The sequence below is a fragment of the Actinomycetota bacterium genome, from assembly GCA_016700055.1.
Lineage (GTDB): Bacteria > Actinomycetota > Acidimicrobiia > Acidimicrobiales > Ilumatobacteraceae > Kalu-18.
In genome coordinates this window covers 2450375-2564689 of the sequence record CP064997.1, presented here as the reverse complement: position 1 = coordinate 2564689, position 114315 = coordinate 2450375, and the positions used below count along the sequence as shown (strand labels likewise).

At 70.7% G+C, this 114315-nt stretch carries 108 protein-coding genes, 2 tRNA genes and 2 pseudogenes (2 of these 112 only partly in view); 70 read left to right on the top strand and 42 right to left on the bottom strand.

The features are described from left to right. On the top strand, nucleotides 1–449 hold the 3' portion of the coding sequence (locus IPM43_12410; GenBank protein ID QQS24202.1) for a PD-(D/E)XK nuclease family protein. It extends 472 nt beyond the left edge of the window; 449 of the gene's 921 nt are visible here — the last part of the coding sequence; its start codon lies off the left edge, out of view; it ends in the stop codon at nucleotides 447–449. A 7-nt stretch (nucleotides 450–456) separates the two neighbouring features. Here IPM43_12410 and IPM43_12405 read toward each other — a convergent pair whose 3' ends face one another. From IPM43_12405 to IPM43_12390, 4 genes are all read right to left on the bottom strand, one after another. Next, nucleotides 457–1107, bottom strand: coding sequence for a glyoxalase (locus IPM43_12405; GenBank protein ID QQS24201.1), 651 nt, complete (start codon nucleotides 1105–1107; stop codon nucleotides 457–459). Further along, the gene (locus tag IPM43_12400) at nucleotides 1104–3152 is read right to left on the bottom strand and encodes a S9 family peptidase (protein QQS24200.1); all 2049 of its coding nucleotides are present in this window, start codon (nucleotides 3150–3152) and stop codon (nucleotides 1104–1106) included. Before IPM43_12400 ends, IPM43_12405 begins: the two co-directional genes overlap by 4 nt. Before the next feature lie 148 nt (nucleotides 3153–3300). Next, entirely contained in the window at nucleotides 3301–4080 is a 780-nt protein-coding gene (locus IPM43_12395; protein QQS24199.1) for a TRIC cation channel family protein, read from the bottom strand. Beyond that, nucleotides 4077–5078, bottom strand: a complete 1002-nt coding sequence (locus IPM43_12390) for a PHP domain-containing protein (GenBank protein QQS24198.1) — start codon at nucleotides 5076–5078, stop codon at nucleotides 4077–4079. The genes IPM43_12395 and IPM43_12390 overlap by 4 nt, the downstream gene beginning before the upstream one ends. 90 nt (nucleotides 5079–5168) lie before the next feature. Between IPM43_12390 and ychF the strand changes: the two genes are divergently transcribed. Continuing rightward, a complete protein-coding gene (gene ychF, locus IPM43_12385) occupies nucleotides 5169–6257 on the top strand; it encodes a redox-regulated ATPase YchF (GenBank protein QQS24197.1) in 1089 nt (362 codons plus the stop codon). Between the two features lie 449 nt (nucleotides 6258–6706). Continuing rightward, nucleotides 6707–7990: an ATP-binding protein gene (locus tag IPM43_12380; protein ID QQS24196.1), complete on the top strand. Its 1284-nt coding sequence runs from the start codon at nucleotides 6707–6709 to the stop codon at nucleotides 7988–7990. Nucleotides 7991–8155: 165 nt separating this feature from the next. On the opposite strand, the gene IPM43_12375 is transcribed toward IPM43_12380, so the two are convergent. Genes IPM43_12375 through IPM43_12355 form a run of 5 tightly spaced genes read right to left on the bottom strand, consistent with a single transcriptional unit; the run spans nucleotide 8156 to nucleotide 11124 of the window. Then, entirely contained in the window at nucleotides 8156–8632 is a 477-nt protein-coding gene (locus IPM43_12375) for a GNAT family N-acetyltransferase (protein QQS26456.1), read from the bottom strand. Nucleotides 8633–8649: 17 nt separating this feature from the next. Continuing rightward, nucleotides 8650–8931 carry a DUF1778 domain-containing protein gene (locus tag IPM43_12370; GenBank protein ID QQS24195.1) on the bottom strand — a complete coding sequence of 94 codons (282 nt, stop codon included), beginning with the start codon at nucleotides 8929–8931 and terminating at the stop codon, nucleotides 8650–8652. A gap of 37 nt (nucleotides 8932–8968) precedes the next feature. Next, a complete protein-coding gene (locus IPM43_12365; GenBank protein QQS24194.1) occupies nucleotides 8969–9523 on the bottom strand; it encodes a pyridoxamine 5'-phosphate oxidase family protein in 555 nt (184 codons plus the stop codon). 57 nt (nucleotides 9524–9580) lie between these two features. After that, entirely contained in the window at nucleotides 9581–10477 is an 897-nt protein-coding gene (locus tag IPM43_12360; GenBank protein ID QQS24193.1) for a VOC family protein, read from the bottom strand. Nucleotides 10478–10494: 17 nt separating this feature from the next. After that, nucleotides 10495–11124, bottom strand: a complete 630-nt coding sequence (locus tag IPM43_12355; protein ID QQS24192.1) for a TetR/AcrR family transcriptional regulator — start codon at nucleotides 11122–11124, stop codon at nucleotides 10495–10497. 236 nt (nucleotides 11125–11360) lie between these two features. On the opposite strand from IPM43_12355, the gene IPM43_12350 reads away from it, so the two are divergent. Genes IPM43_12350 through cofD form a run of 5 tightly spaced genes read left to right on the top strand, consistent with a single transcriptional unit; the run spans nucleotide 11361 to nucleotide 17263 of the window. After that, entirely contained in the window at nucleotides 11361–12578 is a 1218-nt protein-coding gene (locus IPM43_12350) for an acyl-CoA dehydrogenase family protein (protein QQS26455.1), read from the top strand. A 44-nt stretch (nucleotides 12579–12622) separates the two neighbouring features. Then, complete coding sequence (locus IPM43_12345) at nucleotides 12623–13411, top strand: nitroreductase family protein (protein QQS24191.1); 789 nt, start codon at nucleotides 12623–12625, stop codon at nucleotides 13409–13411. 18 nt (nucleotides 13412–13429) lie between these two features. Next, nucleotides 13430–14662: a thiolase family protein gene (locus IPM43_12340; GenBank protein ID QQS24190.1), complete on the top strand. Its 1233-nt coding sequence runs from the start codon at nucleotides 13430–13432 to the stop codon at nucleotides 14660–14662. A 1-nt stretch (nucleotide 14663) separates the two neighbouring features. Continuing rightward, nucleotides 14664–16292 (top strand): AMP-binding protein, encoded by a 1629-nt coding sequence (locus tag IPM43_12335; GenBank protein ID QQS24189.1) that lies wholly within the window; start codon nucleotides 14664–14666, stop codon nucleotides 16290–16292. Between the two features lie 44 nt (nucleotides 16293–16336). Then, the gene (cofD, locus tag IPM43_12330) at nucleotides 16337–17263 is read left to right on the top strand and encodes a 2-phospho-L-lactate transferase (protein ID QQS26454.1); all 927 of its coding nucleotides are present in this window, start codon (nucleotides 16337–16339) and stop codon (nucleotides 17261–17263) included. Nucleotides 17264–17322: 59 nt separating this feature from the next. On the opposite strand, the gene IPM43_12325 is transcribed toward cofD, so the two are convergent. The 3 genes from IPM43_12325 to infA form a co-directional block, all read right to left on the bottom strand. Next, nucleotides 17323–17769, bottom strand: coding sequence for a hypothetical protein (locus IPM43_12325; protein QQS24188.1), 447 nt, complete (start codon nucleotides 17767–17769; stop codon nucleotides 17323–17325). A 3-nt stretch (nucleotides 17770–17772) separates the two neighbouring features. Beyond that, nucleotides 17773–18513 (bottom strand): DUF2786 domain-containing protein, encoded by a 741-nt coding sequence (locus IPM43_12320; GenBank protein QQS24187.1) that lies wholly within the window; start codon nucleotides 18511–18513, stop codon nucleotides 17773–17775. Between the two features lie 86 nt (nucleotides 18514–18599). Continuing rightward, entirely contained in the window at nucleotides 18600–18824 is a 225-nt protein-coding gene (gene infA / locus IPM43_12315; protein QQS24186.1) for a translation initiation factor IF-1, read from the bottom strand. A gap of 76 nt (nucleotides 18825–18900) precedes the next feature. Between infA and IPM43_12310 the strand changes: the two genes are divergently transcribed. The 11 genes from IPM43_12310 to IPM43_12260 all read left to right on the top strand — a co-directional run bounded on the left by IPM43_12310 (nucleotide 18901) and on the right by IPM43_12260 (nucleotide 28769). Next, nucleotides 18901–19236: a DUF192 domain-containing protein gene (locus IPM43_12310; protein ID QQS24185.1), complete on the top strand. Its 336-nt coding sequence runs from the start codon at nucleotides 18901–18903 to the stop codon at nucleotides 19234–19236. Next, the gene (rsmI, locus tag IPM43_12305; protein QQS24184.1) at nucleotides 19236–20060 is read left to right on the top strand and encodes a 16S rRNA (cytidine(1402)-2'-O)-methyltransferase; all 825 of its coding nucleotides are present in this window, start codon (nucleotides 19236–19238) and stop codon (nucleotides 20058–20060) included. The genes IPM43_12310 and rsmI overlap by 1 nt, the downstream gene beginning before the upstream one ends. Before the next feature lie 264 nt (nucleotides 20061–20324). Next, a complete protein-coding gene (locus IPM43_12300) occupies nucleotides 20325–21119 on the top strand; it encodes an HAD-IB family hydrolase (GenBank protein ID QQS24183.1) in 795 nt (264 codons plus the stop codon). A gap of 135 nt (nucleotides 21120–21254) precedes the next feature. Further along, nucleotides 21255–21437: a hypothetical protein gene (locus tag IPM43_12295; protein QQS24182.1), complete on the top strand. Its 183-nt coding sequence runs from the start codon at nucleotides 21255–21257 to the stop codon at nucleotides 21435–21437. Next, on the top strand, nucleotides 21434–22828 hold the full coding sequence (locus IPM43_12290; protein QQS24181.1) for a DUF2252 domain-containing protein: 1395 nt from the start codon (nucleotides 21434–21436) through the stop codon (nucleotides 22826–22828). The genes IPM43_12295 and IPM43_12290 overlap by 4 nt, the downstream gene beginning before the upstream one ends. A 106-nt stretch (nucleotides 22829–22934) precedes the next feature. Next, complete coding sequence (locus IPM43_12285; protein ID QQS24180.1) at nucleotides 22935–24245, top strand: hypothetical protein; 1311 nt, start codon at nucleotides 22935–22937, stop codon at nucleotides 24243–24245. Next, complete coding sequence (metG, locus tag IPM43_12280) at nucleotides 24242–25747, top strand: methionine--tRNA ligase (GenBank protein QQS24179.1); 1506 nt, start codon at nucleotides 24242–24244, stop codon at nucleotides 25745–25747. The genes IPM43_12285 and metG overlap by 4 nt, the downstream gene beginning before the upstream one ends. 52 nt (nucleotides 25748–25799) lie before the next feature. After that, nucleotides 25800–26573 carry a TatD family hydrolase gene (locus IPM43_12275; protein QQS26453.1) on the top strand — a complete coding sequence of 258 codons (774 nt, stop codon included), beginning with the start codon at nucleotides 25800–25802 and terminating at the stop codon, nucleotides 26571–26573. A gap of 75 nt (nucleotides 26574–26648) precedes the next feature. Further along, entirely contained in the window at nucleotides 26649–27191 is a 543-nt protein-coding gene (locus IPM43_12270; GenBank protein ID QQS24178.1) for a hypothetical protein, read from the top strand. Between the two features lies 1 nt (nucleotide 27192). Next, nucleotides 27193–28026, top strand: coding sequence for a 16S rRNA (adenine(1518)-N(6)/adenine(1519)-N(6))-dimethyltransferase RsmA (gene rsmA / locus IPM43_12265; protein ID QQS24177.1), 834 nt, complete (start codon nucleotides 27193–27195; stop codon nucleotides 28024–28026). Next, nucleotides 28023–28769 (top strand): 4-(cytidine 5'-diphospho)-2-C-methyl-D-erythritol kinase, encoded by a 747-nt coding sequence (locus IPM43_12260; protein ID QQS24176.1) that lies wholly within the window; start codon nucleotides 28023–28025, stop codon nucleotides 28767–28769. Before rsmA ends, IPM43_12260 begins: the two co-directional genes overlap by 4 nt. A gap of 6 nt (nucleotides 28770–28775) precedes the next feature. On the opposite strand, the gene IPM43_12255 is transcribed toward IPM43_12260, so the two are convergent. After that, nucleotides 28776–28868: an AURKAIP1/COX24 domain-containing protein gene (locus IPM43_12255; protein QQS24175.1), complete on the bottom strand. Its 93-nt coding sequence runs from the start codon at nucleotides 28866–28868 to the stop codon at nucleotides 28776–28778. Nucleotides 28869–28954: 86 nt separating this feature from the next. Between IPM43_12255 and IPM43_12250 the strand changes: the two genes are divergently transcribed. The 11 genes from IPM43_12250 to IPM43_12200 all read left to right on the top strand — a co-directional run bounded on the left by IPM43_12250 (nucleotide 28955) and on the right by IPM43_12200 (nucleotide 42630). After that, nucleotides 28955–29030 (top strand) — tRNA-Gln (locus IPM43_12250). A gap of 50 nt (nucleotides 29031–29080) precedes the next feature. Continuing rightward, on the top strand, nucleotides 29081–30211 hold the full coding sequence (locus tag IPM43_12245; protein ID QQS24174.1) for an NTP transferase domain-containing protein: 1131 nt from the start codon (nucleotides 29081–29083) through the stop codon (nucleotides 30209–30211). Nucleotides 30212–30225: 14 nt separating this feature from the next. After that, entirely contained in the window at nucleotides 30226–31206 is a 981-nt protein-coding gene (locus IPM43_12240; protein ID QQS26452.1) for a ribose-phosphate diphosphokinase, read from the top strand. Between the two features lie 112 nt (nucleotides 31207–31318). After that, the gene (locus IPM43_12235) at nucleotides 31319–31975 is read left to right on the top strand and encodes a 50S ribosomal protein L25 (protein QQS24173.1); all 657 of its coding nucleotides are present in this window, start codon (nucleotides 31319–31321) and stop codon (nucleotides 31973–31975) included. Nucleotides 31976–32007: 32 nt separating this feature from the next. Beyond that, entirely contained in the window at nucleotides 32008–32628 is a 621-nt protein-coding gene (locus tag IPM43_12230; protein QQS24172.1) for an aminoacyl-tRNA hydrolase, read from the top strand. A 24-nt stretch (nucleotides 32629–32652) separates the two neighbouring features. Continuing rightward, complete coding sequence (mfd, locus tag IPM43_12225) at nucleotides 32653–36096, top strand: transcription-repair coupling factor (protein ID QQS24171.1); 3444 nt, start codon at nucleotides 32653–32655, stop codon at nucleotides 36094–36096. An 11-nt stretch (nucleotides 36097–36107) separates the two neighbouring features. Further along, a complete protein-coding gene (locus IPM43_12220) occupies nucleotides 36108–37043 on the top strand; it encodes a hypothetical protein (protein QQS24170.1) in 936 nt (311 codons plus the stop codon). After that, nucleotides 37040–38392: a MazG family protein gene (locus IPM43_12215; protein QQS24169.1), complete on the top strand. Its 1353-nt coding sequence runs from the start codon at nucleotides 37040–37042 to the stop codon at nucleotides 38390–38392. The genes IPM43_12220 and IPM43_12215 overlap by 4 nt, the downstream gene beginning before the upstream one ends. A 65-nt stretch (nucleotides 38393–38457) precedes the next feature. Further along, complete coding sequence (eno, locus tag IPM43_12210) at nucleotides 38458–39753, top strand: phosphopyruvate hydratase (GenBank protein ID QQS24168.1); 1296 nt, start codon at nucleotides 38458–38460, stop codon at nucleotides 39751–39753. A 52-nt stretch (nucleotides 39754–39805) separates the two neighbouring features. Next, a complete protein-coding gene (locus IPM43_12205; protein QQS24167.1) occupies nucleotides 39806–40276 on the top strand; it encodes a septum formation initiator family protein in 471 nt (156 codons plus the stop codon). A gap of 53 nt (nucleotides 40277–40329) precedes the next feature. Continuing rightward, nucleotides 40330–42630: a xanthine dehydrogenase family protein molybdopterin-binding subunit gene (locus IPM43_12200; protein QQS24166.1), complete on the top strand. Its 2301-nt coding sequence runs from the start codon at nucleotides 40330–40332 to the stop codon at nucleotides 42628–42630. Here IPM43_12200 and IPM43_12195 read toward each other — a convergent pair. Beyond that, nucleotides 42627–43895: a DUF2088 domain-containing protein gene (locus IPM43_12195; GenBank protein ID QQS24165.1), complete on the bottom strand. Its 1269-nt coding sequence runs from the start codon at nucleotides 43893–43895 to the stop codon at nucleotides 42627–42629. The two genes, IPM43_12200 and IPM43_12195, sit on opposite strands and share 4 nt — an antisense overlap. A 70-nt stretch (nucleotides 43896–43965) precedes the next feature. Here IPM43_12195 and IPM43_12190 point away from each other — a divergent pair, with 70 nt between their 5' ends. Genes IPM43_12190 through IPM43_12170 form a run of 5 tightly spaced genes read left to right on the top strand, consistent with a single transcriptional unit; the run spans nucleotide 43966 to nucleotide 49254 of the window. After that, nucleotides 43966–44484 (top strand): (2Fe-2S)-binding protein, encoded by a 519-nt coding sequence (locus IPM43_12190; protein ID QQS24164.1) that lies wholly within the window; start codon nucleotides 43966–43968, stop codon nucleotides 44482–44484. Between the two features lie 34 nt (nucleotides 44485–44518). Further along, the gene (locus IPM43_12185; GenBank protein QQS24163.1) at nucleotides 44519–46912 is read left to right on the top strand and encodes a xanthine dehydrogenase family protein molybdopterin-binding subunit; all 2394 of its coding nucleotides are present in this window, start codon (nucleotides 44519–44521) and stop codon (nucleotides 46910–46912) included. Beyond that, nucleotides 46909–47733 carry a xanthine dehydrogenase family protein subunit M gene (locus IPM43_12180; GenBank protein QQS24162.1) on the top strand — a complete coding sequence of 275 codons (825 nt, stop codon included), beginning with the start codon at nucleotides 46909–46911 and terminating at the stop codon, nucleotides 47731–47733. The genes IPM43_12185 and IPM43_12180 overlap by 4 nt, the downstream gene beginning before the upstream one ends. A 22-nt stretch (nucleotides 47734–47755) precedes the next feature. Then, nucleotides 47756–48769, top strand: a complete 1014-nt coding sequence (locus IPM43_12175) for a phosphatase PAP2 family protein (protein QQS24161.1) — start codon at nucleotides 47756–47758, stop codon at nucleotides 48767–48769. Then, nucleotides 48766–49254: a hypothetical protein gene (locus tag IPM43_12170; GenBank protein ID QQS24160.1), complete on the top strand. Its 489-nt coding sequence runs from the start codon at nucleotides 48766–48768 to the stop codon at nucleotides 49252–49254. Before IPM43_12175 ends, IPM43_12170 begins: the two co-directional genes overlap by 4 nt. On the opposite strand, the gene IPM43_12165 is transcribed toward IPM43_12170, so the two are convergent. Further along, nucleotides 49236–49982, bottom strand: a complete 747-nt coding sequence (locus IPM43_12165; protein QQS24159.1) for an SDR family oxidoreductase — start codon at nucleotides 49980–49982, stop codon at nucleotides 49236–49238. The genes IPM43_12170 and IPM43_12165 overlap by 19 nt on opposite strands. A 22-nt stretch (nucleotides 49983–50004) precedes the next feature. Beyond that, nucleotides 50005–50631 carry a DsbA family protein gene (locus tag IPM43_12160; protein QQS24158.1) on the bottom strand — a complete coding sequence of 209 codons (627 nt, stop codon included), beginning with the start codon at nucleotides 50629–50631 and terminating at the stop codon, nucleotides 50005–50007. Between the two features lie 69 nt (nucleotides 50632–50700). On the opposite strand from IPM43_12160, the gene IPM43_12155 reads away from it, so the two are divergent. Beyond that, the gene (locus IPM43_12155; protein QQS24157.1) at nucleotides 50701–52119 is read left to right on the top strand and encodes an FAD-dependent oxidoreductase; all 1419 of its coding nucleotides are present in this window, start codon (nucleotides 50701–50703) and stop codon (nucleotides 52117–52119) included. Between the two features lie 25 nt (nucleotides 52120–52144). Beyond that, nucleotides 52145–53440: an acetyl-CoA hydrolase/transferase family protein gene (locus IPM43_12150; protein ID QQS24156.1), complete on the top strand. Its 1296-nt coding sequence runs from the start codon at nucleotides 52145–52147 to the stop codon at nucleotides 53438–53440. On the opposite strand, the gene IPM43_12145 is transcribed toward IPM43_12150, so the two are convergent. Then, nucleotides 53431–55521 carry a glycogen-debranching protein gene (locus IPM43_12145; GenBank protein QQS24155.1) on the bottom strand — a complete coding sequence of 697 codons (2091 nt, stop codon included), beginning with the start codon at nucleotides 55519–55521 and terminating at the stop codon, nucleotides 53431–53433. The genes IPM43_12150 and IPM43_12145 overlap by 10 nt on opposite strands. 35 nt (nucleotides 55522–55556) lie before the next feature. Between IPM43_12145 and IPM43_12140 the strand changes: the two genes are divergently transcribed. From IPM43_12140 to IPM43_12130, 3 genes and pseudogenes are all read left to right on the top strand, one after another. After that, nucleotides 55557–56504, top strand: a complete 948-nt coding sequence (locus tag IPM43_12140; protein ID QQS24154.1) for a MoxR family ATPase — start codon at nucleotides 55557–55559, stop codon at nucleotides 56502–56504. A 12-nt stretch (nucleotides 56505–56516) separates the two neighbouring features. After that, nucleotides 56517–57653 carry a VWA domain-containing protein gene (locus tag IPM43_12135; GenBank protein ID QQS24153.1) on the top strand — a complete coding sequence of 379 codons (1137 nt, stop codon included), beginning with the start codon at nucleotides 56517–56519 and terminating at the stop codon, nucleotides 57651–57653. A gap of 15 nt (nucleotides 57654–57668) precedes the next feature. Then, nucleotides 57669–58835 (top strand): annotated as a pseudogene (locus tag IPM43_12130) (XdhC family protein). A gap of 21 nt (nucleotides 58836–58856) precedes the next feature. Here IPM43_12130 and IPM43_12125 read toward each other — a convergent pair. Next, the gene (locus IPM43_12125) at nucleotides 58857–59585 is read right to left on the bottom strand and encodes a C40 family peptidase (GenBank protein ID QQS24152.1); all 729 of its coding nucleotides are present in this window, start codon (nucleotides 59583–59585) and stop codon (nucleotides 58857–58859) included. Nucleotides 59586–59766: 181 nt separating this feature from the next. Here IPM43_12125 and IPM43_12120 point away from each other — a divergent pair, with 181 nt between their 5' ends. From IPM43_12120 to IPM43_12105, 4 genes are read left to right on the top strand one after another with little or no spacing between them, the layout of a single operon-like run. After that, nucleotides 59767–60357 (top strand): nucleotidyltransferase family protein, encoded by a 591-nt coding sequence (locus tag IPM43_12120; protein ID QQS24151.1) that lies wholly within the window; start codon nucleotides 59767–59769, stop codon nucleotides 60355–60357. Then, the gene (locus tag IPM43_12115) at nucleotides 60348–61040 is read left to right on the top strand and encodes an SRPBCC family protein (GenBank protein QQS24150.1); all 693 of its coding nucleotides are present in this window, start codon (nucleotides 60348–60350) and stop codon (nucleotides 61038–61040) included. The genes IPM43_12120 and IPM43_12115 overlap by 10 nt, the downstream gene beginning before the upstream one ends. Nucleotide 61041: 1 nt before the next feature. Continuing rightward, on the top strand, nucleotides 61042–62454 hold the full coding sequence (locus IPM43_12110; protein ID QQS24149.1) for a DUF501 domain-containing protein: 1413 nt from the start codon (nucleotides 61042–61044) through the stop codon (nucleotides 62452–62454). Continuing rightward, nucleotides 62454–63080, top strand: coding sequence for a GNAT family N-acetyltransferase (locus IPM43_12105; protein QQS24148.1), 627 nt, complete (start codon nucleotides 62454–62456; stop codon nucleotides 63078–63080). Before IPM43_12110 ends, IPM43_12105 begins: the two co-directional genes overlap by 1 nt. A 24-nt stretch (nucleotides 63081–63104) precedes the next feature. On the opposite strand, the gene IPM43_12100 is transcribed toward IPM43_12105, so the two are convergent. Together IPM43_12100 and IPM43_12095 are read right to left on the bottom strand one after the other, a co-directional pair. Then, nucleotides 63105–63422: a hypothetical protein gene (locus IPM43_12100; protein ID QQS24147.1), complete on the bottom strand. Its 318-nt coding sequence runs from the start codon at nucleotides 63420–63422 to the stop codon at nucleotides 63105–63107. Between the two features lie 101 nt (nucleotides 63423–63523). Next, the gene (locus IPM43_12095; protein ID QQS24146.1) at nucleotides 63524–64294 is read right to left on the bottom strand and encodes an enoyl-CoA hydratase; all 771 of its coding nucleotides are present in this window, start codon (nucleotides 64292–64294) and stop codon (nucleotides 63524–63526) included. 37 nt (nucleotides 64295–64331) lie between these two features. Between IPM43_12095 and IPM43_12090 the strand changes: the two genes are divergently transcribed. From IPM43_12090 to IPM43_12080, 3 genes are read left to right on the top strand one after another with little or no spacing between them, the layout of a single operon-like run. After that, nucleotides 64332–65006 (top strand): NUDIX hydrolase, encoded by a 675-nt coding sequence (locus IPM43_12090; GenBank protein QQS24145.1) that lies wholly within the window; start codon nucleotides 64332–64334, stop codon nucleotides 65004–65006. Between the two features lie 7 nt (nucleotides 65007–65013). Then, a complete protein-coding gene (locus tag IPM43_12085) occupies nucleotides 65014–65625 on the top strand; it encodes a hypothetical protein (protein QQS24144.1) in 612 nt (203 codons plus the stop codon). Nucleotides 65626–65630: 5 nt separating this feature from the next. Next, nucleotides 65631–66416, top strand: a complete 786-nt coding sequence (locus IPM43_12080) for an enoyl-CoA hydratase (GenBank protein ID QQS24143.1) — start codon at nucleotides 65631–65633, stop codon at nucleotides 66414–66416. Here the strand turns inward: IPM43_12080 and IPM43_12075 are convergent. Further along, on the bottom strand, nucleotides 66355–66975 hold the full coding sequence (locus IPM43_12075; GenBank protein ID QQS24142.1) for a hypothetical protein: 621 nt from the start codon (nucleotides 66973–66975) through the stop codon (nucleotides 66355–66357). The genes IPM43_12080 and IPM43_12075 overlap by 62 nt on opposite strands. Before the next feature lie 93 nt (nucleotides 66976–67068). Next, nucleotides 67069–67974: a DUF459 domain-containing protein gene (locus IPM43_12070; protein QQS24141.1), complete on the bottom strand. Its 906-nt coding sequence runs from the start codon at nucleotides 67972–67974 to the stop codon at nucleotides 67069–67071. Between the two features lie 214 nt (nucleotides 67975–68188). Here IPM43_12070 and IPM43_12065 point away from each other — a divergent pair, with 214 nt between their 5' ends. From IPM43_12065 to upp, 7 genes are all read left to right on the top strand, one after another. After that, complete coding sequence (locus tag IPM43_12065; protein ID QQS24140.1) at nucleotides 68189–69322, top strand: BMP family ABC transporter substrate-binding protein; 1134 nt, start codon at nucleotides 68189–68191, stop codon at nucleotides 69320–69322. A gap of 160 nt (nucleotides 69323–69482) precedes the next feature. Continuing rightward, entirely contained in the window at nucleotides 69483–71162 is a 1680-nt protein-coding gene (locus tag IPM43_12060) for an ABC transporter ATP-binding protein (protein ID QQS24139.1), read from the top strand. Beyond that, nucleotides 71159–72304, top strand: a complete 1146-nt coding sequence (locus IPM43_12055; GenBank protein QQS24138.1) for an ABC transporter permease — start codon at nucleotides 71159–71161, stop codon at nucleotides 72302–72304. Before IPM43_12060 ends, IPM43_12055 begins: the two co-directional genes overlap by 4 nt. A gap of 26 nt (nucleotides 72305–72330) precedes the next feature. Further along, nucleotides 72331–73623, top strand: coding sequence for an ABC transporter permease (locus IPM43_12050; protein QQS26451.1), 1293 nt, complete (start codon nucleotides 72331–72333; stop codon nucleotides 73621–73623). Between the two features lie 19 nt (nucleotides 73624–73642). Next, entirely contained in the window at nucleotides 73643–74719 is a 1077-nt protein-coding gene (locus tag IPM43_12045) for an adenosine deaminase (GenBank protein ID QQS24137.1), read from the top strand. Nucleotides 74720–74731: 12 nt separating this feature from the next. Beyond that, nucleotides 74732–75823, top strand: a complete 1092-nt coding sequence (locus tag IPM43_12040; protein ID QQS24136.1) for an adenosine deaminase — start codon at nucleotides 74732–74734, stop codon at nucleotides 75821–75823. Between the two features lie 18 nt (nucleotides 75824–75841). Beyond that, nucleotides 75842–76477, top strand: coding sequence for a uracil phosphoribosyltransferase (gene upp / locus IPM43_12035; GenBank protein ID QQS24135.1), 636 nt, complete (start codon nucleotides 75842–75844; stop codon nucleotides 76475–76477). Nucleotides 76478–76483: 6 nt separating this feature from the next. On the opposite strand, the gene IPM43_12030 is transcribed toward upp, so the two are convergent. Both IPM43_12030 and IPM43_12025 read right to left on the bottom strand, forming a co-directional pair. Beyond that, nucleotides 76484–78109 carry a phospho-sugar mutase gene (locus tag IPM43_12030; GenBank protein ID QQS24134.1) on the bottom strand — a complete coding sequence of 542 codons (1626 nt, stop codon included), beginning with the start codon at nucleotides 78107–78109 and terminating at the stop codon, nucleotides 76484–76486. After that, nucleotides 78106–79122 (bottom strand): adenosine kinase, encoded by a 1017-nt coding sequence (locus tag IPM43_12025; GenBank protein QQS24133.1) that lies wholly within the window; start codon nucleotides 79120–79122, stop codon nucleotides 78106–78108. Before IPM43_12025 ends, IPM43_12030 begins: the two co-directional genes overlap by 4 nt. A 70-nt stretch (nucleotides 79123–79192) precedes the next feature. Here IPM43_12025 and IPM43_12020 point away from each other — a divergent pair, with 70 nt between their 5' ends. Genes IPM43_12020 through IPM43_12010 form a run of 3 tightly spaced genes read left to right on the top strand, consistent with a single transcriptional unit; the run spans nucleotide 79193 to nucleotide 83283 of the window. Next, nucleotides 79193–81739: a M1 family metallopeptidase gene (locus IPM43_12020; protein QQS24132.1), complete on the top strand. Its 2547-nt coding sequence runs from the start codon at nucleotides 79193–79195 to the stop codon at nucleotides 81737–81739. A gap of 34 nt (nucleotides 81740–81773) precedes the next feature. Continuing rightward, nucleotides 81774–82094: a TraR/DksA family transcriptional regulator gene (locus IPM43_12015; protein ID QQS24131.1), complete on the top strand. Its 321-nt coding sequence runs from the start codon at nucleotides 81774–81776 to the stop codon at nucleotides 82092–82094. Between the two features lie 13 nt (nucleotides 82095–82107). Beyond that, nucleotides 82108–83283, top strand: a complete 1176-nt coding sequence (locus IPM43_12010) for a hydroxymethylglutaryl-CoA reductase (GenBank protein ID QQS24130.1) — start codon at nucleotides 82108–82110, stop codon at nucleotides 83281–83283. On the opposite strand, the gene IPM43_12005 is transcribed toward IPM43_12010, so the two are convergent. The 3 genes from IPM43_12005 to IPM43_11995 all read right to left on the bottom strand — a co-directional run bounded on the left by IPM43_12005 (nucleotide 83280) and on the right by IPM43_11995 (nucleotide 86335). Next, nucleotides 83280–84254: an alpha/beta hydrolase gene (locus IPM43_12005; protein ID QQS26450.1), complete on the bottom strand. Its 975-nt coding sequence runs from the start codon at nucleotides 84252–84254 to the stop codon at nucleotides 83280–83282. The two genes, IPM43_12010 and IPM43_12005, sit on opposite strands and share 4 nt — an antisense overlap. 110 nt (nucleotides 84255–84364) lie before the next feature. After that, entirely contained in the window at nucleotides 84365–85219 is an 855-nt protein-coding gene (gene panB / locus IPM43_12000) for a 3-methyl-2-oxobutanoate hydroxymethyltransferase (protein ID QQS24129.1), read from the bottom strand. Between the two features lie 18 nt (nucleotides 85220–85237). Continuing rightward, on the bottom strand, nucleotides 85238–86335 hold the full coding sequence (locus IPM43_11995; GenBank protein QQS26449.1) for an acyl-CoA dehydrogenase family protein: 1098 nt from the start codon (nucleotides 86333–86335) through the stop codon (nucleotides 85238–85240). 238 nt (nucleotides 86336–86573) lie between these two features. On the opposite strand from IPM43_11995, the gene IPM43_11990 reads away from it, so the two are divergent. Beyond that, on the top strand, nucleotides 86574–87245 hold the full coding sequence (locus IPM43_11990) for a winged helix-turn-helix transcriptional regulator (GenBank protein QQS24128.1): 672 nt from the start codon (nucleotides 86574–86576) through the stop codon (nucleotides 87243–87245). Here the strand turns inward: IPM43_11990 and IPM43_11985 are convergent. From IPM43_11985 to moaC, 5 genes are all read right to left on the bottom strand, one after another. Continuing rightward, nucleotides 87235–89784 carry an AAA family ATPase gene (locus tag IPM43_11985; protein ID QQS24127.1) on the bottom strand — a complete coding sequence of 850 codons (2550 nt, stop codon included), beginning with the start codon at nucleotides 89782–89784 and terminating at the stop codon, nucleotides 87235–87237. The two genes, IPM43_11990 and IPM43_11985, sit on opposite strands and share 11 nt — an antisense overlap. Then, a complete protein-coding gene (locus IPM43_11980; GenBank protein QQS24126.1) occupies nucleotides 89784–90881 on the bottom strand; it encodes a metallophosphoesterase in 1098 nt (365 codons plus the stop codon). The genes IPM43_11985 and IPM43_11980 overlap by 1 nt, the downstream gene beginning before the upstream one ends. Before the next feature lie 174 nt (nucleotides 90882–91055). Then, a tRNA-Ala gene (locus tag IPM43_11975) sits at nucleotides 91056–91128 on the bottom strand. Nucleotides 91129–91200: 72 nt separating this feature from the next. Continuing rightward, on the bottom strand, nucleotides 91201–91800 hold the full coding sequence (locus tag IPM43_11970) for a hypothetical protein (protein QQS24125.1): 600 nt from the start codon (nucleotides 91798–91800) through the stop codon (nucleotides 91201–91203). Between the two features lie 86 nt (nucleotides 91801–91886). Then, on the bottom strand, nucleotides 91887–92402 hold the full coding sequence (moaC, locus tag IPM43_11965) for a cyclic pyranopterin monophosphate synthase MoaC (GenBank protein QQS24124.1): 516 nt from the start codon (nucleotides 92400–92402) through the stop codon (nucleotides 91887–91889). Nucleotides 92403–92500: 98 nt separating this feature from the next. On the opposite strand from moaC, the gene IPM43_11960 reads away from it, so the two are divergent. Further along, nucleotides 92501–93190 (top strand): alpha/beta hydrolase, encoded by a 690-nt coding sequence (locus IPM43_11960; GenBank protein QQS24123.1) that lies wholly within the window; start codon nucleotides 92501–92503, stop codon nucleotides 93188–93190. Nucleotides 93191–93203: 13 nt separating this feature from the next. Here IPM43_11960 and moaA read toward each other — a convergent pair whose 3' ends face one another. Beyond that, the gene (gene moaA, locus IPM43_11955) at nucleotides 93204–94223 is read right to left on the bottom strand and encodes a GTP 3',8-cyclase MoaA (protein ID QQS24122.1); all 1020 of its coding nucleotides are present in this window, start codon (nucleotides 94221–94223) and stop codon (nucleotides 93204–93206) included. Nucleotides 94224–94225: 2 nt separating this feature from the next. Beyond that, complete coding sequence (locus tag IPM43_11950) at nucleotides 94226–95497, bottom strand: molybdopterin molybdotransferase MoeA (GenBank protein QQS24121.1); 1272 nt, start codon at nucleotides 95495–95497, stop codon at nucleotides 94226–94228. Nucleotides 95498–95546: 49 nt separating this feature from the next. Between IPM43_11950 and IPM43_11945 the strand changes: the two genes are divergently transcribed. Beyond that, nucleotides 95547–96158: a putative glycolipid-binding domain-containing protein gene (locus IPM43_11945; protein ID QQS24120.1), complete on the top strand. Its 612-nt coding sequence runs from the start codon at nucleotides 95547–95549 to the stop codon at nucleotides 96156–96158. 82 nt (nucleotides 96159–96240) lie between these two features. On the opposite strand, the gene IPM43_11940 is transcribed toward IPM43_11945, so the two are convergent. Further along, a complete protein-coding gene (locus tag IPM43_11940) occupies nucleotides 96241–97113 on the bottom strand; it encodes a UTP--glucose-1-phosphate uridylyltransferase (GenBank protein ID QQS24119.1) in 873 nt (290 codons plus the stop codon). 103 nt (nucleotides 97114–97216) lie between these two features. Here IPM43_11940 and IPM43_11935 point away from each other — a divergent pair, with 103 nt between their 5' ends. Together IPM43_11935 and IPM43_11930 are read left to right on the top strand one after the other, a co-directional pair. Then, nucleotides 97217–97624 (top strand): FmdB family transcriptional regulator, encoded by a 408-nt coding sequence (locus IPM43_11935; GenBank protein ID QQS24118.1) that lies wholly within the window; start codon nucleotides 97217–97219, stop codon nucleotides 97622–97624. Between the two features lie 69 nt (nucleotides 97625–97693). Continuing rightward, a complete protein-coding gene (locus IPM43_11930; GenBank protein ID QQS24117.1) occupies nucleotides 97694–98329 on the top strand; it encodes an SAF domain-containing protein in 636 nt (211 codons plus the stop codon). Between the two features lie 11 nt (nucleotides 98330–98340). On the opposite strand, the gene IPM43_11925 is transcribed toward IPM43_11930, so the two are convergent. Both IPM43_11925 and IPM43_11920 read right to left on the bottom strand, forming a co-directional pair. Beyond that, the gene (locus tag IPM43_11925; protein QQS24116.1) at nucleotides 98341–99171 is read right to left on the bottom strand and encodes an undecaprenyl-diphosphate phosphatase; all 831 of its coding nucleotides are present in this window, start codon (nucleotides 99169–99171) and stop codon (nucleotides 98341–98343) included. A gap of 11 nt (nucleotides 99172–99182) precedes the next feature. Beyond that, nucleotides 99183–99899, bottom strand: a complete 717-nt coding sequence (locus tag IPM43_11920; protein QQS24115.1) for a PHP domain-containing protein — start codon at nucleotides 99897–99899, stop codon at nucleotides 99183–99185. 47 nt (nucleotides 99900–99946) lie between these two features. On the opposite strand from IPM43_11920, the gene IPM43_11915 reads away from it, so the two are divergent. Beyond that, entirely contained in the window at nucleotides 99947–100783 is an 837-nt protein-coding gene (locus tag IPM43_11915) for a sugar nucleotide-binding protein (protein ID QQS24114.1), read from the top strand. A gap of 10 nt (nucleotides 100784–100793) precedes the next feature. Here the strand turns inward: IPM43_11915 and IPM43_11910 are convergent, their stop codons facing one another. Both IPM43_11910 and IPM43_11905 read right to left on the bottom strand, forming a co-directional pair. After that, nucleotides 100794–102158 carry a TldD/PmbA family protein gene (locus IPM43_11910; GenBank protein ID QQS24113.1) on the bottom strand — a complete coding sequence of 455 codons (1365 nt, stop codon included), beginning with the start codon at nucleotides 102156–102158 and terminating at the stop codon, nucleotides 100794–100796. After that, the gene (locus IPM43_11905; GenBank protein QQS24112.1) at nucleotides 102155–103546 is read right to left on the bottom strand and encodes a TldD/PmbA family protein; all 1392 of its coding nucleotides are present in this window, start codon (nucleotides 103544–103546) and stop codon (nucleotides 102155–102157) included. Before IPM43_11905 ends, IPM43_11910 begins: the two co-directional genes overlap by 4 nt. 89 nt (nucleotides 103547–103635) lie before the next feature. Here IPM43_11905 and IPM43_11900 point away from each other — a divergent pair, with 89 nt between their 5' ends. Beyond that, on the top strand, nucleotides 103636–104022 hold the full coding sequence (locus tag IPM43_11900; protein ID QQS24111.1) for a thioesterase: 387 nt from the start codon (nucleotides 103636–103638) through the stop codon (nucleotides 104020–104022). Between the two features lie 50 nt (nucleotides 104023–104072). On the opposite strand, the gene IPM43_11895 is transcribed toward IPM43_11900, so the two are convergent. Further along, nucleotides 104073–105716 carry an acetolactate synthase gene (locus IPM43_11895; GenBank protein QQS24110.1) on the bottom strand — a complete coding sequence of 548 codons (1644 nt, stop codon included), beginning with the start codon at nucleotides 105714–105716 and terminating at the stop codon, nucleotides 104073–104075. A gap of 77 nt (nucleotides 105717–105793) precedes the next feature. Between IPM43_11895 and IPM43_11890 the strand changes: the two genes are divergently transcribed. Next, nucleotides 105794–106678, top strand: coding sequence for a phosphatase PAP2 family protein (locus IPM43_11890; GenBank protein ID QQS24109.1), 885 nt, complete (start codon nucleotides 105794–105796; stop codon nucleotides 106676–106678). A 12-nt stretch (nucleotides 106679–106690) separates the two neighbouring features. On the opposite strand, the gene IPM43_11885 is transcribed toward IPM43_11890, so the two are convergent. Then, complete coding sequence (locus IPM43_11885; GenBank protein ID QQS24108.1) at nucleotides 106691–107458, bottom strand: SDR family oxidoreductase; 768 nt, start codon at nucleotides 107456–107458, stop codon at nucleotides 106691–106693. Between the two features lie 53 nt (nucleotides 107459–107511). Here IPM43_11885 and IPM43_11880 point away from each other — a divergent pair, with 53 nt between their 5' ends. The 5 genes and pseudogenes from IPM43_11880 (at nucleotide 107512) to IPM43_11860 (ending at nucleotide 113811) form a co-directional block, all read left to right on the top strand. Beyond that, on the top strand, nucleotides 107512–109461 hold the full coding sequence (locus tag IPM43_11880; protein QQS24107.1) for a 1-deoxy-D-xylulose-5-phosphate synthase: 1950 nt from the start codon (nucleotides 107512–107514) through the stop codon (nucleotides 109459–109461). 211 nt (nucleotides 109462–109672) lie between these two features. Next, the gene (locus IPM43_11875; GenBank protein ID QQS26448.1) at nucleotides 109673–110479 is read left to right on the top strand and encodes a histidinol-phosphatase; all 807 of its coding nucleotides are present in this window, start codon (nucleotides 109673–109675) and stop codon (nucleotides 110477–110479) included. After that, nucleotides 110476–112226: pseudogene (locus IPM43_11870) on the top strand (amidohydrolase family protein). Before IPM43_11875 ends, IPM43_11870 begins: the two are co-directional and overlap by 4 nt. A gap of 29 nt (nucleotides 112227–112255) precedes the next feature. Continuing rightward, nucleotides 112256–112561, top strand: coding sequence for an isoamylase early set domain-containing protein (locus IPM43_11865; GenBank protein QQS24106.1), 306 nt, complete (start codon nucleotides 112256–112258; stop codon nucleotides 112559–112561). 89 nt (nucleotides 112562–112650) lie between these two features. Continuing rightward, nucleotides 112651–113811, top strand: coding sequence for an IS30 family transposase (locus IPM43_11860; protein ID QQS24105.1), 1161 nt, complete (start codon nucleotides 112651–112653; stop codon nucleotides 113809–113811). A 46-nt stretch (nucleotides 113812–113857) separates the two neighbouring features. On the opposite strand, the gene IPM43_11855 is transcribed toward IPM43_11860, so the two are convergent. Then, nucleotides 113858–114315 carry the 3' portion of a NifU family protein gene (locus IPM43_11855; protein QQS24104.1) on the bottom strand. It continues 172 nt past the right edge of the window, so only the last 458 of its 630 coding nucleotides appear in the window; the start codon falls outside the window, past its right edge; the stop codon is at nucleotides 113858–113860.

Here is a 114315-nt window from a genome sequence, read left to right as displayed (position 1 = left end):
CCACCTGGCTCCCGCGAGCGGAGAGCCGAACGTATCTCGATCACCCGAGTGGCCGGGTTCGCCTGGTGAGCAAGTCCGATCTCACCCTCGGCAGGCCCGGCGAGCGGGTGATCATCGACCTGAAGACCGGCTACCCGGCCGACTCTCACCGCGAAGACCTGCGCTTCTACGCGCTGCTCGAGACGCTGACCCTCGGCGTCGCGCCCCGTAAGACGGCGAGCTACTACCTCGACGCGGCCAAGGCCCACGCCGAGGACGTCGGCGAAGGAGTGCTGCGCTCGGCACTGCGGCGCACCGTCGACGCCGTAGAGCGGATGGTCGCCGTGCGCTTCGGCGGCGACGAGCCCCACCGGTCCCCCGGCGCGCACTGCATGTGGTGTCCGCTGGCCAAGGAGTGCGAGCCCGGCCTCGCCCACCTGCAACAGCGCGCCGAAGCCGACGGCTGGTAGCAGCGCCTCAGGCCCCGCGGTGTTGGCGCGGGTCGGGCGTCATCAGCGCCACCGGCAGACCGAGCGCGGCCGCGGGGCGGAACGAGGAGATGTAGCGACCGGGCTGCACCGCAGCCTTCGGCGGCGACAGCACGTCGGGTCCGAGCCACGACGCCGCGTCATGAAGGTCTTCGACGTTCAGCACGAAGCCCCACAGCTCGGCGGCAGCGGCAGGCTCGATGTCGGGACGCTCGAGCACCTCGATCACCACGGGACCGAAGCGGTGGAACCCCTGACGCATCCCGCCGCCGGCTTCGCGCGCACGCTTCAGCGGCTCACCCGTGGCCGCCTCGATCGCCGCGCAGGTGCGGTCGAGCGAAGGCGTTGTGACGACGACGTGGTCGATGCCGAGCGCCCGCAGCCGCCCGCAGGGCGCGCCGTCGCCGCCCCCCGCACTCTCGGCCGTGACGACGGTCGGAATCCCGTCGATCGACGTGTTCTCGCCCGGTGGATCGCCGTCGAGTACCCAGCCACGCAACCCGAGCGCGTGCGGAGCGGGCTCCACGAAGCGCAGCCGGACGCCGCCAACGGAGGCGACACCGTCGTCCGATACGTCGAGGCCGGCGGTTCGCCAGGCGTCGACAACGGCGGACACCTCGAGCTCCACGAGGCGGGTCACCGGAAGCCTCCGCCGGTCAGGTCGAGCCCGAGCTGCCAGGTGAGGAACGTGAGCACGTCTGCATACTCGTCGGCGCGCTTGCTGGCCGGCTTGCCCACCCCGTGGCCGGCGCGACCCTCCTGGTGCAGCAAGACCGGCCGCTCGTCCTGATCGGCCGCCGCCCACTGCAGCATCGCGGCCATCTTGCGGGCGTGCAGCGGGTCGACCCGCGTGTCGCCCTCGGCCGTGGTCAGCAGCACCGCCGGGTACCGCGTGCCCTCTACCACGCGGTGGTACGGCGAGTAGGCGAACAACCAGGCGAACTCGTCGGCCACGGCGGGGTCGCCGTACTCGTCGGTCCACAGGCGGGCGATCAAGAACTCGGGAAAGCGGACCATGTCGAGCAGCGGCACCGCGCACCACACCGCGCGGGCGAGGTCGGGCCGTTGGGTCAACGTCGCGCCCATCAGCAGCCCGCCATTGGAGCCGCCGTGCACGGCCAGCAGCTCGCGCGAGGTGTGGCCCGTCGCCACCAGCCAGTCACCAGCGGCGGCGAAGTCGTCGAAGACGTTCTGCTTCTCGCCACGGCGGCCGGCCAGGTGCCACGCCTCGCCCTCTTCGGCCCCGCCGCGCAGCCCGGCGAGGGCGTAGACGCCACCGGCGGCGCACCACGCCGCGGCGAGCGGCGACCACGCCGGCGACTCGGTGATCGCGAACCCTCCGTAGCCGCTGAGCAGCGCGGGCGTCGACGCAGCGGGCGTGACGTCGGCCCGGTGCACCACGAACATGCCGACGTCGGTGCCGTCCGCCGACGCGTAGCGCTCCTGGCGCACGACCAGCCCGGGCACCGCGCCCGCGTCGGGTGCGGCCGGGCACCAGCGCTCTAGTCCGGAAGTCGCCGCCCAGCGCCACAGCGCGCTCGGCGAGGTGAACCCGGCCGTGGCCACGAACCCGACCGCGGTGTCGCGGTCGGCGCTGAGGCCGACGACGCTGACCATGCCGAGCCCGTCGAGCCCTTCGCGCTCCTCGCCGCCGGGCCCGATGCGCAGCACGCGGTCGACGGCGTGCTCGCTCGCCGGCACGAGCACCTCGTCGCCGCACGCCACCGGCCGCCCGAGCACCGCCGGGCCCTCGGGACGGATGGTCACCCAGTGCTCGATCCCTGGCGCCGAAGGATGCACCGACACCACCCGGCCGCGCGGGGCGTCGACGGTGGTCACCCCCACGAGACCAGCCTCCGCGAACACGAACACCGACACCGCCTCGTGGCCGGTGACCACCTCTCGCCACTCGCCGCTGTCGCGATCGAGCACGTGCGCATCGATGTGGCCCCAGCCGAGCATCACCTCGACCAGCACGTAGCGGCCGTCGGGCGAGACGTACACGTTGGGCCACGCCTGCGGGTTGGAGGGCTCGCTCCAGGCAAGCGCGTCGTCGTGCCAGTCGTCGCCGAGGCGATGGAACCAGACCTGACGGTTGTACTCGTCGCCCTCGGGATAGCGGGTGTACCAGAACCCGGTGTCGTCGGGCAGCCAGGCGATGCTGCATGCGCGGGTCTCGGGGATGACGTCGCGAAGCTGCTCACCTGTGTCGACGGCGAGCACGTGAAGCACGCTCAGCTCGTCGCCGCCGTGGCTCGTCCCGTAAGCGAGCAACGAACCGTCGGTGGACGGGTGGAACCAGTCGATCGCGACCGACGAATCGCCCGTCGCCGCGGCAGGGTCGACCAGCACCCGTGGCGCCACGCCGGCGTCGGAGGCGCTGCGCAGCACGAGCACGGCTTGGTCGGCACCCTCGAAGCGCTCCAGCACGAACAGCCGGTCGCCGCGCACCGCCGCCGCAAGCACCACGGGCAGACCCATCAACGCGACGAGGCGCTCGTGCCACGTCGCCCTGTCGGGACGGGCATCGAGCGCCTGGCGGGTGCGGTCGTTCTGTTGGGCCACCCAGGCGGCGACCTCGGGGGCATCGCCTGCTTCGAGCCAGCGGTAGGGGTCGGGAACCTCGACACCGTGGTGCGTGTCGGCCACCGCCTCACGCCGTGACAGAGGCGGCTCGGGGATCATCGTCGGAAGGCGGTTGGTCAGCCGCGGCCCATGTTGGGACGCTTGCCGTGGTTCGCCTTCGACCGACGCATGCGCGCCTTGCGCTTCTTGGTCTTCTTGGACATAGGGGTACGAGCCTACCGGTGGCGGTGCGCCATCCCCCAGCGACTCAGGGCTCCGGCGGGGCGTCCGTCTCGGGGTCGGCCGGCTGGGCGGGCTGCGGGTCGATCTCGAGGAGGATGTGGTCGAGCCCGATCCGCTCGGCGACGACGCGCATGGTGTGGCTCTCGGTGACGAGGTCGCGTGGCGTCGGCGTCCGCCAGCCGAAGTACACCGATGCCAGGCGAAGCGCGACGATCAACATCACGCAGACCGGCCCGAGCCAGGGTCCGAGATCGGTGTAGCGAACGAGCACGGCATACGCAATGCAGCCGACGAGGGCGGCCGCCGCGTTCAGCGCTCCGGGCTGGAGCACCGCGGGCTCCTTGTTCAGCATGATGTCGCGTGTCAGGCCGCCGCCGACGCCGGCGAGCACGCCGACGAACACGCAAGAGCTGGTCGGCAGACCGACGAGCAGCGACTTCTCGGTGCCGATGATCGCGTAGACGCCGAGGAACAACGCGTTGACGACCACGATCACCACGTCGAGGCGCCGGTGCAGACGCGCGGTGAGGTCGGCGAAGAAGAACCCGACCATCGACGCGATCAGCGCCGCCGGGATGAGCACCTCGTTGGTGAGTGCAACGGGGCGTCGGTTCAGCAGGACGTCGCGCAGGATGCCGCCGCCGAGGCCGCTCACGATCGCGATCAGCAGGATGCCCAAGATGTCGGCGCCCCAGCGGCGGGCCACGATCGAGCCGGAGATCGCACCGAGCGAGATCGCCAGCACGTCCGCCCAGGTGGGCAGCAGCTGCGCGACGACGAGGTCGTCGGTCGTCTGCGCGATCACGATCCCGCCCAGTCGAGCAGCGCCTCGGCGCTCCAGGTGTTGACGATCGCCTCGATCGGCACGCCCCTTTCGGCGGCGCGCTCGCAGCCGTGGGGCTGCCACTCGAGCTGGCCGGTGGCGTGCGCGTCGGAGGCGATGGTCAGGTAGCAGTCGTGCGTCAACGCCAGGTCGAGCAGCTCGCGGGGAGGGTCGAGGCGCTCCGGACGGCTGTTGATCTCCACCGCTGTGCGGTTCGCCGCGCAAGCCGCGAAGACCGCGTCGGCGTCGAAGCTGCTCTGCGGGCGCTTGCCGATGAGCCGGCCGGTGCAGTGTCCAAGCGCGTCGACGTGCGGCGACGACGCCGCCGCGACCATCCGTCTGGTCATCGCCTTGGCTTCCATCCGCAGCTTGGAGTGGACGCTCGCGACGACGAAGTCGAGCGCGGCCAGCAGGTCGTCGTCCAGGTCGAGCGAGCCGTCCTCCAAGATGTCGACCTCCATCCCGGTGAGCACGCGAAACGGTGACAGCTCACGGTTCAGCTCGGCGAGCTCGTCGAGCTGGGCGAGGAGACGCCCGCGGTCGAGGCCGTGGGCGATCGTCAGGCGAGCCGAGTGGTCGGTCAGCACGATGTACTCGTGGCCGAGGGCTCGCGCGGTCTCGGCCATGCGCCGCATGCTCGCCCCGCCGTCACTCCAGGTGCTGTGCAGGTGCACGTCGCCGCGCAGCGCCGCTCGGTACGGCGCGGCCTCTGGGCTGATGGTGATCTGCGTCGTGCGCTCCAGCTTCTCTAGGTAAGGGGGTATCTCACCGCGCAGCGCATCCGAGACGATTGCCGCCGTCGCGTCGCCGATGCCGTCTACGCGGGTGAGCGTGCCGTTCTCCGCACGCTCGACCAGCTCCTCGTCGGGCATTGCCCGCACCACGTCGAGGGCACGGGCGAACGCCTTGGTCTTGAACCCCCCGGTGTGGGCGCGGTCGAGGCAGTGCAGCACCCGCTCCAAGGCCTCCACCGGAGTCATGGTGCCGAGATTAGGGCCCGCCGGTGGGCGGCAGGCGGGCGGTGACGGCCGGCCGGTAGCCTCCGACGGCCCACGGATTCGAGGATCGCAATGGAACGTTTCGGCCTCGTCGGCCTGCCCAACGCCGGCAAGAGCTCGCTCTACAACGCGCTGACCGGCGGCGGGGCCTTGGCCGCGCCGTACGCCTTCGCCACGAAAGACCCGAACATCGGCGTCGCCAAGGTGCCCGACGATCGGCTCGACCGGCTGGCGGTGATGTCGAAGTCGCGCAACGTGGTGCACGCCGCGGTGCAGGTGGTGGACATCGGTGGGTTGGTGGAGGGAGCGAGCAAGGGCGAAGGCCTCGGCAACAAGTTCCTCGCCAACATCCGCGAGGTCGACGCCGTCGTGTTCGTGCTGCGCGCCTTCGTCGACGACGACGTCACCGGGCCGACCGACCCGCTGGAGCACCTGCGCGTCGTCGAGCTGGAGCTCGCGCTTGCCGACCTGGAGACGGTCGAGAAGCGCCTCAACCAGGCCCAGCGGCAGGCGAAGCTCGACCGCTCGCTCGGCGGTGAGCTGGCCGCGCTCGAAGCGGCGTACGCGTCGCTCAGCGACGGCCGCCCGCTCTACCGCGCGGGGCTCTCCAGTGAGATGCGCGGCGATCTCGCGCAGCACTTCTTGCTTACGAACCGTCGCGTGCTCGCCGTCGTCAACGTCGGTGAAGACGACATCGACCGCATCCCCGAGGTCGAGGCCCGGTTGGCCGAGGAGCTGAACGAGGCCGGCGACGAGGTGGAGGTGATCGGCATGTGCATCCAGCTCGAGGCCGAGGCGGCGGCGATCGAGGACCCGGCGGAACGGGCCGACGTGCTGGAGGGCTTCGGCCTGGGCGAAGGCGCGCTGTTCAAGATGGTGCGCAGCGCCTACCACCTGCTCGGGCTGCGCACGTTCCTCACCACCGGCGACAAGGAGAGCCGCGCGTGGACGTTCCACGCCGGGTCGACCGCACCCGAGTGCGCGGGGCGGATCCACACCGACTTCCAGCGGGGGTTCATCCGCGCCGAGGTGATCCACTGGGACGAGCTGCTCGACATCGGCTCGTGGGTGAAGGCGAAAGAGCTGGGCAAGGTCCGCCTCGAAGGCAAGGACTACCACCCCGTCGACGGCGACGTGATGGAGTTCCGCTTCAACGTGTAACAGGGGTTTCGCGGACTGGCGCTCGGCCGAGCAGGATCTTGGGCTCGTATGCCCGCACGCGGCTGTCTGCCCGATCTTCATGGCGGCCATAGGCGCGCTGCAGGAGGGCGAGGACTAGGCGCTCGGGCGCGGCAACCCGGGCTGCAGCGCGAGCCGTCCGACCTCGATGGCGACTGACTGCCATTGGCTCCCGGGCACGTCCGTGGGCAGCAGGTGTTCGACGTCAGCGCGTTGGCACCACCCGACGATCTCCCCGGTGCGACCGGTACGTCAGGTACACGCGATCATCGCCCCCTTGCCTGTCGACGGTGAGCCTCGCTCGAGGGTGTCACAACGATCCTGGGCGGGGACGATCGTGAAGCACAACACGGGACGATCATGGAAAGAGTAAAGGGACGATCATGTAAGTTGGCGTGGGACGATTCAGCGGTTTGGGCTAACCTGGGAACGTGATCCCGACGATCGAGCACGTGGAACGGTGGGCTGAGCCCTTCGTCGACCGGCTGCTCGACGAGGAGCCGGCGATCCTGCTCGAAGGCCCCCGAGGATCCGGCAAGTCCACGCTGCTGCGCTCGATCGCACAGCGACGGAACGCGCTCATACTCGACCTCGACGACGACGGCGTGCTCCAGCTCGTTCGTGAAGACGTCGGTTCCGCGCTGGCATCGCCCGGGCTGGTGGCGATCGACGAGTTCCATCGCGCGCCGCAGGTGCTCTCCTACGTCAAGCGCGTCGTCGACCGCCAAGGCGGCGCGACCCGGTTCCTGCTCGCCGGGTCGGTGAGTTCGTTCCTGTTACCACCTGGGACCGAGACGCTCACCGGTCGAGCACATCGGCTTTCGCTCATGCCGCTCGCCGCGGCCGAGATCTTCGGTTCGAAGCGTCGGTGGTTGGCCGAGCTGCTCAGCGACGGCGAGCCGCGCAGCTTCCGCACGAACCTCGAACGGGCCGACGTCTTCGATGTGGTCGCCGCAGGCGGCTACCCCGCGGCCCTCCGACGTGCGACGCCGGCTCAACGCACCCGCTGGTTCGCGAGCTACCTCGCGACCGTGACCGATCGCGACTTGCCCGACCTCATCGACGTTCGCCACTCGGGAGCGCTGTCACGGCTCTACCGGCTCATCGCCCAACGGACCTCATCCGCGGTGGTCAACACCGAGCTGTCACAAGTCCTCGACGTCACCCAGCCGACAGCGTCCTCTTACCGACGGCTGCTGGAGCGCCTGTACCTGACGACCGAGCTGCCCGGTTGGACGGCCGGCGTCTCTGCGAAGACCGGGCACCGGGCGAAGGTCCATGTCACCGATACCGGGCTTGCGGCCGGCGTCCTGTCGCTCTCAGCGCAACGCCTCGCTACCGCTGCGATGGGCGGTGCGTTCCTCGAATCGTTCGTGGTCACCGAACTGACGCGGCAGGCAACCACCGTCGACGAAGCGCTCATGTTCGCCCACTTCCGCGATCGCTCGGGAGTCGAGGTCGACATCATCATCGAACGCCCCGACGGCGGCGTGGTGGCCATCGAGGTGAAGTCCGCCCGCTCGGTGAATCAGCGCGATGCCAGAGGGCTGACGTTCCTCCGGGACCGCCTCGGCGAACGGTTCCTTTGCGGCGTCCTCTTCCACACAGGCCCACTCACCGCACGCCTCGGCGAACGGGTGTGGGCGCTTCCGGTCGCCGCGCTGTGGGATGGGTTCTCCAGGCCCAAGGGTTCGTTGGAGGATGACAGGTCATGAGGTCTCCGAAGGGGCGGCCGGAACTCACCTGGATGGGCAAGGACATGGCGCTCGGTCTCGACTTCACGTTCAGGTTCTCACGGCGGATCATTCGCCCCTGAGGGGGAGCGAGCAAGGACCTGAGAAGGACCACACGGAAGCTGGCCACCGCTGGCACTTGAACGATCACATCGCAGCCTCGATGTCGGCCACCGTGATCATCAGATCGAGCGGGTTCGTCGGCGAGGGAGAAAGCCCGAAGCGTTCGTAGAATCGGGCAGCCGCCGGGTGTAGCGCCGTCACCACGAGCATCCGGACCCCGATGGCGTCGCTCGCAGCAACCGTCAGCTCCATCGCATGGCGTAGCAGTGCGGCCCCGAGCCCGTGGCCCTGAGCTTGGCGATCGACGGCAAGGCGACCGAGCAGGATCGCCGGGATCTGCCCCGGCGCCTGCCGCCGGGCGCGGCCGGTTGCCTCCGCTCGGAGCACGGCGAAGGCCGAGACCGCGTGGTACCCAACGACCCGAAGTCCGTCCGTCGTGACGTATGTGCGTGAGAAGCCGGCGAGCTGGTTGCGCCAACCCCGACGCAGCAGCCACTCGTCGAGCTCAGGCTCACCCGACTCGAAGTCGTCCAGCCGGTGCTCGGCCGTCAAGAGCTCGATCCTGGTGAAGCCGCCGGTCACTCGCTGAAAGGCGACGGGCGCTGGAACAGCTCGGCCGTCTTGGGATTGCGCCGAGCCGGACGCGCCAAGCGCCGATCGAGGGAGTCCCAGGCCTTCGCGTCGAGCACGACGTGGTCGCGATCGGCGAGGGTGTCGGCCGCCGATGAACGGGCGGCCCGAACGACGAACTCCGTGATGGAGAGGTGAGCAGCCTCGGCAGCAGCTCGGATGAGCCCGTCGTCGGTCGGCGAGAGTCGGAGGTGCAGCCGCTCGTCTCGAGTCTCTGCCTTGGTGGCCATGGCACGACTGTACGCACAGACGCCACACGGGACAAGCTCACGCGGGGTCGGGGGCGTCCCAGGGGACGCTGCCGGAGATCCAATGCGTGATCCGTTCTTCCTGGTCGTTGCGGTGGAGGTGCCGCGGCGGCTGGGCGAACGTCTCGTAGGGGCGACAGCGCAAGACGACGCGGTTCTCCTCCTTGGCCATGGCGGCGACGAACTCGCGGGCCTCGTCGCCGAGGGGCTGGCCCGACATCCTGGCGCCGACCGCCATCATCACGTCCACGACGAGGTCAGGGTCGGCGTCGACGACGGCGTCGGCGTACACCTGGAGGTACGCGAAGGGCCAGCGCTCGTCGAGCACGCACAGGCTCACCTTGGGGTTGCCGGCGACGACGCGTGCCTTGCTGCGCCCGCCCATGGTCGACACGAGAAGCTCGTCGTCGTCGGTGGGGATGTAGTACACGACCGACATCGCCGGCCCGTCGGACTTGCGGCCGTAGCCGAATATGCACGTGCGGTGGGTGCGGACGAACTCGCGCCGCTCCGAGGGGAGCGGGTCGCGATCGGTCGGAACAGTGAACGGCTCGGGAGCCAAAGGCAGCAGCATCGGACTAGTCCTCCCGGAAGAAGTAAGCGGTCTATCGGTACGTTCGGTCGTCCGGCGTCAGCCCTGCCGGAGGGGATGGTGGCCCCAGGCGCTGATGCGGTCGTAACGGCGGTTGTCGTCCCAGTCGTCGGTGACGACGCGGCCCCCGTGGCCCACCTCGACCTGGAAACCGGCCGGGCTGGTCACGTAGAAGCTGAACATCCCGTCGTTGTCGTGGCGCCCGAGACCGTTGGGGATGCCCAGATCCGTCGCCCACGCCCGGTCGAACGCCGCCCCCACGTCGTCGCGGGACGCGGTCTCGAACATCACGTGGTGGAGCTTCTGGGGCAGCTCGAACGGCGCTCGGGCGATCGCCACGGTGTGGTGGCGCTCGTTGCAGTGGTAGAAGCGAACCTCGAGCTCGATGCCGGCGGCCATCTCCATCTCCAGCCAGTCGGACTGCTCGAGGCCGAGACCACCGACCAGGAACCGATGGGACTCCTCGAAGGCGGCACCGGTGGCGGCGATCGCGACGTGGCCGAAGCCGACGCCGCTGGTGTGGAAGCCACCTGGCACCAACGGAGACGAGTAAGGCGTTCGTGCTTGCTCGAGCCCGACGACCACTTCGACGCGGGTGCCCCACGGCGCCTCCACCTGCGCCAACCGCTCGACCCGGCGGCGGCGCAGGTCGTCGTCGGTTCCATCGGCGACTGCGCAGCCCTCCGCGCGCAGCCGGCCGACGACGGCGTCGAAGGCCGCGGCACTCGTGGCTTCGAAGCCGACCAGGACGGCGTCACTTGCCGGGCCGCGCTGCACGATGATCCGGTGCGCCTTGTCGTCGTTGCGCCAAGTCGTCGCGTCACCGTCGATCGCCTCCCCGGGCACGAGGCCGACGACGTCGCCGAAGAACGAGCTCAGCGAGTCCGGGTTGGGCACTTCGATGCCGAGGTAGCCGATCTCGATCTCGTGTCGCATCGTTCGTCCTTTGCGGGTCAGTAGCCGAAGAGAAGCAGGCAGACGGCATCGGCGTGGGTTTCGACCACCTCGTCGGAGCTCGGGTCGAGACCGGAGAGCCGGCGGCACTCAGGTGCCAGAACAAACATCGACGAGCCGGCGCCGGTGAGGATGTAGTAGAGGTGCGCCGGGGGGATGGCCGGCACATGACCCTGGTCGACGAGGGCGCCGAACCGGGCCGTCGTCGCCTCGTACAACGGCCGGACGTGTTGCTCGACGAGCCAGTCCATGCGTGGCCCGTCGACCTTGCTCTCTTGGGTGACGATCCGGTGCAACTGCGGGTTGTGGGCCGAGAACGAGACGAACTCGCGCACCAGCAGCCGCGTCACCGTCGGCTCGTCGACCCCGCGCAGGCCGTCGAGGCGCGCCGTCAGGGCACGATCGAGCGACTCGAACAGCCGATCCACGGCCGCACGCCACAGCTCGTCCTTGGAGTTGAAGTGGTAGTTGAGCAGCGGCTGGGTGACGCCGGCGCGCCCGGCGATGTCTCGCGTCGACGCGCCCTCGAACCCGTGCTCGGAGAACACCTCGAGCGCCGCCGCCAGGATTCGATCACGGGTGGCGTCCGACGACGACCGTGCACGCGTTCTGGTCGTCGAAGGAGCCATATCGCCGTAGCTTATCAGCCGATCAGCACTCGGCAACAGGTCTGGTCATTCGATCAGCGGCCATCAGCCGCCCTCCAAGACGCGAGCCGACGTGTCGGACGTGACCGATTTGACGAGCGTGCTGCGCGAGCGTCGGGACCTTCGTCCCTAGCGGCCACGTGGTGGTCCTCCGGAGAGTGGCGATCACGGGGATCGTCCCCGTGAGCCCAGCGCATTCGGGGGAATGGGGGTTGGCGATGTCGTCCACGCTGTCTGAGGTATTCGCCGAACCCGGTCTCGGGCCCGAGTCCCTCGCCATGGTCGAAGCCGTCCACCGGTTCGCGCGCGACGAGATGCGCCCGGTCGGCCAACAGCTCGACAAGCTGGCGGACCCTGCCGACGTGATCGCGCCGGGCTCACCGCTCTGGAAGCTCTTCGACCGCTTCCGCCAGCTCGGCATTGGAGAGGCGGGAGACGTCGACGACGGCACCGACCCGATCGAGCGGGCACTGCTCACCTCGCGCATCAACGAGGAGATGGGTTGGGGAGACGCCGGCCTCGCGGTGAGCCTCGGCGTGTCGCGCTTCCACCTGTTCTTCGCCAACCTCACCGGGAACGCGGAGCTGATCGAGCGCTACGGCGCCGCAGGCGCGACCGACATCGGCTGCTGGGCGGTCACCGAGCCCGACCACGGCAGCGACACGCTGGCCTTCACCGAGCCGGCGTGGACGCGCTCGGAGCTGACCGCCAACTGCATCGCCCGCCGCGACGGCGACGACTTCCTGATCAAGGGTTCGAAGGCGGCATGGGTGTCCAACGGCACCATCGCGAACGTGGCCGCGTTGTTCTGCACCATCGACGGCGACCAGGGGTTCTCCGGCGGCGGCGTGTGCGTCGTGCCGCTCGACCTGCCCGGCGTGTCGCGGGGCAAACCACTCGACAAGCTCGGCCAGCGGGCGCTGCCACAGGGCGAGATCCACTTCGACGACGTGCGCGTCCCGGCGTCGTACATGGTGATCGGCAAAGAGCTGTACGGCATGACCATCGAGATGGTGCTCGCCATGGCCAACTCCTACATGGGCAGCACGTTCTCGGGCGTAGCGCGGTCCGCGTACGAGCTCGCGCTCGACTACGCGAAGACTCGCATCCAGGGCGGTCGGCCGATCATCGAGCACCCGGCCGTGCGGTCGCGTCTGTTCAAGATGTTCGCGAAGGTCGAAGCGGCCAGGTCGCTGGCCCGGCGCGTCCACGTCCTCGGCGCCGGCCAGGTACCCCCGGTGCAGTACTCGATGGCCTCGAAGACCTTCGCCACGACGACGGCGTTCGAGGTGGCCAGCGAGGCGTTGCAGATCTTCGGCGGCAACGGTCTCACCAAGGAGTACCCGATCGAGAAGATCCTTCGTGACGCGCGCGCCTCGATGATCGAGGACGGCTGCAACGAGGTCCTCAGCATCGTCGGCGGCGCTCGCCTCTAGCACCGGAATCCCCTGTCCCTTCGAACACCGGGAGTCGTCATCACATGGAACTGCGCGAGGTCATCGGGCGCCGGCGGTCGATCCGCTTCATGCGCACCTACCAGCCGGTCGAGCGCGAGAAGATCCAGCGGATGCTGGAAGCGGCGCGGCTGGCCTCGTTCTGGGGCAACGTGCAGGCCCTGCGCGCCGTTGTGGTCGAGCGAGATACCGCACCCCAAGAGGTGCTCGACGCGCTGATCGCGCCGGTGGCCGGGTTCCAGATCAGACGCGCGCCAGTGGTGATCGTGTGGTACCTCGACACGGCGGCGATCGACCAACAGTCGGACCGACTGCGTGAGCTGCTGCGTGCCGGAGCCCTGGGCGTCGGACCGGACAAGGAGGCCGACCTCGAGGGCAAGATCATCCCCTTCTTCTCGACGATCCTCGAGGGGCTGAAGGGACCGGGGCTGAACGAGATGGACGCGGGGCAGGGCATCGCTCAGGCGACACTGATGGCGTACGAGCAGGGACTGGGCACATGCCTGCTCGGCAGCCCCAACACCGAGGCGATCCGCCAGAACCTGGGGCTTCCCGACACCTGCCGGGTGCTGGTCCTCCAGACCGTCGGGTACCCGGCCGAGCACTGGGAGGCCGGCGGGCAGCGGCCGCGGGAGCCGTTCGAGGAACGCTTCTACCTGAACGGCTACGGCACTCCCTTCCCGCGCGACCCCGATGTCGTCGACGAGCTCACCCACGACAAGATGTTCACCCGGCCGGGTCCCCTCCCCTACCGCGAGGCCGAGCTCGAGTACCTGCGCAAGGCCCTCGACGTGCCCGGCAGCGGTCTGGTCTGAGTTCGAAGGAGCGAGCAGATGAAGATGAACGCGGTGGTCGCCGGGGTCGGCATGACCAACTTCGGCAAGTACCTGGAACGTGGCCTCAAGTCCCTCGGTGGCGAGGCGGTCGAGGCGGCACTCGCCGACGCCGGCCTCGCGAAGGACGACCTCCAGGCGGCGTACGTCGGCAACGCGGCCGCCGGCGTCGTAACGGGCCAGGAGTGCATCCGCGGTCAGGTCGTCCTGCGCGGCATCGGGATCGGGCGGATCCCGGTGGTGAACGTCGAGAACGCTTGCGCCAGCGCTTCGACGGCGTTCAACCAGGCGGCGGCGATGGTCACCGCCGGGATGTACGACGTGGTGCTCGCGCTCGGCGTCGAGAAGCTGTACCACGAGGACAAGCGCCGCACGTTCGGAGCGTTCAGCGGAGCCGTCGATGTGGAAGAGCTGGCCAAGATCATGGCCGCGTTGCAGAGCGGCGCCAAGGCGAGCGGGGCCGAGTCCGGCGCGTCGGGTGCGGGTGAGAAGCGGTCGATGTTCATGGACATCTACGCCGCTGTCGCGCGCTCTCACATGGAGCGCTACGGCACGACGGTCGAGCAGTTCGCCGGGGTGTCGGCGAAGAACTCGCGTCACGGACACCTGAACCCCCGCGCCCAGTTCCGCGACGAGCTGACCGTGGACGACGTCCTCGCTGCGCCGATGATCGCCGAGCCGCTCACCCGTCCGATGTGCTCGCCGATCGGCGACGGCGCGGCCGCGGCGGTGATCGTCAGCGAGCGCAAGGCCCGGGAGATGGGCATCACCAAGCCGGTGCGGATCCTGGCCAGCGTGCTGCAATCCGGCAGCGACCGTGCGCCCGGTGAGCCCGACACCGCCAGGCGGTGTGCGCAGGCCGCGTACGAGCTCGCCGGACTCGGGCCCGAGGACCTCAGCGTCGTCGAGTGCCACGACGCCTCGGCGCCGGGCGAGATCATCGCCTACGAGGCGCTGGGGCTGTGCGAGCCGGGCGGGGGCGGTCCGTTGGTCGAGCGCGGCGACACCGCCCTCGGCGGCCGGATCCCGGTGAACACCTCCGGAGGCTTGTTGCGCAAGGGCCATCCGGTCGGGGCGACCGGCATCGCGCAGGTGGTCGAGCTGACCGAACAGCTACAAGAGCGCGCCGGGCAGCGCCAGGTGCCGGGCGCGCGGATCGGGCTCGCCCACAACGGCGGTGGCACCGTCGGCGACGACGTCGCCGCCCTGTGCGTGACGGTCCTCGGGGTCTGAGGTGGCCCCCAACGGGCGTGAACGCGGGAGCAAGCTCCTCTGCGACGTGATCGCCACCCAGGCCGAGGCTCAGCCCGACTTCGACGTGGTCACGTTCGAACACCTCTCCCTCGACGGCGGCGCGACGCCCGACGAGGTGCGCACCTACGCCGATCTCCATCGCAACGGGAACGCCATCGCCGCCGCATTCGTCCGCCAGGGTCTCGGCGTGGGCGACCGGGTGGGGCTGATGCTGCGCAACCATCCGGAGTACGTCGAGGCGATGGTCGGCGCATCGATCGCCGGCGTCTGCCTGGTGCCGATCGACCCCCGCACCAAGGGCGACAAGCTGGCGTTCGTCCTGCGCGACGCGGGATGCCGCGGGATCGTGAGTGCCGACTACACGCACGCCGCGGTCGAGCACGCACTGGCGCTCGGCGCCGCACCCGAGTTCGAGTGGGTGCTGCCGACCGGCGAGAACGGCGCCCCGGCCGTCGACCTCGGTGGCCACGTGTCGTCACTGCGCGAGATCCTCGACGACGCGCCGGCAGTGGCAACCGTCGACGTCCGCTCCGAGACCGGCATGGAGCCTTGGCAACTGATGTACACATCGGGAACCACCGGCGACCCGAAGGGCGTGGTGTGGGAGGCGAACCGCTTCGGCGCGCTGGCGATGCTCGGGCTGATGCTCGGCTACGGCCCCGCCGATCGGCCCTACACCGGGCTGTCGCTCACCCACGGCAACGCCCAAGCAGTCACCCTCGGCCCGTCCATCGCTCTCGGCCTGCGATGCGTGTTCAGCCGCAAGTTCACGAAGTCGAAGCTCTGGGACGTGACCCGCCAGCACGGGTGCACCACCTTTTCGATGCTCGGCGGGATGTGCACGGCGATCTACAGCGAGCCACCGCGGCCAGACGACGCCGACAACCCCGTGCGCATGGTGGTGAGCGCCGGCATGCCGGCGGCGATCTGGCGTGAGTTCGAGGAACGCTTCGGCGTACAGGTCTTCGAGTGGTACGGCGCCGTCGAGGGCGGGATGGCGTTCAATGCCATCGGGCAGGGCCCGATCGGTGCGTTCGGACGCCCCCTGCCGGGACTCGACATGAAGATCCTCGACGACGACGACGCCGAGTGCCCGCCGGGGACGATCGGGGAGATCTGCTCGCGGCCCGCGGGTGGCGCCGCGGAGGTGCAGTACCACGGCAACCCGGAGGCCTCAGCCGCGAAGACCCGCGGCGGGTGGCTGCGCTCGGGCGACATGGGCCACCGCGACGCCGACGGCTGGTTCTACTTCGACTACCGCAAGGGCGGCGGGATCCGCCACAACGGCGACTTCGTCGCCACCGCGTTCGTGGAGAAGGCGCTTGCCGAGCATCCGTCGGTCGACGACGTGTTCGTGTACGGCGTGCCCGCGGCGTCCGGCGCACCCGGGGAGAAGGACGTGGTGGCCGCCGTCGTGCCCCGTGACCCGGCGACGTTCGACCCCGCCGTGGTGTTCGCGTCCTGCCGTGAGCGGCTCGAAGCCAACTTCGTGCCGAGCTACCTCCACGTCGTCGAAGAGATCCCGAAGACGATCTCCGAGAAGCCCCAGGAGCGCTTCCTGCTCGACCAGTTCGACCCGGACGCGCCGAACGTCCACTGCGAGGCGTGACCCTGGTCGGTACGCGTGGCGGGCCGGCGACGCCCCGGGTGACGATGCTCGCCGGTGGCATCGGTGCCAGCCGCCTCGCCGTGCCCCTGTCTGCAGCACTCGGGCCGGATCGGCTCACCCTCGTGGTGAACACCGCCGACGACGCCTGGATCCACGGCCTGCGCGTCTGCCCCGACCTCGACACCAACCTCTACGCGCTCGCCGGCCTCCGCGACGCCCGACGGGGTTGGGGGATCGAGGGCGACACCTTCCGCGCGATGGACCGCCTGCGTGAGCTGGGCGGCGACCCCTGGTTCGCACTCGGCGACCTCGACCTCGCCACCCACCTGCGCCGATCGGACATGTTGGCGGGCGGGGCCACGCTGAGCGAGGTGACGGCCGAGCTGTCGGCGCGCCTTCAAAGCGCTGCCCGGCTGCTGCCGATGACCGACGACGAGGTGGCCACCCTCGTCCACACCGATCGGGGCGTGCTCGGGTTCCAGGAGTGGTTCGTGCGTCGCCGCGCCGAGGACGACGTTCGCGACGTCACCTGGCACGGCATCGAGGAGGCCCGCCCTGCACCGGGAGTGCTCGACGCCATCGACGCCGCGGACCTCGTGGTGATCGCACCCAGCAGCCCCGTCGCGAGCATCGAGGCGATCCTTGCCCTGCCCGGTGTCCGTGGCGCGGTCGCCGACCGGCGGTGCGTGGCCGTGACGCCGGTGGTCACCGGCGTACCGATCACCGACGAAGGCGAGGCGCGCCGTGCCCGCAGCCGGGCCGCGCTCATGCGCGCCCGCGGACGCGTCCACAGCGCCACCGCGGTCGCCTCGTGCTACCGCGATCTGGTGCGGTACTTCGTGCTCGACGAACACGACAGCGCCGAGGCCGGCGCGATCGAGGCGCTCGGGATCTCCGTGGTCGTCGCGCCGACGCTCGTCACCTCGGCCGAGGCCGGCTCCCGTCTCGCGGCGACGATCGTCGGCCTGTAGTCGTCAGCCAGCTCGGTCGTCAGCCAGCTCGGTCGTCAGCCAGCTCGACTCGCGCCGTGTCACAGCGCGATCGCTCCGGTGGGAGGAGCAGCCCACGGCCGCTCCGCGAGGGGGAGACCGGCCCCGGCGTAGGCCGCCGTCAGCCAACCGGCGACGCCGGAACCGAGAGCGACCGTGGCCACGTCGACGTGCGCGCGCCGAAACAGCGGCCCATGCCCGCTGCCGGCACCGGCCAGAACGTGGGCGAGCTCGTGGACGAGAGTCGCCGGCGTCATCTGCGGGTCGGCGATGCGCACCACGACGTCGCACCCGGCCCGTGTGCTGGACGACATCGCGTCGGCACGGGCGCGCCGCACCTCGACCCAGGCAACCGGCCACCACGGATCGCTCATCACCCGTCCGGACAGCGCGACGACTTGGTGGAAGGGCACGATCTCTTCGGCCGTCGTGCCCTCGAACGCAGCCACCTCTGCCGCGTACACCTGCGCGCGGTCGGTGTCGACCACGGTTCAGCCGCCTCGTCCGAGGGCGCGTTGGGCATCGACGCGCCCGCGGCCGAGATCGGCGCCGTCGGCGGCCTGGCGCCCGGCTTCCCACCCCGACCCCGTCGCCATCGCGGGGCGGCGCGCCGACACGACCCGGCCGAACGACTGCCGCGCGAAGTCGTCTACGCGTCGATCGCGGGCCGCCAGCATGGGCAGGGTGGTGCCGGTGTGCTCGGCGGCGTCCTCGGCGCTGTGGCGGCTTTCGGCGAGCATCGCGCGCACCTGGTTCGCGAACCCGAACAGGAACGACCGCCGCCACTGCTGTGTCGCCGCCCCCGTCTGGCGCCGCACCGCCGCCATGCGCGCCGCTGCCTGCGCGTGCAGTGACGTGTACAACAACTCGGTGGAGTCGAGGTCGCTCTCGAAACCGGCCAGATGGGCGGTGGTGCCGTCGTAGCTCGGGGCGAACACCAGCCGGCAGCCATGCGCATCGGCAACTGCGTGAAGGAGCGCCAGGCGAGCACGTACGTATGCGCCGCGCCCGAGAGCGATGTTGCGCAGCGCGAGAACGTCGTCGCGTACGGCGGCACTCAGCCGGTTCGGGTCGATGCGGTGGGCGGCGACGAGCTCGGCCGCCTTGCGGGAGAAGGCGTCGGCCTCGTTGGGGTTGGACGAGCCCTCGGCCATGGCCAGCAGCTTGCGCACCTTGTCGACGAGGGCATCGCCGACGGATGGCGACGGGCGGTGGACGGTGGTGTCGGTCATGGCTTCGGCAGTCTGCCCGAGGGGTGTGGCACCGACGGGTGAAGGGCCGCCAGCCTCGTCGCCTTCGGCGTCAGATGGACGGCCGACTACTTGTAGCGATAGATGATCCGGCCGCGAGAGAGGTCGTAGGCGGACAACTCGACCTGCACGCGGTCGCCGGGGAGGATGCGGATGCGGTGCTTGCGCATCTTGCCGCTCAGATGACCGAGCACCTCGTGACCGTTGTCGAGAGCGATGCGGAAATGGCCGCCCTTCAGGGCTTCCTCGGTGATCCCCTCCATCACGATGGCGTCATCTTTGGGTTTGGGCAAGGTGCGGTTCCTCCTGGTCGGACCGGCTGATCTTCGGCGCGCAGCCTACCGAGTGCGAGCCGATAGAAAGTGGGCCATGGCGTGGCTCGTCTGCAACGGCCGGGTGCTCGCATCCGCCGAGGTCGCGAACGGACGGCGCGATCGGTCCCGCGGGCTTCTCGGCAGAGACGGCATGGAAGGCGCCCTGGTGCTGCGCCCGTGCCGATGGGTGCACACGATCGGCATGAGGTTCCCGATCGACGTCGCCTACCTCGCGGACGACGGCACCGTCGTGAAGACCATCCACATGCGCCGACACCGCATGGGCGTGCCGGTCTTTCGCGCGTCGACGGTGGTCGAGGCCGGCGAAGGTGCCTTCGCCCGGTGGGGGTTGCACGTAGGCGACGTGGTCGAGATCCGCGACGGCGGCTGATGGCCACGCTGACGCTGGTCGCCACGCCGATCGGCAACCTCGGCGACCTGGCGCCGCGCGCCGTCGAGGCACTCGCCGGGGCGGCGCTCGTCTGCTGCGAGGACACCCGGCGCACGGGGCGCCTGTTGCAGCACGCCGGCATCGGCGGAGCACGTCTGCTGCGAGTGGACGAACACACCGAGGTATCCGCGGCGGCCAAGGTGCTCGACGTCCTCGACCGGGGTGGAGACGTGGCAGTGGTCACCGACGCCGGGACGCCTGGCATCTCCGACCCCGGCGAGCGGTTGGTGCGTGCGGTGCTCGACGCCGGCTACGAGGTGTCGGCCGTGCCCGGCCCGGCGGCCCTGGTGATGGCGCTGGTGCTCAGTGGCCTGCCGTCTGCCCGCTTCGTGTTCGAGGGCTTCCTCGCGCGCTCGGGTCGCGAGCGTGCCGATCGCCTGCGCGCAGTGGCCGGCGAGACCCGCACGGTGGTGCTCTACGAGGCGCCGCACCGCTTGGCGCGCACCCTCGCCGATCTGGCCGAGGTCTGCGGCCCGAGCCGTCGGGTCGCCGTGTGCCGCGAGCTGACCAAGCTGCACGAAGAGGTGTGGCGCGGCACGCTCGCCGAGGCGATCGCCCGCGCCGGCGAACGCGACCCGATCGGCGAGCACGTGCTCGTGCTGGAAGGCGCGCCGCCCGCCCCGCCGGTGGACGACGACGCCATCAACGACGCCCTGCGCGCCGCCCTCGGTGCCGGTTGCTCGAAGCGAGACGCGGCTGCGCAGGTTGCCGCCGCGCTCGGCGTACCCAAGCGGCGCGCATACGACCTCGCCCTTCGCCTCTGAGTCGGCGCCGACCGGCCGCCGCGGCGGCCGGCGCCAGACCGGAAGGCGGGCCGGCGCCAGAGCGAAGGGCGGGCCGGCGCCAGACCGGAAGTGCGATACCTCAGAGCACCCGTCTGTCCTGACATATCGCACTTCCCTGCCCGCGGCCGGCGCCAGACCGGAAGTGCGATATCTCAGAGCACCCGTCTGTCTTGACATATCGCACTTCGCCTTGCCCGGCGATCGCCACACCGAGGGGGTACGGTGCCGCAGAGGAGCACCCCGATGAGCGAGCTCACCTCTGTCGCCCATGCCGGCCCGAGCGCGGCCTTCTTCGACCTCGACCGCACCCTGATCTCGGGGTCGTCGGCCTTCACGCTCGCGCTCGAGGCGAGGGCGCAGGGCCTGATCCCGACGGGCCAGTTCGTGAAGGACGCCCTCGGCGCGGCGTGGTTCAAGCTGGCAGGCGCGTCGGACGACACCACCAACGAGGTGCGTGAGCGCATCCTCGGCGCGGTCAAGGGACTGCGCCAGGAAGACCTCATCGCGCTGAACGGCGAGATCCTGCCCCGCCTCCTCGCCCGCATCCGGCCGGAGGCTCGCCGCCTGCTCGACCTCCACCGGCACGCGCGCCGAGCGACCTACATCGTGTCTGCGTCGCCGGTAGAGATCGTCGGTCCGCTCGCCATGTCGCTCGGCATGACAGGCGGCATCGGCACTTGCAGCGAGGTGGTCGACGGCGTCTACACCGGCGAGCTCGTCGGGCCGTTCTGCTATGGCGTTGGCAAGGTCGAGGCGATCACCGACCTTGCGCGCTGGGAGGGCTTCGACCTCGCTCAGTGCTGGGCCTACAGCGACTCCGCCGGCGACCTGCCGATGCTCGAGGCCGTCGGTCATCCCGTGGCCGTCAACCCCGACGCGCGCCTCGAGCGCATCGCGCGCCGGCAGGGCTGGCCGATCGTCATTTTCAGCCAGCGCACGAAGAGCGTCATCCGCCGCACCACCGCCGCGGTGGCCACCACCGCTGTCGCCGCGGCGGGCTTCGGCGCCGGCTGGAAGTTCCGGTCGCTGCGCTCCTGACGCGGTCGGTCGGCTCGGGTGCGGTTCTGGTGCAGCCCGTCGGGATCCACACAACCGGTCGAGCCATTGGTAATACTCACGCCGGCAGCCCGCGCCCCTGCGCACCGGGTCTCGCCCTACAAGGAGGGAATCGCAATGATCACCGCACTACTCGGTGGGCTCCTCGTCTTCCTGGTCGCGACGTTCCCGGCGACGTGGCTGCTGATGCTGTTCTTCGGCAACGTCGCCCCGGGTCTCGGTCTCAGCTACTGGGGCGCGCTCCCCATGGGCATCCTCGTCTCGGCACTCATCGGTAGCGCCTCGTCGACGAAGGCATGACCCCACGGAGCACGACTCCGCCAGCCGACGCGATCGAGACCGGCACCGAGCTCCGCCGCCAGCTCCCACGGGGCACCCACGGTGAGTGGACCCCCGCCGGGGATCGTGCCGACCCGGTAGCGATCCTGCTCGAGCAGGACGAGTTCCGCTCGGCAGACCTGGTCCCGATCCGCCACGGCCGCATGGGGGCGAGTTCCTCCGCGTTCTACCGCGGAGCGGCGGCGATCATGGCCGCCGACCTTGCCGCCACGCCCACCACGGGGCTGACCGTGCAGCTCTGCGGCGACGCCCACCTCTCCAACTTCGGTGTGTTCGCCTCGCCGGAGCGCCAACTGCTGTTCGACCTGAACGACTTCGACGAGACACTTCCGGGCCCGTGGGAGTGGGACCTGAAGCGTCTCGTCACCAGCTTCACGATCGCGGCCCGGTCGAACGGCCTTCGCGGCCGGGAGAGCGAGGATGCAGCGGCGCTGGCGTGCGCGGCGAGGTACCGCTCGGCGATGGCCGAGTTCGCTCGCATGACACCGCTCGACACCTGGTACGCACGAACGAACGCCGACGAGGTCGTGGCGTCCGCACGCCAGTACGTCGGCAAGGAGCAACGCCGTCGCGCCGAAGCGAACCTCGCGAAGGCGCGGCAGCGGACCAGCCTCAATGCGGCACGCAAGCTCTGCACCGAAGTCGACGGCCGGTTGCGCATCGTCGACGATCCGCCGCTCGTGATGCCGCTCTCGACTGTCGTGAGCACCCGGCAGGTCAACAAGCTGCGCGCCGGGATCAAGGACACCTACCACCAGTACCGCGAGTCGTTGCTCCCCGGGCCGCGCGGCGTGCTCGAGGGCTACGAGTTCGTCGACATCGCTCACAAGATCGTCGGCGTCGGCAGCGTGGGACTGCGGGCGTTCATCGGCCTTCTGCAGTGCCGGCGCACCGGCGCTCCCCTGTTGTTGCAGATGAAGGAGGCGCGGGCCTCGGTGCTGGAGAAGTTCCTGCAGCCCTCGGAGCACGAGCAACCGGGCCACAGGGTGGTCGAGGGCCAGCGTCAGATGCAGGCCGCGAGCGACATCTTCCTCGGGTGGAGCGCGTCGACCCTCGACGGGCGCCACTACTACTGGCGCCAGCTTCGCGACATGAAGGCCTCGGCCGACATCGATCACATGGGTCCGGTGGCGTTGGCCGCATACGCCCGCGTGTGCGGATGGAGCCTCGCCCGTGCCCACGCCCGCTCCGGGCAGCCGACCGCCATCGCCGGGTATCTGGGCAACTCCGATCGCTTCGACCGCGCGATGGCCGAGTTCGCCCACCGCTACGCCGATCAGAACGAGGCCGACTTCGCGGCCCATCAGCTGGCCGTGGCCGACGGTCGCGTGAAAGCAGCGACCGGCCTCTGATGCATACAGTGACCGGTGAGGTCTCCTCGGAAGGTCCGCGAATGGCGCTCGACCAGGGCGCGGGGAGAGCAGACAGATCCGCATGAGTACATCGTCCCTGCCTGAGATGTCCCCCTCGCCCTCGCCGCCGGCGATCGGCATGCGCTCGCGGGTCCGCGCGGTGTTGGCCGGCGTCGTCGCCGTGATCGCCGTCATCGGTGTGCTCGCCAGCGTGGTTTCGATCTGGGCGTCGAGGGTGATCTTCGACTCCTCGGCGACTGTCAAGGCCGCCGACGCCGCGCTCGACGATCCGGCGGTGACCGCCGGCCTCGCCGCGTTCATCACCGACGAGATCTTCGGGCTCGTCGATCCTCAGGCGACCCTCGATGACAAGCTGCCCGAGAACCTGGGCTTTCTCGCTCCGGCCATCGTCGGAGGGGCGCGCAACTTCGTCCAGAACGAGGTCGACTCCCTGATCTCGTCCGAGCCGGTGCGCGAGGTGATGCTGGTCGCAGTGGAGCGGGCCCACGGCGCGTTCGTCCGCCTGGTCGAGGGCGATGGACTCGTCGACGGCTTCACCGTCACCGACGGGGAGGTGAGCATCGACCTGACACCGCTGCTGGCTCGCGGCCTGCTCGCCGTGCAGAACATCGGGCTCCTCGATGACGTCGACGTCCCCGATCTCGACCGCTCCGATTCGTCTGCCGAGAACATCGCCGCGCTCGAGGAGGCATTCGGGAAGACGCTCAGCCCCGAGTTCGGTCAGCTCGTCGTCTACCGCAGCGATGCGCTGGCCGACGCCCAGGGATCGATCGTTGCCGCTCAGCGAGCGGTGGTCCTGATGCGCCGAGCCATCGTCGCGATCTTGATCATCACCGCGGTGTGCCTCGTCGGCGCGGTCGCGCTCGCCCGTCGCCGCCGTCGAATGGTGATCGGTCTCGTGCTGGCCTCCTCGGTGGCGATGCTGGTGGTGAGCGCCGTCGTCAAGAGGATCGTGAGGGACTCGCCGACGCTCGTGCTCAAACCCGGCGCGCGCGCGGCGATCCACGACGTGACCACCACCCTCGCGTCCAGCCTCTACTCGCTGGTGCTGGTCACCATCTTGGTGGGGGCGATCATCGCCTTGGTCGCCTGGCTGACCGGTGGTGGGGAACGAGTCAAGGCCCTGCGGGCGAACGCCAGCGACTCCGGTGGCTCCCTGCTGTCCATCGTGAGCGCACACTCCGACGCCGTCGCCCTCGTCGCGTTCGCCGCCGCAGCCCTCCTGCTCGTGGTGGCCGGGATCCATCTCGGCACCCTGGTCGTAGCGCTCCTCCTCGCGGCCGTGGGAGCGTGGGCGCTCCTCAGAGACGGGGCGGGCACGGCCCCGGCGCCCGCGACCACCACCCCAAATGCCCCGGCTGTGGTGAAGGACGAACCCGTAGCCTCGCCAGAGTGAGCCGCTTCTACCTCACCACGCCGATCTACTACGTAAACGCGAAGCCCCACCTCGGCCACGCGTATACGACCATCGTCGCCGACGCGCTTGCCCGGTGGCACAGGCTGCTCGGCGACGACGTGCACCTCCTGACCGGCACCGACGAGCACGGGCTGAAGATCCAGCAGGCGGCAGAGGCGGCCGGCAAGTCGCCCCAGCAGTTCGCCGACGAGATCGCTCCCCAGTTCGTCGAGGCGTGGCAGCGCCTCGGCATCACCAACGACGACTTCATCCGCACCACCGAGCCCCGCCACCGCGTGGCCGTGCAGCGCCTGCTCCAGTCGTGCTACGACGCGGGCGACATCGAGCTCGACGTATACCGCGGCAAGTACTGCGTGGCCTGCGAGGAGTACTACACCGACGACGAGCTCGACGGCGACAACTGCCGCATCCACAAACGCCCGGTCGAGGAGTACGAGGAGGAGAACTACTTCTTCCGGCTGTCGCGCTTCGAGGACCGCCTGCTCGACCACTACGCCGCGCACCCCCGCGCGATCGTGCCCGACCACAGGGCGAACGAAGCGCTCGGGCTGATCCGCTCCGGCCTGCGCGACTTCTCCGTCAGCCGCACGAGCCTCACGTGGGGCATCCCGCTGCCGTGGGATGCCAAGCACGTCGCCTACGTGTGGTTCGACGCGCTGACCAACTACCTGTCTGCTGTCGGCTACGGCAGCGACGACGAGCAGTTCGCGCGTTGGTGGCCCGTCGACTACCACCTGATCGGCAAGGACATCATCCGCCACCACTGCGTCTACTGGCCGGCGATGCTGTTGTCGGCCGGCATCGAGCCGCCGCGGGGCTGGGCTGTCGGTGGCTGGCTGCTCGCCGGGGGCGAGAAGATCTCGAAGACCACCGGCAACGTCGTCAACCCGCTCGACCTCGTCGACGACTTCGGTCTCGACGGGTTCCGCTACTACGTGCTCGCGGAGACGCCGTACGGCCAGGACGGCGACTTCACCTACGAGGGCCTGACCGCCCGCTTCAACGCCGACCTCGCCAACAACTTGGGCAACCTGCTTTCGCGCGTCGCGACAGTGGTGGCCAAGAAGTGCGGCGGCGTCGGCCCGGCACCGCGCCTCGACAGCTCGCTGGCCGAGGCCGCCGCGAGCGCCGTCGCGGAGACCACCGAGCGCTGGGCCGCGGTCGAGCCGTCACGGGCGCTCGAGGCGACGTGGCAGCTCATCCGGGCGACGAACGCGTACCTCGAGGCGAACGAGCCGTGGAAGGCAGAGCCCGGGGCCGCGGTCGATGCGGTGATGGGCGACGCGCTCGAAGCGTTGCGCATCGTCGCCGTGCTCGCGTCGCCAGCAGTGCCCGGCACGTGCCAGACCATCTGGGAGCGGATCGGCCTCGCCGGCCGGGTCGACGCGCAGCGCCTGCCCGAGGCCGGCGAGTGGGGCCGCTACCCCGGTGGGGCCGCGGTGGTGAAGGGCGAGGCGCTGTTCCCCCGCCGCGCGACATGAGCCCGCTATGAGCGCCACGAGTGCTACGGCCGCCGAGAGCGGAACGAGCGCCGTGCGCTGGACCGACTCCCACTGCCACATCTACGACCCGCGTCATCCCGACGGCGTCGACGGCGTGCTCGCCGCGGCCCGTGCGGCTGGGGTGGCGACGATGGTGGTCGTCGGCTGCGACGCGGCAACCTCGGCGAGCGCGATCGAGCTCGCGAGCGAGCACGACGACGTGTGGGCGACGGTCGGGCTGCACCCCCACGAGGCGAGGTTCGGGGTGGACACGATCCTCGGGCTCCTCGGCGACGGAGCCCGCCGCGACGTCGTCGTGGCGGTCGGGGAGACCGGACTCGACTACTTCTACGACCACTCTCCGCGCGAGACACAGCGGGCCGCGTTCGCCAGGCAGATCGAGCTCGCCCATGAACTGGAGCTGCCCCTCGTGGTGCACACCCGCGACGCGTGGGACGACACCTTCGACGTGCTCGCCGCCGTGGGCGCACCGGAGCAGACCATCTTCCACTGCTTCACCGGGGGCCCCGCGCAAGCCACGCGCGCCTTGGATCTCGGCGCTTTCCTGAGCTTCTCGGGAATCGTCACCTTCTCGTCGGCGGTCGAGGTGCACGAGGCGGCCCGGCTGTGCCCGATCGAGCGCCTGCTCGTCGAGACCGACAGCCCCTACCTCGCCCCCCACCCCCACCGCGGACGCCCCAACCAGCCGGCGTACGTCGCGGCCGTCGGCGCAGCCATCGCCGACTTGAAAGAGCTGACCACGCAGCGTGTCGCCGAGGTGACCTCGGCCAACGCCCGAGTTGCGTTTCCCCTGCTAAATACCTAGGTTGGTCATCCCCGCGGGCGGACCGCAAAGGACCTCCGCGCCGCGCGAGCCCCTACCGGGCGTGGAGACCATCTCGTGACCCTGAACGCAGCCGACCGCCGACGCATCACCCTCGCCACCTTGGTGTCGATGGTCGCGCTGCCCGCGCTGTGGTTCATGCAGAAAGACGACAGCGCCCCCGGTACTGCCGCCGTCGCGGTGGCCGCGGTCGATGGTGGTTTGCCCGCACCTGCCGACACCGAGGCGCCGAGCGCGCCGGAGGCGTCCCCGGGGCCCGCCGACCCGGCGTTCCTCGGCGCACCAGACGCCACGCTGCCCGCGCCGACCGACGTGCTGGCCGTCAACGTCCCGCCGCTCGAGGTCTCGAACGTGATCCCTGCCATCGCCGACTACCGCCGCTTCGGCGAACCCGGCATGCAGCGAGCCTGCGCCACTCCCCTCGCCCAACTCGGCGCCGAGGTGACCGTGCGCAACGTCGACAACGGTCGTACGGCGACGTGCCACAACGTGTCGATCGCCCCGTTGAACGGCGAGATCCTGATCGTGCTCCACACCGACGTCTTCTTGGAACTCGCTGACCTGATCGACGCCCCGCTGCCGGTCGAGCTGTCCTGGTGACGTGACCCTCTCCCGGCGAGAGGCGACCGAGCTCCTCGCCCGGCACGGGCTGGCACCCAGCCGCGCTCTCGGCCAGAACTTCGTCGTCGACCCGAACACGGTGCGACGCATGGTGCGCCTCGCCGGTGTGGGACCGAACGACCACGTCGTCGAGGTCGGCGCCGGGTTGGGCGCGCTGACGCTCGCGATCGCCGAAACGGGGGCGACGGTTCGCGCTCTGGAGCTCGACCGCGGCCTCGTGCGCGTGCTCGCCGAGGTGCTCGCCGACAACCCGAACGCCTCCGTCGTCGAGGCCGACGCGATGAACGCAGACTGGACGGGGATACTCCTTGGCGCGCCGTCGTGGATGCTCGTCGCCAACCTGCCGTACAACATCGCCACGCCGCTCGTGGCCGATCTGCTCGACAAGGTTCCCGCGATCGAGAAGATGGTCGTGATGGTGCAGCGCGAGGTGGGCGAGCGCCTCGCCGCCGGCCCCGGCGACCCCGCCTACGGGGCGGTCAGCGTGAAGGTGTCCTACTGGGCGAAGGCCCGGCTCCTCGGCGACGTGCCGCCGACGGTGTTCATGCCCCGGCCGAAGGTGATGTCGACGATCGTCGAGATCACGCGACGCCCGGCACCGGCGGTGGATGCCGGCGTCGACCGCCAGCTCGTGTTCGCCCTCGTGCGCGCCGGCTTCGGACATCGGCGCAAGATGCTGCGGCGCTCGCTCGCCGGGCTCGTCACGGCGGAGCACTTCGCCGCCGCAGACGTGCGTCCGGAGGCCCGCGCCGAAGAGCTCGACGTGGCCGACTGGGGCCGGCTCACAGCCGTGGTGCAGGCTGATCGGCAGTGAGCGACGCATTCATCGGCAACGACGTCTTCGACGCCCCCGCCAAGCTGACGCTCTCGTTGCGGATCACCGGCGTGCGCGACGACGGCTACCACCTGATCGACGCCGAGATGGTCACGCTCGCGCTCGGCGACACCGTCGCGATCACCCCCGGCGCGACGGGCGTGTCGTGCGACGGCCCGTACGCGGCCGGCGTGCCGACCGACGAACGCAACCTCGTCAACCGGGCGCTCGATCTCTGCGGGCGCCGCGCGGCGGTGCACGTGTTCAAGGCGATCCCCCCCGGCGGTGGGCTGGGCGGCGGTTCGGCCGACGCCGCCGCAGTGCTGCGCTGGGCCGGATGGAGCGACCTCGAAGCGGCGGCGGGGATCGGTGCCGACGTGCCGTTCTGCCTGGTCGGCGGGCGAGCCCGGGTGAGAGGGATCGGCGAGGTGATCGACCCGCTGCCGTACCAACCGCTCGAGGTCACGCTCGTCGTGCCCCCGCTCGTGGTACCGACGCCGGCCGTCTACCGGGCGTGGGACGAGCTCGGCGGCCCGAGCGGTGGGGGCCCGAACGACCTCACCGCGGCGGCGCTCGCGGTGGCGCCGGAACTGGCCGAATGGCGCGACAGAATCAGGGAAGGCTCGGGGGTCGAGCCGGTCCTTGCCGGCAGCGGGGCGACGTGGTTCCTCGTCGGACGCCACGGGGCCCTGGCCGAGGCACTTGACGGTGCACGGGTGCTCACCACCCGCGCCGTCGGCTGAGCAGGGCTACTTACGACGCTGGTGGCGCGTCCGGCGCAGCATCTTCTTGTGCTTCTTCTTCCGCATGCGCTTGCGGCGCTTCTTGATCAGCGAGCCCATAAGTCCGATCACGCTACCGGGACACCGCACCAGTCGGCCAATGCCGCTACCGTTGCCGGCCGGAGCTGCGCCACGGCGAGCGTCGGTCCGGGGTCGTTCAACTTGGTAGGACAGCGGGTTTTGGTCCCGTGAATAGGGGTTCGAATCCTCTCCCCGGAGCCATCTCCGAGTGTGCCGCCGGACGGCGGGCGCGGCGCGATAGAACTGGTCTCATGCCGACGTCCGCGATCGTGCTCGCCGCAGGTGAGGGCTCCCGGATGCGCTCCGAGCGCCCGAAGCCGCTCCACCTCATCTGCGGGCGGCCGATGGTGCTGCACGTAATCCACGCCCTCGGCTCACTCGACATCGAGCGCACCGTCGTCGTCGTCGGCCACGGCGCCGAACAGGTCACGAAGAAGATCCAGGCCGAGGCACCGGGCTGGGCGAACGTGACCTTCGTCGAGCAGGCCGTGCAGCGCGGCACCGGCGACGCGGCGATGGTCGGGCTCTCCGGGTTCCGCGGCCACAACCACGACCCTCACGATCCCCACGCCCACCTCGCCGACCTCGCCGAGCTCGACGACACCTCGACCATCATCGTGCTCCCCGGCGACACGCCGCTGCTGCGCACCGACACGCTCGACGAGCTCGTCGCGTTGCACGAGGCTCAGAACAACGCCGCCACGCTGCTGATCGCCACGATGGACGACCCGACCGGTTACGGACGCGTGATCCGCGCCCGCGACGGCCGCGTGCTGCGCATCGTCGAAGAACGTGACGCCTCGGTCGACGAGCGCGCCGTACGTGAGGTGTGCACCAGCATCTACGCGTTCCGCCGCGACCTGCTCGGCCCGGCCCTGCGCCACGTGTCACCGGACAACGCCCAGGCCGAGTACTACCTCACCGACGTGATCGGCGTACTCGCCGGCATGGGGCACGTGATCAGCACCGTCGAGGCGCCAGCCGCCGAGACCCAAGGGGTGAACGACCGCTGGCAGCTCGCGCTGGCCGAGCGCGAGCTGCGGGCCCGCACCAATCGGCATTGGCTGCTGAACGGGGTGACGATGCTCGACCCCCGCCAGACCTTCGTCGACGTGACCGTCTCCCTCGGGCGCGACGTCACCCTTTACCCGGGCACCATCCTGCAAGGGCGCACGGTGGTCGGCGACGGCTGCGAGATCGGGCCGGACACGCGTCTCGTCGATTGCGTCGTCGGTTCCGGGGCCACCGTGGAGCACACCGTCGGGCGTGACGCCGAGATCGGCGAAGAAAGCCACGTCGGTCCGTTCGCTCACCTCGCCCCCGGTTCCACCGTCGCTGCGGCCGCCGCCACCGGGCCCTTCTATGCTGGGCGTGGCGAATGAGCACGGAGAGAGCGATGGAGAAGGTCACGACCAAGCGCTTGGCGCTCTACTCGGGTCGCACCCACCCCGCGTTGGCCGAGGAGGTGGCCGAGCACCTCGGCATCGAACTCGGCCACCCGAACATCGTCGAGTTCGCGAACGGCGAGGTGCGCCCGCGCTTCGTCGAGTCGATCCGCGGCTCGGACGTGTTCATCATGCAGAGCCACTACGGCTGCGACGGGCGGTCGGTGAACGACTCGATCATGGAGCAGCTGATCATGATCGACGCCGCCTACCGGGCCTCGGCCAAGCGGATCACCGCGGTGTGCCCGTTCTACGGCTACGCCCGCCAGGACCGCAAGGCCGAAGGACGTGAGCCGATCACGGCCCGCCTCGTCGCCGACCTGTTCAAGACCGCCGGCGCGAAGCGGATGGTGTCGATCGACCTCCACAGCGGCCAGATCCAGGGCTTCTTCGAAGGCCCGGTCGACCACCTCACCGCGCTCCCGGTGATCGAGGGCTACCTGCGCGAGAACGCCGACGACCCGGTCATCGTCTCGCCGGACTCCGGGCGGATCAAGGTCGCCGAGCGCCTGGCACAGCACCTGAACGCCGACATCGCGTTCGTGTACAAGCGCCGCCCGAAGGGCTCGACGAACATCGCCCAGGCCCTCGACGTGATCGGTGACGTCGCCGGGCGTCAGTGCGTGCTCACCGACGACATGATCGACACCGGCGGCACGATCGTGTCGGCCGCCGAACTGCTCCTCGACCACGGCGCCACCGAGGTGTGGGCATTGGCCACGCACGGAGTGCTCTCCGGTCCCGCAGTCGACCGGTTGAAGAACTCACGCATCGACCGCGTCGTGCTGACCAACACCGTGCCGCTGCCGCCGGAGAAGCAGATCGACAAGATCGAGGTGCTCTCGGTGGCCAAGATCATCGCCGATGCGCTCGCCGCGGTGTTCGACGACTCGAGCGTCAGCGAGATCTTCGGCGGCGAGAACCAAGCCTGAGCAAAGGCCCGGGGCTCGCCCCTAGGCGGCAGGTGGCGATTCCGTCGCCATCGACCGTAGACTCGCCAGCCGGTTCTAGTTCCCCTGCCATCGCCAGAAAGAAGTCGTCGTCATGGCTGAGACCACGCTCGTCGCCACCACCGGCCGTCCCCTCGGCTCGGCCGCCTCGCGCCGGCTGCGTCGCGAAGACCTGGTACCTGGCGTGCTCTACGGCCTCGGCATGGCACCGGTGTCGGTCACCGTCGAGCGCCGTGAGCTGCGCCTCGCGCTTTCCGGCCCGGCGGGGATCAACACCATCTTGTCGCTCGAGGTCGACGGTGCCAAGCACCCCGCACTCGTGAAGGAGATCCAGCGGCACCCGGTGCGGCGCACCGTCAGCCACGTCGACTTCCTGACGATCGACCTGCGCGAGGAGCTGACGGTGTCTATCCCCGTCCGCCTCGAGGGCACGGCGAAGGCCGTCGAGGACGAGGGCGGGCTCGTCGACGCGGCCGTCGACTCGATCGAGGTCACCACGACGCCGGCGAACATGCCGAACGAGATCGTGATCGACATCAGCGCGCTCACCCCGCACGACGTCATCCGCCTCGCCGACATCACGTTCTCCGAGGGCGTCACCCCGACCGGTGACCCCGACCTCGCGATCGTGACGGTCATGTTCCCGTCGGCCGCGGCCGCAGAGGAAGCCGCCGCCGAAGAGGCCGAGGGTGCCGAGGGCGAGGAAGCCGGCGCGGCCGGCGAGACCGAGGGCGGCGAAGCCGGCGAGTGACGCCCGGCGACGCGCCCAGGTGAGCACCGAAGATGGCGCTGCTGCGCGGCCGCCGAGGTGACGGCGAGCGACGCTCCACCCCCTTCGACGCACTCGTCGTCGGTCTCGGGAACCCGGGCAAGGAGTACGCGCGGTCGCGCCACAACGTCGGCGAAGAAGTGGTCGTCGAGCTCGCGCGCCGCTGCGGCGAGACGCTGCGGGCCGGGCGCGACCAGGCGCTGGTGGCCGAGGCCCGCCTCGGCGGCGAACGGGTCGTGCTCGCCTTCCCCCTCACCTACGTGAACGAGTCGGGGCAGGCCGTCGGCAAGCTGGTGCGCAGGTACGGCATCGTCGACCCGCGGCGAACGGTGGTGGTGCACGACGAGCTCGACCTCGCCCCCGGCGTGGTGCGGATCAAGGTGGGTGGCGGCCTCGCCGGCCACAACGGTCTGCGCAGCATCACCGCCCACCTGAAGACGCAGGACTTCGTCCGGGTGCGCATCGGTGTCGGCAAGCCCCCGAGCAAGGAACGCGGCGCGGATCACGTGCTGTCACGGATCCCCCGCCGCGAACGCGAGCTGCTCGACGTCGCCGTGCAGGAGGCCGCCGACGCCGTCGAGCTACTGCTCGCCGAGGGTGCCGAGGCCGCCATGGCCCGTCACCACGCCCCGTAGGCGCCGGTACCCTCGTCCCGGCCGATGTCGTCGCCGTCGCCCTCGCTCGCCCAGCTGGCCTCGTTGCCGCCGCTGCTGCGCGACGACCCCGCCCTCGCCTCGCTGTTCGGCGTCGCCGACGCGGTGCTCGCCGTGGCCGAGCCCGCGCGCGCGACCGCCGTCGCCGCCCTCGCCTCCCTCTCCGGCCGACGCCCGCTCGTCGTCGCTTGCCCGACCGGCACGATGGCCGGTCAGCTCACCGACGATCTGGCCCAGCTCCTGCCCGCCGGTGAGGCACTGCTCTTCCCCGCGTGGGAGACCTTGCCGTTCGAGCGGGTCAGCCCGAGCGTCGAGACGATGGGTCGCCGGCTGGAGGTGCTGTGGCGCCTCCGCGACCCCGCGCGCACACCGATGGTGGTCGTCGCCGGTGTTCGGGCGCTGCTCCAGCGCCTCGGCCCGGGCGCCGTCGACGTCAGCCCGATCACGGTCCACGCCGGCGGTGTGCTCGACCCCGACGACCTGCTGGCACGCCTCGTGGCCTGCGGCTACCGCCGTGAGGAGCTCGTCGAGCACCGCGGCGAGGTCGCCCGACGCGGCGCGATCGTCGACGTGTTCCCCTCCACCGCCGACGCCCCGGTGCGCATCGACCTGTGGGGCGACGAGGTTGACCGGCTGACCACGTTCAGCGTCAACGACCAACGATCGGATCGCGACCTCGAAGAGGTGGAGATCTTCCCGGCGCGCGAACTGCTCTCGTCCACCGCGATGCGTGAGCGTGCGGCCGCACTGGTCGGGACCGAACCCTGGGGCCGCGAGCACTGGGAGCGTCTGGCGGAAGGGGCGATCTTCGACGGCATGGAGAGCTGGACGCCATGGCTCTCCCCCGACGTGACGCTGCTCACCGACGTGCTCCCGGCGACGGCCAAGGTGGTGCTGGTCGAGCCGCGGCGGATGCGCGACCGTGCCCACGACCTGCTCGCCGAGGAGGACGACCTCGCCCGCGCGCTCGCCTCCACCTGGGCGCGCGACGCCGACAAGGAGTTCCCGCGGCTGCACGCCGAAGCCGACCGCCTGCTCGCCGGGTGCGGTCCCACCTGGAGCCTCGTCCCCGTGGCGGACAGCCCCGACACCGCGGTGCTCGAGTCCACCGGGTGGGGGCCGGTGGTCGGCGACGGCCAGGCGCTGACCGAGCGCCTGAAGGGGCTGCTGCGCGACCGCTACCGCGTCGTGGTCGCCGCCGACGGCGAAGGCTCCGCCCAGCGAATCGCGCAGCTGTTGCTCGACCACGATCTCGACTTCACCATCGTCGCCAGCCCCGCCGGGGGGGCCGTGCCCGACCTGACCCGGCCAGGCGGCGCGATCGTGGTCGCGCCGCTGCACCGCGGGTGCACGATCCCGTCGTCACGCCTCGCGCTGATCGCCGAGTCGGATCTCACCGGCCGCCGGCGGGCGCACCGCACTCCCCGACCCCGCAAACGCGAGGGCCTCGGCTTCTTCGAGGACCTGAAGCCGGGCAACTTCGTGGTGCACCACCAGCACGGCGTCGGCCGCTACGAGGGAATGGTCAAGCGCACGATCGGGGGTGTCGAGCGTGACTACCTGCTGCTCGCGTACAAAGGCGGCGACAAGCTGTACGTGCCCTCCGACCAGATCGACGCCGTCCGCCATTACGTGGGCGGCGAGTCACCGGCGCTGCACCGCCTCGGCGGGGCCGACTTCGCGAAGGCCAAGGGGAAGGTGCGCAGCGCGGTGCGTGAGGTCGCGCACGAGCTCGTCGTCCTCTACCAGAAGCGGGTCCACGCCCCCGGTCACGCGTTCGCCGGTGACACGCCGTGGCAGCACGAGATGGAAGACGCCTTCCCGTTCATCGAGACGCCCGACCAGCGGCGCGCGATCGACGACGTCAAGTCCGACATGGAGCGCCCCCACCCGATGGACCGCCTGATCTGCGGAGACGTCGGCTTCGGCAAGACCGAGGTCGCCGTGCGCGCCGCCTTCAAGGCCATCATGGCGGGCAAGCAGGTGGCCGTGCTCGTGCCCACCACGTTGCTCGCCACCCAGCACGGCAACACGTTCGCCGACCGCTTCGCCGGCTACCCGATCCGGGTGGAGGTGCTCTCGCGCTTTCTCACCCAGGCACAGGCGCGAGACGTGGTTGCGGGGCTCGCGTCCGGCGCTGTCGACTGCGTCATCGGCACCCACCGCCTGCTCTCCGAGGCGGTGTCCTTCAAGGACCTCGGCCTGCTCGTCGTCGACGAGGAGCAGCGCTTCGGTGTCCAGCACAAGGAGCTCGTCAAGCAGCTGAAGACGAACGTCGACGTGCTCACCATGTCTGCCACACCGATCCCCCGCACACTGGAGATGAGCCTCGTCGGCATCCGCGACCTCTCCCTGCTGCAGACGCCGCCCGCCGACCGCCAGCCGATTCTCACCTACGTCGGCGAGTACGACGAGCGGGTGGCCGTCGAAGCGATCCGGCGGGAGCTGCTGCGTGAAGGGCAGGTGTTCTGGGTGCACAACCGTGTGCAGTCGATCGACACCTGTGCCTCCCGGCTGCGTGAGCTCGTCCCCGAGGCGCGCATCGCCGTCGCCCACGGCCAGATGGACGAGGGCAGCCTGGAGCAGGTCGTGGTCGACTTCTGGGAGGGCCACTTCGACGTGCTCGTCTGCACGACGATCATCGAGAGCGGCATCGACATGCCCACCGTCAACACGCTCGTCGTCGAGCGCGCCGACCTGCTCGGCCTCGGCCAGATGCACCAGCTCCGCGGGCGTGTGGGGCGCAGCGGCCAGCGCGCGTACGCGTACTTGTTCCACCCCCGCGACCGCACGCTGACCGAAGAGGCATACGAGCGCCTGCGCACGATCGGCGAATCGACCGATCTCGGCAGCGGCTTCAAGATCGCGATGCGCGACCTCGAGATCCGCGGCGCGGGCAACCTGCTCGGCCAGGCCCAGAGCGGGCACATCGCCGCCGTCGGCTACGACCTCTACTGCCAGATGGTCACCGAGGCGGTCGCGGAGATGAAGGGCGAAGAGGTGCGTGAGCCGGCCGAGATCAAGCTCGACCTGCCGACCGACGCCTACCTGCCGGCCGACTACGTGACGAAGGAGGAGCTGCGCCTGGAGGCCTACCGGCGGCTGGCCGCGGTCACCACCGATGCCGAGGTGGACGACATCCGGTCCGAGTGGGAGGACCGCTACGGTCCGGTGCCCGGCCCGGCCGAGGCGCTGCTCGCCGTCGGGCGCCTGCGCGCCGAGTGCCACCGCCTCGGTCTGCGCGACCTGTCGATCGCCTCTGACCAGGCCAGGCTGGCCCCGCTCGAGCTGAAGGTCAGCGAGACCCTGCGTCTGCGGCGCCTGGTGCGCGACGCGATCTACAAGGAGGACCAGCGTCAGCTCGTCGTCCCCCTGCGCCGGGGCGCCGACCCCGCGACGTTCCTCGTCGGTTTGCTGCGCGAACTGATCCCACCCGCGTCGGGACAGTAGGTTCGCGGGCCGTGACCGCTCGCCGTCGCCCCGTCAACTCGCGCTCGCTCGCGGCCGCAGCTGCGCTCGCTGTGGGGCTCTCCGCCGCCTCCGCGTGCTCCTCGGTGTCGAACGACGCCGCCCGCGTGGGTGACCACTCGCTCGCCACGAGCGACTTCGAGCAGGTGCTCGCCGACGTCGGCGACGTGACCGAGAGCGTGCTGATGCCGTCGGGCCAGTTCAGCGCCGCGAGCGCCCGTGAGCTCTTGTCGGGCTGGATCACCACGCAGGTGCTGCGCGACGACCTGTCCGCCAGGGGCATCGAGGTGACCGACGAAGACCGCGCCGCAGTCGAGGAGGAGCTCACCGCCGACCCCGGCTGGGAAGCCGCGTCGCCGGAGGTGAAGGAGTTCTTCGTCGAGGTCAACAGCGTGCAAGAGGTGTTCAACCGCGAGACCGGAGCCTCCGACGAAGAGCTCGCCGAGATATACGCCGGCGGCCCGGAGGCGTCCGGCATCGTCTGCGTGCGCGCGCTCGTCGTGACCACCGAGGAAGAGGCCCTCGCCGCGCTCGCGCGCATCGAGGGTGGCGAGGCGTTCGGCGACGTCGCCACCGAGCTGTCGCTCGACCAATCCACGGCCGCGGCCGGCGGTGTGCTCTCCGACCCGAGCACCGGGCTGGAGTGCCTCACCTGGGACGCGTTCTCGACGGGGGTCATCGCCGACATCGTGACGCCGATCGGCCCGGCCACAGCCGGCGAACTGGTCGGCCCGATCGCGATCGAAGGGGCATCGGTACTGGTGCAGGTGCGCCCGTTCGACGAGGTCGCCGAGACGGTGCGCACGATGAGCGGCGGGACGGCCGCGCTCGACGCCCAGGCCAAGCTGCTGCTCGCCGCCGAACCGTTCGTCGCCACGCGGTTCGGCCGATGGGATCGCACGACCGGCGCCGTGGTGGGGCTCGGTTGACCAAGCCTCGGGTCGTCGTCGTCGGGCTCGGCCCCGGCGGACCCGAGTACGTCACGAACGACACGCTCGCCCACGTCGAGGCCGTCCGACACCGCTACCTCCGCACGGCGCTGCACCCGAGCGCCGTCGTGGTCCCCGGAGCCACCTCGTTCGACCACTTCTACGAGTCCGCGGCATCGTTCGCCGAGGTCTACGAGCGGATCACCGACGAGCTCGTCGCGGCAGCGCGCGAGCACGGTGAGGTGCTGTACGCCGTGCCGGGTTCGCCGCTCGTGTTGGAGCGCACCGTGCGTCGTTTGCTCGACCAAGCCGGCCGCACGGACGAGACGCCCGTGGAGATCGAGGTACGGCCGGCGATGTCGTTCCTCGACGTCGTCTGGGCACGACTCGGCGTCGACCCGGTCGAGGTCGGCGTTCGCCTGGTCGACGGCCACACCTTCGCCACCTCGGCTGCCGGTGACACCGGACCGCTGCTGGTGGCCCACTGCCACGCGAACTGGGTGCTGTCCGAGGTGAAGCTCGCGGTCGAGGACGCGAGCGGCGACGAGCCGGTGGTGATCCTGCAGCGCCTCGGCACCGCCACCGAGGCGATCGTGGAGACGACATGGGCGGAGCTGGACCGCACCGTGATCGCCGACCATCTGACCTCGGTGTACGTACCGGAGCTGGCGGCACCCGTGGCGAGAGAACTGGAGCGCTTCCACCAGCTCGCCCGCACCCTGCGCGAGCGCTGCCCGTGGGACCGCGTGCAGACCCATCGCTCACTCGTCCCCTACCTGCTGGAGGAGACGTACGAGGTGGTCGATGCGCTCGGCGCGCTCGGCACCGGCGAGGCGTCGGCCGACGACGCGTTGGTGGAAGAGCTCGGCGACCTGCTGTACCAGATCGAGTTCCACGCCACGATCGCCGAGCAAGAGGGGCGGTTCACGATGGCCGACGTCGCGCGGGGCATCCACGACAAGCTCGTGCGCCGTCACCCCCACGTGTTCGCCGAGGGGGGCGAGGCAGGCGACGCCGACGCCGACACGGTCGTGGCGACGTGGGACGAGATCAAGCGCGCCGAGCGCGCCGAGCGGGGCGGGGAGCACTCTGTGTTCGACGGCGTGCCGCGCGCGCTCCCCTCGCTCGCCTATGCGTCGGCGGTATTGAAGCGGGCGGCGAAGGCTGGCCACGCGGCGGTGGAGAGCGAGCCCGGCCAGGCCGGAATCGACGACATCGGCGCCGAGCTGTGGGCGCTCGTCGTCGAGGCACGCCGGCGAGGGGTCGACGCCGAAGTGCTCCTGCGCGAGGTCGCCAACTCGTTCCGCGGCCAGGTCGAAGCCGCGGCCGCGCGCCGCGCCGGCGGCTGAGCACCGCTCACTCGGCCCGGAGCGGGCTGGGGAGGATTCCTCCGGACTCAGTAGTTTCGACGACCATGAGCGAGATCGTGCAGGTCGTCGGCCGGGAGATCCTCGATTCGCGTGGCAACCCCACCGTCGAGGTCGAGATCGAGCTGGCCTCGGGTGCCGTCGGACGTGCGGCGGTGCCGTCGGGCGCGAGCACCGGCGAGCACGAGGCCGTCGAGCTGCGCGACGGCGGGGACCGCTACGACGGCAAGGGAGTGCGCACCGCCGTCGGTTTCGTAAACGGCGAGATCGCCGACTCCCTCGACGGTCTCGACGCCCTCGACCAGCGCCTCGTCGACGCGATGCTGGTCGATCTGGACGGCACCGACTCGAAGGCCCGGCTCGGCGCGAACGCGATCCTCGGAGTGAGCCTGGCCGTGGCCAAGGCGGCCGCCGACGAGCTCGACATGCCGCTCTATCGCTACGTCGGCGGGCCGAACGCGCACGTCCTGCCGGTGCCGATGATGAACGTGATCAACGGTGGCGCGCACGCCGACAACAACGTCGACCTGCAGGAGTTCATGGTGATGCCGATCGGCGCGCCGAGCTTCTCGGAGGCCCTGCGCTGGGGAGCGCAGACGTACCAAGCGCTGAAGCGGCTCCTGCATGCGCGCGGTCTGGCGACGGCCGTCGGCGACGAAGGCGGTTTCGCTCCTAACCTCGCGTCCAACGAGGAGGCAGTGCGCGTCCTCGTCGAGGCGATCGAGTCGGCCGGCTTCGTGCCCGGGACCGAGATCGCCATCGCCCTCGACCCGGCGATGAGCGAGCTCTACCGCGACGGCGCCTACCACCTGGACGGCGAGGGCAAGGTGCTCTCCGCCGCCGAGATGGTCGCCTACTGGTCACGCCTGCTCGACGCGTACCCGATCGTGTCCATCGAAGACGGCATGGCCGAGGACGACTGGGCCGGGTGGGAAGCGCTGACGGTGGCCGTCGGGCACCGCGTGCAGCTCGTCGGCGACGACCTGTTCGTCACGAACGCCGCCCGCCTGCAGATGGGGATCGACCGCCGGGTCGCGAACAGCGTGCTCGTCAAGGTGAACCAGATCGGGACTCTGACCGAGACCTTGGAGACGGTCGAGCTCGCCACGCGCCACGCCTACACCAGCGTGATGAGCCACCGCAGCGGCGAGACCGAGGACGCGACGATCGCCGACCTGGCCGTGGCCACCAACTGCGGCCAGATCAAGACCGGCGCACCCGCCCGCAGTGATCGCGTCGCCAAGTACAACCAGCTCCTGCGCATCGAAGAGCACCTCGGCGAGGCAGCCGCGTACCGCGGCCGCAGCGCGCTCGCCCCCCGCCGGTCCGCCGCGCAGCGGTAGTGCGCCGACTCAGTGCCACCACTCGATGCCGCCGAGACGCGACAATGCCGACGTGAGCAGCGGGACCCGCACCACGAGCATCCCGCGCCCGTCGAAGCCGACGCGCCGTAGCGGCGGGGCCGCCGACGCGGGCGCGCGCAGCTTCATCCAGCGCCGGCCGTCGCGCGTGGTGATGGGCACCATCGCTCTCGCCATCGTGTTCGCCCTTGCCGCCGCGCTGCTCCTGCTGCCACTGCGCGACTGGCTCAGGCAGCGAGACGACCTGGCCGAGCGGAGCGCCGAGCTGGTCACGCTGGAGCAGGCCACTGCCCGCCTGGCCGAGGACGTCGCGCGCCTCCAGACACCCGAGGGCATCGAAGACGCCGCCCGCGAAGAGCTCGGCTACGTAGAGCAGGGCGAGCAGCGCCTGGCGGTGGTCGAGGTGCCGTCGGGGTCCACCGATCTCCCCGAGGGCTGGCCCTACAGCCTGGTGGAGCAGATCATCGCCGCCCGCCGAGGCGCCCCGGCAACGACGACGCCGTAGGCGGTGACTAGTCTCCGCCGGGTCCGCGACGCCTGAAGGGGAGCGATCCGAACGTGACTGGTGGCAGCATCCTCGGCAACCGTGTGCTCCGCAAGGAGGACCCCAAGTTCCTCACCGCCGGCGGGCGCTACATCGACGACATGCGCGACGAACCGCTGCTCGCCGGCGCCGCGTACGTCACCTACGTGCGCTCGACCGTCGCCCACGGGCGGGTGCTGTCGATCGACGTGAGCGCCGCCGCGCAGATGCCAGGAGTGATCGGGGTCTTCACCGCCGCCGACCTCGGGCTGCAACCGGTGGCCGCGACGTTCAATCCGATGGTCGCGCGCACCTACCTCGCGAGCGACAAGGTCCGCTACGTCGGTGAACCGCTCGCCGCCGTCGTGCACGAGCAGCCCGACCAGGGCGAGGACGCGGCCGAGGCCGTGATCGTCGACTACGACGTGCTCGAGGCCCACGTCGACATGGAAGCCGCGCTCGCGTCCGACACGCTCATCTTCGAAGCGGCCGGCTCCAACGCGGTGTTCGACACCACCGCGCTCGGCATGCCCGACAACACCGGCGACGCGTTCTTCGAGGGCTGCGACGTGGTGGTGAAGGGCCGCTTCGTCAACCAGCGCGTCGCCCCCTGCCCGCTCGAGGTGCGCGGCTCTTCGGTGGCGTGGGTGGACGGGCGGCTGTACCAGTGGATCTCCACCCAGCACGCGCAGGGCCTGAAGGACTCGATCGTCGCTGCGAACGGGATCACGGCCGAGCAGCTACGGGTGATCACCCCCGACGTCGGCGGCGGCTTCGGCGCGAAGATCGGGACGTACCCCGAAGAGGTGCTGCTCGGGCGGTTGGCGAAAGAGGTCGGCCGGCCGCTGCACTGGCGGGAGACCCGCAGCGAGAGCATGGTCGCCCTCGGCCACGGACGCGGCCAAATCCAGTACATCGCGATCGGCGGAACCCGCGACGGCGTCGTCCAGGCGTACCAGATGAACGTGCTCCAAGACGGCGGCGCGTTCGTCGAGATGGGCACGATCCTCGCCCCGTTCATGACCCGCCCGATGGCGAGCGGAGTCTACGCGATCCCGAAGATCGAGTGCCGCACCACCTCGGTGCTGACGAACACCACCCCGATCGTCGCCTACCGCGGCGCCGGGCGCCCGGAGGCGACGGCGGCGATCGAACGGGCGATGGACATGTTCGCCGCGGAGATCGGCCTCGACCCGGTCGACGTCCGCCGCAAGAACCTGATCCCCGCGTTCGCCGAGCCGTACACCACCGCGTCGGGGCAGACGTACGACGTCGGCGACTACGAAGCCGCGCTCGACAAGGTGCTCGCCGCTGCGGACTACACCTCGCTGCGGGCCGAGCAGCAACGGCGCCGCGCCGCCGGCGACGTGCGCCAGCTCGGCATCGGGGTGAGCGTCTACGTGGAGATCACCGGCGGCGTGCCACCCTTCGGCGACGACGCGACGATCGAGGTCTCCGACAGCGGACGCGCCGTCGTCTACACCGGCACCTCGCCGCACGGGCAGGGACACGTCACGGCGTGGAGCATGCTGGCCCACGAGCAGACCGGCATCCCGATGGACCAGATCGACGTCGTCTGGGGCGACACCGACATCGTCCCCGTCGGCGGCGGCACGATGGGTTCACGTTCCCTCCAGCAGGGCGGCGCCGCGGTCCACCAGGCAGCGATCGAGCTCGTCGAGAAGGCGAAGGAGGTCGCTTCACGCCTGCTCGAGGCCGACGTCGCCGACGTCGAGCTCGACACCGAGCGCGCCGTGTTCCACGTTTCGGGGACCCCGGCTGTGGCGAAGTCGTGGGCCGACCTCGCGGTGGCATCGAGGGCCGACGGCGGCCAACTCGGTGTCACCACCACGTTCGCGGCGGCGATGCCGACGTTCCCGTTCGGCGCCCACGTAGCCGTCGTCGAGGTCGACACGGAGACCGGCGCGGTGACCCACATCCGCCACGTCGCGTGCGACGACGCCGGCCGGGTGCTCAACCCGATGCTGCTCGAAGGCCAGATCCACGGCGGCGTGGCGCAGGGCGTGGCCCAGGCGCTGCTCGAAGAGGTGCGTTACGACGAGGACGGCAACCCGATCACGTCGAACCTCGCCGACTACTCGATGATCTCGGCCGCCGAACTGCCCTCGGTCGAGGTCATCCACATGGAGACGCCGACGTTCGTCAACCCGCTCGGGGCCAAGGGCATCGGCGAATCGGGCACGATCGGTTCCACGCCTGCCGTGCAGTCCGCGGTCGTCGACGCCGTGGCCCACCTCGGCGTGCGCCACATCGACATGCCGGCCACCGCCGAGCGGGTGTGGACGGCGATCGCCGCCGCTAGGTCGGCCGGCTAGACGAGCCGCGCGCCTGCAGGGAGCTCGCCGAGCAGCGCCTCGGACACCGAGCAGCGGGTGAGGTGCAAGGTGGAGCGGATGCGCACCACCCGCTTCGGTTCGTCGAGCGCGCGACCACACATCGCGAGCGCAGCCTTGATGCAGGCGTCTTCGTCTGGGAGCACCATCGGCATCCGTGCCCGCCGGATGCCCGACGGCCCGGCGGTGAAGCTGTTCACGTAGGTCTTCTGCCAGTCGATGGCGTTCGCCACCGATAACGGGATGAAATCGGCGAAGCCGATGCCGAGCACGTTCCCCGCGGTCACGTCCGTAAGGCCGAGCAGCACGATGGTGGCCACGCGGGGACGGTCGAGGTCGTCGAGCCCGGCCACCCAGAAGCGACCGGTGACGTTCGGGTCGATCGTCGTCCCCGAGATGTCCTTGCCGCCGCGTTCGACGACGAGCACGTCGATCTCGTCGAACGGCAGCGGCGGGACGAGCTCGCGCGCCCGCTCGGTGAGCGCGACCTCGGACGCGCCCCCGACCTCGTCGGCGCGCAGGGCGCGCACCTCGACCACCGCCCCCGAAGCGGACTCGACGGACGCGACACCGCCGAGCAGGCGGCCGGTGGCCCGCAGGGCGGCGATGCCGTCGAGCAGCCGTTCACGCATCTCGACCGGCCCGCAGGAGTGGATCTGCGCCGCGCCCGGCTGCTTGCCGAAGCCGACGACGGCCATCTTCGTGCACCCACTCTCGATCGGCCCCTTGAAGCAGGTGTGCGGCTTGATGCGGTTCACCGGCAGGATCCGGTCGGCGCCGGCGGCGTCACGGTCGAGGTAGAGCGGCATCCCCGCCGCCGTGCGGGCGACCTCGACGGTCTCCATCGTCGAGCGGATCGCGCAGCCGAGCGCACCCTCGTCCATCCCGAGCGACGCGAGCATCGCCCGCTGTCCGTCGGCGGTGGCGCCACCGTGTGAGCCCATCGCCGGCACCACGAACGGATCCGCCCCGAGAGCACGCAGCCCGTCGATGGCGCCGCGCAGCAGGGCCACGCGGTCGGTGAAGCCGCGGCTGCCGCCTCCGACGGCCACGGTCATCCCCGGCTGCACGCTGCCGGCGAGGCGCCCGACAACTTCGGCGCGCGCCGCCGCCTCCACGTCGGCGACCGGCGCCGGCTCCGGGACGCTGAGCTCGACGTCGAACATGCGGGGGATCGCCAAGCCGGCCGGGAACGCCAGCTCGACCCCACGCGCCAACTGCTCCCAGGGGCCTTCCTCGGCGGCCATCCCGCCATGTTCCCACGCCGTTCGTGCCACCACCTCGGCCCGGTGCGCCGCCCCTCGTGGATGAGGCATGATGGGGCCCTGCGTCGCCGGGGCGGCGCAGCCAGGCCACGAGCGATCCAGGGGGACCATCGTGCAGATCACAGTCACCGTCAACGGCGTCACCAGCAGCCACGACGTCGAACCCCGCACCTTGCTGGTGCACTACATCCGCGAGCACCTCGGGCTGACCGGCACCAACATCGGGTGCGACACGTCGTCTTGCGGGGCGTGCACCGTGCACGTCGACGGCAGGTCGGTGAAGAGCTGCACGATGCTCGCGGTGCAAGCCGACGGGGCCGAGATCAAGACGATCGAGGGGCTTGCCTCCGAGGACGGCACGCTGCACCCGATGCAGCAGGCCTTCATGGAGAACCACGGGCTGCAGTGCGGGTACTGCACCCCGGGCATGGTGATGGCGGCGGTCAGCCTGCTCGAAGAGCAGCCGAACCCCTCCGAGCGCGACGTGCGCCTCGGGCTCGAAGGCAACCTGTGCCGGTGCACCGGTTACCACAACATCGTGCAGGCGGTGCTCGCCTGCGCCGCGAAGTGACCGACCCGCGAACGAACGAAGGGGGCTGCCCCCAATGACCGACGTCCAAGCGTTGCCGACCGCGGTCCTCGGCCAGCGAAGGCTGCGCCGCGAGGATCCGGCCCTGCTCACCGGCGAGGCGCAGTTCACCGGTGACCTCAACATCCCCGGGGCGCTGCACCTCGCCGTGCTGCGCAGCCCGTACGCCCATGCGCGGATCACCTCGGTCGACGTCAGCGGCGCGCTCGCCATGCCCGGAGTCGTCGCCGCCTACTCCGGCGCCGACCTCACCGGCGAGTGGGCGGCGCCGATGCCGTGTGCCTGGCCGGTCACCGACGACATGAACAACCCCGCGCACTACCCGCTCGCCGTGGCCAAGGCCACGTACGTCGGCGACGGCGTCGCGTGCGTGCTGGCCAAGAGCGACGCCGAGGCCCACGACGCCCTCGAAGCGATCACCGTCGAGTACGAACCGCTTCCGGCCGTGATCGACCTGGAAGACGCGCTGTCCGACCGCGTCGTCGTCCACGACGAGCTCGGCACGAACAAGAGCTACACGTGGAACCTGCTCGTCGAGGAGCACGAGGGCGCCGTCGCCGAGGCCTTCGCCCGCGCCGCTCACACCGTCAGCGAGCGTTACGTGCAGCAGCGGCTGATCCCGATGGCGATGGAGCCGCGCGCCGTCGTGTCGGTGCCCCAGCCCTTCGGTGGCGACACCACCCTCTACTCCAGCACGCAGGTGCCGCACATCTTGAAGGTGATGACCGCGATCACCCTCGGCATCCCCGAACACCAGATGCGCGTCGCCGCTCCGTCGGTCGGCGGGGGCTTTGGCTCCAAGCTCAACGTCTACGCCGAGGAACTGCTGTGCGTCGCGCTCTCCCGCAAGCACAAGGTGCCGGTGCGCTGGACGGAGGGCCGCACCGAGAACACGCAGGCGACGATCCAGGGCCGCGGCCAGATCCAGCACATCGAGCTCGCGGCCGACGCCGACGGCAAGCTCACCGCGGTGCGCGTCCGGCTCCTCGCTGACATGGGTGCCTACCTGCAGCTCGTCACGCCCGGGATCCCCCTGCTCGGGGCGTTCCTGTACGCCGGCGTGTACGACCTGCCACTCGCCTACGACTTCAGCTGCACGTCGGTGTTCACCACGATGACGCCGACCGACGCGTACCGGGGCGCCGGGCGCCCCGAGGCCACCTACGCGATCGAGCGGGCGATGGACGCGCTGGCCGCCAAGATCGGCGTCGACCCGCTGGAGCTGCGCCGGCGCAACTTCATCCCGCCCGAGTCCTATCCGTACACGGCCTTCAGCGGGCTGGAGTACGACTCCGCCGACCACGACGCCGCGGCCACGAAGGCTGCCTCGATCGCCGGCTACGAAGAGGTACGGGCACGCCAGCTCACGCAGAACGTCCCAGAGTCCACCAAGCGGCTCGGCATCGGCGTCAGCACGTACTTCGAGATGTGCGGTCTCGCCCCGAGCCGAGTGCTCGCGTCGCTCAACTACTCCGCCGGCGGGTGGGAGGCGGCGACGGTGCGCGTGCTGCCGACCAGCAAGGTGCAAGTAGTCACCGGAACCGCGCCGCACGGCCAGGGCCACGAGACCTCGTGGAGCATGATCGTGGCCGACAAGCTCGGCATCGACCCCGACGACGTCGACGTGCTGCACAGCGACACCGCCATCGCACCGCTCGGGCTCGACACCTACGGCTCACGCTCCCTGCCCGTCGGCGGGGTGGCGATCGCGATGGCGTGCGACAAGGTGATCGACAAGGCCAAGCAGATCGCCGCCCACCAACTGGAGTGCGCAGACGAAGACCTCGAGTACCGCGGCGGCGCTTTCACGGTGCGCGGCACGCCCGAGCGCTCGATGCCACTGGCCGCGGTCGCCTTCGAGGCGTTCACCGCGCACAACCTGCCCGAGGGCGTCGAGCCGAACCTCGAGGCGCAGGTCACCTACGACCCACCGAACTTCTCGTGGCCGTTCGGGAGCCACATCTGCGTGGTCGAGGTCGACACCGAGACAGGGGCGGTGGACCTGCTGAAGTACGTCGCCGTCGACGACTGCGGGGTCCAGGTCAACCCGCTGATCGTCGACGGTCAGGTTCACGGCGGCGTCGTCCAGGGCATCGCGCAGGCGCTCTTCGAAGAGGCCGTCTACGACGAGGACGGCAACCTCAAGACCTCGACGATGGCCGAGTACCTGATGCCGGCCGCGAGCGAGGTCCCTTCGATCACCCTCGACCACACGATCACGCCCTCGCCGACCAACCAGCTCGGCGTGAAGGGCATCGGTGAGGCGGGCACGATCGGAGCCGCGCCGGCCGTGCTGAACGCCATCGTCGACGCCTTGCGCGACCTCGGTGTGCACGACGTGCCGATGCCCGCGTCCCCGCAGAACGTCTGGAAAGCCATCAACAGTGCCGCGCCAGGAGGTAGCCAGTGATCCCCGCCCCTTTCGACTACGTACGCGCATCGTCGGCAGAGGAGGCCATCCGCCTCGTCGGCGAGCACGGTGACGAGGCCAAGTTGCTCGCCGGCGGCCACAGCCTGCTGCCGCTCATGAAGCTGCGCCTCGCGCAACCGAGCGTGCTCGTCGACATCGGGCGCATCGCCGACCTGTCCTACATCCGCGACGGCGGCGACCACGTCGCGATCGGCGCCCTCACCTGCCACATGGACGTGGAGCGCTCCGAGTTGCTCCACGAGCACGTGCCGCTGCTCAGCCACGCGGCGGGCCACGTCGGCGACCCTCAGGTGCGCCACCGGGGCACGATCGGCGGCTCGATCGCCCACGCCGACCCGGCGTCGGACCTGCCGGCGACCACGCTCGCCCTCCGCGCGACGTACGTCGCCCAAGGCCCGAACGGCACCCGTGAGATCGCCGCCCACGACTTCTACCAGGGCTTCTTGGAGTCTGCGCTCGCCGCCGACGAGATGCTCACCGAGATCCGGGTGCCGAAGATGGCCGGTGCAGGCTGGAGCTTCCAGAAGTTCAACCGCCGCGCCCAGGACTGGGCGATCGTCGGGGTGGCCGCATGGCGGCGCAACGGCGACTCCGGCGTGGCGCTCGTCAACATGGGCTCCACGCCGGTGCTCGCCACCAGCGTCAGCACGGCGCTGGCCGGTGGAGCGTCGATCACCGACGCCGCCGAGCAGGCAGCGGCCGAAGCAGAGCCTCAGGCCGACCTCAACGCGAGCGTCGAGTTCCGCCAGCACCTCGCCAAAGTGCTCGTGCGCCGCGCGCTCGAAGCCGCCAGCAGCTGAACGGAGGGTAGCGTCGCGGGCCGTGCGTGGCCCCTCGATCGCCGACAGCGCCGAGGGCGCCGCCCCGCCGCTGGTCCTCGACGACCTCGCGCCTGACGACCCCTGGCGGCAGGTGCGCTGGGCGCTGCTCGCGGTGTTCGCGGTCGTGTTCGTCTGGAGCGTCTGGGTGAACGGGCTGCCCGTGGCCCGGTTGGCGGTACTCGGGTGGGTCGCGGGGGCGTTCGTCGTCGGCAACGTCGGCCGGCCGTTGCACCGCCAGCAGCGGATGGTGACCGACCTCGTGCTCTACGCGGTGATGTGGCTCGCCTACGACTACAGCCGGGGCATGGCCGACAGCTTCGACTTCCCGCTGCAGGTGGAGGCGCCGATGCTGGTCGACCGGGTGCTGTTCCTCGGCACCGACCCCACCGTCTGGCTCCAGCGTCAGCTCTACTCGGCCCAGCACGTCCGCTGGTACGACGTCGCCGGGTCGGTCGTGTACTTCACCCACTTCTTCTTGCCCGTCGCCGCGTCGGTGTTCCTCTGGGTCCGGTACCGGCCCGAATGGCTGCGCTACATCCGCCGCTTCGCCACGGTGCTGTTCGCCGGCGTCGCCACCTACGTCGTCTTGCCCACCGCACCGCCGTGGATGGCCGCCAGCCGAGAGCTGCACTACCAGATCCTCGATCCCCTCGCCCGGCCGACGGGGCGGGGCTGGGGTGAGCTCGGGCTGTCGACGGTCAGCAGCGTGCTGATCCGGGGCCAGGAGTGGTCCAACGCGACGGCGGCGATGCCGTCGCTGCATGCCGCTTTCGCGCTGTTCGTCGTGGTCTTCTTCTGGCCGTTCGTGCAGAGCAGGCCGCTGAAGGCGCTGATGGCTCTGTTCCCGCTCGCGATGACGTTCTCGCTGGTGTACTTCGCCGAGCACTACGTGATCGACGCGCTGGCCGGCTTCGCCTACGTCGCAGTTTCGTTCTGGGCGTGGGGCAAATGGGAGCAGCGCCGCCGTGACCGTGCGTGCAACACGGCGCTCGACGCTCTCGGGGCGCAGCGATGAAGATCCGCCGTGCTGAGGTGGTCGTCGACGCTGCCGCGCTCGTCTGCGCCCTCGACCACCACGACCCGGCCCACACGAGCATGCTCTCCGAGCTCGTCGCCCTGCTCGAGCGGATGCGCGCCGGCGAGGTGATCCTGGTCAGCCACAGCGCGGCCGCGACGGCAGCCAACGTGGAGCTGCGCGGCCGCGGATACGGCCCCTCGGCCTACGACCGAGTGCACGCGGTGGTGTCGGCGCTCGACGTCGAGACGCTGCACCGCGACCTGCTCGACGACGCCGAGGCCGTACGCCGCGCAGCCGCCGACCTCGGTGTCGAGCTGACCCCGCTTCAGGCGATCACGGTCGAGATCGCCAGGCGCCGGGGCACGACGACGGTGCTGTCCACCGACGCGGTGTACACCGCGCTCGGGCTCACGCTGCTGCCCGCCGGCGGCGAGGCGGCGCCGCTGGCCGATCGGCTGGCGAACTACAGCAACCCGGCGTAGTAGCCGCCGTCGACGTGCAGCTGCACACCGGTGACGAACCGCGCCTGCTCGCTGCACAAGAAGGCCACCACCGCACCGAAGTCCGCCGGGTCGCCGAGCTTGCCGGCAGGGATGCCGAGCGCCGCGGCGTCCGGTCGGCCGCCGTAGAGGTCGTTCATGCGGTCGGTCGCGTGGAGACCGGGCTGCACGGAGTTGACGGTGACCCCGTCCCCGGCCACCTCGCGGGCGAGCGTCTTCAAGAAGCCGGTGACCCCGGAGCGAGCGGTGTTGGAGAGGATCAGGTTGGGCATCGGCTGGCGGACGGCGACCGACGTGATCGCCACGACGCGGCCCCAACCACGTTCCTGCATCGGCGGCACCGCCGCCTTGCACATCGCGACCACCGACAGCAGGTTCAGCGCCAACGCCGGCGGATAGGCCTCGACGGCCGTCGAGGTGAACGTCCCCGCCGGCGGCCCGCCGGCGTTCGTGACGAGGACGTCGACGTGACCGAGCGCCTCGACCGCTGCCGCCACGAGCCGCGCCCCGCCGTCGGCGTCGGAGACGTCGGCGACGAGGGGGATGCACCCGGCCCCGATGCGGCCGGCGGCTGCTTCGATCCGCTGGCGATCCCGCCCGCAGATCGCCACGGTCACGCCCTCGGCAGCCAGCGCGGCGGCCGACGCGAAGCCGAGCCCCGCCGACGCGGCGGCGACGACAGCCGTCCTCGACCCGATTCCCAGCTCCATCGGCGCGACGGTAGCGCCGCGTTCACGCGAAGCAGGTCGACAGCAGCTCGGCCATCGCGTGCTCGTCGACGCGGACCTGCAGATGGTGCTGCGCGTCGCGGGAGATGTCGAGCACTGGGCAGAACAGCGACTCACCCTGCACGAAGAAGTGCGGCGACCCCGTGACCCCCATCTCTTGGCCGAGCAGCCACTCGGCGCGGGCGGCATCGACCGAGTCGGGCAGGTCCAGGCCGTGCTCGGTGGCCACGGCACGGAGCACTTCGGGGTCGGCCACGTCGCGGCCGTGCTCGAACACCAGTCGGCGCAGTTCCATCGCGACCCGCTCGCCGGTGGGCAGCCCGGCGTCGTAGGCCGCGCAGGTGAGCGCCAGCGCAGGCAGCGTCGTTCCGGGGAACTGCGCCGCGTCGAACCCACCGAAGAGATCGGGAGCGACCTGGCGGACCAGCTCGTCGGCCTCTTCGCCGACCAAGGCGGCGTCGAGCGGCTTGCCGTTGACGAGCTCCAGGGGCCATGCCCGGACGTGCAGCGCGACGTCCTCGCGGCGGAGCCGTGCCCGGTGTTCGAGCAAGCGGGTGAGGCCGACGTAGGCGAACGGGCACACGACGTCGGCGAACACGACGACGGGAGCGGGAGCGGACCGGCTCGGCATGGTGCCAGTCTCGCAGCATGAGGCGCGTCCTTCATGGGTAGCCTGCGGCCCGTCAGAGGTGAGGGTCACATGCACGAGGAGTTCGAAGCACGCCATCTGGATGCGATCGCCGACGCCGATCCGTATCCCTACTGGTACGAGGACGCCGACGAGCCCGATTCGAACCCGACGCTCGTGCGCACGGAGAGCTGCGACCTGTGCGTGGTCGGCGGTGGGTACACCGGGCTCTGGACGGCGATCATCGCGAAGGAGCGTGACCCGTCGCGCGACGTGGTGCTGATCGACGCCCGCGAGGTCGGCTCGGCAGCGAGTGGCCGCAACGGTGGGTTCATGGAGTCGAGCCTCACCCACGGAGTCGCGAACGGCCAGGAGCGCTTCCCGGACGAGGTCGACGTGCTCGAACAGCTCGGGCTGGACAACCTGAACGCGATCGAGGAGGCGATCACGAAGTACGGGATCGACTGCGACTACGAGCGCACCGGGGTGATCGACGTCGCCACCACCAGCCATCCGGCCACCTACCTGGACGAGCTGCGCGACGACTTCCAGCAGCTGCGCGCCCTCGGCCAGCGGGTGCAGTGGCTCGACGCGTCCGAGATGCAGGCCGAGGTCCACTCGCCCACCTACACCGGTGGCTTGTGGCGCCACGATCGCGCCGCGCTGGTCGACCCCGCCCGGCTCGTATGGGGGCTGAAGGCTGCCGCGGAGTCGCTCGGAGTGCGCGTGTACGAGGACACGAAGGCGACGGCGATCGAACGCGACGGTGTCGGAGTGCTGGTGGAGACCCCGCTCGGCAGGGTGCGCGCCGGCAAGGTCGCGCTGGCGACCAACGCGTTCAAGCCCCTGCTGCGCCGCCTGCGCCACTACGTCGTGCCCGTCTACGACTACTGCATGGTCACCGAACCACTCAGCGCCGAGCAGCTCGCCTCGCTCGGCTGGGCCAACCGCCAGGGCCTGTCCGACATCCCGAACCAGTTCCACTACTACCGGCTCACCGAGGACAACCGCATCCTGTGGGGCGGATACGACGCGATCTACTTCTTCCGCGGCCGGGTCCTTGCCGAGTTGGAGAGCCGCCCGGAGTCGTGGGCGACGCTGTCGAAGCACTTCTTCACCACGTTCCCCCAACTGGAGGGCGTGAAGTTCACCCACGCCTGGGGCGGCGCGATCGACACCAGCAGCCGCTTCTGCGTCTTCTGGGGCAGGGCGATGGGTGGGCGCGTCTCCTACGCACTCGGCTACACCGGTCTCGGCGTGGCCGCGTCCCGCTTCGGTGGCGAGGTGATGCTCGACATGCTCTACGGGCACCGCTCGATCGCCACGCAGACCGACTTCGTCAGGCGCAAACCGCTCCCCTTCCCACCTGAGCCGTTCAAGTTCATCGGCATCCAGGCCACCAGGTGGTCGCTCGACCACGAGGATCGCACGGGCCGGCGGAACATGTGGCTGCGCGCCCTCGACAAGCTCGGCCTCGGGTTCGACTCGTGAACCGGGCCGCACCCAGGAGACCCGCATGCTGACGACCGAGCGCCTGCTCGCCGCGCGCCGCTTGGCCGACCCCGATGCCGTCGTCGAGCACATCTCGCCGGGCACCGACCTGATCGTGCCGATCGCCAACGGCGAACCGGTGCAGTTGCTCGACGCCGTCGAACGTCACGCCGACGAGCTCGACGCGGTTCTCGTCCACCAGATGCACGCGCTGCGCGACCGCCCGATGATGCACGGCGTGTTCGGCGACAAGCTCCGCCACGTGGCGTACTTCTTGTCCCACGTCACCCGGCCGAGGTTCCTCGAGGGCCACGTCGAGCTGATCCCCAACCACTTCTCCGAGGTGTACTGGCTGATGAAGGCCAGGGCCCGGCGGCCGTTGGTGCTGGCCGCGGTGTCGCCGCCCGACCGCCACGGCAACTTCTCGCTCGGCACCAGCGCCGACTACGCCGCCAGCTTCATCGGGCGCGCCCCGTTCGTTGTCGAGGTCAACGATCAGATGCCGCGTACGTTCGGGCGCAACCAGATCCACGTGTCCCAGGTGGCCGGCTGGATCGAGACCTCATACCCCCTGGTCACGGTGGACCCGATCGAGCCCGGCGAGATCGACCGGACGATCGGGTCGCTCGTCGCCGAACGCATCCCCGACGGCGCGACCATCCAGGCCGGCATCGGTGCCATCCCCAACGCCGTGCTCGGCCATCTCGGGGGTCACCGCGACCTAGGCGTGCACACCGAGCTGATCGGCGACGGTTTGATCGACCTGGTCGAGCAGGGCGTGGTCAGCGGCACGCACAAGACGATCAACAGGCTGAAGCTGATCGGCACCTTCGCCCTCGGAACGCGTCGGCTGTACGACTTCGTGCACGACAACCCGACCGTCGAGCTGTGGCCGGCCAACTACGTGAACGACCCGCGGGTGATCTCCCGTGAGCCCGGATTCGTCTCGATCAACGCCAGCCTGGCGATCGACTTCGTCGGCCAATGCGCGAGCGAGACGATCAACGGCCGCTACTACTCCTCGTCGGGGGGCCAGAGCGACTTCGCGCGCGGCGCCGCGTACAGCATGGGCGGGCAGAGCTTCATCGTGATGCAGTCCACCGCGCGCGACGGTGAGGTGAGCAGGATCGTGCCCCAGCTCGCCGCCGGCGACGTCGTGACGACCGTGAAGAACACCGTCGACCGGGTGGTCACCGAGTACGGGGTCGCCGAGCTACGTGGGCGCTCGATCCGCGAACGGACGCGGGCGCTGATCGCCGTCGCCCATCCGCGCTTCCACGACGAGCTCGAGCAGGCAGCTCGCAAGCTGCGCTACGTCTGAGCCTGGTCGCCGGGACGGCGCAGGACGACCAATGAGCGCGGGCCGACGGGGTAGCGGCCCTCGGGGAGCACGTCCCCCTCGGGCGCGGCGGCCGCATCGACCACATCGCGCGGGCTGGGCAGCGAGGTGTCGACGACGCGCCGCCACCCGCCGCCGGCAGGGAGCACGTGTTCGAGCTGCCCCCACCAGGCGTTCCCGACGACGAACAGGTCGTCGTGGCCGTGTTTCGCACCGCGCAGGTGCCATGCCAGCGAGCGGCTGGTGTACGACCAGTCGGGCGGACCCTCGGGGCCGTGGAAGCTGACCTCGGGCCCCCAGTGCGACTCGGCGCCGATCCCAGGGAACTGCTTGCGCAACGCGATCACGTTGCGTACGAAACGGTGCAGCCCGCTCCATTCGGCCAGGCGGCCCCAGTCCACCCAGGTCGTGTCGTCGTCGACGTTGTAGGCGTTGTTGTTGCCGCGCTGGGTCCGCGCGATCTCGTCGCCGCCGAGCAGCATCGGGATCCCCGCGGAGAGCATCAGCGTGCCGATGGCGTTCTTCAGCTGCCTCTCGCGCAGCTCCACGACGTCTCGCGGTGCCCCGTGCTCGCCCTCCCAGCCGTGGTTCCACGACCAGTTGTCGTCGTGGCCGTCGCGGCCGCCGTGGCCGTTGGCGTAGTTGTGCGGGTGGTCGTAGGCCACCCAGTCGTGCAACGTGAACCCGTCGTGCGCGGAGAGGAAGTTCACGCTGCGCCGTGGCGAGTCGTGGAACAGGTCGGGGCTGCCCTGCACCCTGGTGGCGAGGGCCGCCACCTTGCCCTCGTCGCCGCGCCAGAACGCCCTGACGTCGTCGCGGAAGCGCCCGTTCCACTGGCCCCAGGTCTGCCCCGGGAACGCCCGCCCGAGCTGGTAGGCGCCGAGATCCCAGGCCTCGGCGACGAGCGCGACGCCGTGAACGGCTGCCCAGTCGGTGATCGCGTCGAGCAGCGGTGAGCGGTCCTGGACGCGGCCGTGCTCGTCGCGCCCGAGCAAGGTGGCGAGGTCGAAGCGGAACCCGTCGACCCCGAGGTCGGCGAAGCGCTGCAGCGACCACGCGATCAGCCGCTGCGCGGCGGGGTGCGCGGCCCGCACCACGTTCCCGCAACCGGCGTCGTTGAGCATCGAGCCGTCGTCACGGACGACGTAGTACGAGCGGTGGTCGATGCCCCGCAGGTGGTACGTCGGACCGACGGGGTCTTCCTCGGTGGTGTGGTTGAACACCACGTCGAGCCAGAGCTGGATGCCCGCGCGGTGCAGTGCGCCGGCCAGCTCGGCCAGTTCGGCGGCCGCATCCTCTCCCGTCGCGTACGCGTCGTGGACGGCGCCGAAGCCGACCGGCATGTAGCCCCACACGTTCGCCCGCCCGGTGCCCTCCGGCCCCGGGTCGAACTGCTGCACGGGAAGCAGCTCCACGCCCGTGACACCGAGATCGCGGAGGTAGGGGATCTTGTCGATGACTCCGGCGAAGCGGCCCCGGTGCTCGCGGTCGACGCCGCTCGAGGGCGACTTGGTGAAGTGCCCGACGTGCAGCTCGTACATCACCAGCTCGTGGCCGGCGACGCGCCGGCGCGCCCTGACCAGTGGCGGGGCAGCACGCGGGGGCAGCAAGGCCAGAGGGCCGTGGCCGAGCGTGGCCTCGCCGTGCACCCGGCAGAGGTCGCGGTCGGCGCCGGGGGGAAACCAGACCTGCCGCGCGTAGGGGTCGACGAGCACCTTGGCCGGGTCGAAGCGGTGACCGGCGAGCGGGGCGAAGGAGCCGCTCACCACGAAGCCGTACGCGTCGGCAGCGCCCACCTCGTCGGGCGCGATGCTCGCCGTCCAGCGGTCGACGGTGCCGGGCAGGCGTGCCATCGGGCGGCGCAGTACCTCGACCTGCGGTGCCTGGCGGTCGACGACGACCACTTCGGCACCCGTCGCGTATGCGGACCAGAGCCCGATGCACCACACGCCGGCACCGGCGTCCCACCGTGCGCCGTCGACGAAACCCTCCGGCGGAGGGTCGCGGACCAGGTCGAGGTGGAGGTCGCCGGGTTGTGGCTGCACGCGCTCAGGCTTGCACACGACCCCCTCCTGCCCGCCAGTAGCCTCAACAGCCGATGCCCTTGCCCCCACCGCTTCCTCTCTCCCTCGCGCCGACCTCGGTGATCGGGGTGGAGAAGTCGCTCGGTACGCACGGCTACCTGCCCGACCGCGGCCTCGCCACCGCGGTCTATCTCGCGCTCACCCTGAAGCGGCCGCTGCTGCTCGAGGGCGAGGCGGGCGTGGGCAAGACCGAGCTCGCGAAGGTGCTCGCGCGGTGGTCGGGCGGCGAGCTGATCCGGCTCCAGTGCTACGAGGGCATCGACATCTCCCAAGCGGTCTACGACTGGGACTACGCCCGCCAGCTGCTCCACCTGCGGGCGGCAGAGGCCACCGGCGAGGCCCGTGGGGTGGGGACCGAGGTGCTCGAGACCCAGCTCTACCAGGAGCGCTTCCTCCTGAAGCGGGCGGTGCTGCGGGCGATCGACCACGGGGTAGGCCCACCGCCGGTGCTGCTCATCGACGAGGTGGACCGCGCCGACGACGAGTTCGAGGCTTACCTGCTCGAGGTGTTGTCCGAGTTCCAGGTGACCGTGCCCGAGCTCGGCACGTTCACTGCGCTGACGCCGCCGATCGTGGTGCTCACGTCCAACCGCACCCGCGACGTGCACGATGCCCTCAAGCGGCGCTGCCTGTACCACTGGGTCGAGCACCCCTCGTTCGAACGCGAGGTGGCCATCGTCCAGCTGCGGGTGCCCCATGTGAGCGAGCAGCTCACCCGCCAGCTCGCCGCAGTGATCGAGTCGCTGCGCGAGATGCACCTGTACAAGCCACCGGGTGTGGCCGAGACCATCGACTGGGCGATGGCGCTCGGCACGCTCGGCATCTCCGAGCTCGACGAAGCCTCCCTCGAGGCGACGCTCGGCACCGTGCTCAAGTACCGCGAAGACCAAGAGCGCGTACGCGCCCACGGCGTGGCCGATCTCGTGAAGCAGGCCTTCGAGCGGGGACTGCTCCCGGCCTGAGTGCGCCGACCGATGCCACCGCCTCACGACGCCGAACGGTTGGCCGTGGGGTTCGCCCGCGTGCTGCGCGGCGCAGGTCTGGCGGTGCCGATCGGCACGGTGTTGACCTTCGTCGAAGCCCTCGGCGCGGTCGGCGTTCTCCACCGCGATGACGTGTACTGGGCGGCGAGGGCCACACTGGTACGCCGCCCGGAAGACCTCGCGCTGTTCGACCGTGCCTTCGCGGTGTTCTGGGAGCGGTTCCGGCCACCGTCGTCGGCAGCGGCGTCCGAGCCCGACCTGGTGACGATCGCCCTCGACACCGCCGGCGACGACGGCGACGATGCACCCGGCGAGGACGACGCCGAACGCGCCGGCGAGGAGCCGACGATCACTATGCGCTTCTCCGCGGTGGAGCTCTTGCGGCACAAGGACTTCGCCGTCTACGACGACGACGAGCTGCGCGAGGCCCAGGCCCTGATGGCCGAGCTGCGCTTCGCCGGGCCGCCACGGCGGTCGTTGCGCACCCGTCCCACCCGCACCGAGCAGCGCCGCCCCGACCTGCGCCGAACGGTGCGCGCCTCCCTGCGCGCCGGCGGCGAGCCGTTGGAGCGACACTGGCAGCAGCCCGGCGAGCGACTGCGGCGCCTGCTGCTGCTGCTCGACGTGAGCGGCTCGATGGAGCCGTACGCGCGGGCGATGCTGCGCTTCGTGCAGGCCGCCGTCGCCGGGCGCCAGCGCGTAGAGGCCTTCGCCCTCGGTACCCGCCTCACCCGGGTCACCCGTGAGCTCGGTGTGCGCGACCCCGACAAGGCTCTCCGCCAGGCGGCGGAGCGGGTGGTCGACTGGAGCGGGGGCACCAGGCTCGGCGAGGGCATGCGCACGTTCAACGACGAGTGGGGCGTGCGCGGGATGGCTCGCGGCGCGATCGTGGTGATCCTGTCCGACGGCTGGGATCGGGGTGACCCGGCGCTCCTCGCCGAGCAGATGGCCCGGCTGTCGCGCGTCGCGTACCGCATCATCTGGGTGAACCCGCTGAAGGTGACGCCCGGCTACGCCCCGCTCGCTCGTGGGATGGCCGCGGCATTGCCGTATGTTGACCACTTCGTGGAAGGCCACTCGCTGGCCGCCCTCGAAGAGCTCGCCGGGGTCATCTCCCGAGAGCGCTGAGCACCAGGAGGGACTGTGCGCGAGATCCTCGACGACATCGACGCCTGGCGATCGGCAGGAAAGCGGGTGGCGCTCGCCCGTGTGGTCGACGTGGCCGGATCCGGCCCGCGTGGGCCGGGCGCGGCGATGGCGGTGAACGAGGACGGCGACGTCGCCGGCTCGGTCAGCGGGGGCTGCGTCGAGGGGGCGGTGGTCGCCGAGGCGCTCGACATGCTCGCTGCCGGCGGCGCACCGCGGGTGGTCACGTTCGGCTACAGCGACGACGACGCGTTCGCCGTCGGGCTGACCTGTGGCGGAACGATCCAGCTCTTCATCCAGCCACTGACCCAATAGGCCCATGACCGCCACACCACCGACGACTGCCACGGGCGGCGGACTCCCCGACAGCCTCTACACGGTGCTCAGTGCCGATCTTCGCGCCTCGCGCGCGGTGGCGTTGGTGACCGTGATCGAAGGCCCACACGTCGGTGCTTCGATGCTCGTGCGCGCAGGCACCGACGCCGAGGGATCGCTCGGCGATGCCGGGCTCGACCGGGTGGTCGCCCGCGATGCGCGTGCCGAGCTGGAGGCGGGACGCACCGGTGTGCGCCACTACGGCCCGCACGGGGAGACGACACCCGAGGACCTCGTCGGTGCACCCGAGGTCGCGGTGTTCGTGGAGAGCTTCTCCCCTCCTCCGGAGATGTGGATCTTCGGCGCCGTCGACTTCACCGCCGCCCTCGCGTCGGTGGCCAAGGTGCTCGGCTACAGGGTGACGGTCTGCGACGCGAGGGAGCGGTTCGCGACGCGCCGGCGGTTCCCGATGGCCGACGAGGTGATCGTGTCGTGGCCGGGCAAGGTGTTCGAGGCGCGCGGCGATTCGCTCGGGCCACGCGACGCGGTGTGCATCCTCACCCACGACCCGAAGTTCGACGTCCCGGCGGTGGTCGCGGCGTTGGCCACCGGCGTCGGCTACATCGGGTGATGGGCAGCCGCACCACCCACGCCCGCCGGTTGGAGCGCCTGGTCGAGGCCGGCGTGACCGACCCGGCCGACATCGCCCGGCTGATGGCCCCGATCGGTCTGGATCTCGGCGCGCGGACACCCGAGGAGACCGCGATCGCGATCTGTGCCGAGATCATCGCCACCCACACCGGCCGGGCGGTGGCGTCGCTGCGCGACTCCCGCGGACCGATCCACTGACCGGCGGGCGTCGCCGCCGCCTCAGACCACGGGGTCGCCGAATGCGCTGCGGCTCATGCTCGAATCCGACAACGCCTCGACCCTCACCACTTCGCCGCTGTAGGGCGAGTGGAGGATGAACGATCCCACGCCGAGCCACAGCATCACGTGGCCCGGGTAGCGCAACAGGTCGCCGGCTTGGGCCGTCGAGGTGTCCCTTGGCGAGGCGGCGTCGATCTGGTCGCCCGAAGAACGGGGCAGCTCCTGACCGGCGGCCGACCACGCGAAGCTCGTCAGCCCGGAGCAGTCGAAGCCCGAGCCGGGTTCACGCGCCATCGACTGGTACCTCACCCCGAGCTGGGTCAGCCCGGCCATCAGCGCCACCTGGTGGCCGGGATCGGCACCCGCCCAAGCGGCGCGCAGGGTCGTGGCGTCGATGCCGAGGCGGGTGGCCACGTCGGCGACGATCTGGCTGCGCAGCACCAGGTAGGAGACCGATCCGTCACCAGTGCCCGCCGCGATCGACGCCTGCAGAGCAGTGAGGGCGTTTGCCGCCGTGGCTGTCAGGGAATCTGGTCCGAGCGGGAAGCCGACCACAGCAGGTGCGGCAGAGCCGGCCACGGCTGCGGCAGGCTCAGCGGTGATCGCCCCTGGCTCCGCGGCCGCCGGAGATGCCGGGGCCAGCGCGGCGAGGCCGCCGGCGCTCACCGCGAGCGTGCACGTGAAGCGGCGGAGCCTTTGGCGTAGGGGTCGGGGGGACGTTGCAGCCATGTGGGGGCGAACACCTCGCATGATCGAGTCCCGGTTGCGACTGCCGGGACCGGAGAGCGCTGCACGTGCCCTTTTGTTGCAGCGGGCGTGAAGCTACCGTCACGCGAACGCAATATTCAAGGCACCTGTAATCATTTCGTCATGTGACGGATGCCCTCGGCCCCTGCCACGCTCACGGATGATGACAGCGGAGCAGGCGGCGCCGGAGACCTCGACCGTGGCGATCCTCCTGGCCGCCGGTGGCGGGCGGCGCTTCGATGCCGGCACCCACAAGCTGCTCGCCCCGCTTCGCGGCCGCCCCGTGGTGGCTTGGTCACTCGACGCGGTGGCGGCAGCGGGGTTCGCCCACGTGGTCGTGGTCACCGGAGCGGTCCCGATCGACGAGCTCGTGCCGCAGGGTTTGGTCGTCGTGCACCACCCCGGCTGGGCGGCGGGCCAGGCCGGTTCGCTGCACGCCGGTCTGCGAGCCGCGCGTGACCTCCTCGGCGCCGAGCGCGTCGTCGTCGGGCTCGCCGACCAACCGTTCGTCGAAGCGGGGTGCTGGCGCGCGGTGGCCGCGTCGTCGTCGCGCCCGATCGCCGTCGCCACGTACGCGGGCGTCCGCGGCAACCCGGTGCGCCTCGACCGTCAGGTGTGGGCACTGCTGCCGACCGAGGGCGACGCCGGCGCGCGACCGCTGATGCGCGTTCGTCCCGATCTCGTCGAGGAAGTACCCTGCATTGGCTCAGCCGCCGACATCGACACGACGAAGGACCTAGAACGATGGACCTGAACCACGAGTTCACCGTGCACCGTCCGATCGACGAGGCGTGGGTGATCCTCACCGACCTGGAACGCATCGCGCCGTGCCTGCCTGGCGCGCAGCTCGATGAGGTGGAGGGTGACGTGCACCGCGGCCAGGTGAAGGTGAAGGTCGGTCCGATCCTCGCCACGTTCAAGGGCCAGGCCCACTTCGTGGAGAGGAACCCCGACGGTCACAAGGCGGTGCTCCAGGCGGCCGGGCGCGACACCTCGGGCAAGGGCAATGCCGAGGCACTGATCACCGCTCAGCTCGAGCCCCTGTCGCCCACGGTCACCACCTGCAAGGTGGCCACGCACCTGTCGATCACCGGCAAGGTGGCCCAGTTCGGACGCGGCGCTCTGGCCGACATCAGCGACAAGCTGCTCACCCAGTTCTCCAACAACTTGAACGACCTCATCGAGCAACCCGACCAGAGCGCACCACCCGATCAGAGCGAAGTACCAGGTCAGAGCGAACCACCAGCTCAGAGCGCTGGACCCGCTCAGGCCGCCGCGCCGCAAGAGCCGGCGCGCACCGTTCGGGCGATCGAAGGCCCTGCGGCTGAGCCGCTCGACCTCGGCTCGGTGGCCACCGGACCGATCCTGAAGCGGCTGCTGCCGCTCTTCGCCGGGATCGTCGTGCTGCTGGTCCTGCTGCGCCGCCGCCGGCACTGACGTGGGGCGCGGCGCGCCCGACCCCACTGCCCTCGACCGCCAGCGCGTCGCCGAGCTGCTCGGACGAGACCCGCGCGGGGCGTTTCAGGTGGTCGTACGCGATGCGCAGGGCTGGCCGGTCGTCATCCGCAACGCTCCCCTGCTCGACGACGGCACCCCGATGCCGACCCGGTACTGGCTCGTCGGGCGCAAAGCGGTGGTCGCCGTCAGCCGCCTGGAGGCGGCCGGTGGCGTGGCGGCGGCGGAGGCCGCGGTCGACGCCGTCGCGCTGCGCGAGGCACACCACCGCTACGCAGCCGAGCGCGATTGCGAACTTCCGCAGGCGTACGCCGGTCCCCGTCCGAGCGGCGGGGTCGGCGGCACGCGGGAGGGCGTGAAGTGCCTCCACGCCCACTACGCCTGGCATCTGGCCGGGGGGGACGACCCCGTCGGGCGGTGGGTGGCCGAACACCTCGACGCTCGGCAAGGATCACAACCCATGAGCGCGGTGGCCGCGATCGACATCGGCACCAACTCGACGAACCTGCTCGTGCTCGACGCGTCGGGTCACGAGCTGGAGCGCATCGTGGCGATCACGCGCCTCGGCCGAGGCGTCGCAACGACGGGTCGGCTGGACCCCGAAGCGATCGAGCGCACCGTCGCCCAGCTGCGCCAGTACCGCGAGCTGCTCGACCGTCACGGCGTGGAGCGGTTCCGCGCGGTCGCCACGAGCGCGTCGCGCGACGCCGTGAACCGCGACGAGTTCTTCGACGCCGCGTCTGCCGCGCTCGGCCGTCGGCCCGAGCTGCTGTCGGGCGTGGAGGAGGGCCGCCTCGCCTTCCGCGGCGCAGTCAGCGATCTTCAAGCTCTTGCTCCGCAGCTCGTCATCGACATCGGCGGTGGCTCCACCGAGCTGATGCTCGGGACCGAAGGCGTCGCGCAGGGGGCCACGCTGGACACGACGGTCTCGATCGACGTCGGAGCCGTACGGCTGACAGAGGCGATGCTGCACGGCGACCCGCCACGACCCGAGGAGCTCGCGAACGCGCTCGGTCTCGTGAACGACATGCTCGACGACGCCATCCGCGACCTTCCCCAGCTCCTCGACGCGCGCACGCTCGTCGGCATCGCGGGCACGATCACCACCGTCGCCGCGGTCGAGCTCGGCCTGGCGACCTACGACGCCGGCGCCATCCACGGGTTCCGGCTGCGCCGAGACGCGGCAGAAGACGTCTTCCGCACTCTCGCCACCGAGGCGCTCGCCGACCGGGTGCACAACCCCGGCCTGCCCGCCGCGCGCGCCGACGTGATCGTGGGTGGTTGCTGCGTGCTCGTCGCGATCATGCGCCGATGGCACGCGTCGGAGCTGGTGGTGTCGAGCCACAACCTGCTCGACGGCGTGTGTGCCGAGCTGCACGAAGGGGCCGCACCGTAGTGAGCACACTCGGCCATCCCGCCGGCTCCACCGGGCGCGGCCTGCGCCTGTACGGCAAGAGGGTGATGCTGCGCGCGCTCGTCGCGCCTGACTTCGGGGCCTGGTCCGAGGTGCGCCGACGCAACCACGACTGGCTGACCGTCTGGGAGCCGCGACGCTCGGCGATCCTGCCCGACCCCGTCCACGACCGTGATGCCTTCGGCGCCCGCTGCCACGCCCGGGAGCGAGAGCGGAGCCTCGGCACCGGCTATGCGTTCGGGCTGTTCGTCGACCAGCGCTTCGCCGGTGAGGTGAATTTGAACAACGTGCTGCGCGGCGCGATGCAGTCCGCGACCGTGGGCTACTGGATCGACGAGGAGCAGGCCGGGCACGGATACGTCCCCGAGGGCGTCGTCGTGGTCGCTCGCTACGCCTTCGAGGAGCTGCGGCTGCACCGCCTGGAGGTCTGCATCGTGCCCCGCAACAACGCCAGCCGCCGGGTGGTCGAAAAGCTCGACCTGCGCGACGAAGGCACAGCCGAGAGGCTGCTGGAGATCGACGGCACGTGGGAGGACCACGTGCGCTACGGATTCACCGCCGAAGAGTGGTCGCAGCGCCGCGAGGAGCTCGCCGCCGTCTGGCTGTAGTTCGCGACCAGCTGTAGTTCGCGCTCAGCTCTCGTCGGCGAGGCGGAAGGCTTGCGCCTTGGCCTTGCGGCGAGCCGAGCGCCGCTTCCAGTCCTTCATCTTCCAATGGCGGAACCTGCCCGGTTCGCTGCGCTTCGCTACCCGTTCGGCGTCGTGGCGCTGCTCCGGCTTCCAGCTCGACCCCGGCTCGACGGCGTCGTCAGGCTCCACGTCGCCGAACGAGACCGCGTCGGCGAGTGTGTGCAGCTCGGTGCTGATCCGGTGCCGCTCTCCGCGCGCCTCAGCCTTCAGCTGGGCCTTGGACATCGGTGCCGTCTCCTGGCTCCGGTGGCGCTTGCTCATCGGGTTCCTCCCTTTCGGGTCCTTCAGAACTCCCCCTGCGCCAGGGACCGTACTGCACCGCAGCCGCGACCGGTAAGAGTCTCTGGTCCCACCGGGTCGGACTACTTGGAGGAGATCCGCTCCTGCAGGGCGGCCAGCCGTTCGGCGAACCACGGCTGGCGGGTGCTCCACACCTGAGGGCCGAGCTCGCGCTGCACCGCCTCGGGGTGCGTCGTCACGTCGGCCATCGCCTGGATCGTCTGCTTCACCTGCACCAGCAGCTCGCGCGGGACCGAAGCGGCACGAGCCGCCATGCGGTGGGCCTCACCGAGCAGCTCCTCGTCGTCGACGCAGCGGTGCACGAGACCCACGCGCTCGGCCTCGGCACCGTCGAGCACCTCGCCGAAGACGACCGTCGCGAAGGCAAGTTGAGGCCCGCCGACGCGCCGCAGCATCCACGTGTGGCCCCCGCCGGGATGGATGCCGATCTGCAGGAAGCGCGTGTCGAACTTGGCGCGGCGGGCCGCGAGTCGCACGTCGCAGCCGAGCGCCAGGTTCATTCCGGCTCCCACGGCGGCACCGTTCACCGCGGCGAGCGTCGGCAGCGGGCTGCGGGCAATTCGCAGAAACCCTTCGTACACCGAACCCAGGCTGGTGCCGTCCGCCTCGGCCAGGTTGCCGAGGTTCGCCCCCGCGCAGAAGGCCGGTGCGGCGCCGGTGACGACGACCGCACCGACGCTTTCGTCGGCTTCGACCGCGTCCATCGCCGACACGATCTCGGCCACCATCGCGGCGGTGAGCGTGTTGCGCTCGGCGGGGTTGTTGAGGGTCAGCGTCGCGACGCCGTCGGCGACGTCGACGAGCACGAGGGGCACACCGGGCTCGCTCTCCATGGGCAGCAGTCTCGCACGGTGACTCGGATCGGTCATGATGGCTGGCGTGTCGACCAGCGCCGGGCCAGAGGCTCACCCTGCTGCCACTGCGATCGTCGTTCGCTCGACCGACGACGGCTTCGAGGTGCTGCTGCTGCGCAGGAGCGACGTCGGTGCCTTCGCCGGTCTGTGGGTGTTCCCCGGCGGCCGCGTCGACGACGGCGATCCCGGCGACGACGAGCTGGGCCGGGCGGCGAGCGCCGCCGTGCGCGAGGTGGGCGAAGAGGTGGGCATCACCGTCGACGCCGGCCGGATGACGGTTTGGAGCCACTGGACGCCACCGGCGATCGCTCCCAAACGCTTCGCGACGTGGTTCTTCGTCGCCCCCTTCGACGACGACGCCGACGTCCTCGTCGACGGCCACGAGATCCTCGAGCACCGCTGGCTGCGCCCCGCCGAGGCACTCGGCGCAGGTCTGCCGATGGCGCCGCCGACGATCGTCACCCTGCACGAGCTCGCCGCCGCGGGCAGCCTGGCGCAGCTCGCGCAGCGTGGCGACCCGCCCGCGTACTTGACCCGTGCCGCGCAGACCGCGGACGGGACGGCGGTGCTGCTGTGGGCAGGCGACGCCGGTTACGAGTCGGGTGACCCCGACCTGGCCGGACCGCGCAACCGGTTGTGGATGTTCGACGGCTTGAGCGGCTCGACCAACCGCTACGAGCGTTCCGGGTAGCGCCGACATGCTCGACCACGTGTTCACCGATGCCATCAGCGCGTTGCGCGAGGCCTTCGAGCGCGCGTTCCTCGAGCGCCAGGCGTTCGAGGAGCACTTCCAGGTGGACGTGCTGCTGGGCGACCTCACGTGGGAGACGAGCTACGGACTGCCCGGGGAGGGCCAGCCGCCGCGCGTGGTCGCCCACATCACCTTCGACTGGCCGACGTGGAGCCAGACCGCGTACCGCCGCTGGTACGTCGACGAGGTGCTCGACGAGCAGCCGGCGATCGAGATGGAGATCGTGTTTCGCGTCCAGCGCCTGGCGGACGCCCCGTCGCCGGAGGTCGTGCGCGCGATCCTGCCCGCGGTCAGCCCGCTGATCGGCGAGGGGCGGCTGGAGCAAGCGGGGATCACCGTCGAAGCCGGCTACACCGACCACGACCTGGCCGCCGAGCACGCCGTCGAGATCACCTTCGAGGGCCTCTACGAGCTGGCCGAGGAGACTCTCGCCGACGGGGCGAGCACCGTGCTCGACGAGCACTTCGGCGCGCTCGGCGGATGGATCGCCGCGAACCTCGTCAAGCTCGGCGACCTGAAGGTCGCGTTCTTGCCCGCCGAGGACGAGACGGGAGGATGACGCCCATGCAGGCCGACGTCGTCCTACTCGTTGTCGAAGAGCGCATCGCCACCGTCACCTTGAACCGCCCCGATCAGCGCAACGCGCTGTCGGGTGAGGTCCTCCGGCTGCTGCCGGAGCTGCTCGGCGAAGCCGACCGACGCGACGACGTCGACGTGATCATCCTCACCGGCGCCGACCCCGCGTTCTGCGCCGGCCTCGACCTGAAAGAGCTCGGATCGAGTGGCGGCGGTCTCGCCGGGGGCAGCGGTGCGCAACCGCCCTCCGACACCGCCCGGCCGCGCGGGCCCTTCCCCGTGCTGGACAAGCCGCTGATCGGTGCGATCAACGGGGCGGCGATCACGGGCGGCTTCGAGATCGCCCTCAACTGCGACTTCTTGGTGGCGTCGGAGCGCGCCAAGTTCGGCGACACTCACGCCCGGGTCGGCGTGATGCCCGGCTGGGGCCTGACCGTGTTGTTGCCCCAGGCGATCGGTGTGCGCCGCGCCCGTGAGATGAGCTTCACCGGCAACTTCATATCGGCCGACGTCGCCCTGCAGTGGGGACTCGTCAACCACGTCGTCGCCCACGAAGAGCTGCTGGGGTTCACCCGCTCTCTCGCGAGGGACATCGCCGGCAACGACGCCGCGGGCGTGCGCCAGATCCGCAAGACCTACGCCGCGATCCACGCCGAGCAGGAGGGCTGGGCGATCGAGGCTGCCGACTCGGCGCGCTGGCAGCGAGCGATGTTCAGCCCCGAGCGCGTCGCCGAGCGCCGCGCGGCCATAGTGGCTCGCGGCCGAACGCAGTAGCGCAGACCAAGCAGGCTCCGCAGGCAAGCGCCGCTGCTGCCCACCACACGAGGACGGCGACCGGGCGGCCGGTGGCGGGCAGCGAGGCATTGGACCGCGGGGGCGCCGCGATGACCTCCACCGGGGCCGCGCCGGGCGCGCTGTCGGGCGGAGCCGCCTGGGCCACCTCGCGGCATCGGCCGACCTCGACCGCTACCGCCGTGAGCGTGAACGGCTCGCCTTCACGGTGCACGGCGATCGATCCCCCGCTCGTGGCATCGCCGGCCGCGACCATCGCCCCACCGACGGACACCTGCACGGGGGCGTCGGTGTTGACGGCATCGACACGCAGTGTCTCGCCCGGGACCGGCCCGGGAACCCCGACGCCGAGCTCGACGGTGGTGGCGTCGCCGCCGACGACGATGCTGCCCGACCACTCGTAGGTGACCGAGTCGCAGCTCTCACCGACGGGCACCGGGCTGGCCACCGTCGGTGACGCGAAGACGGCGAGGGCCGCGCCGGTTGCGGCGACGGTGACGATGCTCGACTTCACTGCCCACCTGGCGCCGCGTGCGGCCATGTGCTGCACCTTTCCCTGTCCCGACGCGATGGTACGACGTGGGCCGGCGGGCGGGAATGGGCCGAACGGCCCAGCGCGAAGTCAGGGTCCGTGCTAGATGTTCGCGCCGAGAGCGCGCAACTCGACCTTGACTGCCTCGACGATGTCGAGCGAGAGGATCTCGGCACCGGTCGGGTTCAGGTGGTTGCCGTCGCTCGCCCGCACGTCCTTGCCCTGACCGTCGCGCGGGTCGATCACGTACTCGGCGTAGCCCCCGTCGACCCCGGTGAACCGGGCCCAGGTGTCGACGTATGCGATCGGCACGGGATATGCCTCGACCGCTGCGCGGGTGACGTCACGCACCACCTCGAGCCGGGAGGAGAACTCGGCGTCGGGCGCGTTGGCCAGCCCGACCCAGATCACCCGAGCGCCTGCGCCGGTCAAGATGTCGAGCATCTTCGTGACCCGGGCGGAGTAAACCTCGGCCCAGGTGTCGCTCGTCAGCGCGTAGGCCTTGCCGTCGATGGTCATCCCCTGGCCGTCGTTGCCACCCCAGGCGACGACCGCGATCGCCGGCTGGTCCGCGGCGACGATCGCCGGCAGCTCGGCGGGCCAGTCGTAGAAGTCGTCACGCACGAGCCCGCTCGACACCTTGTAGGTGAGCGTCGTCTCGACGATCCCCAGGTCGTCGAGCATCTCCTCCAGGTAGGGCCCGAAGCCACCGGCGTGGGAATCGCCGTAGACGGCGAGGCGCGCCGGAGTCGCGGCGGTCGGCACCGGCACTGCGCCGGCATTCACGTCGACACCGACCTCTGTGCCCGTTCCGGGCGGGTCGGTGGAGAGCGCAGCGGTTGCCGAAGAGGACTCGCTCGGCGCCGCTGCGTCCACCACTGCACCACTAGCGGTCTCGGTGCCCGCGGCCCCCGCCGCCCAGATGGCCACCTGGGCGCCGAGCAGCAAGACGACGACGAGGATGGCGAGAGCGCCCGCTCGCCGCGCTACGTAGCGGCGTCGGCTCACGCGCGTGCGCGGCTTCGACCTCGCCTGGCCGTGAGGTCGGTGGGCTTTAGCTGGGGTGGACGTCATCAGCCGGGTCGGTCCCGCCGGCGGGCAGGAACATCCCGAGGCTACCTCCGCGCCATCGGTGGCGGTGGGCGCTCCCGCCAGGCGCGCTACATTCGATGCCGACCAAACAACAACCACGCGGGGTGACCCGCGAGGGGGAGACACAGACATGCGCACCAAGAAGCGCCTCGTCTCTGCTGTCGCCGTATTCGCAGTGCTCGGCCTCGTCGCCGGTGCCTGCGGAGGCGACGACGGAGGCACCGACGAAACCGACGCCCCGAGCACCGACGCCCCGAGCACCGATGCACCGAGCACCGACGCCCCGAGCACCGACGCCCCGAGCACCGACGCCCCGAGCACCGACGCCCCCGGCGACGGCGCCGCCGTCGGCCTGCTGTTCGACGTCACCGGCCGTGGCGACAAGTCCTTCAACGACGCCGCTGCCGCCGGCCTCGACCAGGCCGTCGCCGAGTTCGGCGTCGTCCCGAGCGAATCCACGCCCACCGGCGAAGGCGACCGGGCCGAGCGCCTGGCCGGGCTGATCGACGCCGGCAACGGCCTCGTCATCGGCGTCGGCTTCCTGTGGGGTGACGCGATCACCGCAGGCTCCGCCGAGAACCCGGAGACCAGCTTCGCGATCATCGACTCGGTCGTCGAGGCCGACAACGTGGCCTCGCTCGTGTTCGCCGAGCACGAGGGCTCGTTCCTCGTCGGCGCCGCCGCCGCGCTGAAGAGCCAGACCGGCAAGGTCGGGTTCATCGGTGGTGTCGAGAACGACCTCATCAAGCGGTTCGAGGCCGGCTTCGCCGCCGGCGTGGCCGCGGTCGACCCGGAGATCGAGGTGCTGGTGCAGTACATCTCCCAGCCGCCGGACTTCACGGGCTTCAACGACTCGGCCAAGGGCAAGGAGATCGCCGCAGCGATGTACGCCGACGGCGCCGACGTGGTGTACTCAGCCGCCGGTGCCTCGGGCCTCGGTGCGTTCCAGGCGGCCCAAGAGGCCGCAGTGCCCGGTGAGGTGTGGGCGATCGGCGTCGACTCCGACCAGTACAACCTGGTCGAGCCCGACCTGCAGCCGTACATCCTGACCTCGATGCTGAAGAAGGTCGACGTCGCGGTGTACCAGACCGTGAAGGCGTACGCCGAGGGCACCTTCGCCGCCGGCGTGACCACGTTCGACCTCGCCGCTGACGGCGTCGGCTACTCCACCTCCGGTGGCTTCGTCGACGACATCGCCGATCAGCTCGACGACTTCGCGGCACAGATCATCGACGGCACGATCGAGGTTCCGACCGCGCCGTAAGGAAGTAGGAAGCGGGGCTCGCCCCGCACGATTCGGACAGCGTGAAACCGCGTGCCCGCCCGCTCGCCGGGCGGGCACGCTCGCGTCCGGTGGGCCTGACGAAGTGCCGAAGACGCGCGATCGATTGTCGGCACCTGCGGATCGGCTAGACAGAGCGCCGATGGGAATCGAGATGGGCGCAGCCACGCTGGCTCCGGTCGCGATCGAACTGCGCGACATCGTCAAGCGCTTCCCGGGGGTGGTCGCGAACGACGGCGTCGACCTCACGGTCCGCCAGGGCACGATCCACGCGATCGTCGGCGAGAACGGAGCGGGTAAGTCGACCCTCATGAAGACCCTGTACGGGGCTCACCGCCCCGACGAGGGCACCATCGTGGTCGACGGCGCCGAACGCAACTTCCGCACCCCGAAGGAGGCCATCGCCGCCGGGATCGGGATGGTGTTCCAGCACTTCATGCTCGCCGACAACCTGACCGTCTGGGAGAACATCGTCCTCGGTCAAGAACCCGGTCACGCGTGGCGCCTCGACGCGAAGGCGGCGCGGGCGCGCCTCGTCGAGCTCGGTGAGCAGTACGGGCTCGAGGTCGACCCGGACGAACTCGTCGCGAACCTCGGCGTCGGCGAGAAGCAGCGCTGTGAGATCCTGAAGGTGCTGTACCGCGGCGCGCGGATACTCATCCTCGACGAACCGACGGCGGTGCTCGTGCCCCACGAGGTGGACGAGCTGTTCGAGTCGTTGCGTGAGCTCACCCGCGGCGGATCGACGGCGATCTTCATCTCCCACAAGCTCGACGAGGTGTTGAAGTACGCCGATGCGATCACCGTCATCCGTGCCGGCAAGACCGTCGGCGAGGTGGCCGACCCGTCGTCGGTCAGCGCCCACGAGCTGGCCGAGATGATGGTCGGCAGCGAGCTGCCCTCACCCGAGACCCGCGAGAGCACCGTCACCGATCGCGTCCTCTTCGAAGTGCGCGACCTGTGCGTCGCGGCCGAAGCCGGCAACGACCAGGGCGCGGCGCCGTTGACCGGGATCGATGCCGCGACCGCGAACCTCGGTACCGCCGACTCGGCGAGGGTGCCCATGCGCTCCCAGACGAGAAGGCTCACGCTCGACAACGTCTCGTTCCGCATCCACGCCGGGGAGATCCTCGGCGTCGCCGGTGTGGAGGGCAACGGCCAGGCGGAGCTGATCGAGGCGATCGTCGGCCTGCGCCCGGCCACCGGGGAGCTGCTGCTCGACGGCAGCGACATCACCGGGATGTCCACCCTCGAGCGCCGCGAGCACGGGATCGGCTACATCCCCCAGGACCGCCAGAAGGACGGGCTCGTCCTGCCGCTCACGATCTGGGAGAACGTCATGCTCGGTCACCAGACCAGGGTGCCGTTCGCCAAGGGGGCCTGGATCGACCGCGCCGGCGCCCGTGAGCGCACCGCCCAGGTCATCGAAGAGTTCGACGTCCGCACCCCTGGTGCAGATGTGCCTGCGTTCACGCTGTCCGGGGGCAACCAGCAAAAGCTGGTCGTCGGACGGGAGATGACCGCCGAGCCGCGGTTGCTCGTGGCCGCCCACCCGACGCGTGGCGTCGACGTCGGGGCCCAGGCGAGCATCTGGGACATCTTGCGCGACGCCCGGGCCAAGGGCCTCGCCACCCTGCTCATCTCGGCCGACCTCGAGGAGCTGATCGGGCTCTCCGACCGCCTGCTCGTGATGCTCCGCGGCCAGATGGTGGCCGAGCTCGACCCGGCGCATGTCACGCCCGTCGAGCTCGGCTCGTACATGACCGGGGTGAAGACGCAGAGGCAGCGCCCGGCCGGCGCCGACGGGGAGGGGCCCGGGTGATCACAAGGATCAGGCACGCTCTGCTCGCTCCGGCGGTCGCCGCCGCCGTCGCGTTCGTAGTCAGCTCGATCGCGCTGATGATCAGCGGCAACAACCCGCTGACGGCGTTCGCGGAGATGTGGAAGTCGATCGACTCGATCGACGCGGTCGTCGCGATCATCAACCGCGCCACCCCCTACTACGTCGCCGGCGTAGCGGTGGCGATCGGGTTCAAGATGAACCTGTTCAACATCGGCGCCAACGGCCAGTACATCCTCGCCACCCTGCTCGCCGCGGCCGCCGGCGCAGCGGTGAGCCTGCCGCCGGTGCTGCACGTGACGATGATCCTCGTGATCGCGGTCGTGGTCGGCGCGGCATGGGCGGCGATCGCCGGCGTCCTGAAGGTGACCCGGGGCGTCAACGAGGTGATCTCGACGATCATGCTCAACTACATCGCGACCGGGATCACCGCCTTCTTGGTCGCGGAGTACCTGCGCAACAAGGCCGTCGATCTCGTTGCCGAGACCAAGCCACTGCCGAAGTCGGCGCAGCTCCCCCCGCTCAACCGGCTGTTCGAGCTCGTCGGGCTCGACCTTCCGGAGGGTGTGGTGCTGCAGGGCTTCTTGCCCTTCGCGGTCGCCCTCGGCATCGGCTACCACCTGATGCTCAACCGCAGCCGCTTCGGCTACCACCTGCGCGTCTCGGGCACGAACCCGGCGGCGGCGCGCACGGCGGGGATCAACCCGAAGGTGATGGTGCTGGCGACGATCGTCCTCTCCGGTGCGGTGGCCGGCCTGATCGGCATGAGCGGTCTGCTCGCCGACCCCCAGTTCCACAAGTACGGCGATCAGTTCCCGAAGTCCCTCGGGTTCACCGGCATCTCGCTCGCCCTGCTCGGGCGCAACCACCCCGGCGGCATCGCCGCGGCCGCCCTCGTGTGGGCGACCATCGAAAGAGCCACCCAGCGTCTCTCCCCGTTCGGCATCCCCCAGGAGATCGGCGTCATCCTGCAGGGCTCGTTCCTGCTGGCCGCCGTGATCGCGTTCGAGGTGGTCCAGCGCAGCAACGAGGAGGCCGCGACCCGCGCCGCCGCGCGAGCTGCCGCGGCCAGGGTCCCCGAACCGATAGCGACCGGACCCGGTAGTGCGGGGGTGACGACGTGAGCTCCACCGACGCCAGCACCGCGACGATGACCACCGAAGCGCCGCGCGGCACACCCTCGTTCGGCGAGCGCTTCGCCCGCTTCTTCGCTCAGCGCTCGGTCACGATGTGGGCGCTCGTCGGCGTCGCCATCATCTCGACCGCGCGCCTGATCAGCGGCAACGACGACCTCACGTCGTCGGGCACGTTCGGCGCCGCTCTGCGCACGGCGGCACCGATCGCGCTCTGCGGTCTCGCGGGTCTTTGGGCAGAGCGCAGCGGCACCGTGAACATCGGCCTCGAAGGCATGATGGTGATGGGCACGATCTTCGCCGGGTGGTGGGGCTGGGAGTACGGGCCGTGGGCAGCCCTGCTCGGCGGCGTGATCGGCGGCGTCCTCGGCGGCCTGCTCCACGCCTTCGCGACGGTGACGTTCGGCGTCAACCACATCGTGTCGGGTTTCGCGATCAACATCATCGCCCCTGGTGTGGCCCGCTTCATGGCCAACCTGCTCTTCGTCGGCGAACCGGGCGGCTCGATCACGAACTCCCCCGGCAACAAGGGCTCCCTCGGACGGTTCACGATGCCGTTGACCTCCGGCGGCGACCTGTTCGGGTGGACCACTCCCGACCCCCTCGGCTGGATCGAGGAGCGCGGCTGGTTCATGGTGTCCGACATCGCCGGGCTGCTGAAGGGCCTGACGACGAACATCACGTACGACCTGATCCTCGTGGCCGCGGTGTTCTTCGCTTCGGCGTACGTCATCTGGCACACCCCGTTCGGGCTGCGCCTGCGATCTGCCGGTGAGCGCCCGAGCGCCGCCGACTCGCTCGGCGTGTCGGTGTACGCCACCCGCTACTACGGCATGATCCTGTCCGGGGCGAGCGCGGGCCTCGGCGGGGCGGTGCTCGTGCTGTTCACGAACCGCTACCAAGAGGGCCAGACGGGCGGGCGCGGCTTCCTCGGCCTGGCGACTCTGATCGTCGGCAACTGGATGCCCGCTGGTGTGGCGGCCGGCGCCGGCCTCTTCGGCTACTTCCAGGGCATCACCTTGAGAGTGCGCCCGGAAGAGCTGGTCCGGGCGCTGATCCTGGCGGCGGCGATCGCCATCGCGGTCGCGACGGTGGTCGCCGTGTGGCGCAAGCGCTGGTCGATCGTCCCGTGGACGGTGGCGCTCTCGGCGGCGGGGTTCATCGCGTACGCGATGGCGGAGCGGCCGAACAACCAGTTCGTCTACATCATGCCGTACCTCGTCACCCTCGTCGTGGTATCGGTCGGCGGCCAGCAGCTGCGACCTCCTGCGCAGGAGGGCATCCCCTGGCGCAAGGGCTCCCAGCTCTAGATGCCGGCCGCCCTCACGCATGAATCCGCGGGCGGCGCCCAAGTCGCTGCTGCACGACCACCTCGACGGTGGGCTGCGACCTCAGACGGTGCTCGAGCTGGCCGACGAGTGCGGGTGGACGCCGCACCTGCCGGCGACCGAGCCGGCCGGCCTGCAGGACTGGTTCACCCGCGGCGCCGACACCCGCGACATCGTCCAGTACCTGGCCACGTTCGAGCACACGCTCGCGGTGCTGGCGACGGAGGCGGCGTTGGAGCGCGTCGCCTACGAAGCGGTCGTCGACCTCGCCGCCGACGGGGTCGTGTACGCCGAGATCCGCTTCGCCCCCGAGTTGCACCAAGGGGGTGGGGTCGCGCTCGAGGCCGCCGTCGACGCGGTGTGCGCGGGCATCCGCCGCGGCGAAGCCGAAGCAGTGCGCGCCGGCCACTCGATACTGGTCGGCGTCATCTGCTGCGCGATGCGCACCGCGGGGCGCTCACGCGAGATCGTCGCGCTCGTCGACCGCGTCCGCCGGCGTGAGCCGAAGGTCGTCGCGTTCGATCTCGCCGGCGCCGAGACCGGGTTCCCGCCGTCGCTGCACGCCGACGCGCTCGCCGCCGCCCGACGTCTTCACCTCAACGTCACCATCCACGCGAGCGAGCCGCCGGACCTGGAGCTGATCTCCGACGCCCTCGCCCACGGAGCACACCGCATCGGCCACGGTGTACGGCTGGGCCGCGACACCCATCTCGGCCCCGACGGCCGTCTCGTGCTCGGTCCGTTGGCGCGCCACGTGCTCGACCGCCAGGTGCACCTCGAGATGGCACCCACCTGCAACGTGCAGATCGGCGCCGTCGCGTCGGTGGCCGACCACCCGATCGGGGCGTTCCTGCGCGCCGGGTTCAACGTGAGCGTCAACACCGACAACCGCCTGATGAGCGGGGTGTCGGCGTCGTCGGAGCTGTACGCCGTGGGCACCGCGTTCGCACTCGACTGGTCCGAATTGCAACAGCTCGTCGTCAACGGTGTGATGAGCGGCTTCGCACCCTTCGAGGATCGCGTCCGCATCGTGGAGCAGGTCGTGCGGCCCGGCTTCGCCGAGCTCCACCAGCACTAGGCTCGACGTCCGATGAGCCTCGCTGCCGAGTTCTGCGCCCGGGCTCCGAAGGCACTGCTGCACGATCACCTCGACGGGGGTCTGCGCCCGCGGAGCGTCGTCGAGCTCGCCGCCGAGCACGGCTACGGCAACCTGCCGACGAGCGACGTCGACGACCTGTCGCACTGGTTCCACCGCGGTGCCAAGCGCAACGATCTGGTGCTGTATCTGGAGACCTTCGCCCACACGATCGGCGTGATGCAGCATCCCGACGCGCTGGAGCGCGTCGCCTACGAGTGCGCGCTCGATCTCGCCGCCGACGGCGTGGTCTATGCCGAGGTGCGTTTCGCTCCCGAGTTGCACACCGAGGCCGGGCTCACTCTCGACGAGGTGATGGGCGCCGTGCTCACCGGGTTCCGCAACGGCGCGTCCGACACCGGGATCAGCGTCTACGCGATCTGCTCGGCGATGCGCACCGCGGCCCGCAGCCTGGAGATCGCCGAGCTGGCCGTGCGCTGGCGTGACGCCGGCGTGGTCGGCTTCGACATCGCGGGCGCCGAGGCCGGATTTCCGCCGACCAGGCACCTCGACGCCTTCCAGCACGTCCAGCGCGAGAACTTCCACTCCACGATCCACGCCGGCGAGGCGTTCGGGCTGCCGTCGATCTGGGAGGCGTTGCAGTTCTGCGGGGCCGAGCGGCTCGGCCACGGTGTGCGCATCGTCGACGACATCGGCCACGCTGCCGACGGCGGTCCCTCCAAGCTCGGGCGCCTGGCGTCCTACGTGCGTGATCGGCGCGTGCCGCTCGAGCTGTGCCCGACGTCCAACGTCAACACGGGCGTCTGTGCCACCGTCGCCGACCATCCGATCGGTCTGCTGCGCAGGCTGCGCTTCCGGGTGACGGTCAACACCGACAACCGGTTGATGAGCGACACGTCGATGACGAACGAGCTGCTGCAGCTCGCCGACGCGTTCGGCTGGGGCCTCGAAGACTTCGAGTGGCTCACCATCAACGCGATGAAGAGCGCATTCGCGCCCTTCGACGAGCGGCTGCGCCTGATCAACGGCATCGTCAAGCCGCAGTACGCGTTGTTGAGGGCCGAGCAGTCGCTCGGCGCGGCCTAGACACGCGAGGATCGCCCCATGTCCGTCGAAGTCCAGATCGTCGATCACCCACTTGTCGCCGATGCCCTCGCCAACGTGCGCGACCGCTACACGCCGAACACGCTCTTTCGCCAGGAGCTCGGCCGCGTCGGTCTGCTGCTGCTGGCCGAGGCGACACGCCAACTGCCGACGGTCGACGTCACCGTCGACACGCCGCTCACCGCCGCCCCCGGCCGACGGCTGGCCAGCCGGCCGCTGCTCGTGCCGGTGCTGCGCGCCGGGCTCGGCTTCGTCACCGCTGCCCAGCACCTGTTGCCCGACGCCGACGTCGGCTTCGTCGGCATCGCCCGCGACGAAGTGACGTTCTCGCCGCGCCCCTACGTCAACAAGCTGCCGGCACGCCTCGACGGACGCATGTGCATCGTGCTCGACCCGATGCTCGCCACCGGCGGCTCGCTCGCCTACACCGTGCAGCTGCTGCGCGAGCGTGGCGCGCCCACGCCGGTGACCGTCGTGTGCGTGCTGGCCGCGCCCGAGGGCATCGAGCACCTGCGCGCCGAGGGGCTCGACCTGCGCATCTTCACCGCTGCCGTCGACGACCGGTTGAACGACCTCGCGTTCATCGTGCCCGGGCTCGGCGACGCTGGCGACCGCCAGTTCGGCACCGGCTCCTGACGCCGCTCAGGGCCGGGCCGGGGCGGTGAGCAACGACACGAGGGCGTCGACGAGCGGCCCCGGGTCCTCACCGATCGCCTCGGCGTACAGCTTCACCTTCGGCTCCGTGCCGCTCGGACGCACCTGCAACCGCACCGGCGACCCCGTGTCGTCGGCGGGGGCGATGAAGATGCGCACGAGGTCGGCCTCCGGGTAGGTGCTGACCGCGGTCACCTGGCGACCGCCGACCTGCGCGGGAGGTGAAGCCTGCAGGCGCCCGACGGCGGCTGCCGCAGCGATGGGTTCCATACGGATGCTGCGCTCGGTGGTGACGTAGCGCCCGTAGCGCGCGGCAAGCGAGTCGAGGCGCCCTTGCACGGTGGTGCCCTCAGCCGCCGCCACCGCGGCGATCTCGGCCATCAGCACTGCCGCGGTGATCCCGTCCTTGTCGAGCGGCTGTCCGGTGACGAGGAAGCCGAGCGCCTGCTCGTAGCCGAACACGAACCGCAGCTCAGGGTGGCTGAGCGCGGTGTGGGCGATCCACTTGAAGCCGGTGAACGTCTCCTCGCAGTGCACGCCGTGGTCGGCGGCGATGCGGGCGAGGAGCGAGGAGGAGACGAGGGTGGTCACCACCAGCCGGTCGGCGCCGGAGGTGTAGCCCAAGATGTGGTCGGCGAGCAGCCAGCCGATCTCGTCACCGCTCAGCTTGCGCCAGCCGCCGCCCTCGGCGGGGATTGCGGCGCCGAGACGGTCGGCGTCGGGATCGTTGGCGATCGCCAGCACCGCCCCGGTCTCGTCCGCGAGATCGAGCAGCAGGTCCATCGCCCCGGGCTCTTCGGGGTTGGGGAACGGCACGGTCGGGAACGCGGCGTCGGGCTGCTGCTGCGCGGCGACGACGCCCGGGCGGGGAAAGCCCGCGCGGTCGAACGCGGCGAGCAGGGTCTCCCCACCGACGCCGTGCAACGCGGTGGCCACGATCGGCACGCCCGCCACGTCGGGGCGCAGGCGGACATGGGGCACTGCGGCGAGGTAGGCCTCATACGGGGACTCGTCGAGGTGCTCGACGAGTGGATGATCCTCGGGTGCCAGCTCGACGGTGGTCGGGTCGACGGCCGCGATGCGGGCGGAGATCTGCTCGTCGGCCGGCGGCACGATCTGAGCGCCTGTGCCGAGGTACACCTTGTAGCCGTTGTCGGCGGGCGGGTTGTGGCTGGCGGTGACCATCACCCCGCCCGCCGCGCCGAGCTCGGTGATGTTCCAGGCGAGCACCGGTGTCGGCAGTGGTCGCGGCAGCAAGCGGGCCCGCATCCCGCGGGCCGCGGCCACCCGCGCCGTGTCGAGTGCGAACGCGTCGCTCTTGCGGCGGGCGTCGTAGCCGATCAGCAGCCCACGCTCCGCCGCCGAGGGATCTTCGGCCAGCAGGTGGTCGACCAGCCCGGCTGCGGCCTGGCGGACGACGAGCCGGTTCATGCGCAGCGGCCCGGCGCCCACCGCGCCGCGCAGGCCGGCCGTACCGAACAGCAGCCGGCCGGCGAACCGGGCGGAGAGCTCGGCCGGCTCACCGCGCAGCAGGGCGTCGAGCTCTGCGGCGATGTCGGCATCGGGCTCCGCCGCCAGCCATCTGCGGGCGGTGACGTTCGCGTCGTCGTTCATCGCGTCCCTCCTGTCGCCAGGTCGGCCGGGACCAGGTGGCGCAGCTCGGTCAGCGGGCGGGGCCCGATGTGCGAGATCACCTCGGCCGCGGCGATCGAGGCGAGCCGTCCGCACGCCTCAAGCGGGCGCCCATGGGTGTACCCGTGGAGGAACCCGGCTGCGTACAGGTCTCCGGCACCGGTGGTGTCGAGCACGTGGTCGACATGCTCGGGGGCGACCTCGACGATCGCGTCGTGGGTGATCGCGATCGAGCCCATCACCCCGCGCGTGATCACCGCCAGGCGGGCGTCTTGGCGGACGGCGGCGACGGCGGCCTCGAACGTGTCGTGCTCGTACAGCGCGAGCAGCTCGTGCTCGTTGCCGAACAGGATGTCGACCTCGTCGGACACGAGCGCGCGGAAGTCGTCGCGATGGCGCTCCACGCAGAAGCTGTCCGACAGCGTCAGTGCCACCTCGCGCCCGTTGGCGTGGGCGACACGTGCCGCGTGGCGGAAGGCTGCCTTCGCGTCGTCACGGTCGAACAGGTATCCCTCCATGTACAGCACCCTGCCGGCGGCGATCGTGGCGTCGTCGACGTCACTCGGCTGGAGGTAGGACGAGACGCCTAGGTAGGTGTTCATCGTCCGCTGCGCGTCGGGGGTGACGACGATGATGCAGCGCCCTGTCGCCATCTCGTGCAGCAGGCCACCCGGGCGGAAGGTCACGCCGACGGCGCGCAGGTCGTGGCCGAACACCTGGCCCAGCTCGTCGTCGGAGACCTTGCCGATGTAGGCGGCCCGCCCGCCGAGGCTCGCGACGCCGACGACGGTGTTCGCCGCCGATCCCCCGCTCATCTCGACCGCCGCCCCGAGCGAGCGGTAGAGGTGCTCCGCGCGCGAAGCGTCGACCAGCGTCATCGAGCCCTTGACGATGCCCTCGTGGTGCAAGAAGTCGTCGCCGGCGTGGGCGATGACGTCGACCAGCGCGTTGCCGATGCCGACGACGTCGTACAGCGGCGGAGGCGCGTCGGGCACGCCGGGAGACGCTACCGCGCCGAGGCGGGAGCGGGCCGCCCGCGCCGCCGCCACAGCTACCCTGCCCGTCGTGCCCGAGCTCGATCCCCACCGGTTGGCCCGCCATGCACGGCCGCGCCGCTACGACCTGACACTCGTTCCCGACCTGGCTGCAGCACGCTTCGCGGGCGACGTCACCATCCACGTGGACGTCGACGAACGCACCGACGAACTGGTGCTGAACGCCGCCGAGCTCGACATCGACGTAGTCGAGCTCGACGGAGTCGAGGCCTCGTGGCGCCTCGATCCGGATGCCGAACGGCTCTTCGTGACGCCGAGCGCCGGGCTGGGCACCGGCAGCTGCACCCTGCACGTCGCCTTCCGCGGCACGCTCAACGACAAGCTGCGCGGCTTCTACCGCAGCACGTTCGTCGACGGGGCCGGCGCCGAGCACATCATCGCCACCACCCAGATGCAGGCAACCGACTGCAGGCGCGCCTTCCCCTGCTGGGACGAGCCGGAGTGGAAGGCGGTGTTCGGGATCACGCTCGTGGTGCCGAAGGATCTGCTGGCGATCAGCAACGGCCCCGAGCTGGAACGAACTGATCGACCCGACGGCACCGTCGCCGTTCGCTTCGCGGACACGATGCCGATCAGCACCTACCTCGTCGCGTTCGTCGTCGGCCCGCTCGAAGCGACTCCGGCGGTCGACGTCGGCGGAGTGCCGCTGCGCGTCGTGCACGTGCCCGGCAAGGCCCACCTCACCGGTTTCGGGCTCGACGTCGGTGCGTTCGCGCTGCGCTGGTTCGTCGACTACTACGGCATCCCCTACCCCGACGCGAAGATCGACCTCGTCGCGCTGCCCGACTTCGCGGCAGGGGCGATGGAGAACCTCGGCTGCATCACGTTCCGCGAGAGCGTGCTGCTCGTCGATCCGGCGACGAGCACGCAGCAAGAGCAGCAGTCCGTCGCCGACGTCGTCGCGCACGAGCTGGCCCATATGTGGTTCGGCGACCTCGTCACCATGCGGTGGTGGAACGGCATCTGGCTGAACGAGGCATTCGCGACGTTCATGGAGATCGCCGCGTGCGCCGCGTACCGCCCCGACTGGGACCGGTGGACCAGCTTCTCGTTGGAGCGCTCGATTGCGTTCGAGACCGACTCGCTGGCAACGACACGCCCGGTGGAGTTCGAGGTGCGCTCACCCGCCGACGCCGATGCGATGTTCGACGTGCTGACCTACCTGAAGGGTGGCGCGCTGCTCCGGATGCTCCAGCAGTATCTGGGCGAGGACCGCTTCCGGGACGGGGTCCGGCACTACCTGCGCACCCACGCGTACGCGAACACCGAGACCTCCGACCTGTGGGACGCGATCGAGACGGTGGCCGACGAAGAACCGGTACGCGCGCTCATGGACTCGTGGATCTGGCAGCCCGGCTTCCCGTTGGTCACCGCGGGCGTCGACGGTGACGACGTGGTGCTCACCCAGCGCCGCTTCGGCTTCACCAGCAAGGTCACCGACGACCCGGCGACGTGGCTGGTGCCGGTCCACGTGCGCACCGGCGACTCCCCCGACGTCAAGGTGCTGCTCGCCGACGAGCCGGCGCGCATCCCCTGCGGCGAGGGTCCCGTCGTCGTCAACGCCGGCGGCCACGGCTTCTACCGCGTCTCCTACGACGACACGCTGCGTTCCCGGCTCACGGGCGCCGCCCTGCGCGGGCTGTCCACCGTCGAGCGGTACCTGCTGCTCGACGACGCCTGGAACGCGGTGGTCGCCGACGAGCTCGCCGCGGCCTCCTTCCTCGATCTCGCCGCGGGCTTCGGCGAAGACGACGACCTCGCCGTCTGGCAGGCGCTGACCGTCGGCCTGCGCGGCATCGGGCGCCTGGTCGACGGCGAGGCCCACGACGCGTTCCGCGATCGAGTGCGCTCCCTCGCCTTGCCGGCGATCAGCCGTCTCGGGTGGGAACCCGTCACCGACGAGGACCCGTTGCGGGCCAAGCTGCGCGGCCTGCTCGCGGTGACCGTCGCCGTGCTCGGCAACGACGCCGAAGCGCAGGTGCGCTGCCGCGCGCTGCTCGACGCGGCCGACGCGGCTCCGGGCGGCTTCGGCGTCGACCCCGAGCTCGTCGCTGCGGCGACGAGCGTCGTCGGTGCCACCGGTGACGCCCGCGACTTCGAGCGCTTCCTCGGCCAGTTCCGCAGCCCGGCCACTCCCCAAGAACAGCTCCGTGCCCTCTACGCGCTGGCCGAATTCGACTCGCCCGAGCTGGTGGAGCGCGCATGCGAGCTCGCGTTCAGTGGCGAGGTGAAGACCCAGAACGCGCCGTTCCTGCTCGGGCGCTGCATCGCGAACCGCAACCACGGCGCGCTCGCCTGGCAGATGGTGCGCGCGCGGTGGGACCACGCCTGCGCGACGTTCCCCAACTCGACCATCGTGCGCATGATCGACGCGGTCAAACTGCTGAACACGGCCGAGCTCGAAGCAGACGTGCAGGCGTTCTTCGCCGAGCACCCGATCCCTCAGGCGGCAGCCACGCTCGCCCAGGTGTTGGAGCGCCAGCGGGTCAACGTGGCCCTGCGTGAACGGGAGGAAGGCCGGCTCGGCACCCTGCTCAGGGGCACCGGCCGCCGGTAGCATCGTATGGTTCCCGTCCCACACGAGGTCCATCATGTCCGCCACCCCCACCGAGCCCGCTGCCGAAGCCGGCGACGAGCACCTGCGCCACCAGGCCGATACCGCGCAGGTTCAGCTTGCTCGGCTCGAGGCCGAGTACGCCCAGCTGCTTTCCGATCCCGATTCCATCCAAGAGGATCGTGACGGCACCCGCACGCTGCTCGAAGCTGCCCGCCTCACCCTCGAACGGGCCGAGAGCGCGCTACGCCGCCGAGCCGAGGGTTCCTACGGCAAGTGCGTGCGCTGCGGCGCGGCGATCGCCCCCGAGAGGCTGGAAGCGATCCCCGAGGCGACGACCTGCGTCTCGTGTGCCTGAGGAGGGCCAACCGATGACCGACCAGTCCCCGCGCATCCCGCGGGCTGCCGAGGACTACACCGCCGAGATGGCGGCTGCCCGACGCCGGTTCGTGCACGAGCACACCGGCGTCTCCCTCGACCACGTCGGCTCGTACTCGCTCGACCCGGCGACGCTGCCGGGCAACATCGAGCAGTTCACCGGCGTCGCCCAGGTGCCGATCGGCATCGTCGGGCCGCTGCGGGTCAACGGTGAGCACGCGCAGGGCGACTTCTGGGTGCCGCTCGCCACCACGGAGGGCACCCTCATCGCCAGCTACAACCGGGGCATGCGCCTGCTCGCCGCATCCGGCGGCGTCAACTGCACCGTCGTCGACGACGCGATGCAGCGCGCACCGGTCTTCCTCTTGACCGGGGCGCGTGAGGCACGTGACTTCGCCGAATGGATCGACGGCCACTTCACCGAGATCAAGGCCGTCGCCGAGGCGACGACCAAGACCGGGCGCCTGATCCGCATCGAGCAGTACGCCGTCGGGCCGATGCTCTACCTGCGCTTCGACTACACCACCGGTGACGCCGCCGGCCAGAACATGACCGGCAAGGCCACGTTCGTCGCCTGCGAGTGGATCAAGGACCAGTTCCGGACGCACCCCGAGTACGTGCTCTCCGGCAACATCGACACCGACAAGAAGCACTCCCACATCAACATGCTGCGCACCCGCGGCAAGCGGGTGATCGCCGAGGCGATCATCGACCGCGAGCTGCTGCTCGAGCAGATGGGTGTGGCGTCGGAGACGCTCTCGCGGCTGCGCCAGGTGTCCTCGGTCGGTGCTCTGCTCGCCGGCTCGGCCAACAACGGGGCACATGCCGCCAACGCGATCGCGGCGCTGTTCATCGCCACCGGCCAGGACGCGGCGAACGTCGCCGAGTCACACGCCGGCATCACCTACAGCCAGCTCCTGCCCGACGGGCGCTACTACTGGTCGATCACCCTGCCGTCGCTGATCGTGGCCACTTACGGCGGCGGCACCGGTCTCGCCACTCAGCGCGAGTGCCTCGAGATGCTCGGCTGCTACGGCGCGGGCAAGGTCGAGAAGTTCGCCGAGATCTGCGCCGGCGTAGTGCTCGCGGGCGAGATCTCGCTCGCGTGCGCGGTGGTGCACGGCGACTGGGTGCCGAGCCACGACATGCTCGGGCGCAACCGGCCCTAACCGGCGACGGAGCCGAGGAACTCGAGCAGGATCTCGTTCACCTCGTCGGCGCGCTCTTGCTGGGTCCAGTGACCGCAGCCGGGCAGGATCACCGACCGGTGCAGGGCGGTCAGGTTGGTGGCAAAGCGCTCGATCGCGCGCATGCCCCAGAGCGTCGGGCCGTCACGGTCGCCGCCGACGAACAGCGCCGGCACGTCGATCGGGCGACCGTGGAACGCGCTCAGGTCGTCCCAGTCACGCTCGATGTTGCGGTACCGGTTCAATCCGCCGGTGAAGCCGGTGCGCTCGAACTCGCCGACGTAGACGTCGAGATCGTCGGCGCTCATCCACGACGGCAGCTCGTCGGGCACGACGAACCGATCTCTCAGCTGGCCACCCGGCGCGACGGTGGCCATCGTTCCGGCCGCGGGGTCTGCGGGCGGGGCGTCGCCGGAGGCGGTGAAGTAGAAGCCGAGCAGCCACCGCCGCACGTCGGACTCGATCTCGGCCTCGGCCCGCCCGGGCTGCTGGAAGTACTGGATGTAGAACTCCTCGGCGCCGGCGAGGGCACGCATCGCCGTCAGCGGACGAACACCACCGGGGGGCGAGTAGGGCACCGACAACCCGGCGACCGCGCGGAACACGTCCGGGCGCAGCAGTGCCGAGGTCCACGCGATCGGCGCTCCCCAGTCGTGGCCGACCACCACCGCCTGCTCCTCGCCCAGCGCGCCGACGAGCCCGACGTTGTCGGCCACGTGGCACAGCATGCGGTAGGCCTCGATCTCGGGCGGAGCCGACGACCTGCCGTAGCCGCGCACGTCCAGCGCAACGGCCCGGTAACCCGCGTCGGCGAGAGCGTCGAGCTGGTGCCGCCACGAGTACCACGACTCCGGAAAGCCGTGCACGAGCAGCACGAGCGGCCCCTCGCCCGCCTCCACCCAGTGCAGCCTGATCCCGTTCACGGTCTCGATGCGGTGACGCCAGCGCTCCATGGCTCGCGAGGTTGCCATCGTCAGCCCTTCTCCGGCGCACCGGGGCTCGTCTGCCCACGTCGAGAGCGGCGCATCCCCGCTTCGTCGGGCCGACCGGCGAGTGAGCCGGCTCAGCCGTCGGTGTACTCGTGCTCCGGGCCGGGGTAGCTGCCGGCCTCGACCTCGGAGCGGTACGCGACGGCTGCGTCGAGCAGCGTGTCGGCGATGTGCGCGTACTGCTTCACGAACTTCGGGATGCGACCGGTGGTGAACCCCGCCCAGTCGGTCCACACCATCAGCTGACCGTCGCAATGCGGGCCGGCGCCGACGCTGATCGTCGGGATGTCGAGCTCCTGGGTGACCTGCGCGGCGATGCCCGACGGGACCATCTCGAGCACGACCGCGAACGCGCCGGCTTCCTCCACCGCGTGGGCATCGGCGAGGAGCTGGGCCGCGCCTTCGCCGCGACCCTGGATGAGGTGACCGCCCAGGCCGTGCTCGCTCTGCGGGGTGAACCCGATGTGGGCCATCACCGGGATGCCGGCCTGGACGATCTGGCGGATCTGCTCGGCACTGCGCTCGCCGCCTTCGAGCTTCACGGCGTGGGCCCCGGTCTCCTTCATGAACCGGATCGCGGTGTGCAGGGCCTCTTCCGGCCCGGTCTCGTAGGAACCGAACGGCATGTCGGCGATGACGAGCGCGCGGTTGACGGCCCGCACGACCGCGCTGCAGAAGGGGATCAGCTCGTCGACGGTGACCGGGATGGTCGTGTCGTAGCCGAGGACGGCGTTGCCCGCCGAGTCGCCGACGAGCAGGAAGTCGATGCCGGCGCGGTCGAAGATGCTCGCCGACAGGCAGTCGTAGCTCGTCAGCCCGGTGATCTTGATCCCCTGCTCCTTGGCACGCTGGAAGTGCCTGGTGCGGACCCTCTTCAACGACTCCGGCGAACTCGAGCTACCCCCGTACGGTCGCTGCTCCTCGGACATGGCGCCACGGTAACCCGCTCACCCGGCACGCACGCCCTCCCCGGCGCCGATCGGGTCGAGGCCGAGCGCCACTCTGCCGGTGAACATCTCCTGCTTCGCCGCGGGTAGCGGGTGGTAGAGGGCGCCGTGGACGTCGCGGTAGAGCCGTTCGATCCCGCCCCCCGTGGTGTAGCCGACCCCGCCGGCGGCCTCCATCGCCAGGCGAACGGTGTCGATCGCCGCTTCGGTGGCGACGGTCTTGTTGCTGAGCACCGCGGCCGAGTGCTCGACGGTGGCGGCGAAGCGCATGTCGTCGTTCGTCTCGATGATCGCCCCGACGGCGTTCTGCGTGGTCCGCAGGCGGTTGACCATGCGCCCGATCACCGGTGCCGCGACCGCGGGGTCGCTGCGCTTGCGGGCCAGCTCGATCGCCCGTTCGGCCGCCGCTTCGGCCACGCCGACGTACACGGCGAGGACCAGCGGCAGCGCGACGCCCACGACGACGTTGAAGACCGAGTGCCACTCACCGGCAGCGCGGTAGAGCGACACCGCCGCCTCGGGAACGAAGACGTCGTCGAGAACGACCGTGTGCGAGCCGGTCGCGCGCATTCCCATCGTGTCCCAGGTCTCTTCGACGCTGACCCCCTCGGCGGTGAACGGGACCGCGAAGTGGATCACCTGCGTGCCCTCCGGGCTGTCCTCCCACCTGGCGCTCGTGACGACGATGTCACCGGCCGGAGCCCCGCTCGCCGGGCTCTTGCGTGCCGAGACCCTGAAGCCGCCGTCGACGCGCGAGGCGGTGCCGTGCGAGTCGACCCAGTCCGACGCTCCCGTGGACACGAGCACGAGGTCCTCGTTGGCGACGCGGGCCGGCAGCGGCGCCGGCAGGTCGTGCTTCAGGCGCCAGACCTGGGCGGCGACGAGGTGGCTGTGCATCGACAGCGTCAGCGCCGTTGCCGGGCATCCCTTGGCCAGGGCGGCCAGCACCGCGCACGTCTCGGCGAACGTGGCTCCCCCACCGCCGAGCTCGCTCGGCACGAGCATCGACGTGAACCCACGTCGGCGCATCAGCGCCATTCCGTCGCTCACGAAGTCTCCGCGGCGGTCGTGCTCGGCGGCATCGGGCGCGATCAGCATTGCGGCGTCAGCGGCCCGCTGCGGCCACGTTCCTGCAGGGTCGGTTCTCGTCCAGTGGGTGTGCTCGGTGAGCATCGCATTCACTCCTTCGGTCCGGTCATAGGCAGGATCGATCGAGCATGCACCTGTTTCCGAACGGCGGATAGTCCAGATCCGCTACTTCGCCGGTACATGATCTGGACCCGGGCTACGCTCCCGTTCACGAATCGAGGGGTACCGCTGTAAGGGGGACCGACAGATGGCGCCACGCGACGGGGGTTACGGCCAGTACTGCCCGATCAGCCGCGCGGTCGAGGTGCTCGGCGAGCGCTGGTCGCTGCTGATCGTGCGCGACATGCTCTGCGGCTTCAACCGGTTCAACGACCTGGCACGGTGCCTGCCCGGGCTCTCCCGCTCGTTGCTCACGAAGCGCCTCCGCCAGCTCGAGCTCGCCGGAGTCGTCGAGAAGCTCGACGGGGGCTACGTGCTGACCGCGGCGGGCGAGGAACTGCGCCCGATCGTGTTCGGGCTCGGTGAGTGGGGAGCCCGCTGGCAGTTCGGCGACCCCTCCGAGCACGAGCTCGACCCGCAGCTGCTCGTCTGGTGGGTGCACCGGCGCCTCGACTTCAGCGCGCTCCCCGACCGGCGGATCGTGCTCGAGTTCCGCTTCAGCGACGACAGGAGGAGGTTCTGGATCGTGAAGGACACCCTCGGGCCGTCCGTATGCACCCACGACCCCGGTTTCGACGTCGACGTCTTCGTGTCGAGCGACGTCGCGACGCTCTACTCGGTGTGGATGGGCAAGGTCGAGCTCGCGGCGCCGCTGCGGTCGGGATCGCTGCAGCTCACCGGCACCGCGGCCCTCGTGCGCCGGATGCAGGACGTGTTCTTGCTGAGCCCCATCGCGCCGGCCGTCGCCGCTACCTGCTGACCACCGCCAGCACGTCCAGCTCCACCAGCCGATCGCGGGGCTCGGCGAGGGCGCGTTGCGCCCAGCAGCGCACGTCGTCCTCCTGCGTGAACAGCACTACCTGGCGGGTGGCACTCACCTCGTGGAGGGCGTCGAGCAGCGCGAAGGTGCGCTCGGCATCGGCGTGCACGGTGGGATCGTCGAGCAGGATCGGGCACGGCTCGGCCGAACCGAGCACGTCGCTGATCGCCACCCGCAGCAGCAAGTAGACCTGCTCGGCGGTGCCGTGGGACAGGCGCGACGCGTCGACCTGGCTGCCGTCGGCGAGGCGCACGTTCACCTGCAGCGTCTGCGGATCGACGACGACCTCGTGGTACCGCCCGCCGGTGACCGTGGCCAGCGGCCGCGAGGTCTTGGCGGCGAGGACGGGCGCGATGTCGTGGTGAACACGCACCTCCGCGCCCACCAGGAATCTTCTCGTGCGAGCCAGGACGTCGTCGAGGGCCGTGACCCGGTCGAGCTCACGCGCAGCGGCGGCCTTTGCCTCTTCGGCCTCGGCCACATTGGGAGCGATGCCGGCGAACTCCGCCAGGGCGCGCCTGGCCCCCACCGCCTCGGCGTGCGCGTCTTCGGCCCGTTGGCGCAGGTCGGCCAGCATCGTCTCGAATTCGGGACCGCGCGCATCTGCGCCGAGATCGTCGACGGTGGCGTCGACGTCGCCGGCTGGGTCGTCGAGACGGGCCCGCAGCTCGCGAGCTCGCCGCGCGATCAGGTCGGTCTGGGCGGCGAACTCGGCGGGGGTGGCGCCCCGGAGGAGTCCCTCGAGCTCGAGCGACTCCTTCCACTGCCGCTCGGTCTCCTCCAGGTTCGCCTGCCGCATCGTGAGCCACTGCTCGAGCCCTTCGGCCGCGTCGGGCGCCGAGCCGCTCGCGCGCTGTTGGCCCACCTCGGCCGCGAGCTGCACCACGCCCTGCGCGGCGGCGGCGAGGCGCTGGAGATCATCGGCGCGCTGGCGCTCCGCGCTCTTCGCCGCGCGCAGCTCGTGCGCGAGCTCGCTGCGGCGCACGTCCTGCTCGTGATCGGCGCGCCGGCGTCGGCACGCGGCTGCGTAGCGGTCGTAGGCGGACTGCACACCCAAGAGGTCGGTGGCAGGAACTCCGCGCAGGTCCTCGCCGCGCGCCGCGACGGCCCGCGCGAGCGCTTGGCAGGCCACCAGCTGGTCGGCAGCGAGGCGGCCACGGCGCTGTTGCCACTCGGATCGGCGCCGCGATTCGCCCTGGACGGACACGCTTACGCCTGCGCGTGACCGTGCCCGGCGAAGGGCACCGGCTACGACGAGCACCACGCCGAGAACGCCGACCAGCGCGAAGGCCGGGCCGACGAGCACCGCGGCGGCACCGGCGGCGACGGCGACCACCGCACCCGCAGCGATGAGGGCGGTGCTCGCGTCGAGCGAAGCGACCGGCGTGAGCTCGGGCTGCGTGAGCTCGGGAAGTGACTTGTCGTGCCCGGCGAGCTGGGCACTGATCCAGTCGAGCGAGGCCTTGGCCGAGCCGACCGATCCGTCGATCTCGCGGTCGCCGGACGCGGGGTGAGGCAGGGAGGCCAGCTCTGCCTCGACTGCCGAGCTCGCCCGTTCGGGCGGCTCGGGTACCGCGGGGCGCGCCATCCACGTGTGGAGAGCCGCCTGGACCCGGGCCGCGAGCTGGGCGTCATCGGCGGGGCCGGGCGGCGCCGAAGGGTAGGTGGCGGCCAGGTGCTGCACCCGAGCGTTCGTTTCGAGCCGCTCCTTCGCCGACAGGGCGGCATGCGCTGCCTCGGCTCGGCGAGCCGTGCGCGTTGCCTCGGTGGCCGCGCGCTCGGTTTCTTCGACGTACCCGGCCCGGCGCAGCACCTGATCGTGCACCGCCCGGGCTCGGTCGAGCTCACGTGCCGTCTCTTCGGCACGCACGAGGGCTGCCTGCAACGGTCGCCGTGAGTTCGCGCGCCGCTGGCCGACCTGCGTTTCGAGGAAGCGGTCGAGCGAGGCGATGGCCTCGCTGGCGGTGGACTTCGTGCCAGCAGTCGCCGCCGCGCGCTGGAGATCGTCCTGCAGGGCGCCCGCGTCGGCGGTGATGCCCAAGATGGCCGCCTGAGCGACGCAGGCGACCGCCTTGAAGGTCTCCCGGTCGAGCCCGACGAGCTTGGCCCCGTCGGGGCTGTTGTGGTGCAAGAACTCGACGGTGCGGTCGCGGCCGAGGTCGGCGTCGAGCGCGGTGCCCGTGCGCTCGGCGAGGTTTTGGCGGAACTCGATCCGCTCACCGCGTTCGAGGGTGACCGTGACACCGACCGCCCAGCGGTCGCGCGAGCGGGGGCGCCGGCGGCTCTCCAGTTCGCGATGCTCCTTCGTGGTCGCCCCCCTGGTGCGCGCGACACCGCAGAGCCCGGCCACCATCGCGGCGTGCCAGCTCGACTTGCCGGACTCGTTCGGGCCCCAGATCACGTTCATCCCCGGCGCCGGTTCGAGCACTGCGCCGTCGAAGGGACCAAAGGCGTCTGCGCGTACCTGCGAGAACCACATCAGGGCACCTCCAGATCCGCTCGCCCGTCGAAGGCGCGCAGCCCGGTGACGAGAATGCGCCGGCGCAGGTCGTCTTCGAGCTCGGCTGCATCGAGCACGTCACGGACGAACTGGCCTCTGACGGTCTGCTCCCGGGTGAGGGCGTCGACGTCGTAGGCGACCGTGACCTCGCCGAACTGGGGCATGTAGGCCTCGAGTGGGTGCTCGACACCGCGGAGGTCGTCGAGGCCGAGGTGGACGTCGGGGGCCAGCTCGCCAGAGACGGTCACCCTGGCCACACCCCGCAGGGGGGCGAGCCGCTCGGCGATCCTGGCCCGCACCTCGGTGGCGCTCGAGCACCCTGTGGCGTCGACCGCCACGTCGTGCCACGGCGAGGCGGCGAGCGCCACCGGCGTCGCGGTGACCCCCGCAACGGCCACGTCGATCACGAGCGCGCCGCGCTCACCGGTCTCGCCGAAGCTGAGCGGGGACGGATTGCCCGGATAGGCGTACCAGCGCCCGGCGCGGGCCCGGTGGTAGTGCCCGACGAGGGCGAACGCGAAGCCGGCGGCGGCGATGTCGGCCTCGTCGAAGGGCGCGTGCACCTGCTTGCCCGCCTCCTGGAACGCCAGACCACCTCGTTCGGAGCCGTGGAACAACGCCAGGTGGGTCTCCGATCCACAGGTGTGGAAGCCGTTCAGCAGGTTGGGCGTATGAGCCGGCCGGAGGTGGGCCGCGCCCCAGACCGTCACCCCGTCGGCGAGGGCGAACCGGGTGAAGGTGGAGCTGTCGAAGACCACCACGTTCGGCGACCACTCGACCTGGCGGTAGAGGCTCTGCGGGCCGAACCAGTCGTGGTTGCCGGGGGCGATCAGCACCGGGACGGGTGCCAGCTCGGCGAACGATGCCTGCAGGAAGGCCCCGGTGTCGGCGCTGAAGCGGTCGTGCTCGTAGAGGTCGCCGGCGATGGTCAGCGCGTCGAAGCCGCCGCCCCCGACCAACTGGGTGGCCCGCTGCAGCGCCTCACGGAGGTGGTGCCGGAGCTGCCTGGCCACCTCTGGCGCTGCCCAGCCGAAGGGGGTGTCCAGGTGCACGTCCGCCAGGTGCAGGATCCTCACGATCGCCACAATACGAAAGGGGTGTAGCGCGCCCGCCGCCGGCTACCGCTTCCCCCCGCGCGTTCTCGGTCGGATTTGTGACACATAGCGCGACTCAACCGACCGAGAACGCGTGGGGAGCCGACCACCTCTTCGAGATGTCGGAGGCGATCGGCTCTGGACGACCTCGACGGGTGGAGGTGAGGGGAATCGAACCCCTGGCCTCAACAGTGCGATTGTTGCGCTCTACCAACTGAGCTACACCCCCGCGGGCGAGGCGTCATGCTACAGGACGCCCCTGCGATCCCCCAGCCGTGGCCGGGGTGCCTCAGCAGGCGGCTCAGGCGGCGTGGAACCACTCGTGGCCGTAGGTGCGCACGTCGGACTGCTGACGGAGCTGGACCAGCTTGTAGCAGTAGCCGACGAGGGACACCGCGGCCAGCACGAAGGCGTACACGAACAGGTCGCTCTTCGTGGTGAAGGCACAGAACGCGGTGATCGCGGTGGTTGCGATCAGGCCGAACAGCACGTTCTGGCGGCGCTGGCGCACGACCGTGGCGCGGTTGACCTGCCGGCGCAGATGGGCCTGGGAGTGGTGCCGGGAGACGCCGGCGCTGTGGGCGTCACGGCGCACCGGAGCGTGGCGCGTCATCGTCGCCTGACGAGAGAGGTGCTCGGTCTGGTGAGTGTGTTGACCGGTACCCGGGCCGGGGCGGTGCGTGCGGCTGCCGGGTCGTGGCGCCGGAGCGAGCGGACGGGCGAGGGAGCGCATCGGCGCCATCGCCCCCCGGACGGGAACCGTTCGCTGCAGCGTCGAGAGCTGACGACGGAAATCGACCACCGACGAGCTCGGCCGGTTGTCGATGCGGCTACGCAGTAGCGGCGGGATGAGGACGGCTGCCCATGCTGCTCCGACGACGAGCAGGATGATCTTGCTCACGCGTTATACCTCTCAGTTGTCGCCATGAGTTTCATCATGTCCATGATGTTCACGCACCGCGCGACCAGCCACAGCGGATCGCTTTGTTACGAATCTACTACGTTCGTGACGGAAGGACCAACATCGCCCGTGCGACGGTAGACGCCGGAGCGGCCTCCCGTCTTCTCCCACAAGGTGAGTTCCCCGATCACCATTGCCCGATCGGCGGACTTGCACATGTCGTAGATGGTCAGCGCCGCCGTCGCACACGCATGGAGCGCTTCCATCTCCACTCCGGTGCGATCGACGGTCTCGACGTGGGCCTCGACGGCCACGTGGTCGTCGCCGATCTCGAAGTTCACCGAGACCGAGCCGACGAGGAGCGGATGGCAGAGCGGGATCATGTCCGCCGTGCGCTTGGCGGCCTGGATGCCGGCGACCCTGGCAACAGCCAGGACGTCGCCCTTCTTCACCTCGCGGTTGGCGATCGCGGTGGTCGTGTCGGGCATCATGAACACCTTGCAGCGGGCCACCGCCCGACGGTGCGTGGGCTCCTTCGGCGTCACGTCGACCATCCGGGCCCGACCGAGCGGGTCGAGGTGGCTGAAGGTGAGATCGCTCATCCGCCGACGATCGTAAACGAACCGGATCCGCAGAGCGCGGCACCCGGCGCGGCAGCGGCCTGGATCGGGGCCCCGGCACCCGCCCCTATCCTTGACCCGTGGCCCGCGCGATCCCCGTTCCCCACCCCGGCGACACCTGGCGTGAGGCCGCCGCTGCGGCCGAGCTGCCCCTGCTCGTCGCCCGATCTGCACGCCTTCGCCGTCAGCCCCGCGGTCACGGCGAGCCGGTGCTGGTGGCGCCCGGGTTCGGCGCCGGCGACGCCTCCACCGCACTGCTGCGCGGCTACCTCGCCCGGCTCGGCTACACGGTCTCGGGGTGGGGGTTGGGGCGCAACACCGGCGACGTGGCGGTGCTCCTGCCCCAGCTCGTCTCGCTGGTCGAGGAGATGCATCGCGAGCACGGCCAGCCGGTGCGCCTCGTCGGCTGGAGCCTGGGCGGATACCTCGTGCGCGAGGTGGCCCGTGAGCGTCCGGCGCTGGTGCGCCAGGTGATCACGCTCGGCAGCCCGGTGGTCGGCGGCCCGAAGTACACCACCGTCGGGCACGCCTACCGACGCCAGGGCATCGACGTCGACCAGGTAGAGCGCATCGTCGACGCGCGCGGCGCCGTCCCGATCAGGGTGCCGATCACGGCGATCTACTCCAAGGCCGATCGCATCGTCGCCTGGCAGGCCTGCATCGACGAGCGCAGCCCGAACGTCGAACACGTCGAGGTGCGCAGCACTCATCTCGGCCTCGGCATCTCCGCCGACGTGTTCGAGGTGGTGGCACAGGCTCTCGCCCGCTGACCGACGCCCGGCCTCAGCCGCCGATCTGGCTCATCGAGCGCCGCGGGCGCACGAACGTGACCTGGTTGATCTGGTGCCCGGCCCACTTCGTGGCGACCGCACGCTCGATCTCGCCGGCGAGCTCGTCGTCGGTGGCGCCGGCCCGGATGAGGGCCCGCAAGTCGAACTCGTCGGTGGCGAAGAGGCAGGTGCGCAGCTGGCCGTCGGCGGTGAGGCGCACGCGGTCGCAGTCGCCGCAGAACGGCTTGGTCACCGACGGGATCACGCCGACCGTGCCCGCCCCGTCGAGGTAGCGCCAGCGGTCCGCCGGTGCCGGCCCGCGTCCGGGCATCTGCTCCAGCGGATACACGGCGTGGATCCGGGCCACGATCTCGTCCTGGCTGACGACCCTGTCGGGCACCCATCGACCGGAGGCGTCGAGGGGCATGAACTCGATGAACCGCAGCTCGACGCCGCGCTCTCGCCCGAACTCGGCCAAGGCGACGATCTCGTCGTCGTTGACGCCCCGCTCGACGACGGTGTTGACCTTGACCGGCGCGAAGCCGGCCTCGATCGCGGCGTCGATCCCGTCGAGCACGCGCAGCAGCTCGTCGCGCCGCGTGATCGCCTCGAACCGCTCCCGGTCGAGCGTGTCGAGGCTGACGTTCACCCGGTGCAGTCCAGCGGTGCGCAGCTCGTACGCGAGCAGCCGCAGCGCCGCCCCGTTGGTGGTGAGCGACAGGTCTACCGGTGCTCCCGCGACCGGCGAAGCCGCGTCGGCAGGCACCGTGATACCCGACAGCTTCTGCACGAGGACCGCCAGATGGGCCCGCACGGTCGGCTCGCCGCCGGTGAGGCGGATCCCGTCCACGTGGTAGCGCTCGACGAAGAGCCTCGCCAGCCGCTCGATCTCCTCGAACGTCAGGATCTCGCTCCGCGGCAGCCAGATCATCCCCTCGGAGGGCATGCAGTAGGTACAGCGGAAGTTGCAGCGGTCGGTGACCGAGATGCGCAGGTCGCGGACGGTGCGACCGTACGAGTCGACCAGATCCATCTCTAGAGGATACGGGTGCCCGGCGACAGCAGCATCACGGTCACCTCCGACCCCTCGTCCACCCCGTCGCCGTCGGGCAGCTCGACCAGCGCGTTCGCGGCCGCGGTGGCGGCGAGCTGGTGGCTGCCCTGGGCCCACGTGGAGCGCACGTGCACCCGACCGTCGTCGCCGAAGTGGGCGATCGCCCGCTGGTAGTGCACCTTTCCGTCGGGACTGCGCCGCAGGGCCTGGTCGGCGACGGCCCGTGCGCTCGGCAGCGTCAGCTCCTTGGCCGGCTGCCCGGCCATCTGGCGCAGCCCGGGCCGGGCGAGCAGCTCGAAGCTGACGAGCGAGCTGACCGGATTCCCGGGCAGCCCGAACACCGGCACCGCGCGTCCGTCGTCGGAGCGCAGCAGCCCGAACGCGAACGGCTTGGCGGGCTTGATCGCGATCTGCATCCACGACATCTCCGCGATGCGCCCGAGGACGGCCTTGACGACGTCGTAGTCGCCCATGCTCACCCCGCCACTCGTCACGACGGCGTCGCAAGTCGCCGCACCTTCGCGTAGGACGCGCTCGAGCAGAGCCTCGTCGTCGCGCACGATCCCGAGGTCCACCGGCACCGCACCGGTGGCCGCGACGAGCCCGAGCAACATCACCCGGTTGCTCTCCCGGATCTGGCCGGGGGCGAGCGGCGAACCGTCGTCGACCAGCTCGTCGCCGGTGGACAGCACCGCCACCCGCGGGCGCGGGTGCACCACGGGGTGGCGGCAATTGACGCTCGCCAGTACCCCCGCGACGGCCGGGCCGATCTCGGTCCCGGCCCCGAACAGGCGGTCGCCGCCGTGCACGTCATCGCCGGCGCCGCGCACCGCATCGCCGGGCTGCGCGGCGCGCATGATCTGCACACGGACGCTGCCGTCGAGCACCTGAGGGTCGCCGAGCAGCACCGTGTTCTCCACCATCACCGCCGCGTCGGCACCGGCGGGCAGCGGGGCCCCGGTCATGATCCGCAGCGTCTCGCCCACTCCGACCACGCGGGCCGTAGCGGCTCCGGCGGCGAGCTCGCCGATGACGCGCAGCTCGACCGGCGTGCCCACCGACGCGCCCGCGGTGTCGGCGGCCCGTACCGCATAGCCGTCGACGGCCGTGTTCGCGAAGGGCGGCACGTCCTCGGCGGCGACCACCTCGGCGCCGAGCACGCAGCCGGTGGCCTGTTCCAGCGGGATCGCCCGCGGCGCAAGGGGGCTGCATGCACGCAGGACGAGCGCACGCGCTTGCTCGATCGGCACCATCGTGGTGACGGTACCCAGTCCTAGCCGTGCCCTGGCACACTCGACGTCGATGCCCCCGCCCGACGAGCCCGCCATCGGCTACCCGCCGGTTCCCGTCGACGGATACGCGGTGTCCTGGGAGTCGTGGGAGTCGTGGGAGCCGTGGGAGTCGTCGGAGCGCTCGAGCAGCGAGCGGTGCACGCTGCGCTGGGAGAACGAGGGCTGGACGGTCGAAGGCGTCGTCACCGGCGTCGACGTGCACTACGTGGTGCGGCTGTCGGCGAGGTGGCGCGTGCAGCAGGTGCTGCTGTTCCGTGACCTGCCCGATCCGGACCTGTGGCTCGCCACCGACGGCGGGGGTCGATGGGGCGAGGTCGGCGGCGCCCACCGGGTGGAGCTCGACGGATGCGTCGACGTCGAGATCGGGTGCACCCCGTTCACGTACTCGCTCCCGATCAGGCGCCTACCGCTGGCCGTCGGCGAGAGCGCCCGCACCGAGGTGGTCACCGTCGACGTCGAGACCCTTGCCGTGCGGCGCGAGCAGCGCACCTACACCCGCAACGCGACCCATCGGTTCACGATCCAGGGCACGGGTGGCTGGGCGACGGCGGTGGAGGTGGACGAGTACGGCCTCGTGATCGACGAGCCCAACCGCTTCCGCCGGGTACAAGCCAGCCCCTAACCACCGTTCTCGGTCGGATGAGTCGCGCTATGTGTCACAAATCCGACCGAGAATTGAGGGGTGCTCGGGCGACTGGGCGCCGTCAGGAAGCGGAGAGGCGCTCGTCGAGCCAGGTGCGGAACTGAACCGCGAGGTCGGGGTGCTCGAGGCCGGCGTCGACGACGGCGCAGAGCCAGCCGAACGGGTTGCCGGTGTCGTGGCGGCCGACGCCCGAGAGCAGGCCGTGGAACGGCGAGCGACGAGCCTGGGCCCGCAGGGCGTCGGTGAGCTGCAGCTCTCCTCCCGAACCAGGGCGGAGCACGGCGATCTCGTCGAACACGTCGGGGGTCAGCACGTAGCGCCCGATGATCACGAGCTCGCTCGGGGCGTCTTCCACGGCCGGCTTCTCGACCACGTCGGTGATGCGCACCACGCCGTGGGCGTCGAGCTCGCCGTCGGGGCAGACCACCCCGTAGCGGGAGACCTGGTCGCGCGGCACCTGCTTCAGGGCGACGACACCACCGGCGGTGCGCTCGCAGAGCTCGGCCATTCCCTGCAGCAGCGACGAGTCCGCCATCACCTCGTCGGGCAGCAGCACGGCGAAGGCCTCGTCGCCGACCAGCTCCCGGGCGCACCCCACCGCGTGGCCGAGCCCCTGCGGCTCGTCCTGGAACACGAACGAGACGCGCACGTCGCCGCCGAAGCGGCGCAGCCTGTCGGCCAGGCCCGAGCGACCCTGCTCGTCGAGCACCGCTTCCACCTGCGGGTCACGCCGGAAGTAGGCCTCGACAGCGGGCTTCGCGTGGTTGGAGACGACGACCACGTGGTCGATGCCGGCGCCGATCGCTTCGTCGACGACGAGCTGCAGCATCGGCACCTCGATGATCGGCAACAGCTCCTTCGGCACCACCTTCGTCGCCGGGAGGAACCGGGTGCCGAGGCCGGCAGCGGGGATCACCGCGGTGTGCACGTGCATGGGCGAGCAGGGTAACCGTGGCCGCAACTGTGGTTGGTGAACGCCCGGCGGCTAACGTTGGCACTCGAACTATCCGAGTGCTAATGCCGTCCGGGAGCGAGCGATGCCCACGTACGTCTACAAGTTCGTCGACACGGGCGAGACGATCGAGGTCCAGCAGGCCTTCACCGACGACGCGCTGATCGAGCACCCTCATCCCTCCGACGGCAAGCCGCGGGCGGTGAAGAAGGTGTTCACCCCCGTCGGCGTGACGTTCAAGGGGTCCGGGTTCTACAAGACAGACAGTCGCAAGGGCTCGGGCACCGGTGGTGGATCGACCAAGTCCGACTCGGCGGCGGCGTCGACGACGTCGGGTTCGTCGGGCGACGGGTCGAGCACCGCCGGCTCCGGCAGCGACGGCGGCACCTCGTCGGGAACTGGCGCGTCCACGACGACGTCGGACAAGCCCGGCGCGGCGGCGGCCACAACCGCCCCGGCGAGCAATCCGGGCAAGGCGACCAGCACCGACTGAGCCTCACCGGGCGGTAGCGTCCAACGCCACGGCTTCCCCCGAGCGCAGCGCGCACCCCGGGATGACGCCATGTACGACCAGCTCGGTCTCTCCGACCTCCGCCGCCGGGCCGATGTCGCCCTCGCCAAGGCGACCCGTCGCCGATGGCCGGCCCGGTTGTGCGTCCTCGCCGCCGTCGCCGCGGTGGCGTGGGCGACGATCACGGCGCTCGACGCACTCGACGCCGAGCGCAGGCGATGGGGCACGACTGCTGCGGCGGTCCGCGCCAGTCGAGCGATCGACGCCGGCCGATCGATCTCCGCCGACGACGTCGACACCGTCGAGTGGCCGCTCGCCGTCCTTCCCCCCGGTGCGCTCGCCGAACCTCCGCTCGGCAAGACGCTGCTCCACCCGGTCGGTGAGGGCGAGCTGCTGACCGCCGCCGACGTCAGCCCGGCCGGCCCGCTCGCGATGGCCCCCGCCGGCTGGCGCGGCGTCGCGTTCAGCCGCTCGTCGCTCTCCGGGCTACCCCTCGCGCCGGGCGATGCGGTAGAGGCCGTCGTCGGCGGTGAGGTCGTGGCCGGCGGTGTGGTTGTCGCCGTGGCCGCGAACGACGTGCTCGTCGCCTTGCCGCCCGGTGCCGCCGCGACGGTCGCCGAAGCGTCGGCCGGGGGCCGGGCGACGCTGGTGCTGGTCGCCCCGCCGGAGGAGACGACACCGCCGTAGGTGGTGCGTGCTCAGCGCCATCCCGCGGCGGCGACCACCAGCACGGTCACGCCGAGCACGATGCGGTACCACACGAACACGTCGAAGGTGTGCGTGCGCACCAGGCGCAGCGTGCCCCACACCGCGAACCAGCCGGAGATCGCGGCCGCGATCACTCCCGCGATCATCGGAGCCAAGAGCCCCTCCGGGATGCCGTCCAGCACCAGCTTGCCGAGCTTGAACACGACCGCGCCGACGATCACCGGGATGCTCATCAGGAACGAGATCCGCGCCGCGGCGTCGCGGTCGAACCCGGTCACCCTCGCCGCGGTGATCGTGATCCCCGACCGTGAGGTGCCCGGGTTCAGCGCCAGCGCCTGAGCGGCACCGATCGCCAAGGCGTCGCGCGCCGTGTACGACTCCATCGCCCGCCCGCCCTGGAGCCTGTCCGCCCAGGCGAGCACCAATGCGAACACGATCAGCGAGATGCCGATCAGCACCGGTCCTCCGAGCGCGGTGTCAATCCAGCTCTCGAGCAGCGCTCCCACCGCCGCGGCGGGCAGTGCGGAGACGACCAGGAAGAGGGCCAGCTTGCCCTCGATCGTCGGGGGCACGCTGCGGCGGAACACCGCCCGCAGGCCTTCCCGCACGTATACGACGAGGTCGCGGCGGAAGTACCCGACCACCGCGACGAGCGTGCCGATGTGCAGCGCCACGTCGAAGGCCTTCTTGATGCTCTCGTCCTCGAGGTCCTCCCAGCCGAACAGCCACGGCACGAGCAACAGGTGCCCGCTCGACGAGATCGGCAGGAACTCCGACAGGCCCTGGACGATGCCGAGCACGATGGCGTGGACGATGGGCACGGTCCCCGGTTCTATCGGGATGCAGCAGTCGACGGCACGATGCGCGCCGTCCACGGGCGCGGCTCGTCCCAGTGGTGACCGACCACGACGGCATCGGCGAGCTTGGCCAGGAAGTCGGCCGGGCCGTCGAAGTCGGGCATCTCCACGTACGCCGCGCCGAGCGCGTCGGGGACGTGGGCGTCGCTGCCCGCCCCGGCGAGCACGCCGTGCTCGGTCGCGAACTCGGCTGCACGCCGGTTGAGGCTGGGCAGCGACGTCTTCGCATTGAGCACCTCGACCGCGTCGACCAGCCCTGCCGCGCACAGCTCGACGAGCGCCGGCTCGGCCAGGTTGCGCCGCATCGGGTCGAACGGATGGGGCACGTAGACGACACCACCCTGGTCGCGGATCGCCCTCGCCGCGGCGGCCGGCGGCGTGCCGAACGGGACGACGTCGGTGAGGAACAGCCCGATGATCTCGCCGGCGTGGGTGCGCAGCTCTTCGCCGACGACGACGCGACACGGCAGCAGGCGAGTCAACTCGTGCGCGCCCTTCACCGCGTTGTGGTCGGTGATGCAGAGCACGTCGAGACCGCTGGCCACGACGGACTCGCGGACCTCGTCGGGCGTGGTCGTCGAATCGCCGCTCCACATCGTGTGGCTGTGCATGTCGACGCGCACCCAGCCGGGCCGGGTGGCAGCGCCGAGGTGAGGGTGGCGGGCGAGGGCCGCGGCCGCGGGAGTGGGCACAGGCGCACGACCGTACCCGCGCGAGCCCGCTGCGTATGCTCCGGTCCGTGCCGCGGACCGGGTTCTGGAGGCCGCCACGGCAGAACGCGATGTTCCTCACCGGAGGCAGCGGGTTCCTCGGTCGTCACCTCGCCCGGCACCCGCTCGTCGAACGCTGGGAGCTGATCGCCCCCGGATCGACGCTGCTCGACCTGCGCCGGCGCGAACCGGTGATCGAAGCAGTCCGCGACTGGCGGCCCCAGGTGGTGGTGCACCTCGCGTACCGCCGCGACGACCGCCACTCGATCGTCGACGCGAGCCGCAACGTGGCCGAGGCCGTCGCCGCGTCGGCGGTGAACACGCGGCTCGTGCACGTGTCGAGCGACGTCGTGTTCGGGGGCCGCGCGGCGCCTTACGTGGAGCCCGACCCGCCTGACCCGGCCACGGATTACGGGCGCTGGAAGGCCGAGGCCGAGTCCTGCGTCGCCGCGGCCTGCCCGAGCGCGGTGCTGCTGCGCATCTCGTTGCTCTACGGCACCGACCTGCTCTCCCCCCACCAGCTACAGGTACGCCGCGCCGCTCAGGGTGACCCGTCGACGACCTACTTCACCGACGAGGTCCGCTGCCCGACGCACGCCGACGACGTGGCGGCGGCGATCTTCGCCCTGGCCGAGTTGCGCGACGTCTCCGGTCCGCTGCACGTGGCCTCGCCCGAGCCGCTGGACCGAGCCGCGTTCGCCAAGCACGTCGCCCTTTGGTGCGGCCTCGATCCGGCGGTGCTGCGCACGACGACCCTCGCCGAGTCGGGGATCGCACGCCCGGGCCGGGTGGTGCTCGACGTCACCCGGGCGGCGGCGCTCGGGATCACCTGCCGACGGGCGTCAGAGGTGCTGCGGCCCGCCTGAGGCCGCTCGGCTACGCCCCCGACAAGGTGACGTCGTCGACGACGAGGGTCATCCCGGCCGCCCGCATCGGGAGCCACTCGACGTCGCCACCGATCTCGGCCACGTCGAGCAGCATCTTCTGCAACGTCGAGGCGATGGTGAACTCACGCACCGGCCGGCCGAGCGCTCCACCCGAGATCAACATGCCGCTCGCGCCGGTGGAGAAGTCGCCCGACACCGGGTTGACGCCCGAGTGCAGACCCTGCACCGACTGGATGAGCACCGCGTCGTCCATACCGCCGACGATCTCGGCCTGGCTGCGCGTCCCAGGTGCAAGCGAGAGGGCGAGGCACCCGACGCCCGGTGTCCCCCGGAATCCACCGCGCACGGCGTTGGCCGTGGACGACGTGGCCGCTCGCCGGGCCGAATAGCAGTTGTGCACGAAGCGCTGCAGCACCCCGCCGACGATCAGCTCGTTGCGCCGCGCGGCGAGGCCCTCGCCGTCGATGTCGGTGGCGGTGTAGGCGAGCGGGTTGGTCGGATCGTCGATCAAGGTGACGAGCGGGCTCGCCACCTGCTCCCCCACCCGATCGGCGAACACGCTGCGGCCCTTCGTCACCGCCTCGCCGTTCAAGGTGCTGGCGACGACGCCGAGGAACTGAGCGGTGACGAAGGGGTCGAGCACCACCGTGATCCGCCGGCTGGACGGCTTCGTCGCGCCGAGCAGGCGGGTCGCCCGAACGGCTGCGTCGAGCGCCGCCCGCTGCACGTCGAGCTCGTCGGGCACCCGCCCGACGGCGAAGCCGAACCCGGTCTGGGTCTCGTCGCCGTCGTCGGCGAGGCTGCTGACGCTCAGGTAGCACCCGTTCTCCCGCCCCGCGATGCGGATGCCGGTCGTGGTGGCGACCGCTGCTTCCACGCAGGCGTCGGCGAAGCTGGCGTTGTCGACGCGCACCCGTGCGTCAGCCGCGAGGGTGAGCCGCTCCAACTCGATCGCCAGCTCGATCTTGCGCTCGGTCGGCGTGGTCGTCAGCCGCTCGTCCCACAGCTCGATCGGTGTCACCGCCACGCCGTCGGGTTCGGCCAGGCCGGCCCACTCGTCGGGCGTCCCGAAGCCGGCGTTGTCACGTGCCTCGGCGAGCACCTCGTGGATCGCCTCTTCGCCGAGCGTGCCCGCGTACGCGAAGCCGGTGCGGCCGCCCTGGACGACGCGCACGCCGATGCCCCCGCTCTCCGCGGACATCAGGTGCTCGACCGCACCCTCGTAGACGCGCACGTCGGTCTCGCGTTCACGGCTGACGAACGCCTCCACCTGCTCGCCCGGCCGGGCCAGCGCAACGACCCGGTCGGCGATCGCCGCCAACGCGTCGAGGTCTGCTCCGATCTCGCCGCTCACGCCGCCGTGCCCCCGACGGTGAGCGCGCGCACGCGCAGCGTCGGCTGACCGTCGCCCACCGGCACGCCTTGGCCGTCCTTGCCGCAAGTACCGGGGTTGCCCATCGCGAAGTCGTTGCCGAGCAGGTCGATGTCCCGCAACACCTGGGGACCGTTCCCGATGAGGTTGCCCTCGCGCAGCGGCTCGGTGATCTCGCCCCCCTCGATCATGTAGGCCTCGGTCATCCCGAACACGAAGTCGCCCGTGGCCGTGTTGACGCTGCCGCCGCCGAGGTGCGCGACGTAGACGCCGTGGTCGGTGCCGCGCACGATCTCCTCCGGGTCCTCGCTGCCGTTCAGCACGTACGTGTTCGTCATCCGCACCATCGGCAGGTGGGCGTAGCTCTGGCGCCGCCCATTGCCGCTGCGCGCTCGTTGCGCCTTCTCCGCGCGCAGGTGGTCCCACATGTAGTCGGACAGCACCCCGTCTTGGATCAGGACGTTCCGCTGGCTGGGATGCCCTTCGTCGTCGAAGGCGATCGCGCCCCACTCACCGGCCATCGTCCCGTCGTCGACGAGGGTGACGAGAGGAGAGGCGACCTGCTCGCCCACCTTGTCGCGGTAGACGCTCGCGCCCTTCGCGACGAGGTCCGCTTCCAACCCGTGGCCACACGCCTCGTGGAACAGCACCCCGCCGCTGCCGGCCTTGATCACCACGGGGAGCGTGCCCGAGGGCGCCGGCCGGGCGCGCAGCTTGGTGAGCGCCCGCTGCGCGGCGACGAGAGCGACGTCCTCCGGCGCGCGGCGGGTGAAGATCTCGAAGCCGTTGGTGTGCCCGATCGAGTCGAAGCCGGTCTGCATGCCGGCGTCGCCGTTCGCGACGGCACTGACCCGCAGGATCACCCGCACCTGCTCGTCCTCCACCAGCAGGCCGTCGGAGTTCGCGACGAGGATGCGCTTCCAGCCGTCGGCGTAACCGGCCGACACCTGCTTGATCGCCGCCCCCGCCGAACGCGCGGCGTCGTCGACGCGCATCAGCAAGGCGACCTTGTCGGCCTTCGACACCGTCGTCGGGTATGTCTCGACCGGGCTCACCCGCCTGCCCGGGCGCTGCTCGAGGGCGACGGCGCGCGCTTGCCCGCCGCCTTCTCGCGCCGCGGCGGCCGCCGCCTCGGCGGCGGCGAGCAGACCTGCGGCCGACAGGTCGGACGTGTGCGCGAAGCCGGTCGTCTCGCCGGCCACCACCCTGATGCCGGCGCCTCGGTCACGTCCGCTCGTCACCTGTTCCACACGCCCGTCGTCGAGCCCGGCCGACGTGGACCGGCGGTCTTCGGCGTACACCTCGGCGAAGCCGGCACCGTCGCGCAGCGCCCGGACGAGGACCTCTTCCAGCACGTCGGCCGCGATCATCCGCCGGACTCTACCGATGCGGCCCTTCGCCCACGTCGGGTGGGATCAGGTGGTGTCCCCCACGCGGAGAGGACATAACCTGGCTCACCGTGCCGCTCGAGGTGGGTTTGCGAGGAGAAGCACGGCTGGTCGTGACCGAGGCCGACACCGCGCTCGCGCTCGGGTCGGGCAAGGTGCCGGTGCTCGGCACCCCGCGCGTGGTGGCGCTCGCCGAAGAGGCCACCTGCGCTGCCGTCGACGCCCATCTCGCCGAGGGCACGACCACCGTCGGCATGCGCGTCCAGCTCGACCACCTGCAGCCGACGCCCGTCGGCGGCGAGGTCGTCGCCGAGGCGGTGCTCGACAAGGTGGAGGGTCGCCGGTTGACGTTCACCGTGTCGGTCAGCGACGCCCGGGGACTGGTCGCCGCCAGCAAGGTGACGCGCGTCCTCGTCGAGCTGGACCGCTTCCTCGACAAGATCGGCGAGGTCGGCTAGCTCAGCTGCTCGGCCAGGTCGGCCGCTGTCGGCCGCTCGACCAGTCGGGCTCAGCCGAGGTTCGACGTGCGTGGATAGACGTCGGACGAATCGGTGATGACGTTCACCAGGTAGGGCACGCCGCTCTCGAACGCGCGGTCGAGCGCGGGTCCGATCTCACCGGGGTCGCTCACCGTCTCGCCCGCACCGCCGAGGGAACGCACCACCTCGTCGTAGCGGCACTCGGGCTGCAGGTCGCATGCCAGGTCCCAGCCGTAGATGGCCTGCATCGGGTGCTTCTCCAGCCCCCAGATGCCGTTGTTGCCGACGACCATCACGACTGGCAACCCGTGGCGCACCAGCGAGTCGACGTCCATCAGGCTGAAGCCGGCGGCACCGTCGCCGAGGAGCAGCACCACCTGGCTGTCGGGGCGCACGGTGCGCGCCGCTATCGCGTACCCCGGCCCGTTGCCGAGGCAGCCGTAGGGCCCGGTGTCCAGCCAGCAACCGGGCTCGAACACCTCGACGAACTTGCCGGCATAGCTCGCGAAGTCGCCGCCGTCGCAGATCACGACGGCGTCGCGGGCCAGGCGGCGGCCGAGCTCGCCGTAGATCCGGCTCGGCTTGATCGGGTCGTCGGCGGCGGCGAGCAGCGTCGCGTCAGCCGCGGCCGCCTTGTTCTCGGCAGCACGCAGCTCGGCCACCCACTCGTCGCGCGCCGCCCTTCGCGCCGATGCCCCACCGCTCGCCTCGGCGAGTGCGCCGAGCACGAGACGGTGATCGCCGGCGACGGTTGGCACCTCGATGTGCGACGCGCGCTGGGCGTCGGAATCGACGACATGGGCGACCTGCGCGTCGCCGAAGCGTCCGAAGCCGAGCCGGAAGTCGAGCGGCGTGCCGAGCACGACGACCAGGTCCGCGCGCTGGCGCAGCAAGCCCCTGGTGCGCAGGAACGCCAGCTCGTGGTCGGCCGGCAGGGTGCCCCGGCCGAGCCCATTGAAGAAGCACGGCACCCGCAGGTGCTCGGCCGCGGCGCGCAGCTCGCCCCATGCGCCGTCCCAGTAGACGTCGCTGCCGACGACGAAGGCCGGGCGCTCGGCGTCGGCGACGAGCTCGACCAGCATGGCCAGCTCGTCGGGGTCGGGCGTCGCGCCTCGACCGGTGGAGGCGTCGACGCCGGGCACCACGCCGTCCGCGGGCCCGAAGACGTCGAGCGGGAAGTCGAGAAACGTCGGGCCGCGGTGTGGCTGGACGGCGAGCGAGGCGGCCTCGTGGACGAGGTGGCCGGCCTTCGAAGGGTCCTTCACCGTCGCGGCCGACTTCGTGATGGGCGCGAGCACGGGGACGTGGTCGAACTCCTGCAGCGAGCCCGAACCCCAGCGACCCTCGGGCGCCCTGCCCCCGAGAACGACGAGCGGCGAGCCGTTGAACCACGCGCTCGTCACCGCCGACACACCGTTCGTGATGCCAGGCCCGGCGGTGAGCGCGGCCAGGCCCGGACGGCGGGTGAGCTTGGCGTAGGCCTCGGCGGCGAACGTGGCCGTCTGCTCGTGGCGGGTGTCGACCACGCGCATGGCCTGGTCGCGGGCAGCGTCGTAGAGCGGCCAGATGTGGCCGCCGTTCAGCGTGAACATGGTGTCGGTGCCGAACGCCATCAGCGCGGCGACCGCCTGCTGCCCGGCGTGACCCTCGACGATGGTGCCGTCCTCAGTCATCCACGGGACGCTAGCCCTCGGCCCACCGGCCAGTCGCAGCGTCGCCTCGCGGCTGATGTCCTAACCTGGACGACGCTATGCAGGTTGCCGACGCCGACCCCCAGGCGCCCGAGCTTCCCGAGCGGCGGCACCGCACGCTGTGGTGGAAGGAGGCGATGATCGCGATCGCCTTCTACGCGGTGTACTCCTGGGCGCGGAACCAGTTCGGGTCGGCGCGCATCGCCTCCGAAGGCCCGCCCGAACAGGCGTTCAACAACGCGATGCGGGTCATCCGCTGGCAGAAGGCGATCGGGCTGAACCACGAAGAGACCGTCCAGGACTGGTTCCTGCAGATGCCGGTGTGGTTCATCCAGTTCTGGAACACGTACTACGGCGTGGCCCACTTCGTCGTCACGATCGGGGTGTTCATCGTGCTGTTCCGCAAGCGGCCAGACGTGTTCCCGCTCTGGCGCAACACCCTCGCGTTCACGACCGCGCTCGCCATCGTCGGCTTCTCGCTGTTCCCGCTGATGCCGCCACGGCTGCTCGACGCGCCCTGCCCGCCCGACGGCTACGGCGGGGGTTGCATCCCCCACGCGATGCGCGGTGCCGACGCCGACGAGGAGATCGCCACGTTCGGCTTCGTCGACACGCTCGCCGAGTACGGCGGGCCGTGGTCGTTCGACTCGGGCGGCATCGCCCACATCTCCAACCAGTACGCAGCCATGCCGAGCCTGCACATCGGGTGGGCGTCGTGGTGCGCGTTCGCCATGTGGCCCCTCGCTCGGCGCAGGTGGGTGAAGGCGGCGATGCTGCTGTACCCGCTCGCGACGCTGTTCTGCATCGTCGTCACGGCCAACCACTTCTGGCTCGACGGCGTGGGCGGACAGATCACCTTGGGGGTCGGCTTCCTGCTCGGTTGGGCCGTGCACCGGGCCAACCAACACCGCCTCGACGCACGCTACAACGCCCTGCACGCGTGAGCCGGCGACAGCTCAGAACGAGTGGTAGCCCCCGTCGAGGGTGATCACGTCGCCGGTGTGATAGCTGCTGGCCGAGCTCGCGAGGTACACCGCGATCCCGGCGAAGTCGTCGGGACGGCCCCACCGGCGCAACGGGATCCTGCCGCCGACCTTGTCGACGAACGTGTCCCACGCGAACGCCGGCGCGGTCATCTCGCTCTCCGTCCAGCCGGGCAGCACGGCGTTGGCGCGTATGCCGTCGCGGGCGTGCTCCACCGCGATCGCCTTCGCCATCGCGATCAGGCCGGCCTTCGAGGCGCCGTAGTGCTGCCCGCGCTGTTGACCGAAGTAGGCGGAGCCCGACGTGGTGAACACGAGTGAGCCGCCTCCGCCGCGCTCGACCATGTGGCGGCACGCGGCGCGGGCGGTGAAGAACGCCCCGTCGAGGTTCACGCGCAGCACCCGCCGCCACTCGTCGGCACTCATGCCGACGAAGCTCGACGCCCGGCCGCCGACGCCGGCGTTCACGAACACGCTGTCGATCCTGCCGAGCGCGTCGAGGGTGGCCGCGAACGCGTCCTCCACCTGCTGCTCGTCGCCGACGTCGCACTCGGCGGCCCAGGCCTCGCCTCCCAACGCGCTCAGGTGGGTGACGGCGGCGGCGTTCTTCTGTGGGCTGGTTCCCCAGATGGCGACCGCCGCACCGTGGCGCGCGAGGCCCTCGGCCATGCCCAGCCCGATGCCCGAGTTGCCGCCGGTGATCAGCGCATGGTGACCACGCAGGTCGAAGAGCGACTCCATCGGGGGGACCGTAGCGACCGCGCTCGGCGGACCGGGGTAGCGTCAGAGCAGCCATGCAACTGGAACGCCTGCGCGACCCCTCCGACCTGCGGGACCTGTCGTACGTCGAGCTCGAAGAGCTCGCCGGGGAGATCCGCGACTTCATCGTCCAGGCCGTCGCCGAGACCGGTGGCCACCTCGGGTCCAACCTGGGCGCAGTCGAGCTGACGCTCGCGCTGCACCGGGTGTTCGACTCGCCGCGCGACACCATCTTGTGGGACACCGGCCATCAGGCCTACGTGCACAAGATCGTCACCGGGCGTCGCGCCGGGTTCGAACACCTCCGCCAAGCCGGCGGGCTGTCCGGCTACCCGAGCCGGGAAGAGAGCCCACACGACCACATCGAGAACAGCCACGCATCAACCGCGCTGTCCTATGCGTATGGCCTGGCCGTGGCCCGCGACGTCGGCATCGACCCACGCCGGCACATCGTCGCTGTCATCGGCGACGGCACCATCACCGGCGGCATGGCCTACGAGGCGCTCAACAACCTCGGCCACTCCAAGCGGCGAGTGATCATCGTCTTGAACGACAACGGCCGCAGCTACGCCCCGACGATCTCCAACCTGGCGCAGACGCTGCCTGCAGCCACTCCTCCGGTGGAGCTCGTCGCCGACGACCGCGCCCCGATCACCGGGCGCATCGCAGCCACCCTCTCCCACGGCCTCACCAGGATCCGGCTGAACCCCACCTACGTCGCCCGCCAGCGACGCCTCGAGCACTGGCTGGAAGGCCTTCCCGTCATCGGCCAGCAAGCGGAGAAGGGGATGGAGGCGTTCAAGGCGGCCGTGCGTGAGTTCCTCCAGCCGCCGTCGTTCTTCGAGGCGCTCGGGGTTCGGTACACCGGCCCGATCGACGGTCACGACATCGAGGCCGTCGAACACGCGCTGCGCAACGCCGAGGAGCTGTCTGCGGAAGGCCCGATCGTCGTCCACGTGCTCACGCAGAAGGGCAAGGGCTACCCACCGGCCGAGGACGACGACGAGAAGCACCTCCACGACGCCCCCGTGTTCGATCCCGTGCGCGGTCCACCGAAGGCGCTGCCGACCGGTTACACGCAGGCCTTCGCCGAAGCGATCATCAAGGTCGCGGAAGCCGACAGCCGCGTCGTCGCGATCACCGCCGCGATGCCCGGGCCGACGGGGCTGCTGCCGTTCCAGGCCCACTTCCCCGAGCGGCTGTTCGACGTCGGCATCGCGGAACAGCACGCCGTCACGGGTGCGGCCGGCATGGCGATGGGCGGCCTGCGCCCGGTGGTCGCCGTCTACTCGACGTTCCTCTCCCGGGCGTGGGACCAGGTGGTGTACGACGTCGCCCTGCACCGCCTACCTGTGGTGTTCTGCCTCGATCGAGCCGGCATCACCGGCGACGACGGGGCGAGCCATCACGGCATGTACGACCTTGCCCTGCTCACGAAGGTGCCGGGGATGCGCGTGCTCGCCCCTTCCAGCGCGCAGGAACTGCAGCAGATGCTGCACGACGCGATCGGCCTCGCCGATGCCGGCCCGGTCGCCATCCGCTACCCGAAGGGCGCCGCCCGTGTCGTCGGCGAGCACGAGGTCGGCACCGGTACTGCCGCTCGGCTCGGACGCACCGGCGACGGGCGGGTGGCCCTGCTCGCCGTCGGCAAGCTGCTCGGCGCCGCGGAGCAGGCCGCCGACGACCTCGCCCGCCAAGGCATCGACGTGACCGTGTGGGACGTGCGCTGCTGCGCCCCGCTCGACGACGAGATGATCGCCGACGCGGCACGGCACCGCCTGGTCGTCACCGCCGAGGACGGCATCCGCGAAGGCGGCGTCGGCATGACGATCGCCGATCGCATCCACGCGCTCGGCGGCACGACCCACGTCGAGTGCCTCGGGGTGCCGACTGCCTTCATCCCCCAGGGCAAGGCCGACCACATCCTCGCCCGGCTCGGCCTCGACGCCGACGGCCTCGTCGCCACCGTCCGCCGCCTCCTCTAGCACCGGCCGCCCGAAAACCGCAGCTTCCGCGCCAATCTGTCAACGAAGCTGCGTCTGGCGCCGATTCGTTGACAGATTGGCGCGATAGCCGCGGGTACGTTCGGCGTTTGTGACCGGCGACGAACCGCTCGACCTGACCGCGGACCCGACCGCGGACCCGACCGCAGACCCGACCGCGGAGCTGGCCGCGGAGCTGACCGCGGAGCTCGACCTGACCGCGGAGCTCGACCTGGCGCTCGAGCTCGCCGACCTCGCCGACTCGATCACGTTGCCGCTCTACGAGCAGCGCTCGTTCACGCTCGACTGGAAGCCGAACCGCACCGAGGTGACCGAGGCCGACCGGGGAGCCGAGGCGGCGATCGTCGCGTCGTTGTCCCGGGCCCGTCCCGAACACGGCGTCCTCGGCGAGGAGCACGGCGCCGCCGGCGCGACGGACTCCCCCTGGCGGTGGGTGGTCGACCCGATCGACGGCACGTCCAACTTCGTGCGTGGCATTCCGGTGTGGGCCAGCCTGATCGCCCTCACCCACGCGCGCCTCGGCGCCGTCGTCGGAGTGGTTTCGGCGCCCTCGCTCGGCCGGCGATGGTGGGGCGCGCGCGCTTCGGGAGCGCACGGCGACGGCCGCCGGCTGCGGGTGTCGACCACAGCCAGCCTCGCCGAGGCGCAGGTATGCGTCACCTTCAACCGCGGCTGGGACGCGCTCGGGCTGACCCCGGCCCTCGTCAAGCTGCAGCAGGACGCCTACCGGGCGCGCGGCTTCGGCGACTTCTGGCAGCACATGCTCGTCGCCGAGGGCGCGGTCGACGTGGCGATCGACGCGATCGGCCTCGCGCCGTACGACCTGGCGGCCGTGCAGGTGATCGTCGAGGAGGCCGGCGGTCGGTTCACCGACAGGCTCGGCGAGGCGACGTACCTCCACGACTCGGCGGTGTCTTCCAACGGGGTGCTGCACGACGAGGTGCTCGAGCGCCTCGGGCGATCCGGCGAGTCCGTCGGATCTGCTGAGATGTCACCGTGAGCGACGCTCTGGTCATCCGCAACGGCTTCGTCGTCGACGGCTCGGGAGCACCCGGCAGTCACGCCGACGTGGTCGTCGAAGACGGCCGGATCGCAGCAGTCGTCGCGCCCGGCACCGCGCCCACGGCCGGTGCGGGCCGGGTGTTCGACGCCGACGGTCGTCTGGTGACGCCGGGGTGGGTGGACGTGCACACCCACTACGACGCCCAGGTGTCGTGGGATCCGTGGATGACACCGAGCTCGTGGCACGGGGTGACCACCGTCGTGATGGGCAACTGCGGCGTCGGGTTCGCACCGGCGGCCGCGATCCTGCGCGCCACGAGTGGCTGATCGAGCTGATGGAGGGTGTGGAGGACATCCCCGGCTCGGCGATGACCGAGGGGATCACGTGGGAGTGGGAGAGCTTCCCCGAGTACCTCGACGCGATCGACGCCCACCCCCACGTCCTCGACATCGGCACCCAGATCGCTCACGGCCCGCTGCGGGCGTACGTGATGGGCGAGCGCGGTGCCGCGAACGAACCCGCCACCGCCGCCGAGGTGGCGGCAATGAGCGTGCTGGTGGAGGAGGCCCTGCGTGCGGGCGCGCTCGGCTTCTCCACCAGCCGCACCCCGCTGCACCGCTCGAAGTCGGGTGAGCTGGTGCCGGGCACCGACGCCGACGCCGACGAGCTGTGGGGCATCGGCGAGGCACTGGCCCGCGTGGGCCACGGCGTGTTCCAGTTCGCACCGGAGCACAGTCGGGTGCCGACGGACGAGTGGCCGTGGATGCGTGAGCTGGCCCGCCGCACAGGCCGGCCCGTCTGCGTGAACCTCAACCAGCCCGACCAGGCCCCCGACGTATGGCGGCGGGTGCTCGGCCTGCTCGACGAGGCGGCCGCCGACGGGCTCGGCCTCTACGCCCAGGTGGCGGGGCGATCGATCGGCATCCTCTACTGCTTGCACGGCAGCATCCACCCCCTGCTGTTCCACCCGGCGTACGCAGAGGTGCAGCACCTGGCGATGCCCGAGCGTCTCGTCGCGCTCGCCGAGCCCGAGCGGCGCCGGCGCATCGTCGACGACGTTCCCGACGACGGGGGATTCTTCGCGAACGCCGTGCTCGGCAAGCTCGATCGCATGTGGCTGGTCGAGGGGGCCGACATCGACTACGAGCCGAGTGCGGACACCTCGGTCGCGGCGCTTGCCGCCGCCCGGGGCGTGCCCGCGATGCAGCTGGTACTCGACCAGCTCACCGCGGACGACGGCAACGGGATGATCTACGCCCCGTTCTTCAACTACAGCTACGGCGACCTGTCGTTCACCCACGATGCCACCCTGCACCCCCGCACCCGGATGGGGCTTTCCGACGCCGGCGCGCACTGCGGAGCCATCTGCGACGGCGGCATGCCGACGTTCATGCTCACCCACTGGACCCGTGACCGCAGCAGGGGGCCACGTCTGCCCCTGGAGCTGGTGGTCCATCGCCAGACCCGCCAGACCGCAGAGCTTTACGGGCTGCTCGATCGCGGCCTGCTTGCTCCCGGCATGCGCGCCGACCTGAACGTCATCGACTACGAACACCTCGGCTTCGAGGTCCCCCGCATGGCGTTCGACCTGCCCGCCGGAGGTCGCCGCCTCGTGCAGCGGGCCAGGGGCTACGCGGCCACGTTCTGCGCCGGCACGCAGACCGTCGCCGACGACGAGCACACCGGCGAGTTGCCCGGGCATCTCTTGCGCGGCCCGGCGATTCATCCTGCGGAAACCTGGTGATTACCGGCCGGTAACCGGCGTGCGGCAGAATGTGCCCTGTGATCCGGCGCAACCCGATCGATCAGCGCAACGTGAAGGTCACCTTCTCGGTCCCAGACGCCGGCCAGCCGGTGTCCGTGGTCGGCGACTTCAACGGGTGGAACCCCGCCGAGCACCCGATGCGCAAGCGCTCCAACGGCACCCGCTCCGTGGCCGTGCTGTTGCCGATCGGCTCGACGATCCGCTTTCGCTACTGCTCAGGGTCACCCGCCGGCGCTTCCTGGTTCGACGATCCCGACGCCGACGGCTACGAGCCGAACGGCTACGGCGAGACCCACGCCGTCGTCGTCGTCTGAATCAGCTGCATTCTCGGTCGGTTGAGTCGCGCTATGTGTCGGCGAGTTCAAGGGGTGAGCGCGACAGCTCCTGATTGAGGAGGTGTCGCATGGCTCAGATTGGCCGGCCGAGGTTGCGGTTGTCGGTGGTGTTCCCAGGGTTGAGGGCTCTGGCTCGGGGTGCGACCTGGGTTGAAGCTGCTGCGATCGCCGGTGTCGCCAAGAGCACGTTGGAGCTGCGCGCTGCCGAGGAAGCTGTGACGGTGTTACGTGATCGCAAGCTCCGCGACGATGCCTTGACGTTGGAGGAACGTGAGGAGATCCGGGTCGGGATCGAACGCAACGAGACCAACAGCGCGATCGCTATCCGGTTGGGTCGTCATCGGGGAACGATCGGTCGGGAGATCGCTCGTTGTGGCGGTCGCCATCACTATCGGGCGTTCGTCGCCCAGGAGCATGCCGATCAGGCCGCATTACGTCCGAAGCCATCATGGACCGAGCAACGACCGTGGCTGTGGCTCGAGGTGCAGGCCTTGATTCGTGAACGTACCTGGTCACCCGAGCAGATCGCTGAACGTCTCCGCAGAGATCATCCTGATCAGTCACAGTGGTGGGTGTCGCACGAGTCGATCTATCAGGCGGTGTTCATCCAGGCCAAAGGCGAGCTGCGCAAAGAGCTCGCCGCCTGCTTGCGGTCCGGGCGGGCGGCCCGCCGGCCGCACTCGCGCACGCCGGACACCAGGGGTCGGATCCCGAACATGGTCAACATTTCTGAGCGGCCCGCCGAGATCGAGGACCGGGCGATCCCCGGGCATTGGGAAGGCGATCTGGTCATCGGCAAGAACGGCAACAGCGCCGTGGCAACTCTGGTCGAGCGGAGCACACGGATGGGGATGCTGATCAAGCTCGACGCTCGCACCGCTGCCCATGTCAACGAGCGGATCGAAGCCAACATCGCCCGCCTTCCAACCCAGCTGGTCCGCTCGCTGACCTGGGACCAAGGAACCGAGATGTCCAGTCACCAAGCATTCAGTGTCGCCACCGGCGTCGACGTGTACTTCTGCGACCCGCACTCGCCATGGCAACGTGGCAGCAATGAGAACTGGAACGGGCTCGTGCGCCAATTCCTACCGAAGAGCACCGACCTGTCCGTGCACACCCAAGACGATCTCGACCACATCGCTGCGCTCCTCAACGGACGCCCCCGCAAGACCCTCGCATGGGATACTCCAGCCGAACGATTCGCCGAGCTTGTCGCGACCACCGCTTGAATTCGCCGTCACAAATCCGACCGAGAACGCGCGGCAGGTGGAACGATCAGGTGAAGTAGGGGTTCTCGCCGGTCGAGTGGTCGGTCAGGTCGCGAACGGCGACGACGCCGCTCACCGAGTCGACGAGCATCGTCTGGACGCCTTCGAGCATGGTCATCCGGCTCATCGCGCAGCCGTGGCAGCCTCCGCCCATGGTGAGGTACACGGTGCCGTCGCCGTCGTGGCCGACGTAGCTGACGAACCCGCCGTGGGCGGCCAGCGCGGGGTTGACCTCGCCGGCCAGCATCGCTTCCACCTCGGCCGACAGCTCGTCGTCGCGGGTGAGACCCTCGATCACCGGGGCTGCCGGCTTGTTCGGGTTGCGAATGACGAGCCCGGTGGGTTCGGTGTGGTCGAGCACCGCCCCCTGGAGCAGCTCGACGTCCTTCGCCGCGATCACGACCTTCAAGGTCTCGTGGGTGCGCACCTCGTCGGTGAAGGCGGCCTTGCGGTACTCGTCGAACG

Coding starts and splice junctions, on each gene's coding strand:
- IPM43_12400 (QQS24200.1), bottom strand. CDS start 3,152: ATGATCCCCGAGCCGCCTCTGTCACGGCGTGAGGCGGTGGCCGACACG.
- IPM43_12390 (QQS24198.1), bottom strand. CDS start 5,078: ATGACTCCGGTGGAGGCCTTGGAGCGGGTGCTGCACTGCCTCGACCGC.
- ychF (QQS24197.1), top strand. CDS start 5,169: ATGGAACGTTTCGGCCTCGTCGGCCTGCCCAACGCCGGCAAGAGCTCG.
- IPM43_12370 (QQS24195.1), bottom strand. CDS start 8,931: ATGGCCACCAAGGCAGAGACTCGAGACGAGCGGCTGCACCTCCGACTC.
- IPM43_12365 (QQS24194.1), bottom strand. CDS start 9,523: ATGCTGCTGCCTTTGGCTCCCGAGCCGTTCACTGTTCCGACCGATCGC.
- IPM43_12360 (QQS24193.1), bottom strand. CDS start 10,477: ATGCGACACGAGATCGAGATCGGCTACCTCGGCATCGAAGTGCCCAAC.
- IPM43_12355 (QQS24192.1), bottom strand. CDS start 11,124: ATGGCTCCTTCGACGACCAGAACGCGTGCACGGTCGTCGTCGGACGCC.
- IPM43_12350 (QQS26455.1), top strand. CDS start 11,361: ATGTCGTCCACGCTGTCTGAGGTATTCGCCGAACCCGGTCTCGGGCCC.
- IPM43_12345 (QQS24191.1), top strand. CDS start 12,623: ATGGAACTGCGCGAGGTCATCGGGCGCCGGCGGTCGATCCGCTTCATG.
- IPM43_12340 (QQS24190.1), top strand. CDS start 13,430: ATGAAGATGAACGCGGTGGTCGCCGGGGTCGGCATGACCAACTTCGGC.
- cofD (QQS26454.1), top strand. CDS start 16,337: ATGCTCGCCGGTGGCATCGGTGCCAGCCGCCTCGCCGTGCCCCTGTCT.
- IPM43_12320 (QQS24187.1), bottom strand. CDS start 18,513: ATGACCGACACCACCGTCCACCGCCCGTCGCCATCCGTCGGCGATGCC.
- IPM43_12310 (QQS24185.1), top strand. CDS start 18,901: ATGGCGTGGCTCGTCTGCAACGGCCGGGTGCTCGCATCCGCCGAGGTC.
- rsmI (QQS24184.1), top strand. CDS start 19,236: ATGGCCACGCTGACGCTGGTCGCCACGCCGATCGGCAACCTCGGCGAC.
- IPM43_12300 (QQS24183.1), top strand. CDS start 20,325: ATGAGCGAGCTCACCTCTGTCGCCCATGCCGGCCCGAGCGCGGCCTTC.
- IPM43_12295 (QQS24182.1), top strand. CDS start 21,255: ATGATCACCGCACTACTCGGTGGGCTCCTCGTCTTCCTGGTCGCGACG.
- IPM43_12290 (QQS24181.1), top strand. CDS start 21,434: ATGACCCCACGGAGCACGACTCCGCCAGCCGACGCGATCGAGACCGGC.
- IPM43_12285 (QQS24180.1), top strand. CDS start 22,935: ATGTCCCCCTCGCCCTCGCCGCCGGCGATCGGCATGCGCTCGCGGGTC.
- IPM43_12255 (QQS24175.1), bottom strand. CDS start 28,868: ATGGGCTCGCTGATCAAGAAGCGCCGCAAGCGCATGCGGAAGAAGAAG.
- IPM43_12245 (QQS24174.1), top strand. CDS start 29,081: ATGCCGACGTCCGCGATCGTGCTCGCCGCAGGTGAGGGCTCCCGGATG.
- IPM43_12240 (QQS26452.1), top strand. CDS start 30,226: ATGGAGAAGGTCACGACCAAGCGCTTGGCGCTCTACTCGGGTCGCACC.
- IPM43_12235 (QQS24173.1), top strand. CDS start 31,319: ATGGCTGAGACCACGCTCGTCGCCACCACCGGCCGTCCCCTCGGCTCG.
- IPM43_12230 (QQS24172.1), top strand. CDS start 32,008: ATGGCGCTGCTGCGCGGCCGCCGAGGTGACGGCGAGCGACGCTCCACC.
- mfd (QQS24171.1), top strand. CDS start 32,653: ATGTCGTCGCCGTCGCCCTCGCTCGCCCAGCTGGCCTCGTTGCCGCCG.
- eno (QQS24168.1), top strand. CDS start 38,458: ATGAGCGAGATCGTGCAGGTCGTCGGCCGGGAGATCCTCGATTCGCGT.
- IPM43_12195 (QQS24165.1), bottom strand. CDS start 43,895: ATGGCCGCCGAGGAAGGCCCCTGGGAGCAGTTGGCGCGTGGGGTCGAG.
- IPM43_12190 (QQS24164.1), top strand. CDS start 43,966: ATGGGGCCCTGCGTCGCCGGGGCGGCGCAGCCAGGCCACGAGCGATCC.
- IPM43_12185 (QQS24163.1), top strand. CDS start 44,519: ATGACCGACGTCCAAGCGTTGCCGACCGCGGTCCTCGGCCAGCGAAGG.
- IPM43_12170 (QQS24160.1), top strand. CDS start 48,766: ATGAAGATCCGCCGTGCTGAGGTGGTCGTCGACGCTGCCGCGCTCGTC.
- IPM43_12165 (QQS24159.1), bottom strand. CDS start 49,982: ATGGAGCTGGGAATCGGGTCGAGGACGGCTGTCGTCGCCGCCGCGTCG.
- IPM43_12160 (QQS24158.1), bottom strand. CDS start 50,631: ATGCCGAGCCGGTCCGCTCCCGCTCCCGTCGTCGTGTTCGCCGACGTC.
- IPM43_12155 (QQS24157.1), top strand. CDS start 50,701: ATGCACGAGGAGTTCGAAGCACGCCATCTGGATGCGATCGCCGACGCC.
- IPM43_12150 (QQS24156.1), top strand. CDS start 52,145: ATGCTGACGACCGAGCGCCTGCTCGCCGCGCGCCGCTTGGCCGACCCC.
- IPM43_12140 (QQS24154.1), top strand. CDS start 55,557: ATGCCCTTGCCCCCACCGCTTCCTCTCTCCCTCGCGCCGACCTCGGTG.
- IPM43_12135 (QQS24153.1), top strand. CDS start 56,517: ATGCCACCGCCTCACGACGCCGAACGGTTGGCCGTGGGGTTCGCCCGC.
- IPM43_12125 (QQS24152.1), bottom strand. CDS start 59,585: ATGGCTGCAACGTCCCCCCGACCCCTACGCCAAAGGCTCCGCCGCTTC.
- IPM43_12120 (QQS24151.1), top strand. CDS start 59,767: ATGACAGCGGAGCAGGCGGCGCCGGAGACCTCGACCGTGGCGATCCTC.
- IPM43_12115 (QQS24150.1), top strand. CDS start 60,348: ATGGACCTGAACCACGAGTTCACCGTGCACCGTCCGATCGACGAGGCG.
- IPM43_12100 (QQS24147.1), bottom strand. CDS start 63,422: ATGAGCAAGCGCCACCGGAGCCAGGAGACGGCACCGATGTCCAAGGCC.
- IPM43_12095 (QQS24146.1), bottom strand. CDS start 64,294: ATGGAGAGCGAGCCCGGTGTGCCCCTCGTGCTCGTCGACGTCGCCGAC.
- IPM43_12090 (QQS24145.1), top strand. CDS start 64,332: ATGGCTGGCGTGTCGACCAGCGCCGGGCCAGAGGCTCACCCTGCTGCC.
- IPM43_12085 (QQS24144.1), top strand. CDS start 65,014: ATGCTCGACCACGTGTTCACCGATGCCATCAGCGCGTTGCGCGAGGCC.
- IPM43_12080 (QQS24143.1), top strand. CDS start 65,631: ATGCAGGCCGACGTCGTCCTACTCGTTGTCGAAGAGCGCATCGCCACC.
- IPM43_12075 (QQS24142.1), bottom strand. CDS start 66,975: ATGGCCGCACGCGGCGCCAGGTGGGCAGTGAAGTCGAGCATCGTCACC.
- IPM43_12065 (QQS24140.1), top strand. CDS start 68,189: ATGCGCACCAAGAAGCGCCTCGTCTCTGCTGTCGCCGTATTCGCAGTG.
- IPM43_12060 (QQS24139.1), top strand. CDS start 69,483: ATGGGAATCGAGATGGGCGCAGCCACGCTGGCTCCGGTCGCGATCGAA.
- IPM43_12050 (QQS26451.1), top strand. CDS start 72,331: ATGACCACCGAAGCGCCGCGCGGCACACCCTCGTTCGGCGAGCGCTTC.
- IPM43_12045 (QQS24137.1), top strand. CDS start 73,643: ATGAATCCGCGGGCGGCGCCCAAGTCGCTGCTGCACGACCACCTCGAC.
- IPM43_12040 (QQS24136.1), top strand. CDS start 74,732: ATGAGCCTCGCTGCCGAGTTCTGCGCCCGGGCTCCGAAGGCACTGCTG.
- upp (QQS24135.1), top strand. CDS start 75,842: ATGTCCGTCGAAGTCCAGATCGTCGATCACCCACTTGTCGCCGATGCC.
- IPM43_12030 (QQS24134.1), bottom strand. CDS start 78,109: ATGAACGACGACGCGAACGTCACCGCCCGCAGATGGCTGGCGGCGGAG.
- IPM43_12015 (QQS24131.1), top strand. CDS start 81,774: ATGTCCGCCACCCCCACCGAGCCCGCTGCCGAAGCCGGCGACGAGCAC.
- IPM43_12010 (QQS24130.1), top strand. CDS start 82,108: ATGACCGACCAGTCCCCGCGCATCCCGCGGGCTGCCGAGGACTACACC.
- IPM43_12005 (QQS26450.1), bottom strand. CDS start 84,254: ATGGAGCGCTGGCGTCACCGCATCGAGACCGTGAACGGGATCAGGCTG.
- panB (QQS24129.1), bottom strand. CDS start 85,219: ATGTCCGAGGAGCAGCGACCGTACGGGGGTAGCTCGAGTTCGCCGGAG.
- IPM43_11995 (QQS26449.1), bottom strand. CDS start 86,335: ATGCTGATCGCGCCCGATGCCGCCGAGCACGACCGCCGCGGAGACTTC.
- IPM43_11990 (QQS24128.1), top strand. CDS start 86,574: ATGGCGCCACGCGACGGGGGTTACGGCCAGTACTGCCCGATCAGCCGC.
- IPM43_11985 (QQS24127.1), bottom strand. CDS start 89,784: ATGTGGTTCTCGCAGGTACGCGCAGACGCCTTTGGTCCCTTCGACGGC.
- moaC (QQS24124.1), bottom strand. CDS start 92,402: ATGAGCGATCTCACCTTCAGCCACCTCGACCCGCTCGGTCGGGCCCGG.
- moaA (QQS24122.1), bottom strand. CDS start 94,223: ATGGATCTGGTCGACTCGTACGGTCGCACCGTCCGCGACCTGCGCATC.
- IPM43_11950 (QQS24121.1), bottom strand. CDS start 95,497: ATGGTGCCGATCGAGCAAGCGCGTGCGCTCGTCCTGCGTGCATGCAGC.
- IPM43_11945 (QQS24120.1), top strand. CDS start 95,547: ATGCCCCCGCCCGACGAGCCCGCCATCGGCTACCCGCCGGTTCCCGTC.
- IPM43_11940 (QQS24119.1), bottom strand. CDS start 97,113: ATGCACGTGCACACCGCGGTGATCCCCGCTGCCGGCCTCGGCACCCGG.
- IPM43_11935 (QQS24118.1), top strand. CDS start 97,217: ATGCCCACGTACGTCTACAAGTTCGTCGACACGGGCGAGACGATCGAG.
- IPM43_11930 (QQS24117.1), top strand. CDS start 97,694: ATGTACGACCAGCTCGGTCTCTCCGACCTCCGCCGCCGGGCCGATGTC.
- IPM43_11905 (QQS24112.1), bottom strand. CDS start 103,546: ATGATCGCGGCCGACGTGCTGGAAGAGGTCCTCGTCCGGGCGCTGCGC.
- IPM43_11895 (QQS24110.1), bottom strand. CDS start 105,716: ATGACTGAGGACGGCACCATCGTCGAGGGTCACGCCGGGCAGCAGGCG.
- IPM43_11890 (QQS24109.1), top strand. CDS start 105,794: ATGCAGGTTGCCGACGCCGACCCCCAGGCGCCCGAGCTTCCCGAGCGG.
- IPM43_11885 (QQS24108.1), bottom strand. CDS start 107,458: ATGGAGTCGCTCTTCGACCTGCGTGGTCACCATGCGCTGATCACCGGC.
- IPM43_11880 (QQS24107.1), top strand. CDS start 107,512: ATGCAACTGGAACGCCTGCGCGACCCCTCCGACCTGCGGGACCTGTCG.
- IPM43_11865 (QQS24106.1), top strand. CDS start 112,256: ATGTGCCCTGTGATCCGGCGCAACCCGATCGATCAGCGCAACGTGAAG.
- IPM43_11860 (QQS24105.1), top strand. CDS start 112,651: ATGGCTCAGATTGGCCGGCCGAGGTTGCGGTTGTCGGTGGTGTTCCCA.